Source organism: Pseudovibrio sp. FO-BEG1, from assembly GCF_000236645.1.
Lineage (GTDB): Bacteria > Pseudomonadota > Alphaproteobacteria > Rhizobiales > Stappiaceae > Pseudovibrio.
In genome coordinates this window covers 57,672-173,014 of sequence record NC_016646.1, presented here as the reverse complement: position 1 = coordinate 173,014, position 115,343 = coordinate 57,672, and the positions used below count along the sequence as shown (strand labels likewise).

General features: G+C 51.8%; 89 protein-coding genes (2 of these 89 cut by a window edge). 45 read left to right on the top strand and 44 right to left on the bottom strand.

The window, feature by feature from the left end:
* Positions 1-465, top strand: partial view of a TetR/AcrR family transcriptional regulator gene (locus PSE_RS25415; RefSeq protein ID WP_014290266.1) — the 3' portion only. The gene continues 129 nt to the left of window position 1, outside the view; only the last 465 of its 594 coding nucleotides appear in the window; its start codon lies off the left edge, out of view; its stop codon occupies positions 463-465.
* Between the two features lie 12 nt (positions 466-477).
* Here PSE_RS25415 and PSE_RS25410 read toward each other — a convergent pair whose 3' ends face one another.
* Positions 478-2,097: a hypothetical protein gene (locus PSE_RS25410; protein WP_051126010.1), complete on the bottom strand. Its 1,620-nt coding sequence runs from the start codon at positions 2,095-2,097 to the stop codon at positions 478-480.
* A 347-nt stretch (positions 2,098-2,444) separates the two neighbouring features.
* Between PSE_RS25410 and PSE_RS25405 the strand changes: the two genes are divergently transcribed.
* A complete protein-coding gene (locus PSE_RS25405) occupies positions 2,445-3,662 on the top strand; it encodes an MBL fold metallo-hydrolase (protein ID WP_014290263.1) in 1,218 nt (405 codons plus the stop codon).
* Between the two features lie 36 nt (positions 3,663-3,698).
* Here the strand turns inward: PSE_RS25405 and PSE_RS25400 are convergent, their stop codons facing one another.
* Positions 3,699-4,976: an IS4 family transposase gene (locus PSE_RS25400; protein ID WP_148266297.1), complete on the bottom strand. Its 1,278-nt coding sequence runs from the start codon at positions 4,974-4,976 to the stop codon at positions 3,699-3,701.
* Between the two features lie 152 nt (positions 4,977-5,128).
* On the opposite strand from PSE_RS25400, the gene PSE_RS25395 reads away from it, so the two are divergent.
* The 3 genes from PSE_RS25395 (at position 5,129) to PSE_RS25380 (ending at position 16,861) form a co-directional block, all read left to right on the top strand.
* Positions 5,129-5,356: a hypothetical protein gene (locus PSE_RS25395; protein ID WP_041769209.1), complete on the top strand. Its 228-nt coding sequence runs from the start codon at positions 5,129-5,131 to the stop codon at positions 5,354-5,356.
* A 642-nt stretch (positions 5,357-5,998) separates the two neighbouring features.
* Positions 5,999-6,502, top strand: a complete 504-nt coding sequence (locus tag PSE_RS25390; protein ID WP_041769207.1) for a hypothetical protein — start codon at positions 5,999-6,001, stop codon at positions 6,500-6,502.
* A gap of 1,410 nt (positions 6,503-7,912) precedes the next feature.
* Positions 7,913-16,861, top strand: a complete 8,949-nt coding sequence (locus tag PSE_RS25380) for a DUF4214 domain-containing protein (RefSeq protein ID WP_041769204.1) — start codon at positions 7,913-7,915, stop codon at positions 16,859-16,861.
* 176 nt (positions 16,862-17,037) lie between these two features.
* On the opposite strand, the gene PSE_RS25375 is transcribed toward PSE_RS25380, so the two are convergent.
* Positions 17,038-17,814: a cyclase family protein gene (locus PSE_RS25375; RefSeq protein WP_244421408.1), complete on the bottom strand. Its 777-nt coding sequence runs from the start codon at positions 17,812-17,814 to the stop codon at positions 17,038-17,040.
* Between the two features lie 248 nt (positions 17,815-18,062).
* Entirely contained in the window at positions 18,063-19,376 is a 1,314-nt protein-coding gene (locus PSE_RS25370) for a hypothetical protein (RefSeq protein WP_014290257.1), read from the bottom strand.
* A 585-nt stretch (positions 19,377-19,961) separates the two neighbouring features.
* Here PSE_RS25370 and PSE_RS25365 point away from each other — a divergent pair.
* Positions 19,962-21,956: a BCCT family transporter gene (locus PSE_RS25365; RefSeq protein ID WP_041769202.1), complete on the top strand. Its 1,995-nt coding sequence runs from the start codon at positions 19,962-19,964 to the stop codon at positions 21,954-21,956.
* Between the two features lie 103 nt (positions 21,957-22,059).
* Here the strand turns inward: PSE_RS25365 and PSE_RS25360 are convergent, their stop codons facing one another.
* The 8 genes from PSE_RS25360 to PSE_RS25325 all read right to left on the bottom strand — a co-directional run bounded on the left by PSE_RS25360 (position 22,060) and on the right by PSE_RS25325 (position 30,385).
* Positions 22,060-22,938 (bottom strand): sugar kinase, encoded by an 879-nt coding sequence (locus tag PSE_RS25360; RefSeq protein ID WP_244421407.1) that lies wholly within the window; start codon positions 22,936-22,938, stop codon positions 22,060-22,062.
* A 239-nt stretch (positions 22,939-23,177) separates the two neighbouring features.
* A complete protein-coding gene (locus PSE_RS25355) occupies positions 23,178-24,212 on the bottom strand; it encodes a zinc-binding dehydrogenase (RefSeq protein ID WP_014290251.1) in 1,035 nt (344 codons plus the stop codon).
* Positions 24,213-24,214: 2 nt separating this feature from the next.
* Positions 24,215-24,973 carry an SDR family NAD(P)-dependent oxidoreductase gene (locus PSE_RS25350; RefSeq protein ID WP_014290250.1) on the bottom strand — a complete coding sequence of 253 codons (759 nt, stop codon included), beginning with the start codon at positions 24,971-24,973 and terminating at the stop codon, positions 24,215-24,217.
* Between the two features lie 26 nt (positions 24,974-24,999).
* The gene (locus PSE_RS25345) at positions 25,000-26,130 is read right to left on the bottom strand and encodes an extracellular solute-binding protein (RefSeq protein WP_014290249.1); all 1,131 of its coding nucleotides are present in this window, start codon (positions 26,128-26,130) and stop codon (positions 25,000-25,002) included.
* Positions 26,131-26,275: 145 nt separating this feature from the next.
* Positions 26,276-27,598, bottom strand: coding sequence for a TRAP transporter large permease (locus PSE_RS25340; protein ID WP_014290248.1), 1,323 nt, complete (start codon positions 27,596-27,598; stop codon positions 26,276-26,278).
* Positions 27,599-27,600: 2 nt separating this feature from the next.
* On the bottom strand, positions 27,601-28,065 hold the full coding sequence (locus PSE_RS25335; protein ID WP_008549104.1) for a TRAP transporter small permease: 465 nt from the start codon (positions 28,063-28,065) through the stop codon (positions 27,601-27,603).
* A 181-nt stretch (positions 28,066-28,246) separates the two neighbouring features.
* A complete protein-coding gene (locus PSE_RS25330; RefSeq protein ID WP_014290246.1) occupies positions 28,247-29,344 on the bottom strand; it encodes a C4-dicarboxylate TRAP transporter substrate-binding protein in 1,098 nt (365 codons plus the stop codon).
* Positions 29,345-29,380: 36 nt separating this feature from the next.
* Entirely contained in the window at positions 29,381-30,385 is a 1,005-nt protein-coding gene (locus tag PSE_RS25325) for a LacI family DNA-binding transcriptional regulator (protein ID WP_014290245.1), read from the bottom strand.
* A 353-nt stretch (positions 30,386-30,738) separates the two neighbouring features.
* Between PSE_RS25325 and PSE_RS25315 the strand changes: the two genes are divergently transcribed.
* The 13 genes from PSE_RS25315 to PSE_RS27125 all read left to right on the top strand — a co-directional run bounded on the left by PSE_RS25315 (position 30,739) and on the right by PSE_RS27125 (position 42,120).
* On the top strand, positions 30,739-31,929 hold the full coding sequence (locus PSE_RS25315; RefSeq protein ID WP_014290244.1) for a CaiB/BaiF CoA-transferase family protein: 1,191 nt from the start codon (positions 30,739-30,741) through the stop codon (positions 31,927-31,929).
* 1 nt (position 31,930) lies between these two features.
* Positions 31,931-32,722: an enoyl-CoA hydratase/isomerase family protein gene (locus PSE_RS25310; RefSeq protein ID WP_014290243.1), complete on the top strand. Its 792-nt coding sequence runs from the start codon at positions 31,931-31,933 to the stop codon at positions 32,720-32,722.
* A 25-nt stretch (positions 32,723-32,747) separates the two neighbouring features.
* A complete protein-coding gene (locus PSE_RS25305; protein WP_148266296.1) occupies positions 32,748-33,701 on the top strand; it encodes an MBL fold metallo-hydrolase in 954 nt (317 codons plus the stop codon).
* Positions 33,694-34,650 (top strand): 3-hydroxyacyl-CoA dehydrogenase family protein, encoded by a 957-nt coding sequence (locus tag PSE_RS25300; RefSeq protein ID WP_083841645.1) that lies wholly within the window; start codon positions 33,694-33,696, stop codon positions 34,648-34,650. The genes PSE_RS25305 and PSE_RS25300 overlap by 8 nt, the downstream gene beginning before the upstream one ends.
* A 576-nt stretch (positions 34,651-35,226) precedes the next feature.
* Positions 35,227-35,742, top strand: a complete 516-nt coding sequence (locus PSE_RS25295; RefSeq protein ID WP_008549198.1) for an Hcp family type VI secretion system effector — start codon at positions 35,227-35,229, stop codon at positions 35,740-35,742.
* Between the two features lie 112 nt (positions 35,743-35,854).
* A complete protein-coding gene (locus tag PSE_RS25290) occupies positions 35,855-36,151 on the top strand; it encodes a hypothetical protein (protein WP_014290239.1) in 297 nt (98 codons plus the stop codon).
* A gap of 106 nt (positions 36,152-36,257) precedes the next feature.
* Entirely contained in the window at positions 36,258-38,594 is a 2,337-nt protein-coding gene (locus PSE_RS25285) for a type VI secretion system Vgr family protein (RefSeq protein ID WP_014290238.1), read from the top strand.
* 8 nt (positions 38,595-38,602) lie between these two features.
* Entirely contained in the window at positions 38,603-39,202 is a 600-nt protein-coding gene (locus tag PSE_RS25280) for a DUF4123 domain-containing protein (protein ID WP_014290237.1), read from the top strand.
* Between the two features lie 2 nt (positions 39,203-39,204).
* Positions 39,205-39,642: a hypothetical protein gene (locus tag PSE_RS25275; RefSeq protein WP_148266295.1), complete on the top strand. Its 438-nt coding sequence runs from the start codon at positions 39,205-39,207 to the stop codon at positions 39,640-39,642.
* 2 nt (positions 39,643-39,644) lie between these two features.
* A complete protein-coding gene (locus tag PSE_RS25270) occupies positions 39,645-40,499 on the top strand; it encodes an HNH endonuclease (RefSeq protein WP_041769200.1) in 855 nt (284 codons plus the stop codon).
* Positions 40,500-40,509: 10 nt separating this feature from the next.
* Positions 40,510-41,052 carry an SMI1/KNR4 family protein gene (locus tag PSE_RS25265; RefSeq protein WP_041769198.1) on the top strand — a complete coding sequence of 181 codons (543 nt, stop codon included), beginning with the start codon at positions 40,510-40,512 and terminating at the stop codon, positions 41,050-41,052.
* Between the two features lies 1 nt (position 41,053).
* Positions 41,054-41,812 (top strand): Cell division cycle protein 123, encoded by a 759-nt coding sequence (locus tag PSE_RS26840; RefSeq protein ID WP_014290233.1) that lies wholly within the window; start codon positions 41,054-41,056, stop codon positions 41,810-41,812.
* A gap of 11 nt (positions 41,813-41,823) precedes the next feature.
* Positions 41,824-42,120, top strand: coding sequence for a PAAR domain-containing protein (locus tag PSE_RS27125; protein WP_041769197.1), 297 nt, complete (start codon positions 41,824-41,826; stop codon positions 42,118-42,120).
* A 474-nt stretch (positions 42,121-42,594) separates the two neighbouring features.
* On the opposite strand, the gene PSE_RS25250 is transcribed toward PSE_RS27125, so the two are convergent.
* Positions 42,595-44,181, bottom strand: a complete 1,587-nt coding sequence (locus PSE_RS25250) for a CoA-transferase (RefSeq protein WP_014290231.1) — start codon at positions 44,179-44,181, stop codon at positions 42,595-42,597.
* Positions 44,182-44,201: 20 nt separating this feature from the next.
* Complete coding sequence (locus tag PSE_RS25245; RefSeq protein WP_014290230.1) at positions 44,202-44,942, bottom strand: enoyl-CoA hydratase/isomerase family protein; 741 nt, start codon at positions 44,940-44,942, stop codon at positions 44,202-44,204.
* A gap of 199 nt (positions 44,943-45,141) precedes the next feature.
* On the opposite strand from PSE_RS25245, the gene PSE_RS25240 reads away from it, so the two are divergent.
* Positions 45,142-46,629: a PLP-dependent aminotransferase family protein gene (locus tag PSE_RS25240; RefSeq protein ID WP_014290229.1), complete on the top strand. Its 1,488-nt coding sequence runs from the start codon at positions 45,142-45,144 to the stop codon at positions 46,627-46,629.
* Positions 46,630-46,662: 33 nt separating this feature from the next.
* On the opposite strand, the gene PSE_RS25235 is transcribed toward PSE_RS25240, so the two are convergent.
* Together PSE_RS25235 and PSE_RS25230 are read right to left on the bottom strand one after the other, a co-directional pair.
* Complete coding sequence (locus PSE_RS25235; protein ID WP_128647410.1) at positions 46,663-48,276, bottom strand: BCCT family transporter; 1,614 nt, start codon at positions 48,274-48,276, stop codon at positions 46,663-46,665.
* A gap of 155 nt (positions 48,277-48,431) precedes the next feature.
* Positions 48,432-49,781, bottom strand: a complete 1,350-nt coding sequence (locus tag PSE_RS25230) for an FAD-dependent oxidoreductase (RefSeq protein ID WP_041769196.1) — start codon at positions 49,779-49,781, stop codon at positions 48,432-48,434.
* 465 nt (positions 49,782-50,246) lie between these two features.
* Between PSE_RS25230 and PSE_RS25225 the strand changes: the two genes are divergently transcribed.
* The gene (locus tag PSE_RS25225) at positions 50,247-50,903 is read left to right on the top strand and encodes a GntR family transcriptional regulator (RefSeq protein ID WP_014290226.1); all 657 of its coding nucleotides are present in this window, start codon (positions 50,247-50,249) and stop codon (positions 50,901-50,903) included.
* Between the two features lie 37 nt (positions 50,904-50,940).
* Here PSE_RS25225 and PSE_RS25220 read toward each other — a convergent pair whose 3' ends face one another.
* The 10 genes from PSE_RS25220 to PSE_RS25175 form a co-directional block, all read right to left on the bottom strand.
* Complete coding sequence (locus tag PSE_RS25220; protein WP_014290225.1) at positions 50,941-52,248, bottom strand: TRAP transporter large permease; 1,308 nt, start codon at positions 52,246-52,248, stop codon at positions 50,941-50,943.
* Between the two features lie 2 nt (positions 52,249-52,250).
* Positions 52,251-52,901 (bottom strand): TRAP transporter small permease, encoded by a 651-nt coding sequence (locus tag PSE_RS25215; protein ID WP_014290224.1) that lies wholly within the window; start codon positions 52,899-52,901, stop codon positions 52,251-52,253.
* Between the two features lie 52 nt (positions 52,902-52,953).
* A complete protein-coding gene (dctP, locus tag PSE_RS25210) occupies positions 52,954-53,964 on the bottom strand; it encodes a TRAP transporter substrate-binding protein DctP (RefSeq protein ID WP_014290223.1) in 1,011 nt (336 codons plus the stop codon).
* A 366-nt stretch (positions 53,965-54,330) separates the two neighbouring features.
* Positions 54,331-55,347 carry a sugar kinase gene (locus PSE_RS25205; RefSeq protein ID WP_014290222.1) on the bottom strand — a complete coding sequence of 339 codons (1,017 nt, stop codon included), beginning with the start codon at positions 55,345-55,347 and terminating at the stop codon, positions 54,331-54,333.
* 16 nt (positions 55,348-55,363) lie between these two features.
* Entirely contained in the window at positions 55,364-56,782 is a 1,419-nt protein-coding gene (gene uxaC, locus PSE_RS25200) for a glucuronate isomerase (RefSeq protein WP_041769195.1), read from the bottom strand.
* Positions 56,783-56,823: 41 nt separating this feature from the next.
* Positions 56,824-58,293: a tagaturonate reductase gene (locus PSE_RS25195; RefSeq protein WP_014290220.1), complete on the bottom strand. Its 1,470-nt coding sequence runs from the start codon at positions 58,291-58,293 to the stop codon at positions 56,824-56,826.
* A gap of 27 nt (positions 58,294-58,320) precedes the next feature.
* Positions 58,321-59,787, bottom strand: coding sequence for a UxaA family hydrolase (locus tag PSE_RS25190; RefSeq protein ID WP_014290219.1), 1,467 nt, complete (start codon positions 59,785-59,787; stop codon positions 58,321-58,323).
* A 110-nt stretch (positions 59,788-59,897) separates the two neighbouring features.
* Positions 59,898-61,199: a TRAP transporter large permease gene (locus PSE_RS25185; RefSeq protein WP_014290218.1), complete on the bottom strand. Its 1,302-nt coding sequence runs from the start codon at positions 61,197-61,199 to the stop codon at positions 59,898-59,900.
* Positions 61,199-61,744 carry a TRAP transporter small permease gene (locus tag PSE_RS25180; protein ID WP_014290217.1) on the bottom strand — a complete coding sequence of 182 codons (546 nt, stop codon included), beginning with the start codon at positions 61,742-61,744 and terminating at the stop codon, positions 61,199-61,201. Before PSE_RS25180 ends, PSE_RS25185 begins: the two co-directional genes overlap by 1 nt.
* A 94-nt stretch (positions 61,745-61,838) precedes the next feature.
* Entirely contained in the window at positions 61,839-62,831 is a 993-nt protein-coding gene (locus tag PSE_RS25175) for a TRAP transporter substrate-binding protein (protein ID WP_008548988.1), read from the bottom strand.
* A 608-nt stretch (positions 62,832-63,439) separates the two neighbouring features.
* Here PSE_RS25175 and PSE_RS25170 point away from each other — a divergent pair.
* Positions 63,440-64,165, top strand: a complete 726-nt coding sequence (locus tag PSE_RS25170; protein ID WP_041769194.1) for an FCD domain-containing protein — start codon at positions 63,440-63,442, stop codon at positions 64,163-64,165.
* A gap of 444 nt (positions 64,166-64,609) precedes the next feature.
* Here PSE_RS25170 and PSE_RS25165 read toward each other — a convergent pair whose 3' ends face one another.
* The 7 genes from PSE_RS25165 to PSE_RS25130 all read right to left on the bottom strand — a co-directional run bounded on the left by PSE_RS25165 (position 64,610) and on the right by PSE_RS25130 (position 72,659).
* The gene (locus PSE_RS25165) at positions 64,610-65,050 is read right to left on the bottom strand and encodes a hypothetical protein (protein ID WP_041769193.1); all 441 of its coding nucleotides are present in this window, start codon (positions 65,048-65,050) and stop codon (positions 64,610-64,612) included.
* Between the two features lie 2,088 nt (positions 65,051-67,138).
* The gene (locus PSE_RS25155) at positions 67,139-67,504 is read right to left on the bottom strand and encodes a hypothetical protein (RefSeq protein ID WP_148266293.1); all 366 of its coding nucleotides are present in this window, start codon (positions 67,502-67,504) and stop codon (positions 67,139-67,141) included.
* Positions 67,505-67,660: 156 nt separating this feature from the next.
* Positions 67,661-68,893: an MFS transporter gene (locus PSE_RS25150; RefSeq protein WP_014290212.1), complete on the bottom strand. Its 1,233-nt coding sequence runs from the start codon at positions 68,891-68,893 to the stop codon at positions 67,661-67,663.
* Between the two features lie 156 nt (positions 68,894-69,049).
* Positions 69,050-69,523 (bottom strand): GNAT family N-acetyltransferase, encoded by a 474-nt coding sequence (locus PSE_RS25145; protein WP_041769192.1) that lies wholly within the window; start codon positions 69,521-69,523, stop codon positions 69,050-69,052.
* Positions 69,524-69,604: 81 nt separating this feature from the next.
* Entirely contained in the window at positions 69,605-70,642 is a 1,038-nt protein-coding gene (locus PSE_RS25140; protein WP_041769191.1) for an ABC transporter substrate-binding protein, read from the bottom strand.
* Entirely contained in the window at positions 70,612-71,997 is a 1,386-nt protein-coding gene (locus PSE_RS25135; RefSeq protein ID WP_014290209.1) for a sensor histidine kinase, read from the bottom strand. Before PSE_RS25135 ends, PSE_RS25140 begins: the two co-directional genes overlap by 31 nt.
* The gene (locus PSE_RS25130; RefSeq protein WP_014290208.1) at positions 71,994-72,659 is read right to left on the bottom strand and encodes a response regulator transcription factor; all 666 of its coding nucleotides are present in this window, start codon (positions 72,657-72,659) and stop codon (positions 71,994-71,996) included. The genes PSE_RS25135 and PSE_RS25130 overlap by 4 nt, the downstream gene beginning before the upstream one ends.
* 108 nt (positions 72,660-72,767) lie before the next feature.
* Here PSE_RS25130 and PSE_RS25125 point away from each other — a divergent pair, with 108 nt between their 5' ends.
* From PSE_RS25125 to PSE_RS25095, 7 genes are all read left to right on the top strand, one after another.
* Positions 72,768-73,751, top strand: a complete 984-nt coding sequence (locus PSE_RS25125; protein WP_041769190.1) for a tripartite tricarboxylate transporter substrate binding protein — start codon at positions 72,768-72,770, stop codon at positions 73,749-73,751.
* Positions 73,752-73,817: 66 nt separating this feature from the next.
* Positions 73,818-74,303, top strand: a complete 486-nt coding sequence (locus tag PSE_RS25120) for a tripartite tricarboxylate transporter TctB family protein (protein WP_041769189.1) — start codon at positions 73,818-73,820, stop codon at positions 74,301-74,303.
* A gap of 9 nt (positions 74,304-74,312) precedes the next feature.
* A complete protein-coding gene (locus PSE_RS25115) occupies positions 74,313-75,830 on the top strand; it encodes a tripartite tricarboxylate transporter permease (protein ID WP_014290205.1) in 1,518 nt (505 codons plus the stop codon).
* Between the two features lie 26 nt (positions 75,831-75,856).
* Positions 75,857-76,912: an AbrB family transcriptional regulator gene (locus tag PSE_RS25110; RefSeq protein ID WP_014290204.1), complete on the top strand. Its 1,056-nt coding sequence runs from the start codon at positions 75,857-75,859 to the stop codon at positions 76,910-76,912.
* Positions 76,913-77,105: 193 nt separating this feature from the next.
* Positions 77,106-79,505: a transketolase gene (locus tag PSE_RS25105; protein WP_014290203.1), complete on the top strand. Its 2,400-nt coding sequence runs from the start codon at positions 77,106-77,108 to the stop codon at positions 79,503-79,505.
* A 90-nt stretch (positions 79,506-79,595) separates the two neighbouring features.
* On the top strand, positions 79,596-80,747 hold the full coding sequence (locus tag PSE_RS25100; protein WP_014290201.1) for a DSD1 family PLP-dependent enzyme: 1,152 nt from the start codon (positions 79,596-79,598) through the stop codon (positions 80,745-80,747).
* A 192-nt stretch (positions 80,748-80,939) separates the two neighbouring features.
* Positions 80,940-81,377 (top strand): glyoxalase superfamily protein, encoded by a 438-nt coding sequence (locus PSE_RS25095; RefSeq protein WP_014290200.1) that lies wholly within the window; start codon positions 80,940-80,942, stop codon positions 81,375-81,377.
* Positions 81,378-81,439: 62 nt separating this feature from the next.
* On the opposite strand, the gene PSE_RS25090 is transcribed toward PSE_RS25095, so the two are convergent.
* The 6 genes from PSE_RS25090 to PSE_RS25065 all read right to left on the bottom strand — a co-directional run bounded on the left by PSE_RS25090 (position 81,440) and on the right by PSE_RS25065 (position 88,856).
* Positions 81,440-83,467 carry an alpha-amylase family protein gene (locus PSE_RS25090; RefSeq protein ID WP_014290199.1) on the bottom strand — a complete coding sequence of 676 codons (2,028 nt, stop codon included), beginning with the start codon at positions 83,465-83,467 and terminating at the stop codon, positions 81,440-81,442.
* The gene (locus PSE_RS25085; protein ID WP_083841644.1) at positions 83,467-84,576 is read right to left on the bottom strand and encodes an ABC transporter ATP-binding protein; all 1,110 of its coding nucleotides are present in this window, start codon (positions 84,574-84,576) and stop codon (positions 83,467-83,469) included. Before PSE_RS25085 ends, PSE_RS25090 begins: the two co-directional genes overlap by 1 nt.
* Positions 84,577-85,401, bottom strand: coding sequence for a carbohydrate ABC transporter permease (locus PSE_RS25080; protein ID WP_014290197.1), 825 nt, complete (start codon positions 85,399-85,401; stop codon positions 84,577-84,579).
* Entirely contained in the window at positions 85,398-86,324 is a 927-nt protein-coding gene (locus tag PSE_RS25075; RefSeq protein ID WP_014290196.1) for a carbohydrate ABC transporter permease, read from the bottom strand. The genes PSE_RS25080 and PSE_RS25075 overlap by 4 nt, the downstream gene beginning before the upstream one ends.
* 29 nt (positions 86,325-86,353) lie before the next feature.
* A complete protein-coding gene (locus PSE_RS25070; protein WP_244421406.1) occupies positions 86,354-87,637 on the bottom strand; it encodes an ABC transporter substrate-binding protein in 1,284 nt (427 codons plus the stop codon).
* A 193-nt stretch (positions 87,638-87,830) separates the two neighbouring features.
* Positions 87,831-88,856, bottom strand: a complete 1,026-nt coding sequence (locus PSE_RS25065) for a LacI family DNA-binding transcriptional regulator (protein WP_041769274.1) — start codon at positions 88,854-88,856, stop codon at positions 87,831-87,833.
* Positions 88,857-89,072: 216 nt separating this feature from the next.
* Between PSE_RS25065 and PSE_RS25060 the strand changes: the two genes are divergently transcribed.
* The 8 genes from PSE_RS25060 (at position 89,073) to PSE_RS25025 (ending at position 97,123) form a co-directional block, all read left to right on the top strand.
* On the top strand, positions 89,073-89,558 hold the full coding sequence (locus PSE_RS25060; RefSeq protein ID WP_008550968.1) for a hypothetical protein: 486 nt from the start codon (positions 89,073-89,075) through the stop codon (positions 89,556-89,558).
* A gap of 300 nt (positions 89,559-89,858) precedes the next feature.
* Positions 89,859-90,584: a FadR/GntR family transcriptional regulator gene (locus tag PSE_RS25055; RefSeq protein ID WP_041769273.1), complete on the top strand. Its 726-nt coding sequence runs from the start codon at positions 89,859-89,861 to the stop codon at positions 90,582-90,584.
* The gene (locus PSE_RS25050; RefSeq protein WP_014290191.1) at positions 90,581-91,744 is read left to right on the top strand and encodes a PLP-dependent transferase; all 1,164 of its coding nucleotides are present in this window, start codon (positions 90,581-90,583) and stop codon (positions 91,742-91,744) included. The genes PSE_RS25055 and PSE_RS25050 overlap by 4 nt, the downstream gene beginning before the upstream one ends.
* A gap of 28 nt (positions 91,745-91,772) precedes the next feature.
* On the top strand, positions 91,773-93,032 hold the full coding sequence (locus tag PSE_RS25045; RefSeq protein ID WP_041769272.1) for a sugar ABC transporter substrate-binding protein: 1,260 nt from the start codon (positions 91,773-91,775) through the stop codon (positions 93,030-93,032).
* The gene (locus tag PSE_RS25040) at positions 93,032-93,970 is read left to right on the top strand and encodes a carbohydrate ABC transporter permease (RefSeq protein WP_014290189.1); all 939 of its coding nucleotides are present in this window, start codon (positions 93,032-93,034) and stop codon (positions 93,968-93,970) included. The genes PSE_RS25045 and PSE_RS25040 overlap by 1 nt, the downstream gene beginning before the upstream one ends.
* Positions 93,971-93,979: 9 nt before the next feature.
* Complete coding sequence (locus PSE_RS25035; protein WP_008551133.1) at positions 93,980-94,831, top strand: carbohydrate ABC transporter permease; 852 nt, start codon at positions 93,980-93,982, stop codon at positions 94,829-94,831.
* An 11-nt stretch (positions 94,832-94,842) separates the two neighbouring features.
* Positions 94,843-95,928 (top strand): ABC transporter ATP-binding protein, encoded by a 1,086-nt coding sequence (locus PSE_RS25030; RefSeq protein ID WP_014290188.1) that lies wholly within the window; start codon positions 94,843-94,845, stop codon positions 95,926-95,928.
* Positions 95,929-96,061: 133 nt separating this feature from the next.
* A complete protein-coding gene (locus PSE_RS25025) occupies positions 96,062-97,123 on the top strand; it encodes a Gfo/Idh/MocA family protein (RefSeq protein WP_014290187.1) in 1,062 nt (353 codons plus the stop codon).
* A gap of 115 nt (positions 97,124-97,238) precedes the next feature.
* Here the strand turns inward: PSE_RS25025 and PSE_RS25020 are convergent, their stop codons facing one another.
* The 4 genes from PSE_RS25020 to PSE_RS25005 form a co-directional block, all read right to left on the bottom strand.
* The gene (locus PSE_RS25020) at positions 97,239-98,252 is read right to left on the bottom strand and encodes an ABC transporter permease (protein ID WP_008550884.1); all 1,014 of its coding nucleotides are present in this window, start codon (positions 98,250-98,252) and stop codon (positions 97,239-97,241) included.
* 58 nt (positions 98,253-98,310) lie between these two features.
* Positions 98,311-99,849: a sugar ABC transporter ATP-binding protein gene (locus tag PSE_RS25015; protein WP_041769271.1), complete on the bottom strand. Its 1,539-nt coding sequence runs from the start codon at positions 99,847-99,849 to the stop codon at positions 98,311-98,313.
* Positions 99,850-100,019: 170 nt separating this feature from the next.
* Positions 100,020-100,937: a sugar ABC transporter substrate-binding protein gene (locus PSE_RS25010; RefSeq protein ID WP_008551018.1), complete on the bottom strand. Its 918-nt coding sequence runs from the start codon at positions 100,935-100,937 to the stop codon at positions 100,020-100,022.
* A 101-nt stretch (positions 100,938-101,038) separates the two neighbouring features.
* Positions 101,039-101,842: a TIM barrel protein gene (locus tag PSE_RS25005; protein WP_041769270.1), complete on the bottom strand. Its 804-nt coding sequence runs from the start codon at positions 101,840-101,842 to the stop codon at positions 101,039-101,041.
* Between the two features lie 263 nt (positions 101,843-102,105).
* Between PSE_RS25005 and PSE_RS25000 the strand changes: the two genes are divergently transcribed.
* The 6 genes from PSE_RS25000 to PSE_RS24975 all read left to right on the top strand — a co-directional run bounded on the left by PSE_RS25000 (position 102,106) and on the right by PSE_RS24975 (position 111,233).
* Positions 102,106-103,125, top strand: a complete 1,020-nt coding sequence (locus tag PSE_RS25000; protein WP_244421405.1) for a LacI family DNA-binding transcriptional regulator — start codon at positions 102,106-102,108, stop codon at positions 103,123-103,125.
* A 568-nt stretch (positions 103,126-103,693) separates the two neighbouring features.
* A complete protein-coding gene (locus PSE_RS24995; protein ID WP_148266289.1) occupies positions 103,694-104,296 on the top strand; it encodes a TetR/AcrR family transcriptional regulator in 603 nt (200 codons plus the stop codon).
* Between the two features lie 99 nt (positions 104,297-104,395).
* The gene (locus PSE_RS24990; RefSeq protein ID WP_014290180.1) at positions 104,396-105,979 is read left to right on the top strand and encodes an AMP-binding protein; all 1,584 of its coding nucleotides are present in this window, start codon (positions 104,396-104,398) and stop codon (positions 105,977-105,979) included.
* A 69-nt stretch (positions 105,980-106,048) separates the two neighbouring features.
* A complete protein-coding gene (locus PSE_RS24985) occupies positions 106,049-107,257 on the top strand; it encodes an acetyl-CoA C-acetyltransferase (protein ID WP_014290179.1) in 1,209 nt (402 codons plus the stop codon).
* A gap of 11 nt (positions 107,258-107,268) precedes the next feature.
* A complete protein-coding gene (locus PSE_RS24980; RefSeq protein WP_014290178.1) occupies positions 107,269-109,416 on the top strand; it encodes a 3-hydroxyacyl-CoA dehydrogenase NAD-binding domain-containing protein in 2,148 nt (715 codons plus the stop codon).
* A 287-nt stretch (positions 109,417-109,703) separates the two neighbouring features.
* The gene (locus PSE_RS24975) at positions 109,704-111,233 is read left to right on the top strand and encodes a glycosyltransferase family 39 protein (RefSeq protein WP_158309199.1); all 1,530 of its coding nucleotides are present in this window, start codon (positions 109,704-109,706) and stop codon (positions 111,231-111,233) included.
* Here PSE_RS24975 and PSE_RS24970 read toward each other — a convergent pair.
* Entirely contained in the window at positions 111,194-112,816 is a 1,623-nt protein-coding gene (locus PSE_RS24970; RefSeq protein WP_014290177.1) for a virulence protein, read from the bottom strand. The genes PSE_RS24975 and PSE_RS24970 overlap by 40 nt on opposite strands.
* A 359-nt stretch (positions 112,817-113,175) precedes the next feature.
* Here PSE_RS24970 and PSE_RS24965 point away from each other — a divergent pair, with 359 nt between their 5' ends.
* Together PSE_RS24965 and PSE_RS24960 are read left to right on the top strand one after the other, a co-directional pair.
* Positions 113,176-114,372 (top strand): MFS transporter, encoded by a 1,197-nt coding sequence (locus tag PSE_RS24965; protein WP_014290176.1) that lies wholly within the window; start codon positions 113,176-113,178, stop codon positions 114,370-114,372.
* A 597-nt stretch (positions 114,373-114,969) separates the two neighbouring features.
* Positions 114,970-115,343 carry the 5' end (the start) of a hypothetical protein gene (locus PSE_RS24960; protein ID WP_014290174.1) on the top strand. 730 nt of this gene lie beyond the right edge of the window, so only the first 374 of its 1,104 coding nucleotides appear in the window; its start codon is at positions 114,970-114,972; its stop codon lies beyond the right edge, outside the window.

Below are 115,343 nucleotides of genomic sequence, written 5' to 3'. Positions count from 1 at the left end.
CGTGTGAGCCCACAAACGGTTTACAAGTACTTTGGCAACAAGGAAGAGATGCTCTACGCCTGCATCAAAGGGGATCTTGAAAACCTGTATGCAGAAGCAATGCAGGCTGCCCGAGAGGCTGAGAGCACGGTCGATAAATGCCTTACCTTTCTGGATATCTGGTGCGAGTTCTATTTCGCCAACCCAAGCATCGCCCGCATCGTGTTTCTGAACATTCCGCAAGCCTATTGGATGGGGCAAACCCAGTTCACGCACGTTGCTTTGCATGATGAAACCACCCGCATCATCGCAGATGGCCAGAGTGAGGGAACCGTCTGGGATGAAACATCCGCTGAGCTGCTGGGACAGGCCATCATGGGCATGGCCCACCGCCTGCTCACCCGCTGGCTGATGACCGACAAAGTCAGCGGCGAGGAAACCAAGCAGGCGCTTGCAAAAAGCATCAGAAAACTTCTACAGCCTTAGGGGAAGAGGGGCCTAATCCAGCTCAATGTCGGTGGCGTGTGAGATGAGGCGTTTCAGGCTGTTGGTGCCTTCATCGACGGATTTTTGCGCCTGAATGGCCTTGCCGTTCTCAAGGTGGCCTTGTGCATTATCGAAGTGGCCTTTCACTACATCCGCTTCTTTCACATAGGCATCAAAGCTTTGCTTGGCGTTCTCATCAGATTGGCTGATGAGCTTGAGGTCTTTGTGCTGATCCAGCCAGGACTTTGCTTCATCTTTTAGCTGAAGGAGCTGTTTTTCAACCCACTCCAGCTGCCCTTTGGCCTTGTGGGTCATGCTGTAGAGCTGGAAGCGGATTTTCCTGAGTGGAAGTACTTTTTCTTCAGCTTCTTCAACCCTGCCGGAAATCAAATCAGACTGCGCTGAGGTGAGCAATGTCTTCAAAGACTTGCACTCTGCTTCATACTGGTGGGCGTTGGGCAGACAGTCTTTAATGAAAGGCAGCCGTTCATATGCCTGATCCAAGGCATTGCGCAGGTTCTCGATCTTCTTGCGGGTTGGGATGGGCTTGCCCTTTTCAACTGGCCCATCTGTTTCGTCTTCTGATGTTGAAGCACTGGCAAACCAGATCTGCTGCATATCAAACAGCGCGCTTTCATTTTCATGCACCACTGCAATGGCACCTTGATAATCTCCGCCGGAAAGCGCTTGCAGGCCCTTTGGAGTGGCAGCGGCCACCTTGTCAAAGGCAGCGGTAAACTGAGCGAGTGCCTCCGGTGCATGCTCCAATTCTGAGGAACGCTTGTTCAACGCGGTGGCGTCTGCAAGGGTTTTATCCAGCCGCTGCTGCGCATCCTCCCGGTTCTTCTCAATCTGCTCCTTGGCATCCTCATAGGCTTTAACGAAACCTTCCTTCTTGCCTTTGATCTTGCCAAGCATGAACTTCAGGCCCGGATAGCTGTGGTCAGCAATCGCCTTTTGCATCCGAAGCAGAGGAAGGTTGGCGATGCGGTGCGCTTTGTCGAAGGCGGCCGTCTCAACGCCCCACTGCACCAGTTCATCGCGGTGTTTGTAGGTGTCTTCAACGGTGTTCTTGTAGGCCTCAACAGCAGGCATTTCTTTGGCGATCATCTCGTCTGCATGCTTGCAGCCCTGCTGCAGAACCTTTTTGCCTTCGCTGATGTGATATTGCACCTTGTCCAGCAAGGTTTTCAGCAGGCTGATGGTTCCCGCATCCGGGCGCTGCTGACCAGAAAAATTCTTATTGAACTGCTTGAAGGTGTTGCTGATCTTCTCAACCTGCACCTTAAACGCCTCGATATGCTCCTTGGTGACCAACTGCTTTCGGGCCTGCGCGTCCAGTTTCTGGGCGTTGGTGGCCAGTGTCTGATACCGATTGGAGAGTTGCGTGATCTCAGCTTTGAACTGCTCTGCCGCCTGCTCAGCCTGCTGCTGATAGGCCGCGGGACTGTCTTTGGAAACCAGCACGCGCGCGCGGCGGGCGGCTCGTTTGCCCGGATTGACCTCGTTGGGCTGCGTATGGCCTGCATTGCTCTCGTCCAGTTGCACCTCATCCACGTTCTTCAAGTTCAAGTGTTTGAGGACCAGTTCGGTCCACTGTTCCTGCTCGGGGGTGGGGTTAGACTTCGGCATCGAGATGCTCCAAACGACTGCGCATACTTTGGCTTTTCATCATCTATAAGGCTAAAATACTGAGCATTCTTAAGGGAGATACTGTCAAATGAGCAGTTCAGTTAACCGCGACTTGAGCCACGTACGATGTTTTGCTGCGAATTTTCACTAAGAGTACTAGAGTGATCGAAGCATCTCACAGCGCCTGCATTTTGTGATGGACGTCACAGTTTTGCAGGGCAAGGTGCAAAATTTACAAATTGCGTCTGGTATGTACACTTCGTGCTTCCTAGTTTAAGCAGCGAGAGAAGGGCAACAAGAGCTGGCAAAGCGCCAAAAGCTCGGCTGTAAGAGATTGCAAAAAGAGAATGATTAAGAAAATTGCTGGTGGAGTGCTGGGCGTTGTGGTGATTGGAGTTGGTGCGATCTACGCCAGTGCCTACACCAATATGGGGCAGAAGCCAGATGAGGAACACAAAGCGCAGCTAGCCCAGTCTGACCAATGGGCTGATGGCAGCTTTGCAAACAAGCTTCCCATGGTCCGCGGACCACTGAGCGAGATCTTCCGTCAGTTCATTTTGGAGCCGACCGATCACAACCGCCCGCAGCAACCTGTTCCAACCGAGACCATCGGCGACCGTCTGAACACACCACCTGAGTCTGGTGCCCGCGTGACTTGGTTCGGCCACTCCACGCTTCTGGTGGAGCTGGAAGAGACACGTATCCTGATCGACCCGGTCTGGAGCAAGCGCGCCTCTCCACTTCCATGGGCGGGGGTAGAGCGCTTCTATGATCCGCTGATTGCACTGGAAGACCTGCCTGAAATTGATGCGGTGGTGATCTCTCACGATCACTACGACCATCTGGACATGGCAACCGTTCAAAAGCTGGCGCAACAACAGGTGAAATGGATCGTTCCGCTGGGAGTAGGATCTCACTTGGAATACTGGGGCGTTGCGAGCGCTGACATCACCGAGCTCGACTGGTGGCAGTCCGCAATGGTGGAAGAGACTACTGTGACCGCCACACCGTCCCGCCACCGCTCTGGCCGGTCTGTCACCTTCAGCGATGTTAATGCAACGCTCTGGGCAGGCTGGGCCTTCAATGGTCCTGAGCACGCCGTGTTCTACTCCGGCGACACCGGCATGCATGATCGCTTTGAGGAGATTGGTGAACGCCTCGGCCCGTTTGATCTGACGGTGATCGAGACCGGCGCGTACAACCCACTTTGGAAGGACACCCATCTCGGTCCGGAGCAAGCGGTTCTGGCCCACAAACTGGTGAAGGGTAAAACCATGTTGCCGGTTCACTGGGGCCTGTTTGACCTGTCCTCCCACAACTGGACAGAACCTGTTGAGCGAGTGATGGTTGCCGCTGAAAAATATGGTGTTGATCTGGCTGTGCCGCTGCCGGGTGGTTCTGTTGAGCCGGGGCAGGTGGTCTCCACCACAGCATGGTGGCCCCAAGTGCCATGGAAAACCGCAGAAGAACGCCCAATCTGGGCAACGCGTGTTGAAGAAATCGTCAAACGCGCCAAAGAGATGAACAGCGGTGAACCTCAAGTGGCCTCCCGTCCGTCAAACTGACAATTCAGAAGGAGAGTAGGCGAAGGCCCATGGGCGCTAACTTAAGGATGGAAGTCTCGGAATTTGTTGGCGTTTTCGTCGCCTTGGAGGCTCCCATATGGTTCTCCAGAACGTGTGGCCATGATGTATAACACTGCTCATGTCACAAACGCCCTGAATAGCTGAGATCAATGACTGGCGCAGCAGTTTGTATATGCGCCAGGTGGAAGGGTTCCAGCTTTGTTTGCTCTCTTCCTCGGGTGCGTGTGCCAGCAGGTCCTCGCTTTTGCGTTCAATCAGAAGGGCGAGGATGAGGTGGGCTAGAAGCCAGGACTTTGCTAAGGCTGGGTCTTTTGCAGGCAGGCGGTCGATGTGGAGGATGCTTTTCAGGCGCTTGAATGCAAGTTCGATTTGCCATCGCAAGCGATAGAGGTCCGCAACGCTTGCCGTGTTGAAGTCTTCTTTCGGGAGGGACGTGACCAGCAACATATACTCGGCAGCAATCAGAGATTTTGGAGTTAGCTTTGATCCTTTTTTACTGGAGATACGGCGCAGGCGCTTTTTCTCTTGTTCTATCGCTGCTGGTGGTTTGCGGATGGCAATCAGACGGGCGGGTACGTCATAGGCTTTTGAGCGTCCTTGAATAATAACCAGACGATCAATCGGCGTTGCATTTGTGGCTTCTGTCAAAACAGAGAACAGATCTAACCGGGAACCGTCCGGATGAAATAAGCGGAACTTTCGCCAGCCGGTACGGACTATGAAATCACCGCCATTACTGATGATAGGATGCAGCCCTTTCGCAAAGGCATACCCTCGGTCCGCAATGTGAATCTCACCCGGATTAACCAGATTCCGTGTCAGGCATTCTGCCCCGTGACCGTCTGAAATTTCAAGATGTGCAAAGCGTGCAGTGGCCGGATCATAGCTGGCATGGATTTTAAAGTCTGTCCCTTTGCTCCCCGGCGCAGACACGGTGGTTCCATCAACCAGACGCAGCCGATACCCACTCGGGAAATCAGCGCGGCTTGTATCTGCCAGCAACTCAGTAGCGATGTACTCCAGCCATTGTGTTGCTCCCCTAAGCCGGTTGAGTATAGCAACATCAGAAAGCTTACCCAGACCGGTCATACATGCCCAGGCTGCAGTGCTGCGAAGGGACATACCGCAAGGCCCGTAAGCAAATGCGAGGCGGAGCAGATCTTTACCGCTTGAGATTTCCCGTCTTCTCTTCAGTGCGCCAAACTTAACAGCAGTATGGTCCAGATCAAGAGTTGCAGGAAGAGAAGATAGAGCATCTTCCCATTCAGATGACAAAAGAGGAGCAGAGGTCATCACCTCGTGAATCACACAATGATTCCAAAGGTCCACAATGACTTTTTCGATTCCACAACAAGATCGAACTTTCGGCCTGCTGCCTTTGGTTTGGCAATGAAAACGTTTGTCCCAGAACTGGCGTGTCAAAGATAAGTTGAAGAGATGCGAGTATGGGATTTCTGGTTTTGATCACGCCAGTTGCTGGTTGCCGTTGCGCGCCTCAGCGGAGGGAGGCAAACGTTGATCAAGGCAACTCTCCAGACAGGCTTAAACGCGATGTAAACGGACTTGCTTATTGGGGAAGTAGTGAAGAAGCTCAAGTAGATTTCCTGAAGTTCTGTATGCCTTCTTTTGAGGCAAAACTCTCTGAAAGAGAGGCGTTGTTTCTACAGAACTAATCAACCGTGTCGGAGAGGTTCTTTCTATCTCAGGAGTTCATAGTTCATAATCACCTACTCATCACGCTTTAAAAGCAACTTGCGGGCGTGGTTTATGCTACTAGTTCCTCCGGCAAGATGACCATATATGTGATCAATGCAATGGCTCAGTTGGAGTGAGGTCTTCTGGTGAAATGTGCGCAACTGAAGCTGTAGTGAGCCTAGGCTCAAGGTAAATTCCTCAGCAGGTTGCTGCGACAATCATCACAGAAGAAGCAAAAAGTTCAGCGAGATATGGTGTAGGGGAGGAGCATACTTGTGTAGCTGCCAGAAAGCGTGGTGTTAGCCGACAGACCATCATGCAGCTTAGGGATAAGCGGTGAAAGGTGGAGCGTTACGGCTGAAGGATGATCATACTTTTCTTGCCTGAGTAGATCACGGTGAGCTCTGACCTGTTATGCCGGGCGAAATAAACCTGTGGTCCCAGCATCAACAATTCTCAGCTTTTGGTTTTCTTGTCGCTTGAACTCTTTATGCTCTCTACATGTTAAAAGCTTGTAGCGCGTGTTCGGTATGGGTTGTCCGAAACGATATGAGCACGAAGTTCCATAGAGCAAAATAGATTCAATAAGCAAAAACACGTCTGGCTAATGAGGATTATCGATGCGGAGTTTATGTTTTTTCCTTCTGGCTTTTCTTTCAATGGGGGCAATGGCGATAAGTGAAGAAACCGAAAAAAAGCGCGTACTCATCTTTTCCGGCATGAGTACATCTCAAAGTGATACTTTTTATGCTCACCTTGAACAATCAAATCCAGAAATCAACGGATCATTCAGGCCCAAGGATCTCAATGAAGCAAATTATGTGGTCTACCTGTTAAAGACTTGGGATGATGCGCGGTTTGCGCCAGGAGCAGAAGAATTACCTGAGATATTCAAACACATTGAAGCGATTAAAAAGCCAGCTACTGATGTTAGTCTAAAAGCTGCCCTTAGTGACGACCGTGATATCAGGTTTATTTTTTACTCACTGGCTGATTCTGAATATCCCTCATTAGAGTGTATTGCCAATCATTTAGCACTAGAAGTTTCTCGCAAGCAAGGAGATCACTTCGAAAACAATATGATCCGTGATTGTGCTGCGAAACTGGTGTCGGCAAATGACTGATATCGAACAGCCTGTTTTATGATGCGACTTTAGATTTTATATTAGGTGATAAGATTACATTTCGTTGGGTCTCAAACTTAACACTACAATTGTAGCAAGTGTCTATAAAAATTAACAACAACAAAATCTAATAAAGGATCTTCAATTGAGTATATTTAAATATCTTATAAATATATTATTTCCATTTCTTGGTACTTACCTTGTATCTGGAAGAGTATATTTAATACCTTTGTCATCTATAATATTTATTCTTACGTTTTTCGGAGATGGTGTTATCTTCAAAGAGAATTTCTACCTGAATTTCATTAGCTCATTCATCGGAGGTTTGTATGTTATATTAATGCCATTATCTATGTTCTGTACTAAAGAGCTCAACCATGGAACCAATAAAGGGAGTTCGTTCATAGTATTAATATATATAGTAATATTGTTCGGCCTAAGTGAGCTATACTTCAATAGCAATTTTTATGATCCGTCTGATTATTACTTTAATTTACTAAAATATACAAATATAAATATTTTTAAGACGTGAATTATACGTACTATTAACGTATAAATTGCTGATTTATGAGTTTAAAATTCATACTTGTTTTCATCCTGCATTCCAGCCAGTATCTCAATTAATATTGCTGAAAAAAGTTGTTAGCGGAGAAACTTATGATTTACAAAGCTGCGAAGCCGGCTGCTGAGAAATTGGCTGATCTACTAAAGGAGGCACTCAAGGAGCTAACAGAAATTGACTCTTTATCTTTAGATCACGCTTATATAGATAGAATATCTAAAGATCTTGAAGTGACCTTTGACGAAGCAAGATATCTTTATAATCAAGACAATAAATTATACCAAAATTATTATGGTGATTATCCGCTGGAACCTGAGCCTATAAGTAAAAATCTCAAGAAATTACTTGACGACCGAGAGGGAGCTCCACAGCCTTCGAAAGAATTGGATATTGATCCAGACTTTCGTGGGCCATTTGATGCCAAAATAGATTATAATTGGGATTTGCGCGGATCGCATGACCGAAACACTCCTCCCTCTGGCCCTGCGCTCCCAGTAGATCCTCTAAGCCAACTATATCGGGATTTAGACAACGCGCCAACCTCATGGCCTGGTAGTAGTGATACAGTACCAACTCCGATAGCTAAGCCCATTCCTACACCGCCGCCTAAGCCGACATCGCCCCCGCAAAATGATCATAACGATGATAAGGAGAAATCAGGAAGACCTGAGCCGAACTATGGTCGCTCTGATGGCGGAGATCCACATGGCCGAAACGATAATGATCGCCATGACCGGACAGTAGGAGATCGGCGTGATGATTATGATGGTAAAGGAGGCTCAAGTGATAGCCGTGACGTAGGTAGCCGCGAACATGGCACCTGTTTTGTTGCCGGCACGCTGATCCTGATGTCGGATGGCTCTGCCAAGCCGATTGAGCAAGTTACTCTTGAAGATCAAGTGATGGCCTTTGATGGTCTTGGTGCGCTTGAGCCGCGCGAAGTTACTGATCTGTTTGTCCATGGCAAAAGACAAGTTCTGGATGTAGATGGTGTGCAGGTCACCTCTGAGCATCCGTTCTTGCTGGCTGATGGTAGCTTCCGACCTGTTGCCGAGCTTCGCGCTGGAGATCAGATCGTTCGCGCAGATGGCTCGCTCCATACCATTGAGCAGATTGCGGACGTTGAAGGCCGACATACGGTTTACAACTTCACGGTTGAGGGTCTGCACACTTATGTGGCGGCAGACTTTAGGGTGCACAACAAGTTCGTTGATCCGGTTATTCTTGATTTGGATGGCAATGGCATTCAGGTGACGCGGCTGGATCAGTCGACCATGTTCATGGATGCAGGCGGGGACGGTCTGGAGCATCGCACGGCCTGGGCGGCCAGTGGTGATGGGGTGCTGTTTTATGATCCCGATGGCCGCGATGCGATCACCGAAAAGCGTCAGTTTGTGTTCACCGAGTGGGATCCAACAGCAACCAGTGACATGGAGGCGCTGGCCTCTGTCTTTGACAGCAATGGCGATGGTGTCCTGAGTGCAGATGATGCTGCCTTTGCCAAGTTTAAGCTGCTGGTGACCAATCCGGACGGGTCCACCAGCGTCAAGACACTGACTGAGCTTGGGATTACGCAGATCAACCTGACGGCGGATGCGACGAATATTGAGCTTAGCGATGGTTCTGTCATCGCCGGGCAAACCACCTTTACCCGTGCAGATGGAACCACAGGCACAGTGGGCGACATGAAGCTTGCTGCATCCGACATGGGCTACCGGGTCGAACAGGTGGAAAGTGTTGATGGCTCTGGCGCCCGCACGCTGATTGCGACGGCCTATGAGAGTGATGGCAGCAAAGCCTATGAGATCCACTCTGTCACCAGCGCAGATGGGCTTTCTATCACCAACCGCTATGATGACAATGGGGATGGGGTCACCAACCGGATCCAGAGTATTGTGACGGTGGTTGGCTCTGATGGCAGCCGCACGCAAACAGAGAGCAATTTTGCTGGCAGCGATATGGCCAGCGCAGTCCTGCGCAGCCGAACCCAGACCACAACCAGCGCAGATGGAAACACCCTGACCATTGAGCGCGACATGACAGGCGGTGGCTGGTTCGACCAGCGCGAAGTGCGGGCAACGCAAAGCGACGGCAGCAAGGCCATTACCATCAGTGCTCTGGCCAAGGACGGGTCTGTGATCACCTCTCGCAGCGAAACGGTCTCCAGCGACGGTTCCGTGCGTGTAGATGGGCACGATCAGGATGGTGACGGGTCCGCTGATACCACCCAGACCCACAGTGTAACCGTAAACGGTGATGACAGCCGGTCTGAGACGATCGCGATTACCAACCAGGATGGCTCACTGCGCTCACACGTGAAGGAAGATGTCAGCGCAGATGGCCGCACAAAAGTGGTTGAGCGGGATCTGGATGGTGACGGTGACACGGACACCCGTGAAGAGCTGTCAATTACAGTTGCAGCAGATGGCCAGACGACCTCTGAACTTGCCGTTAAGAACGGTGATGGTTCCCTGCGCAGTTCAACCACAACCGTTCAGTCTGCTGATGCGCTGACCAAGACCACAACAGCGGATCAGGATGGCGATGGCGACATCGATCTGACCATCGTGGATACCACCACGATTGCCGCAGATGGCAGCCGTGAGCAGGTGGTTACGCAGACCAATGCGGATGGATCTGTGCGCTCGAAGACCCGGGAAACACTGGGCGCGGACAAGGTCAGCCAACAGACATTTGTGGACCTCAACCAGAATGGGAGCCTTGAGGCAAACGAGGTTGTGTCTTCAGTCGTGTCCAGCTCTACAACTCAGGATCGAATTGCCACAAGCTGGACCCGTAATGCGGATGGTTCTGTCAATGCAAAGACGGTCGCCACCACCAGTGCAGACGGTCTGCGGACCACCACGCACACAGACCGTGATGGGGATGGTGATACGGACGTCTCTGTTCAAGACATCACCAGCATTGATGGAGGCGGCAACTCAACGCGAACCCTCACCACGCGCAATTCTGACGGCTCGCTGCGTTCTCAAGCAAAGGTCAGCACCAGTGCGGATGGTTTGAGTGTTACCACAACCACTGACGTTGATGGGGACGGTCAGATCGACGTCCGAACGATTGAGGTTCTGGCGAAGGAGACCGATGGCGGTACTCGTCAGACCCGTTCAGACTATGCTGGTGATGGCAGCCTGATCTCAAAACAGGTCGTGGACGAAAGCGCAGACCGGCGTGTGAAGACCACCAGTACTGATCTGGACGGCGATGGTAACAGTGATGCCGTTTCCATTCGCACGGAACAGACAGACGGTTCCGTCAGCCTTCAGGAAACCTCTTATGCCAATGATGGCACGGCGCTTGGACAAACACTGACCACCAGCAGTGCCAATGGTCTGACCACAAGCATTGCAAGAGATCTGGATGGTGATTTATCTGCTGATGTGACGGTTACAAGTGAAACAGTGCTGAATGCTGATGGCAGCAAAACCACTTCCCAGGAAAGCCGGAATGCAGACGGCTCTTTGCGCAGCCAAAGCACGGTAAGCGTCAGTGATGACGGCCTTCAGAGCATCACGAAAACGGATGATGATGGTGATGGCACCTTTGAGCGCAGTGTTAAGGACACCACTGTGCTTAAAGCCGACGGCAGCACTGTTCGCACGTCTGAGACCCGCTCTGATAATGGATCGCTCCTGAGCCGTACGCAGGCGAGCCTCAGCGATGATGAGTTAAGCTCTGTTGTTAAGACAGACGCGGATGGTGACGGCACCTACGACCTTGTCAAAACAACAGTAGCTGAGCTTCAGGCAGATGGCTCCCTTGTCACCACAGTTGAGCTGCGTGATGGTTCTGGTGCGCTGCGCACCCGTTCTGTTGAAACAGTCTCAGACAATGAACGCTACCGCACAAGCAAGGTGGACGTAAATGGTGATGGTCAGGTTGACCAGATCACCACGCAGACTGTTGCAGAAGATGGTCAGGTCACAACATCTGTGCGCACGCAGTCAAAAGACGGCGAGTTGCAAAGTGAAAGCGTGACGCTGACCAGCGCCAATGGCCTGAGCGTCACAGAGCAGTTTGATCAGGATGGTGACGGTGTTTATGAGCGCCGCAATGAAACCACCCGCAGCCTGAATGATGATGGTTCCCAAACCACCACGACCTCTTTGAAGGGGCAGGATGGTACGCTTCTGAAACATACGGTTTTGGAGGTATCAGATGACACGTTGGTCTCCACGCGCCGTGATGACTTGGATGGTGATGGTCAGAGCGATCGGACAACCAACACTCAAAGGGTGCTTGGCGCAGATGGCAGCCAGACCACAACCAGCAGCATTACAGCTCAAAATGGCTCGTTGCTGAGCAAGACTGTAAGCACGATGAGTGCAGATGAGCGCTCTAGCACACGGTCGGTGGATATGGATGGCAATGGTCATCAAGATGAGGTTGTCAGCACCGTGATTGGTGATGATGGCGTGACCACATCTACAATGGCCTACTACTCTGAGAGCGGCGGTTTGCTGGCCAAAACGGTGCAAAGCAAAAACGGCAATGGCTTGGAAAACACCACGACGTTTGATCTGGATGGAGATGGCGTAACAGATCGCAGCATCAGTGATGTCACAGTCCTGTCTGATGATGGCAGCCGGACACAGACCGTGACCCATATGAATGGTCAAGGCTATACGGCCGCCCGTCTTGAGACACAGACTGATGATGATGGACTGAGCGGCCAGGTGCGCCTTGACCGGGATGGCAATGGTATTTTTGAAACTCGTTCTTCGTTTGAAACAGACTTTGCCAGCAATGGAGATGTGACGCGAACCACGACAACAACAGATACCGGTGGCTCAGTGGTCGCAAAAACCACTGTCACTACAAGCGGTGACAGTCTGCACGTGAGCGAGACCACCGACTTTAACGGCGACGGAACCACCAACCGTTCTGTAGACCGTGAACTGGGGGCCTCAGGCGGCGGAACAGAAACGCTCACGCTCAGCGCCGATGATGGACAGAAACTCTATAGCACCACGACAGTGACCAGTGCAGATGAGCGCAGTCGGACCTCTACCATTGATCTGGACGGCGATGGTGTGACAGATCAAAAGATCGAAACACAGCTGGACCTAAGCGGCAATCAAACCACAGTCCATTCTCAACTTCGCGAAGATGGGACTGCGGGAACCATTGTTACTCAGACCACCTCAGCCAACGGGCATGAGCAATCCTATGCGTTCGATCTGGATGGGGATGGCCGTGCGGATATCTTGCGCAAGACCAGTATCTCTTATGATGAGGCTGGCAATCAGGTGAAGGTGTTTGAGGAAAAGGATGGCGATACACTCAAGTACACCAGTACCACTGTCACATCAGGCAATGGCCTGACCGCAACAACTACGGTTGATTCCAATGGTGATGGTGAAACAGATACCACCACCGTTGATGAAACCATTTTGGGGACAGACGGCAGCACCACCTTTACCAGCACGGAGCGCTATGAGGGCGGAAGCCTGCGCTCCAGCTACCAGGAAGTCACCAGTGCAGATGGCCGAACAGTCTCGAAGAGTTATGACTTTGATGGGGATGGCAGGAAAGATAAAACAGAGGTCACCAAAACGCTGGCAGATGGCAGTAAGACAGTCACGGAGACGGCTTACAGTGCCAACGGTTCAGCTCAAAAGAGCTTTGTGACCCAAACCTCATCTGACGGTCTGACCACCACAATTGTGCGCGATGGCATCACGCAGACCATCGCACGTTCAGTGTTAAACGATGGCAGTTACACCTGGGACAACGGGGTAAGTGCGTCTTCAAGCAATGAACATATCAAAGTGAGCCATGAGATCGATGCCCATGGTCTGGAGACCTGGCGCATAGAAAAGACTGCCAACGGTTCAACCACGGTAAGCTTACAGCGCTTTGATGAGGCGGCGAAAAACCGTTTGCTGCAAGAAGCAGCTCAAATCTATGACAGCGTGCTCGACAGAAAGATGGACATCTCTGAGATTGAGGTGCTTGTTCAATACGCGGACAACAGCCAGCTTAATCACACTGCTCTGGCACAGGCGCTGCTTGCTTCCGATGAGTACACCACTCGTTATGGCACCTTAAGTGATGCGGGCTTTGTCGCAAGAGCCTATCAAAACACACTTGGCCGGGAACCTGAACTTGCAGAACTGGCAGAGCATCTTGAAGACCTTAACGCAGGTACATTCACCCGCGCACAGCTCAGCGTAGATCTGGCCCGGTCGGTAGAACACAAGGTGACCGGCAACAACACCGGGCAAACAAACAACGAAGATGTCTTCCTGTTCGATCTGGAAAAAGAAGAGGATCTGTTTGCCTCGTTCGGTGAGGAAGGGCCTGCCATCAAGACCAATGACATGGAGGTCAAGCTTGGAACAGATGGGGCCGATACGCTCCAGATAGGCTCAGCGGATGCTGCATTTGGCGGCGGTGGCAATGACACCATCACTGGCGGAAACAGTAATGACCTGCTTTATGGCGGCAAAGGCAACGATACCTTAAACGGGGGCAAGGGCCTCGACACTCTAGTGGGAGGTCAAGGCAATGACACGCTCAAGGGCGGTGATAGCACTGACGTGCTGACAGGTGGCGAAGGTAATGACCGACTAGAGGGCGGCTCCGGCAATGACGTTTACGCCTACAAGCGTGGGGATGGCAAAGACACCATCTCTGACAGCAGCGGCAGTGCAGATGTGCTGGTCTTGTCAGATCTAACCTTGGATGACGTAACACTGCGTCGTGAAGGCAATGACATGATTGTCTATGTGCTCGACAAAGACAATCCCGACACGCCTTTGGCTGACCTGGATGGTTCTATCCGCATCCAAAACTGGAACTCAGCCTCCAAGCGCATTGATACGCTTAGGTTTGGAGATGGATTTGAGGTGAAACTCTCTGAAATCGAAAGCACTTCAGCAACGGCTTCAGAGGTTTCTGATAACCGTGTCCGTCTTGATGGCACATCAGGAAATGATTTCATCGTCGGTACAAAAACAAGCAATTACATCAATGCAGGTGCCGGCAATGATATTCTTGACGCAGGAGGATACTCCAGTTCCTGGCAGCACCTGCAAGGTAAGGGAGGCAACGACACCTATCTGATCGGAGCCGATGACGGAGAAATCTGGATCACGCAGTATGGTGAAAATGCCGGAGGTGGAACTGATACAGTCCACTTCAAAAACCTATCTTTGAGTGATCTAAAAATTACGACCTATGACCATGACGACTATGGTCAAGCTCTTCGGTTCCAATGGGACAAGGATGGTCAGTCCGGTTCTCTCTTTCTATCGGACCTTGGTAAACACATCGAACGCTTTGAGTTCGCGGACGGAAGCATTACCAATGGAATCACAATTGACAGCCTTGGCCGCGTTGTTCTTCAGGGAACTAGTGGAAATGACATAATTGTAGGTGGTGAACGGAGTAACATTATCAATGCTGGTGATGGAAATGATAGGCTCGAAGCTGGTGGATACTCAAAGCATTACCAACATCTTCGAGGTCAAAAAGGGAACGATACTTATCTGATCGACAATGAGAACAATATCGTCTGGATCACTCAAGAGGCAGAGTGGTCAAACAGTGGGTATGACACTGTCATCTTCAAAGAGCTCACATTGAATGATCTGCAGTTCAGCTACTATACCCACGGCAACTATGGCCAGGCCCTTCGCCTGCAATGGGACAAGGATGGTCAGTCCGGCTCTCTCTTCTTATCAGATCTGGGTAAACACATCGAACGTTTTCAGTTTGCTGATGGCAATACTGTATCCAGTATCCGGATCGACAGTATTGGCCGTGTTGTTCTTCAGGGAACTGGCGGCAATGATGTGATTGTAGGTGGTGAGCGGAGCAACATTATCAATGCTGGTGACGGGAATGATACGCTCGAAGCTGGTGGATACTCAGAGCATTGGCAACATCTTCGTGGTCAAAAAGGGAACGATACCTATCTGATCAGCAATGAGAACAAGGATGTCTGGATCACTCAAGAGGCAGAGTGGTCAAACAGTGGGTATGACACTGTCATCTTCAAAGAGCTCACATTGAATGATCTGCAGTTCAGCTACTATACCCACGGCAACTATGGCCAGGCCCTTCGCCTGCAATGGGACAAGGATGGTCAGTCCGGCTCTCTCTTCCTCTCAGACCTGGGTGAACACATCGAACGCTTTCAGTTTGCTGATGGGCGCGCATTGAGCAGCCTCAAGATACGCGCAGATGGCCGCTTGGAGTTGCGCGGGACTGATGGCAATGATTTCATCACTGGTACAGATCTTGATGACTTCATCTATGCAGGCCAAGGAAATGATATTCTGGATGTCGGCACCGGAAATGGTTCATGGCAACATGCACGAGGGCAATCTGGCAATGACACTTACCTAATCGCCAAGAACAGTGGGCTTACCGTAATACACGAGGAAAGCCATGATGGAACAGACACGATAAAATTTTCAGATCTCTTGCTTTCTGACATTTCCTTTGAGTACGCAAACACTGAAAGTTACGGCAAAGCATTGATTGCCACCTGGGATAAAGATGATCCGGGTAAGCTCCAAATTTCCTTTGAGGGCAACAACATTGAGCGTTTTCAGTTTGCTGATGGGGTCATGCTTAGGGCAATTAAGCTCAATGTAGATGGTGCTGACAATTACCATGGAACAGACAGCGATGACGTCGTTACTGGTATCCGAGCTAATGGTTATAAAGCTCTCAGACTGTACGGTGAAAAAGGCAATGATACGCTAATCGCCGCAAATGCAAAGTTACCTGCTGGAGTTACCGACAGCGGCAGTCAACACCTTTACGGGCGCGAAGGTAATGACACTTATGTAATAAGCAAAAACAGTGGAGATGTGCGTATCACCGGTGATGCGGAAGAAGTTGGCATGGGGACAGATACTATCCGATTTATTGATCTGACCCTAGCAGAACTGACCATAGGTTACGCGACTACCGATCCAGCAAGCGAGTGGAATGGTGCATGGCATTTCAATTGGTCAGGAGAAGCAGCTCTTTTAATACAGAAAGAAGCTGAAATCGAAATGTTCGAGTTTGCTGACGGGACGACACTGTCAAAAATCGAAGTGAGAGCTGATGGCAGCCTAAAACTAACGGACACTCTTGGTGATGACATCATAAAGGGTGGAAATGGTGACCAGCAGATCATTGGTCGTGACGGAAATGATACGATTTTTGGAGGAGATGGAAATGACCAACTCTATGGAGGATCGGGGCGCGACAAACTCTATGGAAACGATGGCAACGATACTCTGAATGGTTACAGCTCCGGGTCAGACTATATTGACGGGGGCGAAGGAAACGATACCGTCCGGTACTACTGGGCGCGTTCTGGCGGTGTCAGTGTTAATCTTCAAGATAAAATTGGCCTCACTGGAGATGCTTCAGGAGATGTCTATGTTTCCATTGAAAACGTGATTGGATCAAACTTCGGAGATGATCATCTTGTGGGAGATGATAGTGCCAATATCCTGAATGGATATGCAGGGAACGATACGCTAATTGGTGGCAATGGCAATGATACACTGATTGGGGGACAAGGCTCAGACATCTTCGTATTTGGTAATGCTCATTTTGGAAATGATACAATCAAAGATTTTGAAGCTGGAGCTGGCTCTGACGATGTTATTCATTTCGACAGCGCGTTCTTTGCGAATTTTGAAACTGTGTTAGCTGCAGCAAGTACGAATGGAAGTGATACTGTAATTAGCTTAGATGGAAACAACTCGTTGACACTGAAAGGAATTCAGGTGTCAGAACTACACACGGACGACTTCCAGTTTATCTGATTTTTTGCCTAAAACACCAGCACTGCAGTTTCTGCACCGCAGTGCTGGTATCGGTTTTGAAAGAACCATGGTGATTATTTCTAGCTGGCAACAACAATCAAAATTACATCAACAATTTCAAGCCGTTATTCCTTAAGTTAGCGCCTATGAGGCGAAGGCCACTCTCCTTTTTTGCATCAGTAAACGGCTAGAACCCGCCCTGGACCGCCGGTCCCGCCTTTAAATTTCGGCGCTCCAGCAATGATCGTCGCGCCTGCCAAGGGCACCTGATCCAGATTGGTGAGGTTCTCAATGCCATACCGTCCGGACCCAAGCCACAGGTAGTGCACGGGAAAGTCCTTCGTCGGTCCATAATCTATGGAGAGGGTGTCTACCCCAAGCCCATAAACGCTGCGCTCATTTATCAGAAATTTAGCTGTTTCCTCATGAAACCCAGGGAAATGCAGCACACCTTTGCTGTCTTCCCCCCGATACTTCTCCGTTCCCACATATTGTGGCCATCCAGAAAGCATTGCCACGCAGGATCTGTCCGGAATGCGGCCATGTTGCTGTTCATAAGCCCGAATATCTTCTGGCATAACACGGTAGTCAGCATTGTTCGCCGCCTGATCCCGCACATCAATCACCGCCAGAGGGCAGACAAACTTTTCAATGGGGATCTCATCAATAGACTGCCCATCCTTGTTGAAATGGATCGGCGCATCAAAGTGCGTGCCCACATGCTCGTGATAGTGCAAGGTCTTAAGGTTCAAGCCATCTTTTGCAAAAGTATACTCGTAACTCTCTTCAAAAGCAGGCCCGCCTTCAAACGTGGGAAAGTCCGGCGTCAGTGTCTGTGTCAGGTCAATCACATTGGAAAACGAAACACTCTCCGGCAACACATTCGCAGTCGCAGAAAGCGCCGAAGCACTCAACACCGCCCCGCCTGCCGCAGAAGCCACAGCCCCACTCAAAAACCCCCTCCTCGACAACCGCCCCTTCACCACCTCCATCACACACGCATCACACATTCTCTCCCCCTATGGGCTTTTGATTTGAGCGGAAAGCGTAGGGGAGAAGTGTTAAGGAGGGTTGAGGGTGTGTGTTCGCAAGTATTCTTTGATCCAGAAGAAAGTTAGGAGCAAAAGGCAATTTAGCTGGATAGCTTATTAAAAAGCGACACATAAATCATGTGTCGCTTCTACTTTTTTATCGCTCAGGTTCAGTTTGACTGAATGAGGCTTTGGGCGACCATGTCGTGGTCGAGCCAGAGGACTGGTGCTGCTGGTTCGCTGGCTTCGCCGAAGATGAGCGCGCCGGTTGCTGCGACCACGTGCTGGCTCAGCTCATCGCTGATCAGCTCTTTGCGGTTTTTGTGCAGGTCTACGATTTCCTGAGAGGTGCCAACGGTCTTGTCGACCTGCGCTGCAGAGTTCTGCATTGGCCATGCTTCGAAGTTGTAGAACGGCTGCATGGCATCATCCTGCTGATAGTCAGAGACTTTCTGCAGCATGCCTTCCACGGTCGCGTCGTCTTTCAGCAGGTCCTGACATTTCTGCCAAATACCATCCACCCATGCACCGCCACCTTCTTTTTTGAAGGCTGCAAGCAGAGGCAGAAGAGACAGCTCAATGCCTGCGAAAACATCAGAAGAGTTGGTGCGGATTTCTGGACAGTTGAAGACAGTTGCCTTCACGCCATTATCCCAAGCCGTTTTCGCAAAGTTTTCCAGGTTCATTTTGGCAAAGCCCTGCGTATAGCTAGTGTAGGTCTGCCATTTGTACTCGCCCTCGATCAGAACGCGGGTGCCGTGGTAACCGTAAGCGGTGTAGCGCACCTGACCACCGTCTGCTTCAATGCGCTCACGGATGGATTTACTTGCTTCCAGCAGATGACCGAAGCTGTTTGCGGTCACTTCGTCGAAGTTCTGCAGGATCAGCTTGCCCAGATCGCTGTCGATCAGATTCTGAGATGGCATGTGACGTGCACCGCGGCCTTTATAGATGCGGTTTGCGATTGCCATGAAGACTTTCGCACGTGGGATGCCGCCAGCCATGGTGTGGGCGAAGAACACGTTCTTGCCTGCCGGGATCATGCCATTCAGCTGTTCCATGATCTTTGCCAGGGACGCTTTAAAACGCTCGGTGCCCAGCTCACGGCATTTTGCCAGATGATCCCAGTCGAGCTTGTGCTCCTGCCAGGAATCCATGGTCATTTCGTTGACCAGTTCGGTTGGCGTTGGTGTGCCTTCCGGCGCATCCTGATCAAAGCCAGCCATCAGAGGCACGTTGATGATTTTGCCGCCAAGGTTCGCTTCAGCTTCTGCCAGCTCTTCGTCTGTCAGCGCACGCAGTGTGTTGTCAGCGTCGCGGCGACCAACGGTGATGCCGATGACGTCCATGCCTGCAGCTTTGGCTTGCTCCAGCAGGCCAGTGGCATAGCCGCGTCCAAAAAGCTCGCCGAACAGAACGAAGATATCACCTTCCCGGAACAGGGTGTTGTGACTAATTTTTTCGAGCGGTCTGGATGTGTTCATCAAGATCTTCCAAGGAGTTTAACAATGGTAAACCACTTCGCGCGCACGTTGGTGCTGCACAAACATGGTGTTTTTCTTTGTCTGGTGGTTCGTGCCCCTATAGCACAGCCCACGCGAGAAACAGTTGTAATGCCGCAGCTAACCTTTTTGGATTTGAACGGTCAACACCATACAGGCGCTAAATCAGGCTTTTTCAGGATTGGTTGCACCAAAACACTCTGAGAAGCGTTTTTGAGTGCCATTTTTAGATGAATTGAGTGTTGAGCAGGCCATTTCTTAGCCCTTTGCGTCGTGAATACCATTTCATCCAAGCGCATTACTTTAAAGTAAGCTCAAACTGCGAAAAATAACCGAGTAATAGGTCATGCGGACTGCGACACAAAAGCATTTGCCTGGCAGATGGAGTGGGCGTATCTCCAGCGCCCCGCTTTTGCTGTTCTGCTTTGAGTTCAATCAGAACAAGCCAGAGTTGGACTGGTTGTTTTAAGGGACCGTCTACACAACCAAGTTAGTTTGACCATGAAAAATGCAGGTCTCGTCACTCGTGCGTCTTTTTGCATTTTTCGGCGCTTGTTGAAGCACGCCATGACAATAAAACATAAGTTCAATCCCCCCGTCTTTATCAGTTCGATCTCGCTGATCTTCCTACTGCTTCTCACTGCGGTGATCTGGCCGAAGGGGTCTCAGGAGTTTTACACCAGCATTCAGGACTGGATCGAAACCAATACCGGGTGGCTTTACATTCTCGCCGTTGCGATCTTTCTGCTGTTCATCCTGTTCATCATGGTGAGCCGGTTTGGGGACATCAAACTGGGCCCCGACCATGCTGAACCGGACTACAGCTACAAAAGCTGGTTTGCCATGCTATTTTCAGCAGGCATGGGGATCGGACTTGTGTTCTTTGGTGTTGCTGAGCCAATCATGCACTTCATGTCCCCTCCGGGAATGGAAGGTTACACGATTGAAGCTGCTCGCGAGGCCATGAAGATCACCATGTTCCATTGGGGGCTGCATGCCTGGGCGATCTACGGCGTGGTTGCCCTGTCACTGGCCTACTTCACCTATCGCCACCAGCTGCCGTTGCTGCCTCGTTCGGCACTCTATCCGCTCATTGGAGAACGCATCTATGGCCCGATTGGTCATGCGGTGGATACGTTCGCAGTGCTTGGAACGCTGTTTGGCGTTTCCACATCGCTCGGATACGGCGCATTTCAGGTGAACTCAGGCCTGAACTATCTGTTTGATGTTCCGGTTTCGACGACATCGCAGATTGTCCTGATTGTCTTGATCTCCAGCATGGCAACCGCATCAGTCTTTTCTGGCCTCGACAGAGGCGTGAAGCGGCTTTCAGAGACGAACCTCATTCTTGCGGTTTGCATCATGTTGCTGGTGCTGATCGTGGGGCCTACCGTTACGCTGTTGCAGACAGCGGTTCAAAATGCGGGTGCATATCTGGGTGACCTGATCCATAAGACATTCAACCTTTATGCCTATGATAGAAAAGACGAATGGCTGGGTGGTTGGACCCTGCTCTACTGGGGTTGGTGGATTTCATGGTCCCCGTTTGTGGGCACATTTATCGCCCGCGTCTCACGCGGCCGTTCCATTCGTGAGTTTCTCGTGGGTCTACTGTTTGTACCAACCGGTTTCAGTCTGATCTGGTTTACGATATTTGGAAACACCGGTATCGATCTGATCCTTCATGGCGGTGCAGACAATCTGGCTGAAGCAGTCTCATCGGATGTATCACTGGCGCTCTTCAAGTTCTTTGAATACATGCCGTTCTCATCTGTGCTGTCCATGCTCGGCATCGTTCTGGTGGTTGTGTTCTTTGTGACCTCTTCTGACTCCGGTTCATTGGTGATCGATAGCCTGACATCCGGCGGCGACATCAACTCACCTGTATGGCAGCGTGTGTTCTGGGCGGTCTTGCAGGGTCTTGTGGCTATCATCTTGCTCTATGCCGGTGGTCTTGGCGCCCTTCAGACGGCGACAATTGCCAGTGCCTTGCCCTTCCTCATTGTGATGCTGCTGATGTGTTTTGGGCTTTACAGAGCGTTGCAGGATGATGCTTTGCGCACCAAAAACCTGCAGATGCACCACACCACGGTTCAATACACCAAGAGCACAGTGGACTGGCGCCAGCGCATTGGAACTTTGACCGAGAATGCCACATTGCAAGATGCACGGCAGTTTATGCAAACCGTGGGCAAGCCTGCGCTGGAGAAGGTTCAGGAAGAGTTCGAGAAACGCGGTTTCACCACCACGCTGACCGGGTCTAGGAACTACCGCCTGACCATAGAGCAATCGGAGGAAACCATCTTCGTCTATGGTCTGCGAAAACGCTATTTCACCACTGCTTTGGCGATTGGTCCTGGTCACTTGATTGATGATGAAGACGGCGAGGAAGAAAGCGATGATGAAGGCACAAACTACTACCGCGTCGAGGTGTTTCTAGCTCAAGGTGGACAGGAATATGATGTTCTTGGCTATACAGAAGAACAGCTGATCGCGGATGTGGTGACCCAATACGAACGCTTCATGCAGTATCTTCATCTCTCTCAAGCTGAACTAATATGACCCAAAAACAGCATGCTGGAGCCTTCACGGTTTCAGCATAATACTTAACTTAGGGATAAAACTTGCTATCTGGATATGTTATGATGGGATACAACCTGTTGTCCTAATGAGCTATTTCATCAATAATGGCTCCCGGGCGCTGTATCACCTTAGCTGCAATGCTGTGCGCTAATACTGCTGCGTGTTCGATGGGCTTGCCTATTAAGCGGGCGCCTAGGTAGCCGGCGGCGAAGGAATCGCCGGCGCCGGTGGTGTCTGTTGGGGTGATTTTTTGAGGGGGTGGAGCTTCGGTCAGGCCTTCTTGGGTTAGAATTATACAGGTATTGGCGCCTTCTTTGACGACGACTTCTTTTGCACCCCAGTCCAGCCAGTTTTGGGCGATGGTTTTGGGGGTGTTTTCTTGCCAGAGAGCTAAGTGGTCATCAGTCGTGACTAAGGCAATATCCGCTATGGAAGCTGCTCTTTGGAAGAGTGATCGGCAGCGATTTTGATGGGGCCAAAGGCGGACTCGGAAGTTGGGATCAAAGGCTATTTTTGTGGATCCGGAGAGCTCTTGCAATGCGCTCATGAGATTGTCTTGCTGTTGTGCGTCCAGAATTGCAAGGGAGATGCCTGAAAAGTAGATCATCTCAAAGGGCGACAAGTACTCGCAGATCTGATGAACAGACCAATCAGCAAACATCTGGCGAGCTGCCGAGTTTTCACGCCAGTAATGGAAACTACGCTCGCCTTCATCATCTGTTTCCACCATGTAAAGGCCCGGCTGCCCCTCAGGGATCTCCATAATATGAGAGGTATCAATGCCTTCTTTGACCATGGCTGCGCGCATTGCCTGACTGAAACTATCTGAACCGAGGCCAGTGAGATAAGATACTTCCAGGTCTGGAGAAAACTGTCTGGAGAGATAGACTGCCGTGTTGAAGGTATCTCCTGCAAATCCTTGCTTGTAATGGCCTGGACCTGCCTCTGCCAGTTCAATCATGCATTCACCAAGAGCGACAACTTTCATAAGAAATCTCCCACCGCCTAGTGTTCTCCCGTTAAGTGAGAAGGCACAAAGGGGCTGTTCTTGGCTTCAAAAAACCAAGCTTGAAGTAATTTTTGTTTTTGGTTGGTTTGCGGACTATCAGCCTGTAGGAGCAGGCTGATAGTCCTTTTTCTGCCACTCGGCACCCCAAGTTCGCCTCGTGAGGTCAATGTTCACTAGTGGCAGGGAGGTTCTTAGTCCCGTTGTACAAGTACTTTGCCAACTGCTTTACCGCTGTTCATGAACTCGCAAGCTTCCTGAACCTGTGAGATTGGATAGCGACCGGCGATGATTGCATCAAAGTTCACCAAGCCGGATTCAATCAACTTCACAGCTTGATCATATTCGTTGGTGAAGAGGATGCTGCCGATGGAACGGACCTCTTTAAGAGTGTTGAGGTGTAAGTTTATCGGAACAGACGTTGGCTGGATCAAAGACAGGATTGAGATTGTGCCCTGCTTGCGCACTGATGCCAGCGCCTGATTGTAAGCGTGCGGTGAACCGCTTGCTTCAATCACCACATCATATAGGTTTTCAGGCACTTTCACATCTACATCTGGGCCGCCTAGGTATCCTTTGGAAGCCCCAACAGCTTTAGCCGCTTCAAGGGCTTCAGCATTCAGGTCAGTTGCATTCACTTCCGCTCCCAATGCATGCGCCGCGATGGTGGCTAGAAGACCCATTGGCCCCATACCCGTGACGAGAACTTTATCGCCTGCTTTCACCTCTGCGCGGTTCACTGAATGCATCGCACAAGCCAATGGTTCGGCAAATGTCAAATGCTCAGGATTGGCATCCGGAGAAACCGCACGCAGACAGCGGGCAGGAAAATCGAAGTACTCACGAAAGAACCCGTCAATATGCGGTTTTGTGGTTGCTGAACCAGGAAAGCGCTTGGTGGCACACATGTTGATGTCGCCAGACTGACATTTCGGACAGGAACCACACTCGATCACCGGATTGATTGCGACCAGCTGACCGGCTTCAAATGAGTGACCGTTGGCATCGACGACATAAGCACTGGCTTCGTGACCCAATGTAACAGGATAATCCAAATAGAAGCCAGAGTTCGCGAAGTGGCGGAAGTAGTGCATGTCTGTGCCACAGATGCTTGCCGTTGCCAAACGCAGGCGCACATGATCTTTCTCGATGGTTTCAGGCATTTCTGCCTCAACTACTTCAATGGTCTTTGCGGAGGTCAAAAGAGATTTTGTGTAGGAGATGGTCATGATCAGAACCCTACAGAAAAACCGCCATCGACGGCGATGGACTGGCCGCTGACGTAAGCTGCATCTTCAGAGCAAAGGAAGGCGACCATCGCAGCGATCTCTTCAGGCTGAGCAAGGCGTGGCATTGGGATGCGGCCTTTTATTTTTGCACCACGGACTGGATCACCATCCAGAACTGCACGTGTCATTTCCGTGTCGATGAAGCCTGGGCAGATGGCATTGACGCGGATGTTTTCCGGTCCCAAGTCCACGGCCAGGTTACGGGTCAAACCAATAACTGCTGTTTTTGTAGTGACGTAGGCTGGTGCGGTTGGCAGGGCCAGCAAACCGCCCATCGAAGATACGTTCACGATGGAACCATCTTTGCGTGGGCGCATGTGGCGCAGCACTTCGCGGGTCATCACGAACAAGCCGTTCTGGTTGATGTTGACCACGTTCAGCCATTCCTCATCGGTCACATCCCAGATTGGCTTTTTCAGGTGTACGCCAGCATTGTTGACCAGACCAAAGATAGGGCCTTCCTTCGCTTCGATGTCATCGACAAGCGCAGGTGTGCTGTCATAAGCCGTCACGTTGTGAACGCGATAGGCGGCATTATCTCCGAGCTGCTCACATGCAGACTTGAGGCTCTCTTCCTGAAGATCAGTGATAACCACCTTTGCATTGGAGTTGATTAGCCTTTGCGCCATCGCGAAGCCGAGGCCACGTGCACCACCAGTTACAACAACCAGCTTGCCTTTGTAATCGTAGGTTACAGACATTTTTGTTCTCGTTTGTGCTTGTATTATCAGGACTTGAAAGATTTTCGGTAGGCTGTGTCGATGAGATGCAGGGTCTCTTCTGTGCCCATATCTCCGCGGAGGAAGGCATTTACATAGTTGCCTGCATCATCAATAAACGGGAGGAAACCTGCATAACGCGGGCGTAGCCAGCTGCGATCCATCGTCTCGCGGATATTGCGGAACCAATCATTCGACAGCTCATTAGCCGCGTCATCGTTCCATGCTGCAGCATGTCCGGGTTGACCGTTGTTCTGGACATAAACGCCGGTTTGACATTCTTTGCCAGCAAGCCAGTAAGCGAACTTGATGGCTTCTTCTTTGTGGGTGCATTTAGCAGAAACGCTGATACCGGTACCGCCGATGATGGAACCAACAGGCCCGTTATCACCCAAGGCAGGCAGGTTCTCCTGATGAACGATCTTCTCGCGGAAGCCTGCCTGAGAATAATTGACATAGCCAAACAGCACAGGCGCGTAAGAAAAGTCATCGCAGGAAGACAGGATGTCCAGTGCGCCAATCGGGTTCATGTCGAAGCAGGAGGTGTAAACGTTCTTAGCGACAGCGCGCATTTGCTCAAGCACAAACCGTCCTGTTTCGCGGGTGACCAGATACTCCTGCGTCGTGCCGCATGGGTCACCAACGTTTGCGCAAAGGCTCATGAAGCCGTCAATGGCATCAACTGGTTTCAGCGGATAGAGCACCTTACCCTGCTCTGCGAGGCGGATCACCTCATCCCATTTAGTCACCGGTTCCTCAAGCAGGTCACGGCGACGGGCTGACACTTGAGCAGCAGCATCAATTGCCAGTGCCCATTGCGCTCCATTCCACTCATAGCTTTCGTGAGATGGGCCGATTGTGTTCTGGGCCAGATCAGCAAGCTCATCGGCGTACTCTGGCAGCGAAAGCGAGGCCAGAATATTTTGCTCACTTGCTTCGCCAACATGCGGATGGTCAATGACCATAAAGTCATAGGTGGTAGCGAGTGTGTCGAGGGGCTGATCACCGAACGCCTGCAAGGAGCGCTTCTCCCATTGGAAAGAAACACCTGGGTTTCGTCGGCTGTATTCTTCTGAGGCTGCGATCAGAGGATCTACACCGCGCGGGTGATCCCACGTCATACCTTTGAAATTAATCATTTTATCTCTGTGCAACTGTGTTCTGTTTTTGGAAGGATCAGGCCGGATGCAGAACCGGACGAGAAAGGCCTTCGTTTTGGGAGGAGCAGAGAAAGAGCCATAGAGGGGAAACCTCCGTAGGGGGGCTCTTTCTCTAAGTCGGGAGCTACATGATGCTCGGCAGGTAATTGGTGACCATTGGCACCTTAACCAGAAGAATGATCAGGATAAGCAGCATGATCCAGTAGGGTGCTGCCCCCTTGAAGATCTGGCCCAAAGTGATTGCGGGGTCATTGAGCGCCGCTTTCACCGTGTAGACGCAGAGCCCTAGTGGAGGTGTCAGTATACCTGCTTCGATTGCCAGGATCGCGATGATTGCAAACTGGAGAGGCTCGTAACCTGCCGCGATTGCAATCGGAGCAAAGATCGGAATGGACAGTAGAATGATCGAGTTGGAGTCGATGAACATGCCCATGATGAACCAGACAAAGACCATCACCACCAGCAGCATTCCCGGAGACAGACCCCAGCCGCCAATCACGCCATCTACCAGATCAATAACCCCGCCGAATGCCAGCAGACGACCATAGAAAGAACCAAAGATTAGCAGCAAAAGCAGAGGTGCTGAGACCCGACCTGTGTGTAGGATGGATTCAACGATCTGGTCTTTCTTCAAACCTTTGATCAGTGCCAGGATGAAGCCCAGCAGAGCACCGAAGCCAGCAGCTTCAGTTGGAGTGAACCAGCCGAACCAGATACCGCCAAGTACGAGGAAGATCACGCAGATGGTGCCCAAACCACCAATGTATTCAACACGGCCCAGAGGTTCCTCATTGTACTGAACCTGATCATTCCCCTTGGTTTCACCAAGCCATTCCGGTCTGAAAATCGCCAGTCCGACAACATACAGCGCGAACAAGGTTGCCAGAGCGAGGCCCGGAATAAGGGCAGCAGCAAAGAGTTTGCCAATCGACATCTCTGTGAGCATGCCATAGATGATCAGTAGCGTGCTTGGCGGAATGAGCATGCCGAGACACGCGCTGCCAGCAATACAGCCAAGAGAGATAGAATCATTGTAGTTCTGCTGCTTCATTTCTGGATAAGCAATCCGGGTGAAGGTAGCTGCAGACGCAATGCTTACACCAACAGCAGCTGCAAAGACGGTGTTACCAGCAACCGTTGCCACAGCCAGCCGGCCAGGAAGGCGACGGAAGGCCTTGTTCATGACCCTGTACAAGTCTTTCGCCGCGCCACTACGCGCTAAAAACTCACCCATTAGGACGAACAGCGGAATGACCGCAAAAACGTACTCTCGCAATGCTTCAATCAGCGTGGTGGAGAGAAGCGTCATGGCCAGATCAAAACTGCCGGAGAAAGCCCAGACACCCGCGATTGTTACCAGGCCCAATGCGACAAAGATATGGAAGCCAGCAAAGATCAGAAGCAGCAGACCGCCAAACATGCAGGAGACAAGCGTAAGTTCGGACATGATCAGAGCTCCTCTTGAGAAACTGAGGAATTACTGCCAGTCACAGCATCAAAGGCGCGAAGCAAGTAATTGAGGAAAGCAAGGCAGCAGCAGAAAACTACGACTGTTCTTACCGGGTAGACGGGAAAGCGAAACTGGCCGCCGCCAAAGTATTCGCCAATGCTCCATGAGTGCAGCATCGGCTCCCAGGAAGCATAAATCATCATTCCGAGCAGAGCTGCTCCTGCAAGCTCACCGAGCAGTCGAACGAATTTCTTCAAGCCTTCGGGAAGTAAATTTACGAACATGTCCGTGTGGAACATGCCATTTGTCTGGATGGAGTAAGAGATTTGAAGAAATGCGATAACAACAATAATATTGCTCACAATTTCTACTGTGCCAGTCAAAGGCTTATTGAATAAGCCACGCCCCAGAACATCCAACACAATCAAAGAAGTGACAAACAGTATTAGAAGCGCACTCAACATGTACACCCCTCTGTTTATGGCACTTATTGCGCTTCTTATTGTCATCTGCGCCCCACATACGCACTAGAGGTAGGAAATAACCAGAGGATCCAGAATCAGGCTCTGCAATGACTTGCCGCTTTAAACTCAGAGCAAGTGGCGCCATTGGCCGGGAGGTGATCCCTCCCGGCCGAACGCAGTCCTATTTGATCTGGTATTCATGTGGCCACTGATAGCCGAGTTCTTTCAGGTTCTTGATGTAAGTTCTGAAGATCTCGGTGCCAGGAGCTCCACGGGAGGTTGCTTCTTCTGCCTGACGGTTCGGATACTCAGCCAGACCACGAGCCCATTTTGCTTGTTCTTCAATTGGCAGGTTGATGATGTTTGTGCCAGCCGCTTTCAGATGCTCCAGCCCTTTCGCATCTGCTTCATTCGCCAGCTCTGAAGAGTGGATTTCATACTCAGCAGAAACTTCGAGGAAGACGTCCTGAACTTCTTTTGGAAGCTTGTTCCAGCGGTCCAGATTCATATTGATTGAAAGTGCAGATGGGGACCCGAAGTTCGCCACGGTAAAGTTCGTGCCCACTTCCTGCAGCTTGAAGCCATAGTAAGGTCCAGGGAAAATAACCAGGCCGTCATAAATGCCAGACTTCAAAGCGTTGTAAGCTTCGCCTAGATTGGTTGTAACAGGCGCAACACCAGTGCCTTCAAACCACAGCAGGTTTGGTCCGCCCGCACCAACCTTCTTGCCCTTCAGGTCTTCAAACTTCTCAAATGGGAAGGTCGTGCCAATACCGTAGTTGCCGTTTGCACCAATTGCAAGCAGCTTCTGGTTATATTTTTCTTCGAAAGACTTTGTGAGCCAAGGCACTTCATCAAACGTTGCGCGTACAGCTTTTGTCGCCATAACAGCGTCGCCAGTCTGGAACGGGAAGTAGAATGGGAAATTCTGAACAAACAGCTCAGTGATATGAGGGTAATTGATAACACCAATATCAATCAGACCCTTCTGGGTTGCACCCAGAGTTTCTGGCAGTTTAACCAATGAACCAGAATAAGCTTTGATCCATTTGATTTTGTGGTCAGTCCGCTCTTCAACGCGTTTGGCCACTTCAGGAAGGAATTGATATTCCAAGGCTTCCATATGGGAGAGGCCTTTGACAGGGTGGCCGGAACCTACCCGAAATGAAAAGGTATCTGCAAGTGATGTTGATACCAATGCAAGACTAGCTGCTGCAAATACAGCACTCCCAAGGGCAGTACCCAGTGTTAAGCGTGATCTTTTAACGTCGTTTTTCACGATTTTCTCCCTGTGTAAAGTCACTTAACTTGATTATTATCTTTTTGAGACACTCGATCTTTCTACAAGCAATGGGGCTTGATCGAGAATTTCCAGTTTCTTGTTTGAACTTGTTTTGCCAGAGCAAATCATCCGCACAGCTTCCAGTCCCATAGTGCGAAGAGGCATTTTCACAACTGTCAAAGCCGGCCGAACAAACTCAGCCAAGTTGACGTCATTAATACCGATGACAGAGACATCCTCTGGAACGCGTTTTCCAGCATCGTTCAGATAAGCCAGCGCTCCCACGGCTGACATAGCGTTCGATACCAAAATCGCTGTAATGTCTGGGCGTTGCTCAAACAGCTCCTTTGCTGCGTGATATCCGCTCTCATAATTAGGATTTGCCGCAGCTATAGCGCTTTCACTGATTGGCAGGCTTGCCTCCACAAGTGCCTGCTTCCAACCATCCAAACGAGCCTCACTGAACTGAAGGTTTCTTTTGGTGCTGATAACGCCGATATTCTTATGTCCGTGATCAATCAGATACTGCGTGGCCATTTTGCCTGCGAGAAGATCATCCATACGCAGAACCGGGGCAATGTTGATATCGCCAGATTGCAGGAAAACGAGCGGGATTTTGCGACTGACAGCATGTTCGATCGCTTTGTCGAGCTCTGTGCCTGCACCTTGAAGTATAAGTCCGTCTACTCCGCCACCGGCAATAAGGCTTTCAATCTTGGATACGTTGGCGCCAAGACTATCTGCCTCTCCAACCAGAATAATCTTGTCGAACTCAGAGGCACCAGCTTGCGCGCCAGCAACGATCTCTGAGTAAACGGGATTAGTAATGTCATGTACAACGAGTGCAAGAAGTCCTGTTTCTGAGGATCGAAGAGACCGGGCAGCCACATTTGGTTTATATCCGGTTTCCTCAATAATCGCCTGAACGCGCGCTCTGGTTGCAGCACTAACACGGAGTTTTTTATCTCCGTTGACGATCCTCGACACAACGCTTGGAGAGACACCTGCACGATTTGCAATGTCTGTTATTGTAACCACCCTAGGCTCCCCTGTGTTGGCTCATCGAAAAAACTCGATTCGAAATCAATTCGTGATTTTGGTAGCATTGGTAAAACGATTGCTCAACACTTTTACCAAATTTTTTTTGAGTGGTAAAACGTTGTACCCATGAATACGGATTCTCTGAAAAAGATATTTTTTGCTCTTTACAAAATTCAAAATTCGGGAAACGTTTGGCGTAACGGATGAACCCTTCACACAAAAACAGGGCCATTCGCTTCTTTCAATTTATCCCACTTAGCGCCTCGAAATTTCATTTCGAGCGGGTTGCTTCCTGCGGCCTTCGATAGCTCATGGGTTTTTGAATATTGAGATAATCTAAAGAGGTAAAAATGAGTACTGCTAAGCAGGTTGGGGCTCTTGAAGGGATCAGAGTACTTGACTTTACGCAGATGATGCTTGGTCCACTGTGCACACAAAACCTGGCTGACCTTGGAGCTGATGTCATCAAAGTTGAGCGCCCGGGAAAAGGCGAATGGATTCGTTCCATGCCTATTCTCGGCGAGCTGGTTGGCGGTGATGGTGCTGCATTTCATGCATTCAACCGCAATAAGCGTTCCATCACCGTCAACTTGAAAGCTGAAGAAGGCCGTGCTGCGCTCCTTGAAATGGCAAAAAATTGCGATGTTGTCGTCGAAAACTACCGTTCTGGCGTCATGGATCGTCTCGGGCTGGGGTACGAGGATTTCAAAGAGGTCAATCCGAAAATCATTTATGCCTCCGGCAACGGTTGGGGCACCTATAGCTATCTCGCTAAAGACAACTGGCCGGGGCAAGATCTTCTGATTCAGGCCATGTCTGGCATAATGTTCAACACCGGCAAAAAGAGCGACGCACCAACTGCTTGTGGTACTGCAGTTGCAGACTTTGCAGCCTCACAAGCATTGGCGATTGGCATTCTCGGCGCAATCATCGCCCGCAACACACACGGTGTAGGCCAGAAGCTGGAAACAAACCTCTATTCTGCAACTCTTGCGATGATGGGACAGGAGAATTTTGCCGTTCTCAATCAGGACATCGCTCTGGAGCGCTCCGAAGCAGGTATTGCATCTGCATGGAATGATGCGCCTTACGGCAGCTACCCAACAAAAGACGGCTGGGTCTGCATCGCGATGTGCCCGCTGGACAAACTAGGCGACATCCTTGGCAGTGAGGAACTCGGCAAGCTGGATTCCTGGGAAGAGCGCAACGAAGCAAAACGCCTCATTGAATCTCTGACAGTCGCAAAATCCACCGAAGAGTGGATGAAACAGTTCCGTGAGCAGGATGTGTGGGCAGCGCCAATCCGAAACGCGCATGAAGCCATGCAGGAACTGGTTGATCTGGATTCTGGCCGACTGGTCACTATGCAGCACCCGGTAGCGGGCGAAGTCAAAGCGGTGGGCAATCCAATCACGCTATACGGAACTCCAGTTCAGACAAAATCTGCTGCACCTACCGTTGGTCAGCACACAGAAGAAGTTATCACTGAAATGCTGGGCGAGGACACCTATCGCAAGCTCGGCGAAGCTGGAGCACTCTGAGATGGAAGAACGTCTCCATAAACATTTGGTACTTGAGCGCAAAGGCCCCATCGAGATCTTGCGCATTGACCGGGAAGAAGCGCTGGGTGCTCTCAACTTCGAAATTCAGGAAGCCATCGGCAACTATGTGAATGAGCTTTATGCCCGTAAAGACGAAGTTCGCGTGTTGATCATCACGGGAACTGGCCGCGGTTTTGTGGCTGGCGCGGATATCACCGGCTACCACAATGTAGGCCAGACAGTCTTCGACGATTTCCAGCGTCGTTCCCGCCAGACCTTCGATACCATCGCGAACCTGCCACAAATCACCATTTGTGCAGTCAATGGATATGCTCTGGGCGGCGGCTTCGAGATCGCTATGTGCTGCGATTTCATTCTTGTGAATGAAAAAACCAAACTTGGTCTGCCGGAGATCAAGCTTGGCCTGTTGCCAGGTGGGGGCGGGACACAGCGCCTGCCACGCCTTGTTGGGCCAATGCGCGCAAAGGAAATCCTGCTAACAGGTCGCATGATCACTGCGAAGGAAGCTGTTGAGTATGGCGCCGCATTGGAAGCCTGCGCGCCTGATGAACTGATGCCTCGCGCTATGGAACTGGCAGAAACTCTTGCAGCTCAAGCCCCCGTAGCTCTGCGGGAAGGTAAACGCGTCAACGATGATGGCTTGGATGCAGCGCTGAGCGCTGGCCTGACATTTGAGCAGCGTGTTCTGGGCGCTCTTTACGCGACCGAAGACGGAAAAGAAGGCATCGCTGCCTTCATTGAGAAACGAGACCCTGTGTTTCAGGGCAAATAATAAAATTCATAGCGAAGGAAGAAAAATGTCCGATAGCGTCATTAGTTATAGAAAAGGTCCATTTGCGACAGTCAGCATGGGTCTTCCGGGCGATCACGAAGGTAAAACCGCAACCCGCGTGTTCTTCGTAAAAGGTGAAAACAAGCTGGCACTCATCGATTCCGGTCTTTATGGCGGATTGCCAGATCTTAAAAAGGCATTCGATGAGTTGGGATACAAAAAGTCCGATCTGGATTACCTGCTGATTACCCATGAACACATGGACCATGTTGGCAATAATGGTTGGCTGAAAGAAGAAACTGGCTGCAAAATCCTGTCTCATCCAGGCCGCATGGACCGCATTGCCGACAACATGCTAAACGCAAAAACCATCGTCCACGCCTTCGCTGAAGGGGAAGAGTTCGATCTGGATCCAGAATATCTGGACTGGATGGGTCCAACGGCTGCTGGCTTGGACATGATCATCACCGAAGGCGACAAGATTGATCTTGGCGGTGGAGTAGTTTTGGAGACCATCGAGTTCCTCGGTCACTCCATGGCTGAAATCGGCTTCTTCGAAGAATCCACCAAAACCCTTGTTATTGCAGATCCACTTCTGCCGAAGATCAATCCGGTTCTGTACCTCTACGAATGCCCAAAAACCATACGGGCAACCTTCGATAAGCTGGAACGCTTCCTGAAGGAGCGCAATGTAGAAACCGTGATTTTTGCGCACGAAGAACCTATGGGCGTTGAAGGTACCATGGAACTTCTCAGTGACTGCCGTCGCCGTGTAGATCAGGTTGAAAAGTCCATTCTAGACGCAATTAAGGAAAAGCCTGGCATTTCCTTCCGGGAAATCCGTGACCGTGCTTGCGACGATCAGGGCATGATTCGCGAATGGCGTGCACTTGTTTCTATCAACGCGAGCCTGAATACCTTCGAAATGAAGGGTGTCGTGAAAAAAGAAAACAACGGATGGGTATACTGCGGTGAGTAAATTGCCAAAATGCACCGTGATTGGCGCCGGCACCATGGGAACGCACATTGCGTTCTCATTGGCCCTCGGTGGAGCTGAAGTTGCTGTTTGGGATCGCCCGGAAGCTGATCTAGCAGATTCCGCAAAACGTGCAGAACAGGCTTTTGACTTTGTGGTTTCTGAAGGCCTCGCCAAAGCAGAAGACAAAGAAGCTGTTCTCAAGCGCATTTCCTTCACCAACGACATGAAGAAAGCAGCAGAGCCAGCAGGCTTTATTATTGAGGCCGTGCTGGAAGACATCGGTATCAAACAAGCCGTGCTGAAACAGGCAGAGGAGTTCTGTTCAGAAGACGCAATCCTGTCTTCAACCACATCTGCTCTGAGTGCAACCTCCATTCATGCTGCCCTGAACAAGCCAAGCCGCTTCTGTATCGCTCACTACGCACAGCCAGCATATTTGGTAAAGCTTGTTGAGGTGGTTCCGGGTGAGCAGACGGATGATGCGGTGACTGAAGCTGTTACACAGCTGCTGAACGATACTGGTAAAACACCTGTTCTCTGTCCGGATATCCCAGGCTTCCTCTGGGCTCGCATCCAGCATGCAGTCCTGCGTGAGTTTGTTTGCCTCGTGGACAAAGGCCTCGTTACACCAGAGGCTTGTGACACAATCCTGAAGCAAGGTTATGCCTCACGCCTTCCGGCAATGGGCGCCTTCGAACATGCTGATCTTGCCGGTCTGGACCTGATCAGCGGCGATGCCGCACAAGCCGTCTGGAAAGACCTTTACAACGTCAGTGATCCACACGAGACCTCAATCGGCAAACTCCTGAAAGAAGGCCACACCGGCATGCGCTCCGGTCAAGGTTTCTATAACTGGAAAGACCGTGACCCTGACCAATTCAAGTCCAACCGCGACGCCGAAATCGTCCGCCGCGTGAAGATTCAGGCAGGTGCTAAGGTTGTGATGTAAAAAGAGACACAAGAGAAACGGTGGCACGGATGACTGTGCTGCCGAGCTCGATCAAAGCACCTCAATAGCAACATCTTGAACCTTACAACCACGCACCTTAAGCTATGTTATCCAAACACTTCAAACCCGCTTATCAGAAAAGAAGAAGTCTCTTAGTTACGGCAGAACCAATACTCCTATCCGTATGTCATCATTTAAGGATTCCACGTCTCGAACGCTTCAGAAGCGGCTGAAATGTTCAAGTTATAAAGCGCTTTTATAAAACTCCAAACTAGCCGCAGCTCGGAATACAAATAACTCTTGAATCCATATATGGCCATCCCAAAGCCATCTATGGCCCACCAGGGACCCCAATTGTATTTCTGCAGATACCGAGATACGCAAAACATAATTATGTCTAAGTATTTTCTTATTTAAAATCAATAAGATAAAATTAAAAAGCCTTACCTCGTTCTCGCAACAACACAACTGGCACATAAATTGCTGATGTGTTGGCAAGCGTCCGCTGAGTGAGGAATGGCGGGGCTGCCCATTTTTATTGAATGGGGTTTATTCATTGATTTTAAGGAGCATGTAATGCCAACTCCCGCTTATATCAGCATTGAAGGGTCAACCCAGGGTCCAATTACTCAAGGTGCGTTCACCGAAGATTCTGTCGGTAACGTATGGCAGGAAGGCCATGAAGATGAAATCATGGTGCAGCAGATTGATCATACAGTGATCATTCCGCGTGACCCACAGTCCGGCCAGCCTGCAGGTCAGCGTGTGCATACACCGTTCAAATTCACTTGCTCCATGAACAAGTCCATCCCTCTGCTGTACAACGCCCTGTGCACCGGTGAGATGCTGCCAAAGTGTGAAGTGAAATGGTATCGCACCAACTCTTCCGGCAAGCAGGAACACTTCTTCACCACCACATTGGAAGATGCACTAGTCACCAACATCGAGTGTGATCTGCCGCATTGTCAGGATCCAAAAAACGCTGACTTCACTCAGCTTCTGACCATTGAACTTTCCTACCGCAAAATCATGTGGGAACACACCGTCTCCGGCACTTCCGGCGCTGACGACTGGCGTGCGCCAGCAGCTTAACGCTGTTTTCCAAATGGTATGAGGTCAGATCCGGGTCAGCTTTGACCCGGGCACTGCCTTTGGGTGAGGTTTACAAGGGGCGGTCTGTTGATCAGCTCTGCGGAGTTCCAGTATGCGGTTTGTCTCAGGCAAAACCTCCAGAAAACGTGGCTATCTTTCCAGTTTCTTTCGCAACCTGTTGTGGCGACATCGGAAAGTTGAAGCAAGCGCAGAGGACGCTCCCAAACAGAGCGATCCAGCTGGAACAGCTCATGTAGTTCTGGCTGGCCGGGACCGACCAAAACGCAGTGCGGACGTTCTGAATGAAGATCTGTCTGATGAGCTAGAGATCCGAGGTTTTCTGGATCAGTTTCCCGGCCATCGCTTGATGGCCAAGCCAGGAGAGTCAGCGCAGAAAGAGAGGCTTTGATGATCTACACATCGGTGGACGCAAAGCTTTCCTCTCAGCTCTAATTTACCTTTTTTAAAGGCTGATTTGCGTCAGCAGTTCATTTCAGAACAATCAGGTTTCTACTATGTCCGTTTCTAATCTCTCTGCAGTTCTTCCCAATAATCAGGACCTTGCCTTTTCCTTCTCTTGCTCCGCTGTGGAAGACGGAGATCTGAAGGTTGTTCAGTTCAAGGGCCAGGAGCAATTGTTCGGGCTGTATGAGCTCGAAATAGATCTGGTTAGCCGAGATGAACAGATTGATTTACAGGAGATCGTAGACGGACCTGCTGTTCTTCGGATCCTGAATAAGTTCAGTCCACCCCGGTTTATTTCTGGTGTGATCTCAAAAGCTGAACGGCGTGATCGCGGACACCATCATACGGCCTATAAGGTAACCTTGAGACCGGCAGCACATCGGCTCTATCACGTTGCCGATTCCAGAATTTTCCAGCGCATGAGCGTGCCAGATATCATCAAGGAACTACTTTCAGAGCATCATGTGGTTGACGTCAAATGGGATCTTGTTGAAGCCCACGCTGAACGCGAATACTGCGTTCAGTATCGCGAGACCTGTTGGGACTTCATTGAGCGGTTAGCGGCTGAAGAGGGGATATGGTACTTCTTTGAACACCTCGATGACGGAGTTCATCGGCTTGTGTTTTTGGACCAAAACCAGATTGCACCTACGCTAGAACATTCTCCCGCACTTATTTACAACGCAACTACGGGTGGTATGACACGTGGTCAGTTCGTTTATGAGTTTGCGTTTAGTGAGGAAGTCCATTCCAGCAGCTACATTCAGCGCGATTACACCTTCAAAAATCCAAAATACAATCTGGAGCAAAAAGAACAGCGTCAGGAAGATAATGGTCTTGCAGGAGATTATGTCGTCTATGACGCACCGGGTAGGTACAAAAGTGACCTGATTGGAAAAGCCTTCACCCGTCACAGGCTTGAAGCGGCCCGTGTTGATGCAACAACAGCCAGAGGGAAAACCAACTACGTCCACCTTTCTCCGGGCTATCTGACGAGCTTAAGTGATCACGATATTCAGGACTACAACATCAAGTATATGGTGTTGTCTGTCATCCATAGTGGATCACAGCCACAGGTTCTGGAAGAAGATGGCGACAAGAGTGCGCCAACTGAGTACGAGGCCTGTTTCAAGGCCATGCCGGCACGGATCGCTTATCGCCCTCCGTTGACCCGTAAACCACTCGTAGACGGGCCGCAAATGGCTCATGTGGTAGGTCCCAAAGGGGAAGAGATTTTCTGTGATGAGCATGGACGTGTGAAAGTCCAATTTCCATGGGATCGACGTGGTGGCTTTGATGACAAATCATCTTGCTGGATACGCGTTGCGCAAAACTGGGCAGGTCCAATGTGGGGGCATATGGCAATTCCCCGGATTGGGCAGGAAGTCATTGTTGACTTCCTCGAAGGAGATCCCGATCAGCCTATTTTGACGGGACGAACCTATCACGCCAAAAACCAGCCTCCTTATAAGCTACCAGACCATAAGACCAAAATGGTCATCCGCTCAGATAGTCATAAGGCCGCAGGCTACAATGAGCTGTCCTTTGAAGATCAGGGAGGACAGGAGAACATCTTCCTGCATGCCCAAAAGGATCAGACAATCAAAGTCCTGAACAATCGCTCCAAAAATGTACTTGCCAATCAGGTTGAAAATATCGGGGCTAATAAGTCCATCACGGTTGGAGCCAATCATCAGGAAAAAGTTGGTGGCAACATGAACCTTTCGGTAGGCGGCGGTGGCGCGGCTGGCGGATTGCTGGGGGCTTTAGGTGCCCTGGTAAAGTCCGGCGGCAAGAATTCCAAGAAAGGTGCTAAGAAAGCCGGCAGTGCACCAGTTACCGATTTTGCGTCTGTGGTTGCAAAAGTAGGTGCTGGTATTGAAGCCCAATCTGTCAGTGCCGGAGTCGATTTTCTAAAAAGCGGAGACCATTTCTTCGAAGGCGGAAAAGCTCAGGCCGGAGCTGGCTCTGCGATTGGCGGGCTGCTTTCAAAGTTCATGCCAGGGTCGGGGACGCTGAGCGTCGTTGTCGAGAAGTTCCGCTCTGACACCGTTGGCATGGCGCGTACCGAGCAAATCGGAATGATGAAGAACACAGTCGTAGGCGCAGTCCAATCCATCATGGTTGGAAAACAGTCCAAGCTGACAGTCGGCGAAAAGTATGACGTGGAAGTCGGTAAAAAGATAACCTCAAAAACGGAACTCCACACCATCTTGGCCAAGGACAAAATCGTTCTTGCTACACCTGGCGGGCAGATAGAGCTTTGTAAAAGCGGTGTCGTCATCAAGGGCAAGAAGATCGATTTGCTGGCCCCTTCTATCAATCTGAAGGGCGGGAGCGGTGGCAAGAACACCGACAAAGCCATGGCAGAAAAGTGCGGAAAATAGAGGGTGTCATGGCTGAAGATCTTGCAGAGTTCTTAGAAGAAACATTTACCTCACTACAGGGGCAAAAAACATCAGATCAGGAGTTGCGCATTTATGCTGTGGTTGATGCATCGCGTGACCCCATGATGATACCACCGACAATCAGTGCTCTCTCCAATAACTATAGCTGTTTGTATAAAGGCCAGGCACTTGTTGAGTTTGGAGATGACACGGCATGGGTCGTAGAGATCCGGGCAGATGAAGATGTGCTGGACTGGTTGGCGGAAGAAGGCTTTGGCAAGCGCTGGGTGATTTTTGCGCTTTCGCCGCTGGAGCTGAATGGCTTTGTACGCCACTTACGGAAGTTTACCCTGATCGAAGATGAAGGCGGATCAGAGCACTTCTTCAGGTTTTATGACCCTCAGACCATTCGCCAATACCTGCCGGTGTTCACATCTGAGCAGCTGACTGTGTTCTTCAAAGGCATTGATACGCTTGTGCTGGAAAACACGCTCAATTCTGAAGAGCTATGCGTGTTCCAGGCCGAGGACGGCAAACTTCTACGAAACACCATCGCGCTTCCAGCCTTCACGAAAGATGCATCCTCACCTGCTCAGGAGGCAAGCTGATCATGCCTATGAAGTTCAACAAGGATCAGATGCTGGCAAACCTGCACGATGATGCTGATTTTGCCGAGTGGTATGTGGAAGACTTCATGAAGAAGAACCTTCAGAACTACTACTTTGCTGTCTCGGATGAAGGCAAGCGCGAGATGGTGATCAATGGACGCAATTACGCTCGGCGGTTTGGTTTCAATAATCCTGAATGGCAGTTCCACTTTGTGACCCTGATGTGGAAGGTGGCGGCTAACTTCTGGCAGTTCCCGGGCTTTAAAGAGGTTGCAGAGGATCAGAAGACGCCGGAGGAAGAGCGTATCGACCGGTTTTACAGTGTTCCTAAAGAGCTTGCTGTTGAGGCCATCATGCATCCGGATGAACGCTACTGGTACCCGGAAATCATAGCAGAACTACGCGCCAACTACCCGCATGAGTTGAGGTTTAAAGATTAAGTATGGGACAGCAACTTAAAGATTCGGGCGTGGATGTAGACAAGGCTCGTTCAGACTTCAAACAACTTCAAAACATGCAGGCTGAGTATCTGGATCTCACCATTCAAGCAGGCCTTGCAGCCGGAGGCGCACTCCCACCTCCTTTTAACTTGCCAGCAGATATTGGAGCGGTTGGATACTCGTTTAGCAAGGGAGATTGGTGGGGGGTAGGTCTTGACCTGGTTGGCTTTATTCCTGTCGTAGATATCCTTGCCAAGGGCGGGAAGATCGCAGACAAGTTAAATGATATCCGCAAGGCCATCAACATTGCCGGTCCGGGCCTGCAGAAGAGTTTTAACAAGACAAAGGAAGTTGCTGCCAAATACTGGGACGATCTGGCAACGAAAAACCGCAAAGCCTACGATGATGCCATTAAGAACTGCAAGACAAAGGCTTGCCGGGATGAAAAAGCACATCTTAAAGGACCGCAGTACAAGAACATTCCCAAAGATGGCCCTAAGGGAAAATGGGAAGGTGAGCGTGGCGAGAGCAAGTGGGTGCCGGCAAATGGCAATCCTCCAGTCGAATATAAAAACGGTTTTCCCGACTACGGGCCTTTATCAAAAGGGGACGTGGAAATCGCAATGAAGGGAAACAACTACGATGATTTCAAAGCAGCAGATAAAGCTATGCAGGCCAAACTAGGTGATTCAAGTTGGGAACGACCTCGGGACCACACCTGGCATCATAAAGAAGATGGTGTGACCATGCAGCTTATCCCAAGTAAGTATCATGCTACTGGCGGTGGTGCGAGTACACCACATACAGGCGGTGCGGCCCTGTATAGACCTGGTGCGAGCCATACAGCTGATTTTTAGGAGATTTTTGATGGACGTATTAGTTCGCAAGAAGCAAAATGAATGGGACCTTGTTCCGGTTGTAGAGCAAAAAATTAAACTGTGGGAGCTTGCTCGTGCTCGCCTCCCAGAAGATTATCGAGCTTTCATGGTAAAATATGATGGGGGGCGAGTTTATCCATTGCAATTCAGACCCAATGTTCCCCAAGAATTCTGGCAGTGGCCTGATAATATTGCGTTGCTTGATCCTCTTTTTGAGTGGGATTACGTTGAAGAATTATACGGTGACAATTATCAGGAAACCGTGCGACCTAAAAATTGTATTCCCATAGGTGCAGATCCTAGTGGTATGGAAGTTGTTATATCATTGGAACAGGATACGCACGGTAAGCTTTATGTAATTCACTTTGGTCCTGGGCCTGATGAAAACGAACCAGTGATGCGGGCACATTTGATAGCCAACTCATTTCGTGAATTTATCTATGAAAAACTTTTCGAAACCCCGGATAAGTTCGGGTATGATTATTGGTATCGCCCCGTACCTGAAAATCTAATCAAAAAAGTAGAGTTTTAAGATGGCGTATCCCAAGGCCGTCTCAGATACATTTTTTGCCAGTTGGCCGGATGCCCTGAAACAAGCCAGTGTACCGCACGAGGAAATCCCGATCAGCCCTGAAGATGTTCTTGCTCTTGCGGCAAACACCCCTGAGTTTTGTGAGCAGTTTGGTATCTTCAACCATTATGGGCTATCGGAAGAGTTCAGGGATACAATCTCAAAGGGGTTAGAAAAGTTCAAAGACGGGGCCTTCCCGCGACTGGATTATTGTTCCTGGAAAACAAGCTGCCTACTCAATGCACCTGCAAAATCTTTAGGAGAAGTGGAAGCAATCGTATTACAGCCCAACCAGCGGGTCGCCTCAGCACTCATGGATCCTGTCATCAATAACACAGGTGCTAATTTTTACTTACGTAAGTGGGTCGATATCCCGCGTTGGAGTGAGTTCCGGATCTTCATGCGGGATCGCAAGATTATCGGAGTTTCCCAATATTATACTGATGAACAGTTCCCAGCGCTTCAGGAGAATCTGGATAAAATCCGGGAAGCTCTCATTGAATTCTGCTTGTTTTTTTATAAGGAATCTCATTTGGATACGGTCGTTGCCGATGTATTCCTGGCCAATCAGAATGAGAAACTTCAGGCACAACTCATTGAACTCAATCCTTTTTTAAACAGAACCGATCCCTGCCTTTACAATTGGGAGAAGTCAAACTTTGATGGCAAACTTCGGTTTATCGCAGGTGACAGAGTCCTCGCTGCACCTATGGCCAATTAAGGAGCATTCCTATGCCCAAAGCTGCTCGTCTTAGTGATACTGGATCAGGACATGGTTGCCACTACCCGCCAACTCCGATTATCTCAGGCAGTCCCGTTGTGAAGATCGATGGCTTGCCAGCGGCCCGTGTCGGAGATGCCCTTGTCCCCCATGGATGCGCTGTATGTCCTGCTCCACCGCACCCACGCTCGATCTCAGCAGGTTCAGCCATCGTCACAATAGACGGAAAACCCGCAGCCCGTGTGGGCGATGCCATTGGCTGCGGCGGCAGCATCACTTCCGGGTCCGCAGTCGTGACAATTGAATAGAGAGCAACTAATGCGCCTTAGTAGATAATTTGTGTGGCCAGAATAAGAAAAATTATGTGATTGATGAGTGATTATTAAGATAATCTAATGAATAATAAGTGCTGTTGTAGTCGATTTGGCAAATTCAGCGCAGTTATTATGTAATAATAACCTTTAGGATATTTATTATTATCTATTATTATGCATTATTGGGTAGGGTTTGCTTTGAATGTAGGAATTATGGCTAGGAAAAATTTCGGGTGCATTTCAACAAACAGTTTCGGCAATCTTTCAGTAGCATTCGAGTTACTTCATGATACATAATCCAACGCTTCAGCCAGGTCAGCGGGGTTTGTGATGGCTTGGCTGGCTGAAGCGGGGAGAGAGTTTGTGGCACACAGGGGCAGTCAGCAGGGTTTTACAAACTCTCTGGGAGTTCCTTTTGGAAGGTCGGTGGAGTGGGCAACAAGCTTTCCCACTCCACGATGCTTTTGACTACTCGACGTAGTCTTCAGCAAAGAGTTCTGCATCCATGAGCGGAAGTGGCTCTGCAACTCTTGCAGGCGCATAGTCCATCTGATCCAGAATCTGGGTCTGCAGGTCGATGCCTGGTGCGATTTCAACCAGATGCAGACCATCTTCATGCACTTCAAACACAGCACGTTCAGTGACGATCTTGGCTTGCTGGTTGCGTTTCACTACGCCTTCTTTCACCAGATAGGTGATGTGCTGGGCAGTTTCGACGAACTTCTTGATCTTGCCTTCTTTAACGATTTCAAGCTTGCCGTCTTTAACTGCGGTTTTCAGGCCAGCAGTTGTGAAGGTGCCGGTGAAGACCAGACGTTCTGCGTTGTGCGCGATGTTGATGAAGCCACCTGAGCCCGGGTTCACCTTGCCGAACTTACTGACGTTGATGGTGCCTTTGGAGTCGAACTCAGCAAAGGCCAGGGCTGCGAACTTGCACAGACCACCTTCGATGACGTCAAACTGGGTCAGGCCATCTACGAGCGCTTCCGGGTTAGCGTTGGCTGAGAACTGCCAGCCCATCATAACCACGCCGCCATAAGAGCCGTGCTCTGTGGTGAACTGGTAGTCGTAGATTTCGTCACCATCGAACTTACCATCTTCTGCCATCACCAGCGGAATGTCGCCGGAAGCGCCGAAGCCGAGGATGCCGAGTTCATGCTTCTTGGTTTCCCAAGATGCGCGGCGGGCAATGATCTTGTCGACGCAAACAGGAGGGCGTGGCAGTTCGGTCATCTCGATGCGGTTGAGGCCGAGGTAGTTGGCATCATAATCGATGTCGGTGACCATAGGCTGCTGAGCGCTGTCTACCAGAACCACGTGATCCACCAGAGCACCCGGCAGCTTCACGATGTTGGTTGGACGGCTGCCGCGGTCTACCTTGTTTTCTACCTGTGCAATGACAACGCCGCCAGATGCACGAACGGCTGTTGCAATAGCGATGTTGGAGGACAGCAGCGCTTCGTTCTCAAAAGACAGGTTGCCGTTGTCATCTGCACTGGTTGCACGCAGCAGGCCAACATGGATTGGACGGGTTGGGTAGAACAGGTAGTCTTCGCCCTTGAATTTGATCTTCTCGACCAGACCGTCCTGAGAGCTCTCGGTGAACTTGCCACCACATACGTCCGGATCAACAAAGGTACCGATGCCGGTTTTGGTCAGGTAGCCCGGGCTGCGGCGCGCAACTTCGCGGAACCAATGCATGGAGGTGCCCATGGCCCAGCTGAAGCACTCGATCTCATTGTTCTGGATCATCTGCATCAGTTTTGGGCGTTCACCGGTTTCAGGGTGAACCGGGTTGAGCATGGAGCCTGCCATGATACGGCGCAGTAGGCCCTTCTTCGCGATGTGGTCCATGCCGCCGATGTGCATTGCATCGCCGGTGCCACATGGGAAGTAGAAATCCAGATTATTTGGATGGCCAGTTGCTTCAAAGCGATCAGAAATGCCTTTGAGCAGAACGTCTGGTGTGATCCAGCCGATCACGCCGGTGGAGGCAACAGTGTCGCCGTCTTTGATGACAGACAGAGCCTGTTCCAGAGTTGAAAATTTAGTCACAGTTATCTCCCAGTGATCTTTTATTTTTCGAATTTTTTGAAGGTTTCTTGCGCAGCTTCCATCTGGCAATGCTGGCGGAAGAGAGAATTCAGCTTGGCGTCTTCGGCCTCTCCATCCGCCAGACAAGCATTCAGATACCAGCGCTTTGTCGCTTGTACTGAAACCGGTGGAAGTGCTGCGAGTTCCTCAGCAATGGTACGGGCTGTCACAAACAGGTCTTCCAGTGCAACCACTTCATCAACCAGACCGATGCGCAGAGCTTCTGTTGCGGTGATGAACTTGTAACCCCATGCAGCGCGCTGTGCGTGGCGCGGAGCCATGCGGGCGTTCAGTGCATGGAAACCCCATGGAGTGATCCAGCCATTTGGCACTTCCATGCCTTTGAACTTCACGTTCTCTGCGGCCACGACCACATCACACGCTGCAGCAAGGAAGGCTCCGCCACCCACAGCATAGCCCTGTACGGCTGCGATGATTGGTTTTGGGCAGAGTGAAATGCGGCGCAGAAAGGCTGCTTTGCGCTTTTCAACGTCGCAAATGCCATCCAGATCCAACGCACCCAGTTCTGTCAGATCACTGCCTGCACAGAAGGATGGATCTGCGCCGAAAATTATGGCTGCATTGATGGTGTCGCAGGTTTCAACCCGCTCCAGAGCCGCATCCAACAGATCCAGCATTTCTTTGTTTTGCGCGTTGCGCTGTTTAGGCCGATTCAGCTGTATGTAGGCCACTTTGTTTTCGACGGAAAACTCAACTGACATAGTCTGCTCCCAAGTAATCCTGATCCGCTTTGCGCGGTTCAGCTTCCCGTTAATGTCAGAGGAGCTGGAGAGCGTTTGTGGTGCCTCTTTGCCCTTCTGAATTGAGAGGCAGTCTATTTTTGATTGTCATTTTATTTTATATACAGTAACTCTCTTCCATATATACAGTTGAGTTGACTGGATTTGGAAAGAGAAGAAAATGTACGCCAACCTGATCCGAATTGACCGAAATTCATCCGAGAGTTTGCAGACACAAATTCGGCGTCAGCTGGCAATTGCAATTGTGAACCGGCAGTTTCCTATTCATCGTCCATTACCTTCAATTCGCAAGCTTTCCAAAGACTTAGGGGTGAGTGTAACAACGGTTTCACTGGCCTATGAGAGCCTGAAGCAGGACGGGTTTGTGGAGAGCCGGGACCGGGCTGGCATCTACATTCGCGAGGATGCATTGCTCTCCAGTCAGGCCTCACAGGATCTGTACACATCACCTGCCAATAGTAGTGATACAGATGTGATTAAGATGGACTTCAACTCGCATTTTCGTGGGCGGAGTTTCAACATGCCTCGTGTGGTGAAGCCAAGTGACAGCCTCGTCCGGTTTCGCTTCCCATTCATCTGTGGGCTGATCGATCCGAACCTGTTTCCAATTGCCAGCTGGCGCGAGTGTATTCGCGACTCTGTCAATGTGGTGGAGATGCGAAACTGGGCGACAGATTACTCCTCCATTGATGATGAGTTGCTTGTTGAGCAGCTGATGCAGCGTGTGCTGTCCAAGCGCGGGATCATCGCTCACCCGGAAGAAATCCTAATCACATTGGGAGGACAGCAAGCGCTGTACCTTGCTGTCAAACTGCTGCTACGGACAGGTGAGACAATCGGCATAGAAGATCCGGGATATCCGGACATTCTGAACATGGCGCAGATGGAAAACCTGAATGTGCGCAGATTGCCGATCGATAAAGGTGGGATGATCCTGAGTGATGAGATCAACCAATGCAAATGCCTTTACACTACGCCGAGCCATCAGTTTCCAACTACTGTCACCATGCCCGTTGAGCGACGGGAAGAATTGCTGCGCATCACGGCGCAAAACCGTCAGTTCATCATTGAGGATGATTACGAGGCAGAGATTGCCTTTGACAAGACGCCGCCGCCTGCTCTCAAGAGCCTGGATCGATGTGGGAATGTGATTTATGCGGGCAGCCTGTCCAAGAGCCTGATGCCGGGGCTGCGCATTGGCTATCTGGTAGCAGACAGAGAGTTCATTCGCGAGGCCAAGGCGTTGCGACACCACATTCTACGGCACCCACCCGTGAACAACCAGCGCAGTGTCGCCCTGTTCCTGCAGCGGGGCTACTTTGACCGGTTCCTTGCAAAGATCTCAAATGAGTACAAAGCCAGATGCAAGACGATGCATCAATCGCTTGAAGCGCACTTTCCGGGTGCTTCAGTACTGCCAGAGTTTGGTGGTGGAAGCATCTGGTTGAAATTGCCGGAAGACATTGATGCTGGGAAGCTGCAGCAGAAGGTGATGGAGTCCAGCGTTTACTTTGAAACGGGTGGCTTCACCTTTTCCAATCCAAGTGAGAACCTGAACCATATCCGTCTAGGATATTCGGTGATCGATAACGCGCTTATTCCAGAGGGAATTGAGCTGATCGCAAAAGCAGCCTTGAGGGAAAAGTAAAAGAGGCAGCGATTGCTGCCTCTCTCAGGGTTCTTAGAGTTCTGCGGTTTTGACCGTCAAAGATCCATCTTCATGCCGCTCGATGGCGGTGTATTTGGAGCGGAACAAGTGCGGGAAGTCTTTGCGAGCTGCCTTGACCATACAGTAGGTCGCAAGGAAGCTGAGCGCTACGAGTGGCACTGTTGGCACCAATGCCAGTGTCACAACCACATCCAGACCGCCAACAAGGATCACACCGAAGCTGATTGCAATGATGATTGCGCACCAGATCAGACGAGAAGAGGTTGAAGGCTCAATGTCGCCGCTGATGTTCTTGTTGGTCATGGATGCCAGGTTACGGGTGCAAGCTTCGATCGTGGTGATCACGAAGATTGCCACCATCACCAGATAGATTGGCACAGCCAGTGCTGGAAGCGGGGTATTGCTCAACGCCAGCGCCACTGTTGACGGAATACCGTGCTCATTGAAGTTCGCGGCGAGGTCAACAGTACCGGAAAGCTGAAGCTGAACAGCGAAAGCACCCAGAATTGCGAAGAATACGAAGGCAGACAGAGAGCCGTAACCAACGCAGCCCAGTACAACGTTCTTCAGAGTTCTGCCGCGAGACACACATGCCACGAACAGACCCATCTGTGGTGCGTATGCGATGTACCAAGCCATGTAGAACACGCTCTGGTCCTGCGCATAACCGTTGGACAGGCCATATGTATCCGTCCAGGTGAACACGTGAGGCATCAGCTCCATTGCATTACCGAAGATGCTGGTGAAGCTGTTCATGATGTAAGCCGTTGGTCCAAACAAGATCATCGCGCCCAGCACAACAACAACAAGCCAACCGTTGAAATCTGAGAGCAGTTTCATCCCTTTCGAAATGGTTTTGGAAAGGGAGTACATGGTCAACGCACCGAAGAAGAGCAGAACGCCGACTTCCACGAACATGGTGTGCTCGATACCGATAAACACAGAAAGCAGACCAGCCAGCAGCGGAATAGCAAGACCAAGGGTCGTGCCGATACCACCGATAAGACCGAATACAGCGAATGCATTGATTGCGGTACCGATTGGTCCCTCAACCCGCTTTTGTCCGAGAATTGGCTCAAAACAGAGAGCGAAACGCTGCACCTTTGGCTTACGTGCAAACAAGAAGTACGCGAATGGAAGGCCGAGCGCCATGTAGCCTACCCAAAGGAACGGGCCCCAGTGGATCAGACCATAAGCAAGCGCATCTTCAGCAGCTTTTGCGGAAAATGGTTCTGCACCAGCAGGAGCAGAGGCCATGGTAATCATCGGCTCAACCATGGACCAGTTGACCACGCCGATACCGAAACCGGCTGCCAGGATCATGAAAGCCCAGCTTGAATCGTTAAAGGCTGGTTTATCGTCTGCATTGCCCAGCTTCACGTTGGCCAGTGGGCCAAAGGCCACCCATGCCAGGAAGAACAGGCCAATGGTGCCGTAAGCCATGTATGCCCAGCCAAAGCTGTGCGACACGAAATTATTGATTGCTGTGATGTAAGGATTGAGTGCCTCACCCATCAGGATCATCGGAATGATGATCGCAAGGCTGAAGAGTAGGCTTGGTAAGAAAATGGACTTGTCCAAGCTGGGCTTAAGTATCTCCCCCTTATTTGTGGTTGGTTTTGTCATGGGTTCCTCCAAAGCCATAATATCTCTCCCGATGTTTGGCCTTCAGACAAGGGTTTCGGCGGCGTCAGGCCGCACGAGCCCCTTTGCAGGAAGCAGCATCCTTACGGCTACAGCTTCCTACAGTTACTTGTGGTTAGTTTGAATGTGACTAGGTGCTACAATGCGCTGTTATTCACGCGCATTTTCTGGCGGATTTGCTCCGGATCCAGATCTTTGTATTTCACTGCGCTTTCGAGTGAAATTTTGGTTGCGACAGCCGCTGCATGGCCCATTTCAAAGCATTGAGCAGTCACGCGGGCAGATGCCAACGCCTCATGCTCTGCGCTCAGGCAACGGCCGGCGACAATGGTGTTCTCTAGTTCCTCAGGAACAAGCGTTCCCCAAGGGATTTCGTAGTAGTCGTTCATCAGCCAATGCAGCTTACTCTGCTTGCCTGCATGCAGCTCGATTGGCCAGGATGAGCGGGCAATGCCGTCCGCTGGCTTTTCGCAGTTCACGACCTGATCGTTTGTTAGTGTTTTGGCGCCACGGATCGTGCGGGTCTGGCGCACGCCGATTTCCGGCGGCATGTCGATCAGCTGTGTTTTCTCAAAGCCCTCAACGTTCTCCTTGAAGAAGGCATGATAGTCACGGGCTGAACGGCGGCCATAGATCTCTGCATAGGTTCGGTCAGCTGGATTGATGACATTCAGCATCCGGCCACCTTGCCCCGCAAGGCGAGTGCAGTTCATCAAAAATACACCGTCCTGCGGTGTCGGGAAGACCCAGACCTTGTCCCGCGGCAGATGACGCTCACCACTTGCGTTGACTTCGCGGATCTTCTCGGTGACCTCAGCCGGTGAAATGGTGTCCTCACCAAAGACCTTGTAAAAACCCTCTGCTTCCACGTTAGACAGGCGGAACATCATGGTTGGGTTCTGGATGTTACCCTTGTCGCCATAGGAATGCTCGCATCCGGCTTTTGCCAGTACAGCAGCATCACCCGTCGCATCAATGAAAGCCTTGGCTTTCAGGAAGGTGCTCCCCGCTGAACTTTCCAGTTTGATCGCCTTGATGCGCTGATCCTCTCTCATCACTTCAGTGATGAGGCAGTGATACAAACATGTTACACCAGCTTCTTCCAGCAGATCATCAGCCACCTCGCGCCAACGCAGTGGGTCAAATGTCAACACATGCGTGTTGCCGTAGATCTGGGGCTCTGTAACGCCCTGCTTTCCTTCCAGTCTCTGACGAAACTCTTCTGCAAAACCAAAGACGACCTGCTTAGGTGTTTTCTTGGCAATTTCATCCTGCGTCAGGTATAGACCGCAGATCGTCCCAGACAGGCCTGCTGTCGCAGCGCCACCGCAAAAGCCATTTTTCTCGACAAGGATTGTTTTAAGGCCATCCCGGGCGCTCATCACAGCCGCCGCAACACCTGCCGGGCCACCTCCACACACCACAACATCAGCCTCGTCCAACACCGGACTATCGACTGCGCTTAATGCTAATTCCTTCCAAGCCATATCGCCACTCACATATAAGATAACATATTGTTATATAACGCTAATATGAGAGGATGAGCTGACTTATGAGCCCTCTCTTCCTAACTAACATATTGTGAAACACATCACGAAGAGCGGGCACTGACAAAAGTAGAAGAACGTACATACAGTCAGCTGAAATAGTCACTGACAGTGTTGTGGGAAGCAGCTCTTAATTCTCAATCATACAGAAATTACCTTTACAGAACAGATAGATAGGCGAATGGTTATCGAAGTGTCTGTTATGCGATATGTATACAGATAGAAAATACACAGCAGTCATCTGTACATATACTTGTGCACAGCTAAGCACTATTACCAGATATACAGTTTGAAACTTATCCTAAGTACAAATGTGGAAATAAACAGATTACTTCACTCGCAGATTCCATTGCTCTAGCTTCACCCCAAGAATTTACATGCCAGCTTAAGCAAGCGGAGCACCGGGTGTCTGATTTCCAAGCAACAACACAAGCAGCTTTTGCCAAGGCTGAGATAGAGCGCAAAGTCATTTTCAGGGAGCTGGATACAGAGCAGCTTTATTCAGAAAACAAGCTCTCTGCCATGTTACAGCTTGGGCGCACCCCTGTCAGAGAAGCACTTCAGGCTCTGGAACAGGAAGACATGCTGAAAGTGCATGCACGAAAGGGTGTCGAGTTTCTGGAGATTTCAGCTGCGCAGCAACTTCAGCTTTTGGAGATCCGCAAAGAGATTGAGCCCACTTGCATCAAATATGCGATCCTGCGTGGTAGCAGCGAGCACCGCGTTCATATGTTGCAACTGGCGCAGAACATTTTAGAAAGTGCGCAGGGCGATGAAGATGCCAGTCTGCTGGAGGCTTTGAGAGGTATTCACTTCGCCATTACCAATGCCAGCGGCAACCCATACTTCCACCATGCGCTCGCCCGTGTGCAGAGCCAATCCCGCCGGTTCTGGTTTGCCAATAAAACGCGCGACGACACCATGGTCTGCAGCCAGTTCCACGCAGATATCATGCGCTCAGTAGCCATCGGCAACGAGATCGCCGCGAAAGAACAGCTTTTGAAGCTTCACGAGTATCTTGCCGGGAGTGCGCTGAAGGTCATCAAACTCTCAGCCAACTGATCCTCTGCGATGAGATCACCGCAGAGGATGGGATGGATTAAACGTCGATACCCATGATTAGTCTTGGCAGAGCCAGCGACAGTTCAGGGAAGAAAGTGACGATGAGAACCATCGGTAAATGCCCAAGCAGCAGAAACTTGAGTGTGATGCCCACGTACTTGTCCAGCGTGAGCTTGCTCACCCCGGCGGCCATATAGAGCATGGGCGCACACGGTGGGGATACATTCCCCAGCCCCAGATTGGTGCCAACAATCGCTGCAAAGTGAATTGGATGAACGCCAATCTCCGTTGCCACCGGAAGCAATACAATTGCCGCCAACACACTGCCGGATACATCATCCACGATCATACCAATGAGCAGCAAAATAAGGTTGATCAGCAACAGGATCAGGATCTTGTTTTCCGTCAGCGAGATGAGTACTTCAGCCACCTCACGCGGCACTTGCTGCAGGATCATTGCCCGGCTCATCACAAACAGGAAGAACAGCACTGCGATGATGGAACTCGTGGTGATCGCCGCCCGCACAAAGGCCGCTGGAATATCCTTAAAGCTCAGCCCTTTATAGATGAACACCCCAACAACAATCGCATAAACCAGTGAGATTGCAGCAGCTTCTGTTGGCGTGGCAATACCGGAGTAGATCACTCCCAGCACCAGCAATGGCATCATCAGCGCCCAGGTTGCCTTCAGTCCGCTGCTGGCAACATTCTGCGCCGCTTCCCTAAACGGCAAAGGTTCCTCGACCTGAATGGTATCCACCTTGCGCAGGAAGAAGAAGTTGAGGCCGATGTAAACCAGAGCCAGCAGGACACCCGGTATAACCGTCGACAGGAACGCAGCCCCAACGGACAAGCCACCCGTCACTGCAAACACAATCATCGGAATAGATGGCGGGATCATCAGCGCAAGTACAGAAGAACACGCAACCAACGCTGTTGCATGGCCAACCGGATAGCCTTCCTTCACCATCCGTGGGATCATGATCTGCCCAATCGCCGCAATGGCGGCAGATGACGAGCCCGAGATTGCACCGAACAAGGCACAGGTGATGACAGTCACCGCACCAAGCCCACCTTTCATACGTCCGACAAACGCATTCACGAAACTGAGCAGGCGATCTGAGATGCCGCCTTCAGCCATCAGAGTTCCAGCCAGCACGAACAGTGGCAGCGCCAGTAGAGCGAAGCTGAGTGTGGTCTGATAGGCGTAAGGGATCAGGAAGGAGACGTTCGAGTCTGACGCAATGCCGAACACCAGCGCGCCAACACCAAACGCAAATGCGATTGGCATTTCAGCCAGCAATAGCACGACGATAAGCAGAAGAGAGGCAAGAAATATGAACATGATTAGCCCTTCTTCACGACTGACAGTCTTGTTTTGAGATCGATGGTTTGATTGATGGCTTGCAGCGAGAGGTAGATGATGGTGCCTGCAAATCCGATGATCATGGAGGCAGACCACAGCCCCTTCGGCCAGCGCATGTAAGAACTTGCGCGCCCACGCTCTATTTCAAAGATCGCGTACTTGCTGGCGTAGTATCCAAACACCAGACATGCTGCGATACTGGCCAGTGTCATGATCAAACGGATGCCTTGGATCTTTCGCGGGCTTTTGATCAGCAGTGTCACGATGCCACCGTGAATGTGCTCTCCATTACGGGTCACATAAGCAAGCCCCAGAAAGTAAAACCAGGCGCCCATCAGCAGAGCCAACTCTTCAATGCCAACAAACGGCAGCGCAAACACATAGCGGAGCAGAACCTGCACAAACATGATTGCGGCAAGACCGATGCCCATCAGCACCAGGCCAAAATACAGAGACCTCTCCAAAAACCGCTCCGCTTTCAGCAGTGCAGTCATGCTTCTGGATTGCGGACCTTCGGGGATTGCGGTGACATGGTCCGGCGGTTCTGTTTCAGTAATTTCCGGATCATAGATGAATGAAGCGACCTGCACCGGCGCACGCGGGTGCTGTTTAGACTCGCGGTTCACGGTCATATGCCTCCCAACCGAAGACCGGAGCACGCTCCGGCCTTCTCTTCAATTATTATTAGTTTGCAGCAGCTTGGCGGATCTGGCTCATGATCTCAGAGCCAATAATTTTCTCCATGGCTGGCCATTCCGTTTCATGAGCAATCTTGCGTGCAGCTGCCAGCTGGGCATCATCCAGTTCAACCACCTTGATCCCGGCATCTCTGGCTTTTTGCAGGAACTCTTCACTCTTTGCTTGCGCTTCTCCCCAAGACCACTCAAGTGTGGTGTCGATCGCAGTTTGCAGGGCTTCACGATCAGTCGTCTCAAGGCCTTCCCACCAGTCCTTGTTCACTAGCCAGAAGGCGTGCTCGAAATAGTCATTGGTGAGGATGTTGGTTTCCAGAACGTCACGCAGTGAGTAAGTCTCAACCGCGGTTGAGAATGAACGCGCATCGACCGTACCAAGCTGAAGGGCGGTGTAAACCTCTGCCAGTGGGATCGGCACAGCGGAAAAGCCCAGATTGTTGAAGCGTTCCACTGCCATCGGCAGACCCGGAACACGGATCTTCAAACCATTGGCATCAGCAGGAAAATTGACCGGCACCTTGCTAACGCCTTTGCGGATCACGACAGAACCAAAATCCGTTGGAATAATCCCAACCGCATGCAAGCCGAGTTCATGAAGGATACCGTTGTAGATATCCAGCATATCTGAGCCCGGGCCATAAAGCCTCTGCGCCTGCTCCCAATTGGAAACCACGTAGCCGAGGTAAGCGAGATCCAACCGGCCATCAAACTCAGATGCACCCCATGTGAGGCTCATTGGCACAACACCCTGCATGGACTGCTCAAATAGGGAGGTCCAGTCTCCGAGATCGCCACCAGGATGATAATCAATGTTGATGGCTTTACCGTCCAGCTCTCCCATAAAACGCTCGGAAAGCGCGTGGAATACGTGATCTGTATTCATCGCATGTGCCAAGATCAGGCTTTCTTCCGCTTGCGCCTGTCCACCAGCGAATCCAGCCATGCCAAGTGACAGAGCCAATGCCGTTGTGCGTGAAAATCTCTTAAGTGCCCCAATCATATCCTCTCCCTTTCTGAAAGCAGCTTTTTATGTTGCTTCAGTCAGAGACCGCAGAACGGGAGACACGACACCTCATTTCCGGAAAGGATCTTTCCAGATGAACAAGACAAACATTTGCGAAGGTATGCAGACAGACTGATCTAACACCAGAGCATTTGCTCGTAGCTTAATTTGGCTCATCAACGAAAGCCGCTGCGGGGTTCGCGCACTTGTCGCCACTGCCCCGGATCAGTTCCAGTTCTCTTCACACTCCTGCTACGGTTCCCAACCAAAGCAAGTGAAGCTTCCAGCAAAACCAAGGCCCAATGCCTTAACTCCGCTCATCCTCTCCACCCCCAAAACCATACCCCGCATCCGCATACCTGCTTATATACAGTTTGAGTTTCCATTGGGTGCAGCTGTCTTGTGACTTGCAAGCGCCCCCTTAAACTGAACTACCTTAGCCGCGATGGAATGAGCCTCTTTCGCTGCTTCAGATGTTGTTCGCTCTAACAATCTTGAACCAACATATCCTGCGGCAAACGCGTCTCCTGCTCCGGTGGTGTCGATTGGGATAATGCAGCTTTGTGGGGAGACGGTGGTTTTCTCTCCGTCCATCAAGATCAAACAATCATTGCCGCCATCTTTTACGACAACCTCTGTTGAACCCCATGAAGACCAAGTGGTTGCGATCATATCTTTTGATGTCTGTTCCCAAAGAGTGATGTGATCTTCCTTTGAGACAAGCGCGATATCAGCTAGCTTTGCGAGTTGTTTGTTGGCTTGACGGCAGATGTCATTATCAGGCCACAGGTCTGCCCGGTAGTTGGGGTCGTAGGCAATGAGGCAATGTGGTTTTACAACACGCAGTGCTTCAATCAGATTGTGTCGTTGTGCTTCATCTAGTATGGCGAGCGATATACCGGAGAGGTACAGGCTGTCATAGGATACTAATAGCTCTGCAATTCTTGCGGAGTTCCAGCCATCAAACATATGGCGGGCGGCAGATGCTGAGCGCCAATAATGGAAGTAGCGCTCACCAGAAGCGTCGTTTTCGATTATGTAAAGGCCGGGCGTACGCCCCTCAATGCATTGAAGCGCATTCGTACGTATACCTTCGCTTTCAAATGCAGTGACCATTTTTTGACTGTATGTGTCACATCCAACACCTGTGATGAAGGAAACATCCAGTTCGTCACCGAACTGACGCGCCAGATAAACTGCAGTATTGAAAGTGTCTCCAGCAAAAGACTGCTTGAACAAACCGTTTGCTGTTGGAGCAAGTTCCAGCATGCATTCTCCAATGCAAGCGATGGATTTTCTTTTTGATTTTAACATTGAGAGGCCCGTACACAACATCAGCAAAAGGTGGAAAAATGAACAGCCAACGATGCCTGTGATCATGTTGGCTGTATCAATTTTAGAGAGTGATATTCAGTTCAAAATAGCGATTTGCATTGTTGAAACTGATATCCTGAACCATGCCACCAAGCAGCTTCATATCTTTTGGTGCTTCGCCATCAATCACCCAGGTGCCGATCATGTTACAGAGGATGCGACGGAAGTACTCGTGGCGGGTGTACGACAAGAAAGATCGACTATCTGTCAGCATTCCTATGAAACGTGACAGCAGGCCAAGTTGGGATAACTGCTCCATCTGACGTAACATACCGTCCTTTTGGTCGTTAAACCACCAGCCAGACCCAAACTGAATTTTGCCTGGAATCCCACCACCCTGGAAGTTGCCGCACATGGTTGCAAGTACTTCATTGTCTCTTGGATTAAGTGCGTAAAGGATTGTTTTCGGCAGAGCATCTTCTTCATCAAGCTTATTGAGCAGTCTGCTGAGTGGCTGCGCAATCAGGCCGTCATTGATGCTGTCGAAGCCAGTATCTGGTCCCAACAGGCTCAACATACGGGAGCTGTTATTGCGAAGTGCACCAATGTGATACTGCATGGCCCAACCGCGGTGCGCATATTCTTTGCCCAGATAGATCAAGACGGCTGTTTTAAATGCTGCGGCTTCTTTTTCACTGACGAAGGAACCGGAAAGGCGGTTTGAAAGGATGTTGTTGAGCTCAGCCTCAGAAGCTTCTTCATAAACAACTGTATCGAGAGCATGATCGGATATTGTGCAGCCGTGCTCTGCAAAGTGGTCTAGCCGCTTAGACAGTGCAGCACACAATTCTGCGAAGCTATTGATTTCAGTATCAGACACTTCAGAGAGCTTGGCGATGTAATCGACATAGCCCGTTGCGTTGATCAGAAATGACTTATCGGGGCGCCAGGATGGGTTCATCCTAATAGAAAAACTATTGTCTTCCGCTGTTTTCTTATGCGCCCTTAGATCATCAATTGGATCATCAGTTGTACCGACCATACGCACATTCATTTTTCTCATGACGGAGCGTGCTGAAAACTCCGGTGAGGCCAGCATTTCATTTGCACGGTTCCAAATATTCTCAGCTGTAGCGCCATTTAACAAACTATCATCAATTCCGAAGGGGCGGCGTAGCTCCAAGTGTGTCCAGTGATAAAGCGGGTTGCCGATGGTTGCTGGTACAGTTTCAGCCCATTTCTGGAACTTTTCACGGTCAGATATGTCTTTGCCAGTGCAATACTTCTCTTCAACACCATTGGCACGCATAGCGCGCCATTTGTAGTGGTCTCCTTTGAGCCAGATCTCTCCTAGATTTGCGAACTGATAGTCGTCAGCAACTTGCTCTGGTGGCAGATGGCAATGGTAATCAATGATCGGCATTTCCTTCGCGAAGTCATGATAAAGCTCGCGTGCAACTTCAGAATGCAGAAGGAAATCGTCAGTTAGAAAAGTGGTCATTTTGATACTTTCAGCTGGAGAAATATCGGGGTCTGAAACAGTTAGGAGGATGCAGTACCAGTCCAATCCGCTAGGCGATCAAGCGTGAATGGTTCAGCTTGAAGGAAAGCAAGCGCTTCAAGTATCAAAGCCACTAGAGCATCACTTGCAATAGACTTGCCCCAGAACGCTTCTTCATTGAGAAACGCTCGGATCATAGTGTCTGTGCCTTCTGTATCTTGCAGAGTGTTGAGCGTCTTAAAACGCTCGAGGACTTCGTCAGAGTCACGGGCAGGAAACTCCTCAGCGTGCTTGAAGGCGCCGGTATAGAAAGTCAGCCACGCAGCAAGAGAAAGTGCCATGTATCGAGGAGGCTTGCCCTTGGCGGCAGTATAGCTTTCAAATCGCGGAAGATTTCGGGTTTGAAACTTTGCAATGCCGTTGAGCGATATGTCGTGCCAGCGATGCTTGATATATGGGTTGGAGAAGCGGCGCAGCACTTCGTCGCTAAATGCGCTCAGTTCGTCTTTTGGCAATGAGAGGAATGGGATGATTTCATCCTGCAACATACCTTCCAGAAATGCCCTGCCGACAGGATGTTCGATTGCTGACTGCACGGTTTCAGTTTGAGAAAGTAATGCGAGCGGGCAAAACCCAGTGTGAGCGCCATTGAGGATTGCCACCTTTCGCTCTTTGTAGCCATCTGCATTGGAAGTTATCAGTGTGCCGTCATCATACTCTCCCAAAGGCAAGAGCAACTCAGGTTGATCTTCTCGTTTCTCGATAACAAGAAAATGAAAGAGCTCTGCTGTGACCATCAAAGGGTCTTCATAGCCAAGCTCTGCCTCAAATGTCTTCGCCTCATCACGAGGATAACCTGGAACAATGCAGTCGACGAGCGTGTTGTAAAATGCGGAATGTGTTCTGACCCAGTTGATAAACTCTGTAGGCAGATTCCAATCACGAGCATGCTGGAGGACAATCTCTTCAAGAGTGTCTCCGTTCTTTTCTATCAACTCACATGGCAAGAACTGAAAACCAAGCACGTCTGAGGCACCGCAGCTATTGAAGCGCTCCAGGAGTAGTCTCGTCACTTTTGCAGGAAATGAAACAGGAGGTTCATCCTGAAGCTTGCAGTCAGGCAGATAGGTGATGCCTGCTTCTGTAGTGTTGGAGATAACCGTCGTAAAGTCTGAGTTTCTCGCGAGGGCAAGAACCTCATTCCACTCACTGACTGCAGACATTTCTTTTCGAATGCATGCGACCTGACGAACATCAGAAACAGGTTTCCCATCCTGATCAACCCCACGAGTGATTGCGGTGTATGCGCCGTCAGTCTCATTGAGTGAGAATGGGATTCCACCGTCAATGGGCCGGACCACAACAACACCAAAGTCAGTACCTGCGCGTTCATTCATACGATCAATTTTCCAATCCATGAAAGCGCGTAGGAAGTTACCTTCTCCGAACTGGATCACTCTTGGTGTTGGGCGAGGACGACCTGCCAGGTTTTTCTCTGAGATACGGTTCATAAATCTATCTCCTTGTGATGTTTCCAGCTACAGAGTGACGCCCGTCTTGAAGATGACGATCTCTTGCATGCGATTGATTTCATTGAGTGTCTGTTTGCCGCTGGCGACTTGCATTAAGTAGTCTGCAAAGTCAGTGCACAGCTCATCCAAGCTCGTATCGTCGTGAATCAGCGTGCCTGCTGAAAAATCGATCCAGTGCTTTTTTCGATCAGCAAGCTCAGTGTTGGAAGCGACTTTTACGGTTGGAACGACAGTCCCAAGAGGATTGCCGCGGCCAGTTGTAAACAGCACCATATGACAGCCCGCGGCTGCCAGAGACGTGATCGCCGTTCCATCATTTCCGGGAGCTTCCAGAAGGTTTAGTCCGTTCTTGCTTAAGCGATCCTGATAGCGCAGTACGTCTGTAATGATCGAAGTACCTGCTTTCTGCGTGCAGCCAAGAGACTTCTCTTCTAACGTGGTGATCCCACCCTCTTTGTTGCCGGGCGATGGGTTCTCATAAATGGGCTGATCATGGTCGATGTAATACTGCTTGAAGTCATTAATCAGCGAAACGATGTCAGCAAACACGGACTGGTTTTCAGCGCGCTTCATCAAGATGCGTTCAGCACCAAACATTTCAGGTACTTCTGTAAGAACCGTGGCGCCACCTCTGCTGCAAAGCCAATCTGACAAAGCACCCAGCAATGGGTTCGCCGTTATGCCAGAGAACCCGTCGGAGCCTCCGCATTTCAAACCAATCCGCAAACGATCAACACCTACCGGCACACGTTTGTCGGAGCTCAGAATACCTGCAAGATCCTGCAAGTGGCGATATGCTGTTTCGAACTCATTTTCGGTTTCTTGGGCGACCATGCAGCGCAGGCGCGATTGATCGGACATCTCCAGGTTTTCGAGGAACTCGGTAAGCGTGTTGTTCTCACAGCCAAGCCCCATCACCAGAACGCCACCTGCATTCGGATGCATGACCAGATTTTGCAGGATAGTGCGCGTATTGACGTGATCATCGCCAAGCTGGGAGCATCCAAAAGGATGCGCCAATACAGTTACTTGGGTGCCTTCAGGAAGTTCTTCGCTGCGCTCAAACTGACGTGCAACGGCTTGAGCAACACCATTTACGCAGCCAACAAGTGGGACAATCCATAGATCGTTACGAATGCCAATGTCGCCGTTTGCTCGTTCAAATGCCAAAATCTGCGGAACTTTTGTTTCACGTTCCTGTTGCTCTGGTGCACCTGCGTATGTGTAAGTCTCGTCGGTTCCAAGTCCGGTCTTCAAGTTATGAGAGTGAATATGTTCTCCGCATTTGATTGCCGAGCGCGCACGTCCAATGGAAGCGCCATACTTGATGACATGCTCACCTTCAGCAATGTCAGCTCGTGCAATCTTGTGACCTGCAGGTATATCTTGAAGAAGGCTAACGCCTTCGATAATTTCATTTTTCTTGAATGACTTCAAAGCAACGAGAACAGTATCATCGCGATGAATTTGCATATGGGATCTCACGGTGACTCCAGACCATGTCTATCCGTGCAACAAACACGGGCTTTTTCGTTGATTTTGAGGGAGGGGTTTGAAGGGTGACAGTGCATCCTTCATGCTGGTCAGTGCATGCCAAACAGACCCGGTAAGAAGAGTGAGAGCTCTGGAATGTAAATGATAGCTAGTAGTGCAATCAGCAGAGCACCAAAGAATGGCAGCATTGGTCGGATCATGTCGTGTAGTTTGACATCTGAAACCGAACAACCGACGAACAGCGCCGCTCCAACGGGTGGAGTGCACAAGCCGATACACAGGTTGGCGACCAACATGATCCCAAAATGCACTGGATCCATGCCCAGATCTTTTGCAATTGGCAGAAAGATTGGAGTGAAGATGAGAACGGCTGGTGTCATGTCCATGAACACACCAACGATCAACAAGATCACATTAATGATGAGCAAGATGACGATAGGGTTCTCAGAGATCGCCAGCAGTGCATCTGTAATCATATAAGGAATGTCGGCGCGGGTCATAACCCAGGACATGCCAATGGAGATTGCGATAAGCACCATTACGATTGATGTGGTGACGACAGCCTCCAAAAGCAGTTTGGGCAGCTGATGAAGTTTGATTTCGCGGTATACGATCACAGAGAGAAAGAACGCATAAACTACCGCGATCGCTGAGGCTTCAGTTGCTGTAAATACGCCGCCCAGAATTCCCCCCATCACAATAATGACGAGCAAAAGACTTGGTATCGCATCCCACGTCACTTTCAAGGCTTGCTTGAGAGTTGGGCGCTCGGCGACCGGATACCCGCGTCGTTTTGCGATGAAACTACCAACCATCATGAGGCTCAGCCCCATGAGAATACCCGGCAGGTAACCAGCCATAAATAGTGTTGCAACTGACACACCACCTGCAGTGAGTGCGTAAATGATCAATACGTTGGAGGGCGGTATGAGCAGACCAGTAATGCAGGAAGTGACGTTCACTGCAGCTGAATAAGCGGGATGATAGCCGGACTTCTTCTGCAATGGAGCCATCGTGCCACCAACCGCAGCTGCCGCCGCTGTTGCTGAGCCTGAGATCGATCCAAACAACATGTTCGCCATGACATTAACGTGTGCCAGCGAACCTGGCATGCGGCCAACCAGGATCTGAGAGAAGTTTATCAGGCGTATAGCAATACCGCCGCTGTTCATCAGCACGCCAGCAAGAATGAAGAATGGAATTGCCAGAAGCGCAAAGCTATCCAATCCAGCGACCATGCGCTGACTAATGACGGCAAGGATTACCTCTAAAGGCATCATCATAGCGCCGGCGATGATTGCAGAAACACCGAGAGAAAACGCAATCGGAACGCCTGTAAAGACAAGAAAGAAGAAAGACCCAAACAGAGCTAGAGCAACATACCATTCCATCACGCTACTCCATCCTGCTCGAGTTCACCGGAGAGATTATGAGCAGCTATAGTCTTCTCGAAACCAAGTAAGTTCCGCAGTGCTTCAATGGCAAAATGAAGAGAGTAAATCACGATTACGCCGCCGCTTAAGGGGAGAACAAGATAGATGTACTCCATTGGCAGCAGCATAGCCGGAGACAGTTGGCCCGTTGCCTGTACCTTGAGGAGCAGTCGCATGCCACCAAAAATCATTGTGGCAGCAGCAAAGCCTCCAACAACCAGATTGGAGTATGCCGTAAAGAGTAGCTTTTTGCGACCTGTCAATCGGCCAGTAAAAAGGTCAATCGCCAAATGACGCTGTGCCCCAACACAGTAAGCCCCGCCCAGTAAACCAACCCAAATCATCGAAAACCGAGCGATTTCATCGGTGAATGTGCTTGGTTGGCCAAGTATATAGCGGCTCACAACCTGCCAGGTGACACACACCACCAGCAGGGCCATGACGGATACGCTAAAAGCAGCAATGATCACGTCAATGAACTTTTTGAGTTTGTTTGGAAGCATCACGCCTCTCCAAAACAGGTATAAAGAGAGTGCAACTCAAGCGTTGCTGCTGAAAGATGGAGGGACACAGTGTGCCCCTCCAGGCATGTTGAAGTTATTTGCCAACAGCCTCGATGCGCTCAATCCAGGAGTATTTCTTTGGATCTTTCTTGGCATCGTCATACAGAGGCTGAAGAGCCGCACGGAATGGTGCTTTATCAACCTTGTAGAACGTTGCTCCTGATGCAGCGGCTTTCTCACGAGAATTCTGAACTTCTTTATCCCAGAGAACTTGCTCATACTTTTCGGACATCTCAGCAGCCTTCATAAGAATTTCACGCTGTTCTTCTGAAAGAGCGTCCCAAGTCTGGGTTGCGATCACGAGATAATCTGGAACCGAGGTATGGCGGTCTTCAGAGTAGTGCTTTGCGACTTCCACGTGACGAGTTTGATAATAAGAAGGCTCGTTGTTTTCCGCCCCATCAATGACGCCTTGCTGTAGTGCTGTGTAGACTTCACCAAATGAGATCGGAGCAGGAGAACCACCAAGCAACTCAATCATTTTGTTGGTTGTTGGTGTTGAAACAACGCGAATTTTCATGCCTTTCATATCTTCAGGAGACTGAATAGGTTTTCCCGCGTAAAAGCTACGCTCACCGGCCACGTAACCAGCAATTGGAAGGAAGCCTTTTTCCTTCGGCAGCTGCATCATCTCACGACCAACTTCACCAAAAAGAACTTGGTTGAAGTGTTCTTTGGAACGGAAAAGGTAAGGCATGCTGAAGACGGAGAATGCGCTTTCAAAAGATTCCATCTCACTGGCGGAGCCCTTTGTCATGTCCAATGCGCCTTGCTGAAGCATTTCGAGCGTTTCACGAGGGCCACCCATCTGACCACCCGGATAAATCCGAAGCTTCATTTTGCCATCAGACAGCTCTTTCATGTCTTCAGCCATTTTTTCAAGTGTCTGCGCAACAACGTGGCTCGGGTCCAGATTGTGGGCGAGGCGCAAGGTCACTGCTTCCAATGCATAGGCAGAAACAGAAGAAAATGCAGCAGGTAGAGCAACAACCAGGCCGAGTGCTAGCTTTGAGTATTTATTAGTCATGTAATCCCAACTTCTTGGAAGAACCACTTCCCTCATAATGCTTAGCTAAATTGATCTATAGCAGCCCGAAACTAAGCGGATATGTGGTAAAATTGGTTCGACCAAAACCTCCGATACGGATTGGTAGATTTTATTTCCCATTGCGCTTACTCCGTCCAAAGAGTCTAGCGCTATTGAATTTGTTATACCAATAATCCAATGTTAGCAAATAAAAATCCAAGAAAATGGGGTTGTTGGGTGGCATGTCAAATATTGGTATGACAAATAATATTTATTTAAATCAATATCATATGCGGTAAATTGGTGAATTTTGTCGCAGCGGTTTACAGATTTCTCACAGATGTGGAATTGATGTCTAAAACCCGAAATGCAATACAGTGATTTTTTGTTATACCAATTGAAGAGAGGAATGTTTTGTCTTAAAATCGAAGCCAAATTTTAGAGTGAGTTCTTTCCCATTGGCGAGAATGTTGTTTTTTAATCGCTGAATTTGATGAGAGCTAATCCCTGAAAAGACAGTGTAAACCATTGGATTCGAGGAGACGGATCTTTGAGCTTATCTTGGGAGGCAAATGCTTCCGCAGTATGATCTTGGATCTGGAGTTTGAATGACTGAAGCTAATAATCGCCTGTACCGTATGATCGGCGAGCAACTCAAAGAGAAAATCAGAAATAAAGAATATGCTATTGGAGGGAAGTTGCCGCCAGAGCGTACAATCTGTCAGGAACTCGGTGTTAGTCGAACCGTGGTACGTGAAGCTATTATTATGCTGGAGATTGAGGGGATTGTCTCTGTACGTAAGGGCTCGGGAATTCATATTCTGAGTGATCAGCCCAAAAGGGTGGAGCAGGCTCCTGAGGAGCTCGATAGTATCCTTTCGCGAGTTTCAGCTGATTTGAAAAGTACTGGTCCTTTCGAGTTGCTTGAGGCACGCCAAAATTATGAATGCATGATTGCAGAACTGGCAGCGATCAATGCAACGCAAAAAGACATAGAAGAACTCAGAAGAATCCAAAAAAACGCATTAGTGGAAGATCGTTCTCGCGATTCAAAGTGGGACAAAGAGTTTCACATCGCACTGGCCAGATCATCCTCTAACCCGGTTCTGGCAATGCTGGAGGAGATTCTGTGGCATGACCGCACAGCAAACCCACTTTGGCAAAACCTGCACACGCATATTGATGTGAACGACCTGAACAGCTGGCACCAGGAGCACCAGCTAATCCTCGATGCTATCGAAGCCCGAGATCCCAAACGCGCCTACAACGCCATGTGGAACCACATAGAAAGCACCAAAAACACCCTCTACAAAGCATCTTCTGCGTTGGAGTGAGGTCGATTTCAAACATAGCGATCCAAATGCTCTGTGACTATTCGTTTTGAACACAGCTCAAGCCATGTGATCTTGTAGAAAGTAAGGGTTAACAGCAGGCATTCTAGTAGTATTGTCAAGAACTAAAATCGCCTGATCGAAGACTTCTGTAAAAAACGAACTTCGTGCAGAAGTGCCTACTAACTTTAGTTTGATAGACATTGGGATCATAGTCTAAGATTGAGCGTCTGTAAGTGATCGCATCGAGGCTTTGCACTTTTTTGAAACTAATATTATCGTAACCACCAAAGGCTCATAGGCGGATATTCTCAGCGATTAGGATATCTCCATCCACAAACAACTCGCTTACTGAGCGATCAAGCCCTGCAGTGTTGTGGTTTCCACTCTAGCTCCCCGGGCACCAAAACCTTGCTCAGGGAAAGAGGCGTTCTCGCTGAGGTGTTTTCAGACTGTGCCTTTTCTCTTGAATCGTAGAATATGGATACAGCAAATTCTGAAGTCAGAAACCGCTATTGGATTCATAGGACAGGGAAAATTGATGTTTGCAAAATCGTCGGTTGGCATAGAGGAAGCAAGTGTTCCATTAATGCCGCCGTCTTCTGTTACAATGGTGTATTCCGTGCCAGCGATATAGGTTGATCCGTTTTCAGATCCGTTCTCCGGCAAGACATTCACCTTTCCACCTTTGATGGTAGTGGCGTCATTGGCAGCTAGCAGATCATTATTGATACTCGCTGCAGTATCGCCATCGTTCAGCTCAACCTCATAAACCAAATTGGTATTGAAAACGGTCGATATCGTATTTAGTGTGCCGGTGGAATTGCCCGGCACAATTACAGTTCCAGAAGTGATGGTAACCGCCTTTACCCCAACAAGGGTCCCCATCTACCGAAGCATTGCTAGTAACGCCATCAACAACCATTGCTCTTTCCGAGGCCATCGTACCACCAATGTAGCCCTTGTTGGAAATAGACAGAATTGTAGTGTTGGATAGTTGATAGACCACTCCGTTCCCAACGATCTGGGGGCAAAATATAATTAGTACCCTTGTGATTGAAGTTGATAGTACTTGTCCTGAGACAAAAGACTATAGTTGTAATGTTGAGCACTCCCGCCCCCACTGTAGCAACTCAAGTTGCAGCACCGATGCTCAAAATGCTAGCACCCGTTGAGCTAGAATCCTGCCGGTTCCTCCCACGACACACGTATTGTTGCATCTTTGGAAAACGTCAGCGTGCTATTGCTATAGCGACCAACAAATAGAGTGTCTGAGTTTACTCAATTTGAACCATTGCCTGTCACCTCAACACTTCCAGTTGAACTGGCCAGTATGGCCGGCCTCACTATTCGACAATGTGCCGCCATTGGAAACAATCTGAGTACCTTGGCGATAGTCGCCGACAAAAAAGTTTTTGAGCCTATGTAGTCTCGTTGGTGGTTATATTTTTTGTTGCTCATTTCATCTAGTTCGAACCTTCTTAGGTCGGCTTTCCAATCATTTATTGGCTGAAATTATTTATACTTTTGAATCTTCACAACAAAAAGAAGTTGAACGTCTTTTTGCTAAAAGCAATGAAACGTGGAAGGGGAATGTAGCCGAGAAGAGGATCATGGACACTCGGCAAAGGTCATTTGGACATTAGCTAATGCAATCGTCATCGAGCAATCTTTGTGATGCTGATAATTAATTAGTGAGGGTAGAGGTTAGGTCGCTTTACGGCTTGTATGTTGACGAACACTGAAAATGGCTTGAGTCTTTGACGCATTGTGCGCCAGGCGACTGTGCTTGAACAGAACTTTGAAAGCCTAAGGAGCTGGAAAGCGACTTACATCACCCACGAAGTTCTTTACTCTACCTAAGATCAGCAATGGGCTTATATGCTCAAGCAACTAGAACACAACTTGAAAGGGAAGGGCGGCAACGTATCCTCATAACTTCAGCTTGGCGTGCTTTTACTTGAACTCCTCTTAGTTAGCCAAAGACTCTGCACGGCTGCGACCTATACTTTGAGTGTGCCTTGGTTGTCCAAGCTTGCGCTCACGTTTCTTATAACCGTCTTTGTCGGATAAGCTCTTTACTTGCATTCGGGGAGGACTGGCCTCTTGTTCTTTCTTCATAAAGTTAAGCCCTTCGTCCGGACGCATATTGTTAGTGATTACGGCGTGAGTAACGCGCTCTTCTTTGCCAAATGCCTTCTGTGGCAACACCATGCTTTGCCAGCATAGTTGCATGCGGTTATCGGCAAACTGGTAGGTGTCGGCATATTTGCTTTGCAGCTTTTGACTTAAGTTATTGAGCTCCAGGCTGCTGAGTTACATAGTACTTCCCGTGCCTGCACAGGATTTCGGCAAACCGGTCCGGTTCTATATTAAGCGCCCAATACAGGATGTCCGGGTGAGCTGTGACCTTGGTAAATCTGGCACAAAAGCGTTCTGTGAACCCTTCTAGGAACGCATTGCCTGCTTCCATGTCACTGTGTCCGGCAAGACGCAGTTACTTAACCAACGATCCTGCAGGGGCCGGCAGGTGCATACCATCGGCACTTGACCAGCGAGGTATTGGCGTACAAAATCTCAATGCTAGGCTCTGCCAGGGCATGGCGAAACTAGGTCATGCGAGCACCGCCTTTGGCCTCAGCATCAACCATCTTAAACACGCTGCGTTTGTCAGATCAAAACACCTCTGGCGGCCATCTTTATCTAAATACTGTTCGACGGCGGAAATTAAGAAATCGTACTTTCTGAGGGCACAAACTGCAGGTGCATTCAGTTTGACATCGCATCATCGACAAAGATGAATAGGGGCGTGTCTCACCGCGATCTTCGAACCGGCGGATATTGCTTCCATTTATCTGGATAAGCTCACAGTAGGCTTCGCTGTGTTTCTGCAGTTGGTTAAACTTGTGCCGCTGCGCTTAATTAAGCCTGTTCCTGGCCACGATCATCTATTCATGTACTGTCTCGCGCGAGGCCTTAAAGCTGTGATGCTCTTCGAGTCATTTCTGCCGCCGGAGTTGGTTCAAGATCAGAAGTAGAATTACTCATAACCACCCATCCCACGCTCCCGAGCATAACCTGAACCAAGCCAAACATGACATTTTCAAGGCGCTCATTCAGATCAATCCCCATTCGGATGGTACACTGGCCCAAATGAACCAGATCAGTCGCAACGGCACGCAAGGAAGCTGACGCTAAGCTTCTGCTGCGCTTTGAAAGGATCAGGCAGGTCGGATAGTGAACTGGAACACCATTGCCATTGACGACCATCGGCAGGCGCTCACCATCTGATCGAACATGTATCTTTACTGACCAAGAATACCGTTCTGAAGCAAATATCACGGTAGAGATCCTCCGAAAGCTATAACGCAGGATCTATGTTCTTGCTTTAATCCGCAATTATAAGAGGTTGGAGGGCAAAAGTACCGCTTAACAAACTCTATTTCGCAGAAGGTATCTTATGGAACCTAGGGGTGTCTGCTCTAAAAACCACCTTCCTCACACTTCCAATCTGCCCCACAGCCAAATCACAGCATTCACCAGCAGCAAACCTATGAATGTGCTGAATAACGTTATTGGGTTGTTTTGTTCCAGGAGGATGCCGCTGAGGAGGAGGCCTAGGGGGACGCCGGTGTAGCGGAGGGAGGAGAAGGTGGAGAAGACGGTGCCGCGTTTAGCTTCAGGGACGAGTTTCTGGAGCACGGTTGCGTCAACCACGCTTCCGACACCGAGGTTTAGGCCGTAGAGGAACATTCCCAGTGCGGCGATGATGCCAGTCGTTGAGGTGAGGTTCGTGTTGGCCATGTCAGCGAACACCCAAAGCAGGAGGCCAAGGCCAATGGCCTGGCCGATTGGTGTGAGCTGCAGCAAGCGGAGAGATGAGATGCGGTGGCCCAGAACCGTGTAGGCGATGGTTGTAAGTGTGGTTCCGCAGGCAAAGCAAGTGAGCCAGATGCCCAGCCAGATAGCTTGTTTATCATTCGTGTTTGCCAGCACGGGTAGGACGAGTGACAACAAGGAAACGGCGACGGTGTTGATGATCAGATCATAGATACCGAGTTTCAAAATGCTGGGCGTGGTGAACATCCACTTCCACGCTTCTTTTGTTGGCTGTGGCTCTGATTGGGGCGGAGCGCTGACATGGCTGGCTTTGATGCCCATGGAGACGATCATCAGGGCCATCAGAAAGCTGAGGGAGTCCAGAAGCAGCACCGTGGTCGCGCCAAAAGCGGCGATGAGAATACCTGCCAGTGATGGTGTCAAAAGATCAGCGCCAGTCTCCAGCAGAGAGTTGAGCCCGTTGACCCGTTCGCGTGGCAAGCCTTCTTTGTCGATCAAAGCCGGGATCATGACAGCTTTGGAGGTTTGCCCCGGAACGTCAATCACCTGAGACAGAAAGACGAGGAAGCCAAGCAAGGCCACGTCCAGCATCTCGACGGCATAAAGCAGCGGGATAAGCAGCACTGCGACAGCGTTAACAGCATCACAGAAGATGCTCACGGTTCTGGCGGAGTAGCGGTCAATCAAGGGGCCGCTGAAGAGGCCGACGATGATGTTGGGCAGTTGTCCTGCAATGGCGACCGTTGCGGTGATAACGGCGTTGCCCGTCAAATCATACACGAACCACGGGATGGCAATTGCAGACAAACCATTGCCGAGAAGCGACAGAAAATTTGCAGAAAACAGTAGGCTGATCTGCCCCCATCTGGCTTTTAAAGTGGCGTCTGACAATGTGGCCTCTAAAGAAAATATATGAAATCAATAAGCAAAATGCAGCCTGCTGAATGAGTAAGCCGCAGGTTAAGCGTTTCTATAGTGACCATATGGGCTTGGGGGTCAAGGCTATGCCTTGCCGGTAACAGCAGTAAGCCGACTGAAGGTGGTGAACTAAGCGATCAGCGCTTTGGTCATATGGAAATTCGTAAGCGTGATGCCTCTGCACACCGGAGCTTGTTGGCGGACCACTTGCCAGTCCTGACGGAGGAAGAAGGGCCTGGCGGCAAGGCTGATGTCTGACGACAGAGTTGGGATGTTGTGCTCATTTGCCCAGTTCAGCAGCGCGTTGTAGATGGCTGTTGCAACGCCTTTGCGGCTCTCAAACGGGCTAACAAATGCAAACTTGATGTAGCCTTCCATATCTATGGTCATGAAACCGATGACGGCATCTTCTTTGATAGCCACAAAACCTGTCATTCCATCCAGATTCTTGGTCCAGCCTTCCGGGTTGGGTTGAGGGCCTGCCCACGCGTTGAGCTGTTCCGTTGTGTAGTAATCCTTCGCGCCGATAATGATCGCATCATAATAGATCTGCGCGCAGTGTGGGGCATCGGTGATTTCTAGCGGGCGGATCATAACACTCATGGACTTCACTCATCTGAATTTGGGAGGCGTGTCATGCCACAAACTCAGTCAGCTGAAAAGAGAAAAAGGCTTATCTCCTTATCACTGCTGAATGATTGCGTTTTGCCATTCCTGCAAAAAGTGCTTCCGCTTCAAATTATCCTGATAAACCAGCAGTCCCGGCCCCAATCGAATGGCGCGTAACGACAGGTTTGGTGCCACTTCGCTATGATTGAGCTTTGGGTAAGGGTAATAGTCTGCGCCCTCCTCGCTCCAGCTGGCGGTGATCAGATGATCAATGAAATCACCTGCGATTTCTGGCTGTTCTGCACCTGCCGGAATGATGGCGGAGCGGAGCATCAATGTGGTGAAATCTTCCAGTTCCAGAATGCCAACATCAGGGTCTTTTTCTGCTCGCGCTGAGGCGTAGGAGCCGAGCACGTTGTAGGCTACAGCCAGATCGCCTGTTGTGATGTCAGAGATCATATCCGCAGAGCAGCAATAAAGCTTGGCATTGAGGCTACCCATCACTTCGTTGAGGCGCCAGAAGGTGTCTGAGGTGCGTGCGTCTTGCGTGGCGAAGAGAAAGCCAAGCCCGCTCTGGCGAATGTCGTAGGTACCGACTTTGTTGAGGAAGCGGTCTGGATTGTTGCGCAAGGTCGAGATGAGGTTCTGCCGTGAGGTTGGCACCTCCAACCCCTCAAAGGCGGACTTGGAGTAAACCACGGAGGCTGGTTCCTGCGTGAAGGCAAACACGTGGTCGCGCCAGCGGGCCCAATCTGGCATTAGGCCAGCAACTGAGGAGCTGTGTGGCTTTGTGAAGCCATCATTTGCCAGTTTTACCTGCAGATCCATAGCCGAGGAGATAGCCACGTCAAACACCTGCCGTTCCTCATAGAGCGCTTTCATCAGCTCCGTACTGCTGACCACGGTGTAATCGATGGAGACGCTCGGGTATTTGCGCTGGAAGGCTTCCACCATCGGGGCGAAGATATCGATGTCGGAGTTGGAGATGATGCGTAGAGTCTGCGCATCCTGTGAGGCTGGGAAGACCTTGTGCTGCTCAATCTCATAGGCGCGGGCTGAAACCAGCGACACCAACAACACAATCAGGACTGAGGGAAATAGAAGGATACGCATGCGCCTCTGACATTTGTTCTGTTTGAAAGTTTCAGGTGTCCGCCGTGAGCCTGTGTTACCTCTTCGGCAATAGTAAGTCCCAGACCAGAGCCAACGGTGTCCTCAGCGTTTTTGCCGCGCGAGAACCGTTCCGTAAGCTTCTCGATGTCTTCCGGCGCAAAGCCCGGGCCTTGATCATAGATCGAGAGCACCACCCATTTCTCTTCATGAGTGACGGTAATCTTTACGTCCTCCCCTTGCGGGGCGTATTTGATGGCGTTGTCCAGAATGTTGCTCAGAGCGTTTTGGATGAGGATCGCATCACCGTTGATGAAGGGAGGTTTCTCTCCATGCAAGCTGAGCGTTTTGTCCTGCATTTCTGCAAGAGGCCGTAAGCGTTCCAATGTTTCATCGGCAAGCTCCAGCAGATTGATTTCCTTCACTTCCAGATGGTCTGTGCGGAAGGAGACCATGGCGTGATCAAGCAACTGGCCAGCCGCGCGCGAGCTTTCATCAATAGCGCGGATCATCTCTTTCAACGCGGCTCTGTTTTCAGGACGTTCCACGCGGCGCAGGGCTATTTCAGCTTGTGTGCGCAGCACTGCAAGTGGCGTGCGGATGCGGTGGGCTGCTTCGGCGATGAACTCTTCGGATCGTGTCAGCGATTTCTTTAAGCGGGCCATGAAACGGTTGAGCGCAACAACCAGCGGTGCCATCTCGCCCGGCACAGGGGCTTGCACGGCACGCAGGTCTTGCGGGCCTCTTCTGGAAACGGAATTTGCTAGTGTCTGTACAGGCCGAACTGCGGATTGAGCTGTCAACACCCCCAACACTGCAGCAGCAATGAAGAAACCAAAACCCAGGTAAGCGGCGTTGGTGGAAATGCGCTCCAGTGTTTCACGTTGGCGCTTCAGTGTTTGAGCAACAGAAACAGTGACTTCGACAGGTCCGGATGCATTGGAAAGGCGTCGTGTAGCCGACACCATACGGATGCTCTCGCCCAGATAGTGAGAGGTGATGAAGCGGTGGTTCTCTCGCCCTTTCGCCGTGTAGGCATCGGGTAAGCTCTCATATCCAGTCAGGTACTTTCCATCAGCAACAACACGGTAGAACACGCGATCATCACTCACATTACCGAGCATGGAGAGTGCGGAATATGGAATGTCGACGGTGACTTCTCCGCTCTGAATGGCGGCGCTGTCCAGAATGGAAGTCGCTGAGGCGGACAGGATGTTATCCTGAGATTCTTCGGCCACCTGCTTGGCATAGGTCATCACCATCACAAACAACAGAGCTGCAAGCACAGCTGCGATGCCGAGCAGTTGCAGGGTCAAACGGCGGCGGATGGAGCCGGAGATGTTGGCCTCTAACGTCATGTCAGGCTCAACCGATAACCCAGCCCGCGCACGGTGATGATCTGCACGGAGGAGGAAGATATATGCCTGCGCAGACGGGCCACATAGACCTCAATGGCATTTTCAGAGACGTCCTCGTCATATGAAAATAATCTGTCTACAAGCTTGGTTTTTGAGAAAATAACGTCCGGAGCGCTGAAAAAAATCTCCAAAAGACGCAGCTCTTTGTTCCGAAGGCTCACTGTTTTGCTGCCGATTTTCAGTGTTCCGGCTAAGGAATCGAACACCAGATCACCGAATCGTTTTGCGTTGGTCACACCGCCGGATTTACGACGCATCACAGCCCTGCAGCGGGCTTCTAACTCTGAGAAATCAAAGGGTTTTGTGATGTAGTCATCGGCTCCAAGGTCAAGCACCCCTACCCGATCAGAAACCTCCGAGCGCGCGGTCAGAACAATAACTGGAGTATCATCCTGACGCCCTCGGTGTTCATTTAGAAAATCTCGTCCATCGCCGTCGGGAAGCATAATATCTAGCAGGATCATGTCGTAGTCTGCCGTTGAGATAAAGTCCTCAGCAATCGAAATTTCAGCAGCGTGATCAACTACATGGCCGTCCAGCGTCAGGCGCTCGACGATGGAGGTGGCCAGTTTGGCGTTATCTTCAACGAGAAGAAATCTCATCTTTAGCTTCCCCAAAAAATCAAGGAGGTGACAGGTTTGTGTCAGGTTTCCGTGTTTTCACGTAAGTCATGGGCGACAAATGCTGCCCCTGTCAAATGGGAGGACAAAATGAGTTTTATTCGGGCGCGCCGCTTGGTTGCGGCAGCGGCTATGGCCGCGGCGACTTTCTCACTACCTGCAGCTTCAATTGCAGAGCCAGTGGTTGAAAGCATCCACTTCCTCATTCCAGGTGGTGCTGGCGGCGGCTGGGATGGCACCGCACGCGGCACAGGCGAAGCACTGACCAAATCCGGTCTTGTCGGCAATGCATCCTACGAGAACATGTCCGGCGGCGGTGGCGGCAAGGCCATCGGTTATCTGATCGAGAACGCAGCAAGCCAGCACGGCACGCTGATGGTGAACTCCACGCCAATCGTGATCCGTTCTCTGACCGGTGTGTTCCCGCATAACTTCCGTGATCTGACGCTGGTTTCCGGCACAATCGGTGACTACGCAGCTATCGTGGTTGGCAAGGACAGTTCCATCAACTCCATGGGCGATCTGCTGGCAGCCTACAAAGCTGACAAACGCGGCACGGCCATCGGCGGCGGCTCCGTTCCAGGCGGTATGGACCACCTCGTTGCAGCCATGGTGATGGAAGCAGCTGGCGAAGACGCAACTGCTGTAAAGTACATCCCGTACGATGCCGGCGGCAAAGCAATGGCAGCCCTTCTTTCTGGCGAGATTGCAGCGCTTTCAACGGGCTTCTCTGAGGCAGTTGAACTGGCAAAAGCAGGTGAAGTGAAGATCATCGGCGTGACCGCTGACGAGCGCGTTGCAGCCTATGGCGATGCGCCAACCATGAAGGAACAGGGCATCGACACCACCTTCGTCAACTGGCGTGGGTTCTTCGCGGCGCCTGGCCTGCCAGAAGCACAGCTGACTGCTTATCAGGAAGCAATTGCAAAGATGTATGCCACCCCTGAGTGGGAAGAAGTGCGTGCACGTAATGGCTGGGTCAACATCCATAATTCCGGCGAAGACTTCCAGGCTTTCCTTGAAGGACAGGAAAAGGCCATCGGCGATCTCATGAAGAAGCTGGGCTTCCTCTAAACCAATAAAAATAAAGGGATGCGCTCTTATGGGCGCATCCACTTGCCACGCCAACGGGAGGGGATGATGGCACTGGACCGATGGATTGCTCTTGTCATTCTGGCAGTGAGCCTCAGCTACGGATACACAGCGTTCTTTTTGATGGACGCAGGCCTGCCGCCTTTCATGCGGTTTAACCCGATCTGGCCAAGCACGTTTCCAAAAGTCATTGCAATATTGGCCGCAATCACCAGCCTTGCCATTCTGCTCGGCTTTGAAAAGAAGCCTGCCGAAAGCGATGCGGACGAGATCGATTTCAGCCGACTGTGGGACTACAATTTCGGACAGGCGGTTTTTCTGCTGGTGTTGATGGTGGCCTACGCCTTGTTGTTACGCCCTGCTGGCTTCCTGCTCTCCACTCTGCTCTTCATCGTGATTGGCGCAGCCCTCTTGGGCGAGCGACGCTTCACGATCCTCGTGCCTGTTGCCGCCGTTGCCGCTGGTGGCGTCTGGTATCTGGTTCAGCAAACGCTGGGTATCTACCTCAGCCCGCTGCCGACATTCTTAAACTAGGAGGCCACAATGTTAGACGGTATCTGGATTGGCCTCTCGACGGCTTTCTCATTCTCCAATCTGCTGATGGTGATTGGCGGCTGCTTGATCGGCACGTTCATCGGTATGCTGCCGGGCCTTGGCCCCATGTCTATCATCGCTATCATGATCCCGGTGGCAATCTCCATCGGTGATCCATCTGCCGCTCTGATCCTGCTCGCAGGCGTCTATTACGGCGCGATCTTTGGCGGTTCCACGTCTTCCATCCTCATCAATGCGCCGGGTGTGGCTTCCACCGTTGCCACCAGCTTCGATGGCTATCCGTTAGCCCGTCAGGGCAAGGCTGGTAAAGCGCTGACTGTGGCCGCAATCGCTTCTTTCGCAGGCGGCAGCATCGGCGCAATCCTGCTGATGATCTTTGCTCCGGCGTTGGCCTCTGTCGCCCTGCTCTTCCACTCTGCTGAGTACTTCGCGCTCATGGTAGTCGGTCTTTCTGCTATTGCAGCGTTTGCAGGCAGCGGACAGGTGGCAAAAGCGCTGCTGATGACGCTGGTCGGTCTAATGATGGCAACCGTTGGCGAAGGCGCACTGTTTAACCAGCCACGCTTTACAATGGGCATTCTGGACCTTCAGTCCGGCTTCGGCTTCATCACATTGGCCATGGCCATGTTCGCTCTGCCAGAAGCATTGTTCCTCGTGCTGGACCCATCCCGCTCTAACTCTGGTGGCAATGGCGGCGACATCAAAGATCTGCGCATCACCAAGGAAGAAGCCAAGAAGATCACCCCAGTGATTGGACGCCAATCCATTCAGGGCTTTCTGATCGGCGTTCTGCCCGGTGCTGGCGCGACCATTGCGTCCTTCCTCGGTTATGCCGTGGAGCGCAACATCGCGCCAAAAGAGGAACAGGCCGAGTTTGGCAATGGCTCCGTCAAAGGCCTCGCCGCTCCGGAGTCCGCCAACAACGCGGCGTGTACTGGTTCCTTCGTTCCCCTGCTGACCCTCGGCATCCCGGGGTCTGGAACTACGGCGATCCTGCTCGGTGCTCTCATCGCACTGAACGTCTCGCCGGGTCCTCGCCTGATGGTAGATCAACCGGAGATCTTCTGGTCCGTGATCATCTCCATGTATGTGGGCAATGTGATCTTGCTGATCCTGAACCTGCCGCTGATCCCTTACATCGCCAAGGTGCTGGCTGTTCCACGCAATTATCTCATTCCGTTCATTCTGTTCTTCACCCTTATGGGGGCATATATTGGGCAAAACAACGCGACAGAACTGCTGATGCTCGTGGGCTTTGGGGTGTGTGCAACGCTTCTGCGCTTTGCCAACTATCCGCTGGCACCGCTGCTGATCGGTTTCATTCTGGGCAGCATGTTGGAAGATAACTTCTCACGCTCCATGCAGCTTTACGATGGCATTGGCTTTATTCTGGAACGCCCGATGACCATGGGCCTGCTGGCTCTGGCGGTTGTTCTGGTCGTGCTGCCAACCATCCGCGCGCGCCGGGTACGCAAACAGGAACTGCAGGCCGCTGAAAGCGACTGATGACACAGCAGCTGGGAAACTGAGTTTTGTTATTTGAGAGAAAAAACCTTTTCAACCTTTCCATAACGCTTGCGATTGCGGGCGCTGGAGCTGGTCTTTTTTCTCTCCTCGGTTTCCCCGCTGCCCCCCTCACCGGTTCAGCTCTGGCTGTTTCTATTGGTGGTATGCTCGGTGCGCCGGTCACCGTTCCCCTTTGGCTGCGGACCCTGTGCTTTATCGTGCTCGGCACAGGCATTGGTTCTGGGGTTACACCAGCCGTCATTGAGGCCGCCGTAACATGGCCTGCCAGCTTCCTCGCTCTCGGCATCAGCCTTGTCCTGAGCATGCTTCTCAGCCGCATGGTTCTGGTGCGGTTTTTCGGCTTTGATGCCTACAATGCTTCATTAGCCTCTTCACCGGGGCACCTGAGCTACATCCTCAGCATGGCGGCAGATGCCAAGGCTGATGTGACGCGTATCGGCCTTGCCCAGAGCACGCGGGTGCTCTTCCTCACTATCTGCGTGCCTCTCTTCATCACTCTGCTTTTTGAAGAAACCGGCACCTCTTTCCTTCCGGCGCAAAACATCACCCCACTCTCCGCAGTTTATCTTCTGCTGGGCGCTGCTGTGGTGGGAACCATCTTCCTGAAGATGAAACTGCCTGCCGCTTACTTGCTCGGCGGAATGCTGGTGTCCTCGCTTGGGCACCTGACGGAGTTCACTCCGGGCAAGATGCCGGATTGGGCCACTATTGGCTCATTTCTGATCATGGGAGCTTTGATCGGCACCCGCTTCAAAGGCATTAGCCCAGATCTTTTTGCCAAGGCCATCGGCGCAGGTGTTGCTGTTACTCTCATCACTGTCGGTATGGCAGTCCTCGGCGTTGTATTGGCCATGCCTCTGGTTGGTCTGGACCCGAGCCTGCTGTTTGTGGCCTTTGCTCCCGGCGGCGTAGAAGCCATGGCAGCAATCGCGGTACAGAGCGGACTAGACCCCACCTTCGTCGCTGCCCACCACGTCTTCCGCCTCCTACTCCTGACCTTCCTTGTGCCGCTGTTGCTGAGGCACTCTAAGTCCTCCAACCCACTCAATGATCAGGCGTGAATCTACGTAGGGGTTGAGCTGAAAAATGCATTCCGAATAGGTTAGGCGGAAGTATTTTCCTCAAATTGGACCAAAGCTCAAAAATTTCCCTTATTCATGAAGGTATATCAATCGGCTCAAGACATTAATTCTCAGGGCAACCTGATAGCCTCGCGGAATAATAATTATTCCAATGAAACCGACGGGGAGTTTAATGAGCGCAGCTTCACTGGAAACTTTGGGAACACTGGAAAGCCGTGTGCGATGGCTTGCCTCCTGGACCATTCACAATGCCAATCATCTGCGTGGGGCTGATGTTGGTGATGTGAAAGTTGGCGGCCATCAGGCCTCCTGTGCCTCCATCAGCACCATCATGACTGCGCTCTATTTTCATAGCCTGCGCCCACAGGATCGGGTGGCCGTGAAGCCCCATGCTGGACCGATTTTTCATGCAATCCAGTATCTGGCCGGGAACCAGAGTCTGGAAAAGCTGCAGAACTTCCGTGGATTTCATGGTGCACAGTCTTACCCATCACGCACTAAGGACGTTGATGACGTTGACTTCTCAACCGGCTCCGTTGGTCTTGGTGTTGCCCAGACGCTGTTTTCCTCACTGGTGCAGGATTATGTGAAGGCCCATGGCGGTCTCAATAAAGCACCGGAAGGTCGTATGATCTCTCTGGTCGGCGATGCCGAGATGGACGAAGGCAACATCTACGAGGCATTGCTGGAAGGCTGGAAGCATGGCCTGCGCAACTGCTGGTGGATCGTGGACTATAACCGTCAGTCTCTGGATGCGGTGATCCGTGAAGGGCTTTGGGAGAAGTTCGAAAGCATCTTCCGTAACTTCGGTTGGGACGTAGTCACCCTCAAGTATGGCAGTTTGCAGGAAGAGGCTTTCAAAGAGCCGGGTGGCAACAAGCTGCGTGATTGGATCGACCTATGCCCCAACCAGCTTTACTGCGCCCTGGCCTATCAGGGCGGTGCTGCGTGGCGTAAGCGTCTGCTGGATGATCTGGGAGATCAGGGTGAAGTTACTGAACTGATCGAGCGCCGCAGTGATGAAGAGCTTTCAAAGCTCATGTGCAATCTGGGTGGTCATGACCTGCCCTCCCTGATCGAAGCCTTCGAGAAGGCAGGCAAGCATGACCGGCCTGTTCTTTTCCTATGCTACACGGTTAAAGGCTTTGGTCTTCCTCTTGCTGGACACAAAGACAACCATGCAGGGTTGATGACGTCCAAGCAGATAGAAGAGTACCGCAAACTGGAAGGTATTCGCGAAGGGCATGAGTGGGACAAGTGGGAGAGTGCTTCAGACCCGCAGGACTTGGAAAAGTTTGTTGCTGAAGCGCCCTTCTTCTCCAAAGGCAGCCGCCGGTATTCCGCTAAGACTGTGCCTGTTCCTTCGCAGTTACCTGCTCCAAATGCTGCGGAGAAGATGCTCTCCACCCAAATGGGGTTTGGGCAAATTCTGCATGAAATTTCTAAGCAGGATGAAGAGCTGGCAAAGCACATCGTCACCACCGCACCGGATGTCACCGTTTCCACAAACCTCGGCCCCTGGGTGAACCAGCGTGGTTTGTTTGCCAAGGAAGAATTAGCCGATACGTTCAAGGCAGAACGGATCCCTTCCACCTTCAAATGGGCGTTTTCTCCGCAAGGCCAGCATATTGAGCTTGGGATTGCTGAGTCCAACTTGTTCCTGCTGCTTTCCGCATTGGGGCTGTCTCACAGCATTAACGGTCAGCGCCTGCTGCCGATTGGCACGGTCTACGATCCGTTCATTCTGCGAGCCGCAGATCAGCTCAACTACGCCTGTTATCAGGATGCCCGCTTCATGCTGGTGGCAACGCCGTCAGGTGTCACGTTGGCACCAGAAGGCGGGGCACACCAATCCATCAGCACGCCGTTGATTGGAATGGCACAGGACGGACTTGCTGCGTTTGAACCTGCCTTTGTGGATGAGCTGGCAACCATTATGCGCTTTGGGTTCGACTATATGCAGCGTGATGGTGAGGGTGATCCAGATGAACGCACCTGGCTGCGGGATCAGACTGGTGGCTCCATCTATCTGCGCCTTTCCACTCGTCCGCTGGAACAACCGCTGCGCACTTTCACACCTGAAGAAGAGCAGGATATTGTCGATGGCGCGTACTGGCTACGCAAGCCGGGGCCGAATGCGGAGATTGTGATTGCGTATACCGGCGCTGTTGCTCCTGAAGCGATCAACGCTGTTGGTCTGATGGCAGAGGATCGCCGTGATGTGGGGCTGCTTGCCATCACGTCTGCAGACCGCCTCAATGCAGGCTGGACAGCTGCACAGCGCGCGCGAGATCGCGGTGCGTTGCATGCCCGCAGTCATATTGAGCGCCTGTTTGATGATGTGCCGGATAATTGCTCGCTGATCACTGTGCTGGATGGCCACCCAGCAACGCTTGCTTGGTTGGGGGCCGTTAAAGGCAACAGTATCCGCACGCTTGGTGTGGAGCACTTTGGCCAAACGGGCACCATCGCTGATCTTTATGCGCATTACGGCATCGATACCCAGTCGATTTTGCGTGCGGCTGAAACGATTTCGACAGGCGGCAAGATTCGCTACATCAAGGCAAGTTAGGCTTGCATGGCAGAAGCGATGTGTGGTGCATTGCTTCTGCTGTTTTGATCATTGCGCTCAACGAACGCTGCCTGCTGCAAGGATTTCGCCGTGACCTTAGATTTCTCCCAGTACACGCTTGGCTATGACATCCCCGCTTTGCCTGGGATGAAGGTAGAGGACGTACAAACACCTGCGCTGATCGTGGAACTGGATGCCTTCGACCATAACCTTTTGAAGATGCGGGACGAGATCGCCAAGTACGGCGTGCGCCATCGGGCACATTGCAAAATGCACAAATCTGCTGAGATCGCGAAACTGCAGATGGAACAAGGCCATGCTTGTGGTGTGTGCTGCCAAAAGGTGAGCGAGGCCGAAGCGCTGGCAAGAACAGGCATCACGGACATCATGGTGTCCAACGAGGTTTGCGATCCTTACAAGATTGACCGTCTGGCTCAACTGCCAAAACTGGGCGCACGTATTCTCGTCTGCACGGATAACCTGCCAAACATCGCGGCCCTTTCTGAGGCTGCCGTGAAGCATGGTACGGAACTTGAAGTTCTGGTGGAGCTGGACTGCGGCGGTAGCCGCTGCGGTGTGGCGGACAGTGCTGCTGTGCTGGAGTTGGCAACTGCGATCATTAAAGCTCCGAACCTGCGTTTTGCTGGTATCCAGTCCTATCAGGGGGCGGCTCAACATGCTTATGAGTACGCGGATCGGAAGGCTCTTTTAGATACGGCGATCACCATCACCAAGGACGCGGTTGATCTGTTGGAAAGCAAGGAGATCCATTGCGATATTGTTGGTGGTGGAGGCACAGGCTCTTACCCGTTTGAGGCTGCTTCAGGTGTGTTCAACGAGCTGCAATGTGGGTCCTATCTGTTCATGGATGCGGACTATCGCCGCGTGAAAGATAAAGATGGTCAGTATCTGCCCGCCTTTGAGCATGCGCTTTTTCTGCTAACCTCAATCATGTCCACCGACATTGATGGTCAGGCTGTTTGTGATGCGGGACTGAAGGCGCACAGTATCGATTCAGGACCACCAGAGGTGTTTGAGCGTCCTGACCTGCAGAGCCTTGATTACTCAGATGAACACGGTGTTCTCAAAGATCCGCAGAACACTTTGAAAATCAACGACAAGATCAAGCTCGTGCCGGGGCATTGTGACCCGACTTGTAACCTGCACGACTGGTATGTAGGTGTACGCGGTGGTGTGGTGGAAACGCTCTGGCATGTGACTGCGCGCGGCAAGTTCTATTAGGCCCTCACCTCAGTGTTTGACAGTTTCCGGCTTCCTCTGTAGGTTGCGCGGCAAGGGTTCAGGCCCCTGCCGCTCGCAGAGCACATGCTCATGGTGAAGCCTGAAACAAGAGAGACGACATCAGCCTAAACAAGCGGGTTGGTGGCAATGCGAGCCCCATCAAATTGATCCCGCATAGTTTGAGGCTATGACATGAATGGATCTCTTCCTTCCCTTTCCGCGTTAAAAGCGCAGGCAAAGCAATTGCGTGCTGCGCTGGAAAAACGCGGCGAAACCATTTCGCACTCCCAGACACTGGAACTCATCGCCCACCAGCATGGTTATCGGGACTGGAACACCCTTTATGCCGCTGTCGGCAATCGTCCGCCCGTGCTGTATCTACGTCCCGGCGACAGAGTTCAGGGCAAGTACCTTGGTCAGCGGTTTGATGCTGAAGTTCTTGGTGTGCAGAGTTCAGTAGCAGCTTGCCGGGTGCGGTTGACTTTGCAGTTTGATGAGGCAGTGGATGTGGTGAGTTTTGACAGTTTCTCCTCCTTCCGCCACCGTGTGACCTGCACATTGAATGCAGATGGAGTGACCAGTGAGAAGACCTCTGATGGTGAGCCTCACATGGTGCTCACCGGGCTTTAGCTTTTCAAAAAAGACCGGGAGACCTGAGGCCTCCCGGGTTAAAAGAGGATGCAATCATCCCGTCAGGCGTAACTCAATGGAACGACAGCATGTCCGTTGAGTTCGCCAATCAGGAGGCGCTGGATACCGCCCACTGTGCTGAGCGTTACCTCGCCCGCATCCACACTCTCGGCACCTGTGATTGATCGGGGAAGCTTGAGATCCAGCGAGATGTCGCGCAGCCGGACTTTCTCCTGAATGACTTCAATGTTGGTGCTCTTGTTTTGGCCACGCAGCCGTGGAGTCGAGAACAAGGTATGCAGCAAATAGCGCTTGTTCTCCGGCTGGTGGCGCAGGATCACCCTGAGACCGGGCATAGGCTCATGGGTGGTGGTGACCATCGGCTCTTCCAGCAAAGAGCCAATGAGATTGCGCAGGGCCTCCAGCAAAACCACAGGCCCCTTCTGCATGTAGATAGAAAAGACGGAATGCGCGAGATAGGTGATCTGACCTTTGCTGACACCGACTGCATAGCCTGACTTTTCGCGTCGGTTCGGTGTGTGCTGGTGTCCGCAGAAATGCTTGATGGAACGTGCAAAGTACGGCTCATAGACATCTCCAAGAGACGTGCCATCGGTTACCCTGATCCGTTGAGATCCTTCATAGAGGCACACAGGTGTTTTCGGCGCATCACCAAACTCTGGGGCCGATAGAAGTGCGTAATCCACGTCAAACGGGCTGGTGCCGTAATACTCTGCGCCGATATCAAACAGGAACCCATCTTCGCCAAGGCCACTTTTGCCGGAGAGAAGAAGCTTGCCGCCACCTGCCAGATAAGCGTCCAGCTTGGCCTTGAGGTCAGCATCCACCTGCACCTCATCAGGCAGGATCAGGAGTTTGTAAGGGCTGAGATCACAGCTCCTGTCCAGAACATCAAACTGCATCTGACATTCCAGCAGCAAGCGCACAACGCCCTCGTCTCCCGGCACGTGTTTGGGCCAGGTGCGGATGGTGTAAGGATCGTTGATGGCTTCAGCAGACAAGACACCGATCTCGGCAAGGCCTTCACTGCCAGAGTGATAAGCTTCTCGATCTTCAATCAGCTTGAAAGCCTGCCCAATTCGCTCGTAGGTGGTCTGGTCAATAATGCCTGAGGGATGCAACTGATCCCCCACCGAGCTGCCTGCCCCGAAGGCCAGCATCATGGCGCTTTCCTGCTCCAGAGCATCGCCGGGTTTATACGTGCCAAACTCGCCCCAGAAGGTGTGGAACTTGCCCGTCATGCCCAGATACTTGGCGCCGATGGTTTCGGCATAGCGGGCGGAGACGGGAAAGTGCTCATAGCCCCAACCGCCTGTTGGCAGACTCTCAATTTCCAAATGACTGTCGAAACCAAGGATACGTCTGTCGCCACGGGTCACATGGCCGTGGTTGTGAAAGACTGGCAAGTCTGCATGAACACAACGTGCAGCGGCTGTTGTTCTGCGCAAAAACTCATCGCGCATATCTGCTGCATGGCGCACGAGGTGTTCGGTGTTCTGCCAATCCAGCCCTTTGGTCTTCAAAGCATCCATGCTTTGTGAGCTGAGGCTCACATACTGGTGGCAGATGTCGAGGAAGATGCCGTCGTTTTCCGGAAACAGCCGGGCCACCTCTTCAATCTGGGCGCAAAGGTAATCCAGATAGCTGGTTCCGAAGTCCAGAATGCCCCAGCTTGGTCCCTGCAGATGATCAATCCCACCCGTGGTAATCCACTTGCCGTGTTCATCCACCACGCGCCATTCCGGGTGCTCATGGCAGGCCAGCTCATCCCATGCGCAGCTCAGATAAATGGGTGTGGCAATGCCCCGGGCTTTGCAGGCATCTATCTGCCGGCGCAGCAGGTTGGTCTTGAGGTTGGGGTGTGGCTTGCCAACCTTCGTGGGATGGTAGGAATAACCGTGGTGGCATTTGGCAAAGAGGGTGATGGATTGCACGCCCGCCTTCACCAAGGTGTCGCCAAACTCGTCTTCATCAAAATGCAGCCCAATATCAGGGACGTGCGAGCCAGTATGAAAATCTAGATGCACCTGCCGCAGCAACAACGGATCATTCAGCGTTCTTCTCGTCATTATGCAAATTCCTTGGTGAGCGCGATGGTTTGTTCGTGCTCGTCAAACAGATAAATAGCTTCGGGTTTTAAGGAGACCGTCCATGGCGTACCGGGCTCGTGAAAGTGCTGCCCGTTCTCCAAAACGGAAATGTATTGCTTGTTGGGCAAGACCATGTGCGAGAGCGTCTCGCGGCCCAGTTGCTCAACAACGCTGATGGTGCCGCGCAACGTGGAAAGGCCACGTTCCCCTTCCACCACCTCGTTGGGCCGAATGCCCACACAGACTTTCTGGCCACTAGCTACAGCGTCGTGTCCCCGCCAGCGGTTTGGCAGCTCAAGCCCGACGCCATCGCCCAGTTCTAGATGCAAGCTTTGCTCGGTAACGGTTGTGATGTGGCCATGCAGGAAGTTCATCTTGGGCGTTCCGATGAAGCCAGCGACGAACTTGTTGCAAGGGTTATTGAAGAGCTCGATGGGTGTACCCACCTGCTCAATCACTCCGTCACGCATTACGACAATCTTGTCGGCCATGGTCAGCGCTTCCACCTGATCGTGAGTTACGTAGATCATGGTGGCCTTGAGCCTGTTATGCAGCTTCATCAGCTCAAGGCGCATCTGGACACGCAGCTCTGCATCCAGATTGGAGAGCGGTTCATCGAACAGGAACACATCCGGGTCTCGAACAATGGCGCGGCCAATGGCAACGCGTTGACGCTGCCCGCCGGATAGTTCCCCCGGTTTGCGTTTCAACAGTTGCTCAATCTGCAAAGTCTGTGCAACGTCCTGCACTTTCTCACGGATCAAAGCGGAAGGTTGCCGCGCCACGCGCAGGCAGAAGCCGATGTTCTGCTCTACGCTCATATGCGGGTAGAGCGCGTAGGATTGGAATACCATTGCGATGCCGCGCTTGTCGGCCTCGACATCATTGATGACACGCTCACCAATCTGGATGGTGCCATCAATGATGTTTTCAAGGCCGGCAATCAGCCTCAGGAGAGTCGATTTTCCGCAACCGCTAGGGCCGACAAGCACAACAAACTCACCGCTTTGCACGGCCAGATTGATGTCATGTAGCACGTCCACATCGCCGAAACTCTTACAGAGATTAGAAATAGTTAGCGTCGTCATTTATTTTCCCATGCCTGTAAGAGAACGAACAAAATGCTTTTGCATGGCCAGATACAGCGCAACGATGGGCAACGCTGAAAGCAGCACCGCAGCCATGATCGCCCCCCAGTCACTGGAGTACTGACCCTGAAAGGACGTCAGCCCTAGCGGCAGTGTCTTCACGTCTTTGGAGGTGAGGATCAAAAGGGCGATGAGGAACTCGTTCCAGACAAACACCACCTGAAAGATCGCAGCGCTGAGCAGAGCTGGTTTTGAGAGCGGCAACACGATGAAAAACACCGTGCGCAGCTGCGAGCATCCATCCAGCTTGGCGGCTTCCTCAAGGTCTTTGGGAAACTCCAGAAAGAACGCGTAAAGCAGGATAACCGTGAACGGGATGCCAAAGGCGATGTAAGGCAGGATCAAACCCGCCAGCGTGTTGAGCAACCCGAACCCATCCAGCAACTGGAACATGGGCACCAGCACAGCATGCAGTGGCACTGCATAAGAGGCCACGATGAGCATATAGACCCACATGCGGCCCTTGAACGGAATGCGTGCCAGAGCGTAAGCCGCCAGTGTGGAGATTGCGACGATACCTGTCACCGAGAACACGGAGGTGATCAGCGAGTTGAGGAAGTAAGTTCCAATCCCGGATGAGAACACCCGCTCAAAGTTGCCGAAGTAAAGCTCATTCGGCAGGCCGGACGGATTGGCGAAGATCTCACCACGCTTCTTGAATGCGGTGAACACCATCCAGCTGAGCGGTGTGAGAATGAACACGCAGTAGCCGCCGATGAAGATGTACATCATGAGCCGGAGCGTTTTGAAGGGCATCTTGATCATCTGTCCCTCCGGCTGGTGCGCAGTTGAATGAGACCGAGGCCGAGAGCGATCACGAGGAGGACAACCGAAACCGCGTTAGCATATCCCATCCGCCCGATGGTGAAGGCGTTCTGGACGATGTAGGAGCCCATCACCTGCGTTGAGTTGCCGGGGCCACCCGAGGTGAGAACATAAACAAGATCAAACACCTTGAAGGCGCTGATGACGGTGATGAGAACGCAAACAATCAGCACGTTGCGCAGCTCTGGCAGTGTCACGTTGAAGAAGCTGAGGATCGGCCCTGCCCCGTCCAGTTTGGCAGCTTCATAAAGCTCCCGCGGGATGCCCTGCATTGCAGCCAGCAGGATGATCATCATGAAGCCGGTGTATTGCCAGAAGCCCACGAAGATGATGGCGTAAAGGGCGATATCAGGATCGCCCAGCCAACCACGCATAGGTGTTGACCAACCCATGTTGAAGAACAGCTCTTCAATCATGCCCGTGTTTGGGTCAAACACCAGCCGCCACAACAGACCAATGGCAATGGTAGAGATCACGATGGGCATGAAGATAATCGCGCTGATCACGCTCTTCCCGCGTTTGATGCCGCGATCCAGAATGGCGGCGAGCAGCAAGCCTACACCAATCTGTAAAATGATGCCTGTGACTGCGATGATGATGTTGTTTTCAAACGCGATCCAGAACACATCGTCCTGCACGATCTCAATGTAATGAGAGAAACCAACGAACTGTTTGGTGGGCGATGTGAGCCCGAATTTGTAGAGCGAGTAAACGAGTGTTTGGATAAACGGCACGAGGATGAACAGGGCGAACAGGCTGAGGGCCGGTAACACCATGATCCATCCGAAGACGGAACTCGTGCCGAAGATGGAGGATGGAGTGGCGCGGCGGGCCGCGCTCTCCTGTTCCAGAAGTACTGTCATAGATAAGACTCTGCTGAGAGTGGAAGGGCTTAGCCCTGTTGCTCTTTTGCCTTTTGAGCGCGCGCACGGATTTCATCCATGGCTTGCTCGGGAGTCTTGGTTTCATTCAGCACTTCCTGAATGATGCTGAGGTAGTGCTCAGAAACAGACTTCTCCAATCCCACATCCAGAATAAGCACGAGACCGGCATAACTGCCTGCATCCTTGGCGATTTTGCGGAAGATCGGTGTGCCGTCTTCTTCACCCATGTGAGAGGCGTTGACTGGTAGGCGCCCAAAGTCACGAGCGCGTTTGGCCTGTGTTTCGCCGGAAACGAGGAAGTTCACGAAGGTGGAAGCGGCGTCTATATTCTTCGTTCTGGCAGAGATCTGGTAGCCTTCCAGCAAGGCGAAGTTATAGTCCTGATTGCCTTTGCCGTTTTCGGCTGCCGGGAAGCGGGCCAGGTCATATCCGCCTTCAAGACCTTCGCTGTCGAAAGTGCCAGGGCACCAGTTTCCGCAGTAGATCATAGCTGCCTGACCAGCTGCAAAAAGGCTGCGGGAGGCATCGGCTGTGGTGGCGTTTGGTGCTTTGTTGAAGCAACCAGCCTGACTGAGATCGACCAGCGTTTGCAGGGCTTCCACATAACCGGGATCGGAGAATAGTTCAGAGGCTTTGCCTTGCAGCGCATAGTCTTTGGCGACTTGTGCCTCACCTACAATCTTTTGGTTCAGCGTGGAAATGTAGTGGACACCTTTCCACTTCTCCGCATTGCCAAGTGAGATAGGCGACATGCGCGGATTGATGTCGCGGATTGCCTTACAAGAGGCTTTCAGCTCGCCAAGTGTGGTCGGCACGCTCAGGTTGTTGTCAGCAAAAAAGTTGGTGTTGTAGAACATGTATTTGGTGATCAGGTGCGTTGGTACGCCATGGATTTTTCCGTTCACGGAGAACGCATCAAACATGCCCGGTGCGATCTTTTCGCCCCACATACCTGGCAGTGCGCCAATCTCTGTCAGATCTGCCGTGAGGCCATTGCGTGAAAGCACGGCTGCATCTTCGCCAGACCAGTTGAAGAAGATGTCCGGCCCTGCATCAGAGGCCAGTGCCACCTGCAAACCTGTTTTGTAGGCATCCGTCGGAAAGGTCTCATAGTTGATTGAGATGCCGGGATGAGCCTCCTCGAAGGTGGTGATCACCTCTTCCCAGTGTTTGTTGACCGCATCAGAAGAACTGGTCAGGTTCCAGACCTTGAGTTCTGTCTCAGCACTGGCCAATGAAAATGATGAACACGCAAAAAATGAAGCCGCTGCCGCGAGCCGAATGAGTTTCATAATATCCCCCCAGACTGGCAGGTTCTCCCCCATCGAGACCCTGCGTCATGCTGGAAGTTTTCCTTTAGTTGATACCGTTGTCAACTAATTTCAACAGTTTCAACTTTGCTGCAAAGCGGCATATTTGCTCTGCACAGATCCTATGTCTTCTGAAACAAAAACACTTTCCCGTTCTTCGGCGCTTGTGAAAAAATCAGCGCAGACGCGCCACGGAATCACGCAGGATCACATCGCAAGAGACGGTCATCTTGCGGGATGAGGAAGAAATCCCGTTGTTGAGCCGCGTCAGCATCATCTCCACCAAACGCGACGCAATTACATCATGCGGCTGCGCAATTGCGGTGATGCTTGGGGTAAGCAAGCGGAAGAAATACGGGTCGTCGTAGCTGACCAGAGACAGGTCCTTTGCAACTTGCAGCCCCTGCTCCTTCATCGCTTCCAGCACGCCCATGGTCATCTCGTAGTTGACGGAGAACAGTGCGGTTGGCGGTTCGTCCAACGCCATCAACTGCTGAAGTGCGAAGTAGCCATCTGATAGCCGCCACGACCCTTCGCAGACGTATTCTTCTATGACCTGAAGGCCTGCTTCTTCCATAGCATCACAGAACCCCTGATAACGCCCGCGGGAAGAGGATTGCAGATCACTGGCCTTGATGATCGCGATGCGTTCATGTCCCATCTCGATCATATGCTGAACGGCTCGCTTGGAGGCTTCGCGGTTGTTCACCAGTACTCGGTCAATATCAATGCCGGTGGCTTCATCGTTGAACAGGACGATCGGCTTTTGTAGGGAGCGCAGTTGATCCAGTGAGATGGTGTTGTTGAACGTGCCGCTCATCACCACCCCATCAAACTTGCGGGCCGTCATGATGGACATAAGGTTGTCCAACTCGCCCGGTTCGTTCTTCAGGTGATAGGTGGTGACCTGATAGCCGTGGTCAAAAAACTGGGTGATGACATTGGAGAGCACCTGCGTGTGGAACTCGTCAAAGCCATCCATCACCACGGCAACGGTCTTAGTGACATCGGTCTTCATGGCCTGCGCGAAGGTGTTGGTCTGGTAGCCCAGTTCCTTGATCGCTTCGCGAATGCGCAACTCGTTGGTCTTGCGGACCTCGCGCCCATTGATGAAACGGGACACCGTGCCAACGGCCACACCGGCACGTTCGGCCACATCCACAATGGTGGCTGTCTGACGGTCGTCTCTCGTTTCGCTCATCCGGTCCTCTTGGTGTGCTGTTGCAAGCACCGGAGCTTGCATGAGTTTGCTATCCAGCACAACCACCCTGTGTATCAAGAGGCCTCAACCGCAAAATGACCGTCTACCCAAAACTCCTGCTTGAACACATGGGTGTAATTAAACTATACTGTGATACTCATATTTAAATTGCTGGCGGAGTGAGATGCCGCCAGAGGCACGGAAGAGGCGCTACCCATGGATGTTGGGGCAAATGATGTTTATCTGGAACGCCAACCAGAAAGACTGGTTCTGGAAGGTTATCGTCGGTGGTCTTCCGGCTTTGAAACCGGTTCCATCGCGCCTTGGGAAATGGCTTGGGATTTGTACAGCGAAGCTCTTGGACATCAGGATGCTGGCGTCGCTCTGGCAAGCCTCTCCCAATATGTGCGCACACTGAAACGCTGTGCCGCCTGCCCGCTTCGGTGCTATCCCTACGATTCTCAGCATCTTTGTGTCGAAGAATGCCTGACGATGGGTCTGATTGCTGGGCTCCAGCACGATACGGACACAGCAAAATTCTGCCTGCAACACATCACCTGCCCTCAGCGCTGCGAGGAAGTTGAACAAGCCGCCGCAAACTTTGCCGAAACCCTCAAAAACCTCGGCCAGGTCATGCTGCCTGTGCCATCACATGTGCTGACGGATATCGTGAAAAAGGGTTCTGGTGGTATCGCTCATTAGGTCGACTGGCTGAGCTTTTCAAAAGTTGGACGATGATCAGAATCGTCTAAATACGATTTGCTATTGAATGAGGACGCTCTGTTTCAGATGCGTCCTTTTTTGCTTTTTGTGCCTGTCTGTTGTCTCAACTTTCTTTACTCAACATACTTATCTGATATTTCACAGGTTTCCTTCTAGGTGCGCTGCGATAAATCAGGGGTTGTGCACAGCCGGGATTTACAAGCGGAAAATCATGTTTCTAAAATTGGTCTGACGTCTGATGGCAGACAAAACGAAACGAACATCTGTGCGGAGCCCAACTTGCCAAGCCCATCCAATAATAAAATTCGGCCAATCAAGACCGAGGACAGAAGCAATGCGATCCTGCAATCGCTGACAGACTTCATCGTGGAGGAAGGCTTGCAGCCCGGTGACAGACTGCCCACGGAACGAGAGCTGATGAACGGCCTGAAGGTTGGCCGCTCGTCCATTCGTGAGGTGATCCGTCATTTGCAAGCACTGGGTATTGTTGAGATCCGTCGTGGGTCCGGCACTTACCTGAAGCGCCCACTTTCAGAGAAAACGGTTTATCTGCCGCTGTCCATTGCCACTAAACGGGATGGCCTGTTGCAGACGCTGGAAGTGCGCCGGGCGTTGGAGGTGGAAGCCTCCATTCTGGCAGCACAGCGGGCAACACCTGATGAGATCGAAGAGATGCGCACCAAGCTGGAGCACATGGAAGCGGTCCATCACCTTAATGGCACAGCCGGCCCTGAGGACCTTGAATTTCACCTCTCCATCTACCGTGCAGCAGGAAACCCGCTGTTTGAGCAACTGTTGCAGCAGATGCGCGAGTCTTTTGAGAGCTTTTTTGAGATGCCGTTCGACCGCAAGGATTTTGCCGGACGGTCTTTTCCATTTCACCGACAATTATTTGACGCCATCGCCAGTGGAGACACGGAGAAGGCCCGCAAACATACCTTGGAAATTTTGAGTGTGGTAGAAGAAGATATTGTGCAGATGGCACAGGAAACGGACCTAGTATGATCGATCTGTGGGGGGAGGACACAGCAACAGTTGTCGCGCATGACGAAGCATCCTTTGCGGATGCAGTGGTGCCGCCGATTTTCCAGAACTCGCTTTTCACGTTCTCCTCCTATCAGGAGATGTGTGACACCTTCGCGGGCAAGATCAACCGTCCGGTTTACACCCGTGGCATCAACCCAACTGTGCGGGCGTTTGAGGAGAAAATCGCAAAGCTGGAGGGCTCTGAAGATGCTCTCGCGCTTTCCAGCGGAATGGCTGCTATTTCTTCTGCCATCTTGTCGGTGGTGAAACCCGGAGACCGGATCCTTTCCGTCAAACATGTTTATCCGGATACCTTCCGCTTTTTCGAGATTTTCCTGCGCAAGTTCGGTGTCAGTGTCGATTATATCGACGGCAGCAATCTGGCGACCGTTGAAGCCGCCCTGCCCGGCCACTCCCTATTTTATCTCGAAAGCCCGACAAGCTGGATCATGGAGGCCCACGATGTGAAGGCACTGTGTGAGCGTGCCAAAGAGGCCGGTGTTACCACGATCATCGACAACAGCTGGGCTTCGCCGATCTTCCAAAACCCGATTAAACTGGGCTGTGATATCGTGGTGCATTCGGCCTCTAAGTACATCAGCGGCCATAGTGATGTGGTGGCCGGTGTGATCGCCACATCCGCAGAGCGCGTTGCGCAGATCCGTGGGGAAGTGACCCAGTATCTGGGTAGCAAGTTGTCACCGTTTGAGGCTTGGCTGCTCCTGCGTGGTTTACGGACCTTGCCGCTACGCATGAAAGCCCATGAGCAGGCAGGTATGGAGATCGCTAAAAGACTGGCGGAACATCCTGCGGTTAAAACGGTTTTCCATCCGGCGTTCCAGAACAAGGCTCACCCGGGTCTGCGTGGAACCTCCGGTCTCTTTTCAATCGAGCTGGCTGAAAATGTCAGCGTCGAAGCGCTTTGTAACCACCTGAAAATTTTCAAAATCGGTGTGAGTTGGGGTGGGCATGAAAGCCTGATTTGCCCTGCACAGGCCTCTCTTATCCAGTCGGGAGGACCGAACTCTACCGCATTCTTTGGCGTGTCACCGCACGTCGTTCGCCTGAATGTCGGCCTTGAAGACCCTGAGGATCTCTGGGGGGACCTCCAAGAAGCGTTGGGAGCCGCATCAGAATAACATTGCTAGAGGAGAGGCAATTATGAGTTTGAAGAAGTTATTGGCTGCAAGTCTTGTGGCAACAGCTATTGCAGGTCCGGCAGTTGCTGAAACCAACCTTCAGCTGGTGGAAGTGATCACGAGCCCGGAACGTACCAAGGTTTTGCAGGGTATCGTTTCTGAGTTTGAAGCAGAAAACCCGGGCACCAAAGTTGAAATCATCTCGTTGCCATGGGGGCAGGCATTCGAGAAGTTCGCGACCATGGTCTCTGCTGGCCAGACACCGGATGTGGTTGAAATGCCAGACACATGGGCTGCGCTTTACGCCAATAACGGCGCTCTGGAAAGCCTCGAGCCTTACCTCACAAGCTGGGACGGCACAGACAAGCTGAATGCCCGCACCATTGAGATGGCCCGCAGTGGCACCGGCACCGCTTACATGCTGCCTTACGGCTTCTATCTGCGCGCTATGTTCTATAACAAGAAGCTCTTCAAGGAAGCTGGTGTTGAGAAGCCACCGTTGACATTGGATGACTTCCGTGAGGCTGCTGAGAAGGTTTCTGCACTGCCAGGTAAATACGGTTTCTGTCTGCGCGGCGGTTCGGGTGGTCTGAATGGTTGGGCGGTGTTCGGTGCGACAACGGCTGGCACTGATCAGTTCTTCGATGAAGAAGGCAACAGCATCATGTCCACCGAGGCGTGGATCAAAGGTGCGCAGTTCATGGTGGATCTTTATCAGGATGGCCTTGCACCAAAAGACAGCCTGAACTGGGGCTTCAACGAAATCGTGGCTGGTTTCTACTCCGGCACCTGCGCCATGTTGGATCAGGATCCAGATGCTTTGATTGGTATTGCGCAGCGCATGGACCCGAACGACTTTGGCGTAACCACCATGCCAAAAGGGCCAAATGGCAAAGCTTATCCAACCATCGGATACGCAGGCTGGTCCATGTTCTCTGACAGTGAGCACAAAGACGCCTCGTGGAAGCTGATCGCGAAGCTGCAGAGCCGTGATGCGAACCTTGAATGGTCCAAGCGTGTTGGTACTCTGCCAATCTACAAGGATGCTGAGAGCGATCCGCACTACAACACCCCGCAGTTTGCTGGTTGGTTTGAAGAGCTGTCCGATCCGGACGTACACCCGCTGACCATGCCAACTCACCTTGAAGAGTTTGCGTTCTTCAAAGACTCCATGTCCATCCGTACCAGTCAGGAAGCTCTGCTGGGCCGCAAATCTGCGGAAGAGCTGGGCAAAGAGTGGGGGGATTACCTCTCTGCAGCACAGAAAAAGTGGCTGGCTAAACAGTGATGACAGCTGCTATAGACCTTGGAGCACACCCTGCCAATCGGCAGGGTGTGACCTCCCGCAGATTCCTATCCCGACTTGAGCCCTACTTTTACGCCAGCCCGGCCATTGTGCTGTTGGTGACGGTGATGATGGTGCCGCTGGTGGTTGGCCTGACGTATACGGTCAGAGACATCCGCATCCTAAACCCGTTCAGCGGCGGCTATGTGGGCTTTGCGCATTTTGAAGCGGTCTGGCACGACCAGAACTTCCATAATGCGCTTTTCAATACCTTTTGGTGGACAGTTACGTCGCTGTTCTTTCAATTCTTTCTGGGGTTGACGCTCGCTCTCTTGCTCAATCGCACTTTTCCCGGGCGACGCATCATCCAGTCTCTTGTGTTCCTGCCATGGGCCGTGCCTGCGTTTTTGTCGGGCCTTAATTGGGCGTGGATGTTTAATCCGGTCATCAGTCCCCTGCCCCATTGGTTGTTTGCGCTTGGCATCCTGAGCGAGCCGACAAATATCCTGTCGGATCCTGATCTGGCCATGTGGGGACCGATTGTTGCCAACATCTGGTTCGGCATACCGTTTTTTGCCATCACCTTGCTCGCAGCGCTTCAATCCATTCCAGGTGAGATTTATGAGGCGGCTTCCATTGATGGCGCGAGCCGCAGGCAGCAGTTTGTCAGTATCACGCTGCCGTTTCTTGCGCCGACCATCGCGATTACGCTGATGCTGCGCACCATCTGGATCGCCAACTTTGCTGATCTGATCATCGTTATGACCAATGGTGGCCCGGCGGATTCAACGCAGATTGTCTCCAGCTACATCTTCACGCAGGCCTTCCGCCGTCTGGACTTTGGCTATGCCTCCGCGATCGCGGCTGTACTGCTGGTTCTGCTGCTGGCTTATGCGGTCTCCATCATCTTCATCAGACGCAGTCTGCTGCGCGAAGCCTGAGGCTCTGTTATGGCATACTATGCAAAATCAAAGGGCCAACGGGTGGTGGATTGGAGTGTCCATTACGGCCTGCTCGCTTGTTTTCTGTTCTTTGCCCTGTTCCCGCTCTTCTGGCTGTTCAAGGTGGCTGTGACACCCACGAACCTGCTCTATTCTGAAGGCATCCGCATGTGGCCCTCTGAAACCACATGGGCGAACTTCGCGCAGGTGATGACGGATACGGACTTCCCGCAGTTCTTCATCAACTCGGCTATTGTGTCTGGCGCAACGGCTCTCATTTCCACGCTGATTGCGGCAGCTGCGGGCTACTCATTCTCGCGGTTCCAGTATCGCGGCAAGGCCATCATTATCGTGCTGATGCTGATCACCCAGATGTTCCCGCTGGTGATGCTGATTGCACCGATCTTCCGTATTCTCACACCACTGGGGCTGACGGATAGTCTGCTTGGGCTTGTTGTGGTCTACACGGCCTTCAATGTTCCTTTTGCGACCTTTCTGATGCAGTCGTTTTTTGATGGCATTCCCAAAGACCTTGAAGAAGCAGCCATGATTGATGGCAATACGCGTTTTGGGGCGCTGGTGAAGATCATCTTCCCGCTCACCCTGCCGGGTATTGCAGCCACACTTGGCTTTGTGTTCACCGCGGCGTGGAGTGAATTGCTCTTTGCGCTCATGCTGGTCAGCAGTCCGGATGCTGTCACCTTCCCTGTTGGTCTGCTGACGTTCATCTCCAAGTTCTCTGTCGATTTCGGGCAGATGATGGCAGCGGGTTTCCTGGCGCTCATTCCGGCAGCAATCTTCTTCTTCCTCATCCAGCGTTATCTGGTGCAGGGTCTTACCGCCGGTGCGGTCAAAGGATAACGAGGTACTCTATGGCTTCTATTCAAATCACCGAGGCAACCAAATCCTACGGCAACACTGCCGTACTGCATGGAATTGATCTGAACATTCAGGATGGCGAGTTCATTGTGCTGGTAGGCCCGTCCGGCTGCGGAAAATCCACTTTGCTGCGCATGATTGCAGGGCTTGAAGAAGTGACGTCTGGCTCAATCTCCATCAACGAGCGGATCATCAATGATCTGCCGCCGCGCGATCGGGATATCGCCATGGTGTTCCAGTCCTACGCGCTCTACCCGCATATGAGCGTGGAAGAGAACATCAGCTACGCGATGACCCTTCGCAAGTCGCCAAAGGAGAAGATTGCAAGTGCGGTCAATGGGGTCTCCAACATCCTCGGCCTGAATGGTCTGTTGGAACGCCGCCCGAAAGCACTCTCCGGAGGTCAGCGGCAGCGTGTTGCTATGGGGCGGGCGATTGTGCGTGATCCGCAGGCATTTTTGTTTGATGAACCGCTCTCCAATCTGGACGCACGCCTTCGCGAGCAAATGCGGTCTGAAATCCGCAAGCTGCACCGCAAGCTGAAAGCGACCTCCATCTATGTGACCCATGACCAGATTGAAGCCATGACCATGGCCGACAGAATCGTGGCCATGCACGATGGCTATATCCAGCAAGTGGGCACACCGCTGGAAATCTACGATAAGCCAGCAAATGTTTTTGTTGCCTCTTTCATCGGGTCTCCGGCCATGAACTTTATTCAGGGCACCGCCACAGCTTCTGGTGACGGTTATCATCTGCAAACGGAAGAAAACCATCAGATTATTCTGCCGGAAAGTGCGGGTTTGAAGGACCAGATGGACATCATGCTGGGTGTGCGGCCTGAGCATCTGATGATCACGGAGGAAGGCCCGGCAACCCTTCCCGCAACAGTAGATCTGATTGAGCCCATGGGGCTTTCCACGCTGGTTCATGTGCGTGTTGGTCAGCACAGCCTTAAAATCTTCACACTCGACCGGCCTGATATCGCTGAAGGCACGCAAGTGCACGTGTCTTACGTGAAAGAAAAACTGCATATGTTTGATGCTCGAACGGAAATGCGGCTGGAGTCTCCCGTATAAGTTCCCCGAACTGGTTCGTTGTTTCGACAACGAACCACCTTTCTGGACTCAGGGTTTTCACGTTCTTCTGGGGCAACCTAAACTGGTATAAACACTGCCTGATATATAACCAGTGCAGAAGGAAGTGCTCTGAATGCCGTCGATCAGTCTGGCCGTTGTTGGTTTGGGAATGGCCGCAAAACCACATCTCGAAGCGCTTGATCTTTTGAGAAATCACGTCGAGGTTGCTGGCCTTTACAATCGAACCAAAGCCAAGGCTGAGGCCGTTGCTGAAAAGTACGGCTGGACGTGTTTCGATAGCCCCGAAGAGATCGCAGGCGATCCGGAGATCGATGCCGTCCTTCTGCTGACACCGCCAGACCAACGGCATGATCTGGTGGAGCTATTCTCCAACGCTGGCAAGCACATCCTGACAGAAAAGCCACTGGAACGAACTTATGAGGCTGCGGCTGAACTGGTGGAGCTCTGTGACTACGCAGGCATAAAGTACGGCGTTGTGTTTCAACACAGGTTCCGCGAAGGGGCAAAGCAGCTCAGAGCGCTGCTTTCTGAAGGTGCTTTGGGCGACATTCATCTGGTGCGCGCAAACATTCCGTGGTGGCGGGATCAGGCTTATTATGATCAGGCAGGCCGGGGCACTTATGAAAGAGACGGTGGCGGCGTGCTCATTACGCAAGCAATCCATGTGCTGGACCTGATGCTCAGCCTGACTGGACCGGCCAAATCCGTTCAGGCTCTTTGTGCCACGACCGGTGCGCACAAGATGGAAGCGGAAGACTTTGCCACTGCGGGTGTTGAGTTCCACAGTGGTGCGGTCGGTTCCATCATGGCGACCACTGCGACCTATCCGGATGCAAAAGAGACACTGGTGTTTGATGGCTCCAAGGCTTCTGCGCATCTGGAAGGCAGCAAGCTGACGGTGACCTATCGTGATGGCTCTATCGATGTGTTTGGCGGGCGCAATGGTTCGAAGGATGGCACAGGCGGTGGTGCAAACCCTATGGCGTTTCCGTGTGACTGGCACCGGGATCTGATCGACGATTTTGCGCTCTCCATCATTGAACATCGCGACCCGAAAGTGACAGGTCATGATGCTCTAATGGTCCATGCGTTGATCGAAGCGATCGAGACTTCTTCGCGCACTGGCACACGCGCAGATGTGCGGGAAGCTGAACCTTCCAAAGCCTACATCTGAGGCACTTTCAAAGCATGTAGAAAGAAAAAGAGCAGGAGGCCGGACGAGGGCTCTCCTGCTCGGGTATTAGGCATCATCCGTGGGAGGTTTTAGCCTAAAATCTTTAACTGGCTAACTAGGCTTTTGCCCGTTTGCGCTGGCGGTATTGGTCCGCAACCACTGCAGCTACAATGATACCACCTTTCACGATGTCTTGGATGTAAGCATCAATACCAAGGAAGGTGAAACCACTCATCATTGTACCCAGAATAATGGTGCCAATAACGGTGCCTGTGATGCGACCGACGCCGCCTGCAAGACTTGTTCCGCCAATAACAGCTGCAGCGATGGCGTCAAGCTCATATGCAAGGCCCATACCTGCCTGTCCACTACCAGCACGCGCTGCGGCTACAACACCACCCAGACCAGCCAGCAGACCAGCAAGGGTGTACACTTTGATCAGGTGACGACCAACGTTGATGCCGGACACTTTTGCAGCCTGAACGTTTGCACCGGTTGCGTAGGTGAACTTGCCGTAACGGGTGAAGCGCAAGGCTATGTGGAAGATCACCGCAGCCATCAGGAAGATGATCACTGGAATGGTACCGGAACCGAGCCACATATATTCTTCAGAAAGCAGGCTGATTGGCTGGCCCTTGGTGTAGTAGCGTGCCAGACCGCGTGCAGTTACCATCATGCCCAGAGTTGCGATAAACGGAGGGATGGCCGTGTAGGCTATGAGCGACCCGTTTATGAACCCGGCTAAGGCCCCGACGGCGATACCTGCGAACACTGGTACGAGGAACGGCATATCCGTGAACATCGGGAAGACAGCACGGGCATAGTCGGAGGTTTGCGCAAAACTGGCCGCCACCATGGCCGAGAGTGCAAGCACCGAACCTGAGGACAGGTCAATACCGCCGGTGATGATCACCTGTGTTACGCCAATGGCCAGAAGGCCGATGATGGAAACCTGCAGAACCATGATCAGCAGGCGCTGTGGGTTAAACAGGAAGGTATCGCCCTTCACAATCCAGCCCAGTACTTCAAAAAAGACTGCAATGCCGATCAGAACGAGGAAGATGTTGGCCTCGACCGGCAGTTTTCTAGCTGGAGCGTTGTTCTCAGCTACGTCTGTTGCATTTGCCATCTGGCAAGTCCTTTCAATCTCTGCGTCGGGCGCTTAAAGCTGCCGCGCATGAAAATTCTTAGTTGGAAGCAAGGCGCATAACGCTGACCTGATCTGCTTCAGCTCGGTCCAGAATTCCGGTGACATGTCCTTCGTGCATCACCATCACGCGGTCACTCATGCCCAGCACCTCCGGCATCTCGGAGGAGATCATGAGAACAGCAACGCCCTCACCTGCCAGTTTGGTAATGAGCTTATGGATTTCAGCCTTCGCGCCCACGTCGATGCCGCGGGTTGGCTCATCCAGAATGAGAATGCGGGGTTTGGTCAGCAGCCAGCGACCGATCAGAACCTTCTGCTGGTTGCCACCAGACAGGTTCTCGATGCGCTCGTTCATGCCCGGCGTTTTCACACGAAGTGCGTCACTCATCTCCTTGCAGAGCTTGGAAACAGTGCTCTCAGCGACAAAGCCGCCTTTCACGTGATCCTGACTGAGCAAAGCGATCTGCATGTTCTCCTGAATGTCGAGCATCAGGAACAGACCAGTGTCTTTACGGTCTTCAGTCAGCAGCGCCATGCCATGATCCATGGCTTCAGCCGGTGTTTTGATCTCAACCGTCTCGCCAAACACATCGATGGTGCCAGCGGTGGCTGGTGTCACGCCGTAGATGGTCTCTGCCACGTTGGTGCGGCCTGAGCCCACCAGACCGGCAACGCCGAGGATTTCGCCTGCCCGCAGATCAAAGCTCACGTTCTCGAACACACCGTCTAGACACAGGTCCTTTACAGAGAGAACCACGTCCCCGATTGGCACTTCCTCTTTCGGGAACATCTGGGTGATCTCGCGGCCCACCATCATGCGGATAAGCTGGTCGCTGTCCAGATTGCTGGCCAGATCGGTACCGATGTACTTGCCATCGCGGAAGACGGACACGTCATCTGCAATCTCAAAAACCTCGTCCATCTTATGGGTGATGTAGACGATGCCTTTTCCGTCAGCCTTCAGGCTGGCAATGATCTGGAAGAGGTGTTCAACTTCACGGTCTGTCAGGGCCGAGGTTGGCTCGTCCATGATCAGAACATCGGATTCATAGGAAATTGCTTTTGCAATCTCGACCATCTGCCGGTTGGCGATGGAAAGGTCACGAACTTCAGTTTCCGGATCCAGACTGATGTTCAGTCGGTCAAACAGCTTCTGGGTGTTCTCACGCAGGGCTTTGTGGTCAACAAACCCAAGCTTGGTGAGTGGCTCCCGGCGGATCCAGATGTTTTCGGCGATGGTCATGAACGGCATCAGGTTGAGTTCCTGGTGGATCATGGCAACGCCTTGCTCCAGAGCATCCAGCGGCGTGTGCATTTGCACCTGCTTGCCACCCAGACGGACCTCGCCTCGATCTGGCTGGTAGATGCCTGCAATGATTTTCATCAGGGTGGATTTACCCGCCCCGTTTTCTCCCATGAGGGCATGAACTGTGCCGGGTCGGATACGCAGGTTCACATCATCCAGTGCAACAACACCGGGGAACTCCTTGCGCACACTATCGACTTCTAGCAGGTACTTTTGTTGGGCTGCGGCACCCTTATTCTCACGTACCGCTTCTTGTGTGCTTAAACTCACAGTCCGTGAACTCCATTTTTCTGCTGGCAGTGTGAGGGGCTCCCGGGTGCCTGGCCCGGAAGCTTGATCACTTGGTGCCTGCGCGCGGTCCTCTCGTTTGCCTGAGTTTGTCAGGCGGACGGCGCTGCAAGGCAAAAGCGGAAGACTGTCAAAGCCTTCCGCTCAACTGCTTACTTGTCGAGGTACTCGCCAAGGTTAGCTTTGTTCACCAGCTTGAATGGGATCCAAACAATGGTGTCTACTTTTTCGCCGCGAGCCAGCTTCAGAGCAGCTTTAACGGAACCTGCGCCCTGGCCTTTAGCGTCCTGGAACACGGTTGCGAACAGCTGACCAGCTTTCATGGAAGCAAGAGCGTCCGGAGTAGCGTCAACACCTGCAACTGCGATGTCGCTTGCTGCGATGCCAGCCTGCTTCATCGCGATCAGAGCGCCCAGAGCCATTTCGTCGTTGTTAGCTGCAACAGCGTCGATTTTGGTGCCGGAAACGATCCAGTTGTTCATCAGGTCGATTGCTTCTGCGCGCTGGAAGTCAGCGGTCTGCTCTTCAACAACCTTGATGTCTGGATAGTTGCCCAGAACTTCCTTCACGCCCTGTGTACGGCCACGGGTACCGTTGGAAGCCAGTTCGCCAAGCATGATAGCAACGTTACCCTTGCCACCCATCTGCTTTGCCAGTTCTTCCATCTGCAAACGTCCGGCAACAACTTCATCAGAGCCCACGAACACAACCTTTTCAGGCAGTTCTTTGTCTTCTGGCTTACGGTTTACGTAAACGAGTGGGATACCGGCGCTGTTGGCCAGTTTGGTGATGCGTGGTGTTGCGGAAGTATCAGCCGGGTTTACGATGATTGCGTCAACGCCCTGTGCAACGAAGTTCTGCACCTGGTCGATCTGCTTGCCGATGTCACCGCGTGCGTCTTCAAACTGAATTTCAACGCCGTTGGACTTGGCTGCTTCTTCACCCATTGCGTTACGCAGAATGGTCAAGAAGTTATCATCAAAATAAGCCATTGAAACGCCGATGTTCTCAGCCATGACGCTGGTTGTCATCATTGCCGATGCAGCAAGAGCCAGTAGAGTACGTTTCATTACTTCCTCCTCCGTGCCTTAGGTGGCACTTCTCCCAAGATTATGCTGGCGCAAGTCCCCACCTGCGCCAATTAATTTAGCGAAATCAGTCGCCTGGATACTCAGGCAGCGTTGGCTGCCTGCAATTCTTTTTTCAGGAAATCAAAGCTTGCCTGCGTGGCGTCCACCACGTTTTCAAGGGCATGCACAACTGGAGAAAATGGCTCCAGAGACACGTGGCCCGTATACCCGTTTGCAAGCATGGTTTTGATCTGGGCAGCGTTGCCCAGACGGTCCGCTTCACCCACCAGAAGACGGTGGTCATCCAGCATTTCAGCGATGGAAAGAGCTGGATCTTCCACGCCGGAAATGTGCATGAGACCTGTCTGGTCAGCGAAGAATTCGGTTTCTTCAGCAAGGTGATGATGGAATGTGTCATGCACCAGCTTGAACACGCCCTCACCGTCCACATCGCGGATCGCTGCTACAGCATCCGCCTTGCGGCGCAAGGAGCACTGCGGGAAGCCGAGAGGCTCAACCAGACCGGTTACACCGGCGGTTTCCAGCAGAGGCTTGAGTTCTTTCAGCGACTGGCGCAGGTTCGCTGCCAGTTCATCATCGCTTTTGCCATAGTCATGGTCGTTGACCGGACACATGACGAGGGCCTTGGAGCCACAACGCTCAGCAAAGCCGATCAGTTCGTTTGCTTCAGCAAGGCGAACCTCTGACCACTCGTTGAACCGTTGAAGTGCATTGATGCTGATGATTTCGACACCGTGCTTAACAGCCAGTGCCTTGACGTCTTCCGCTGGCGTGTTCAGTTCGAACGGATTGCCAGCAATGTCATTGCGGATTTCTACGGCATTGATCCCCATGGAAGCTGCCATTCCAAAAAACGCGTCCAACGTCATTTGAGGTGCCAGCATGTGGTTCAATGCGAAGTTGATGTTTCCCGACAAACGACTTCTCCCAATGTCCGATGTATAAACATCAATTTGATCTGCTAAAGATGATATGTAAGTAATGGTACCTGTCAATTTAGAGTCTGAAATTACTGATAAAATCGGATTCAGAGAACGAATATTCCATGAATTCAATATTTTGGAAGGTTTGCTCTCCCGAAGTCAAAATGTGAATTTCGGCGTAAAGATTGATGTGTTTGATGGCTTAACAATCAAAGGTGATATATATGAGGCGGGGCAGCTGGCAGAATCCGAGCGTGTTGGACATCGCAAACAAGGCAGGAGTTTCGACCGCGACAGTTGACCGTGTCCTCAATAAACGGGGTGGTGTTTCCAAGAGGAAGGTGGAGCTGGTTCATAAGGCTCTGAACGAGCTGCGTGCGCCGGAAGAGGTTGTCTCAGAAACAGTTTCTCCGATAACGGTTGGACTGCTGGTGGATTCCGGAACGAGCTTCATTGAGGAGCTTCTGGAGCTGGTGGAACGCCGCTATGGGGATGACCCGAATGTGCGCTTCAAGTGCTTCACATCCCACACCAAAGACTTTGAACCGAGTGTGTTTTCCGAGCAGATGATTGCCTGGGCGCGCAAGTATGACGGCATCATCATCGCCGTGCGCGAACACCCTGCGATCACCCGCGCTATTGAAGAAATCAGCGAAAATGGAACGCCTGTTATATGCCTGACCACGGACCAGGAGAGCCCTAAACACCTTGGTTACGTTGGGATGGATCAGATTGCAGCCGGTCTTTGCGCCGCGCAGTTGCTTGGTAAACTTTCAGGTGACCGGTCTGGCGAAATCTTCCTTGCGACCAGCGCACACTACCGCTGTCAGGAGGGGCGTGAGACCGGGTTCCGCCGCCTGTTACGCAAGGAGTACCCGAACCTCACCATCTCAGAAATCATCAACTCCAATGATGATGCGGAGACGGTTTACAAGCTTTTCAAAAGCAGACTGGATGAAGGGGCCAAACCGCTTGGCGTCTATAACGTGGCTGGCGGAAACACGGGCATTGCCAAGGCGATCCGTGAGCTGGGTTTACCGATCGCCTTTATTGGCCACGAGCTCAATGAGAACTCCCGCAGGCTGCTGGAGAATGGCCAGATGGACTTCGTAATCACCCATGATATGGAAACTGAGCTCAAGCGCTGTATTAAGCTCATTAGGCGGCAAAAAGATTTTCCTGATGGAAATCAACCAGAATACGAACTTTTACCGCCTGTTTTGAAGACACGCTTCAATATCTGATGGAATTTTTATGCAGACATTTGGATGAATTGAGCCAATATTCCAATCTATGAAATAAATATTCCATGACTATTGGTCTTCAGAAAGCGCAGAATTTCGCCAAAATACCTTAGGTATTCAATCTTAAGGGTTCTGCCGAAGCTGTTCAGGTGGTCGCATCATGTCAGGGCAACTGGCAAAGTGCGATCCGTAGTAGCGCTATACGTAATAACTCTGATGTTATTCACATCAAAAATGAGACGTCCGCTCAGTCAGTTTAGCCCTGACATGTGAGGAACGGATGTGTTTGCAGCGATCGCGCATGGGGTCAGAGAGCCGAAATCGCCTCTCTTTTTAAAAGAAGGAAGCTCCAGATGGATTCGCAGGTTCAATCTCTCCTTCAGATACACTTTGCGAGGCTGTCACTGGTCCCTCCTTCAACACGTGCGCCCCTCATTTCTCACCGATTGCAAACAGCTCCTCTTATTCCTTAGGCTCATTCATCAATGATATGACGTTTACGTCATGGACTCTCTTTTCCTTATTTGCTAAACGTTCAACAATTAACTTGAGTGAATGTTGGCTGGCTTTGGAAAAGAAAAAGACACAGGCAGAACGGCGTGAGGAATCTGAACGCAAGCTCTTTGATGCGCTGGTGACCATCATCAATGAGGACGGCATTCAGATGGCGACTTGCGAGAGCATTGGTCTGAAAGCCGGATACAGTCGCGGCCTCACCATTCAGCGGCTTGGCAAAAAAGACGAGATGTTCGTTAAGCTGATCGACCGCATGGTGAGCGAAACGGAGGAGCACATCACCAGCCAGATACCGGCGGAGACAGATGCCAGAGAAGCGATCCGGCGGTACATCGACATTCACTTTGATGATTTGCAGAACAAGCCCAGTTATCAGGCCTACTTTGCGCTGATGGCGGGCAGTGTCACAGACTATGCCCTCTTGGGAGATGCGGTGACGCGTGCGCATGATTTCGTCAAACGCTTGCTTGTCTCTTATCTGGAGCGCGGCAAGGCGGAAGGTGCGTTTCCAAAAGATCTGGATTCCGGCATTCAGGCCGTTTCCATCGGAAGTTATTTGCTTGGGGTCGCGCTGCAGCAAAAGCTGCATCCGAGCCTCGATATTACTCTGCTGAAACCGGCAGCGTATTCATTGATACCATCATTGCCTGAATAATAATAAGCGCCACCACGAGCGCACCATGAGGAGAACAGGCTTCATATTTTAAAACACAGCGCACACCGCGCTGATCAACCTATGACTTGGGAGGGGAATATGGTTGGAACACATACTGGAGTACCGGCAGGTGCCATGAATTTTGATATGCTCGTGAACCATCTGCAGAAGGTGGACACTGGCATTCCATTGTTTAAAGACCTTGGCGGTCGTGCCTTCAGCAACCCGCAGTTTGCCACGCGCACGCGCCAGTTTGCCAAAGGTCTGCAAGACATGGGCCTTGAGCCCGGTGCCCGCGTTGCCATTCTCAGCCTCAACTCAGTTGAGTATGTGGAAGCCATGATCGGCACCATGATTGCAGGCATGATCTCCGTTCCACTCAACATCCGCTGGTCCGCTGAAGAGATGCTCTATGCCATCGGCCATTCCAGCATGTCCGCGATCATTTATGATGACACCTTCACGCCCATGGTCGCTGCGATTAAAGAGCGTGCCGACAGCCTGAAGCATTTCATTCATGTGGGAGAGAAAGAACAGCCGGAGGGCACCAGAGCCTATGCCGACTGCCTGAGTGAGCCGATTGCGCTGGAACTGGGCCGCGATGTAGAGACCGAGTGCTTCATGAGCTACACCGGCGGCACGACTGGGTTCTCGAAAGGCGTGGTGCACACCCACAAATCCATGCTGGCCAGTGCGAACATCGTGGCGGCGAATGGTGTTCCTTATCATGATCGCTTGGCGATGATGGTGATGCCGCTGTTCCACCTGTCCGGCTACGGCCTGCTGCTCGCCCGTCTCATCCAGAACAAGCCATCCCTGATCGTGCCCATGTTCCGCCCGGATATTGTGGTGGCTGCAGTTAAGGCGTTTGAGGTGTCGTCGTTCCTCATGGCGCCTGCCATGTTCCAGATGCTGATCCATTCGCCGGAGTTTAAATCCGAGGACTTCTTGCGTGTGGCGCAGATCGTCTACGGGGCCTCTCCGATCTCGGAAGGTCTGCTGAAGCTGGTGCAGGAGAAGTTCCCGAAGACGGAGCTCACGCAGGTCTACGGCATGACTGAGGCTGGAGCAGGCACCTTCCTGCATCCTCAGTTCCACAGTGGCGATCTGATGAAAATGGGTGCAGCCGGTCAAGCCGCCTCTCCGCTCATCCAGCTGCGCATTGAAGATGATGAAGGCAATGAGTTGCCGCCGAACACCATTGGCGAGGTCGTGTTCTACTCCCCTGCCGTGATGTGCCGTTACTACGATGCACCGGAGCAGACCGCAGCTGTGCTGAAGAACGGCGGGTATCGCACCGGTGATGTGGGCATGCTGGATGAGATGGGCATCCTCTCGCTGAAAGACCGCAAGAAGGACATGATCATTACAGGTGCAGAGAATGTGTACACCGCCGAGGTGGAAAGCGCGATCTCCACGCACCCGGATGTCTCCATGGTGGCGGTCATCGGTATTCCTGATGAAACCTACGGCGAGGCCGTGCATGCGGTGATTGTGCCGAAGGAAGGCAAGACCCCAACCTTTGAAGAGATCCGCGCCCACACAAAAGAGCGCATTGCTGGCTACAAATGCCCGCGCTCGATTTCGCTGGTGGAAGAGTTGCCGCTCTCTGCCATGAACAAAGTTTTGAAGAACAAACTCCGCGAGCCGTTCTGGGAGAAGCACGACCGCGAGATTGCCTGAGTTCAGCCGGGGCGACGCGGTTGCCCCGGCCTTAAACCCTTATTTCAAGATAAGACACGGTAGATAAACATGGCGACGACAGCATACGTCTATGATGCGATCCGCACTCCGCGTTCCAAAGGAAAGCCGGACGGGTCTCTCAACGAAGTCAAACCAATCAATCTGGTGACCACACTGCTGGATGAAATGCAAAGCCGGCACGACCTCGACACCTCCCGGGTGGATGATGTTGTCATGGGCTGTGTGACACCGGTACGCGAACAGGGCGCTGTTCTGCCAAAGATTGCCTTGCAGAAAGCGGGCTGGGATCAGACCGTGGCAGGGGCGCAGGTCAACCGTTTCTGTGCGTCTGGTCTGGATACCTTCAACTCCGCTGCAGCGCGCATCGCGTCCGGCTGGGAGGATATGATCTGCGCAGGCGGCTATGAAAGCATGAGCCGCGCGCCGATGGGTACCGATGGTGGTCCGTTCAGCGAAGACCCTGAAACCGTGCTTGCCACCGGCTTTGTACCGCAGGGCATCGGTGCAGACCTGATCGCTACGATCGAGGGCTGGAGCCGTGATGATGTAGATGCAGCAGCCGTCGCCAGCCAGCAACGTGCAGCACATGCGCGCGATAACGGTTGGTTCGACAAGTCCGTTGTGCCGGTGAAGGATGAGAACGGCATCATCGTTTTAGAAAAAGATGACTTCATCAAGCCAAACACGGATATGCAGGCACTGGGTGCTCTGCGTCCAAGCTTTGAAAAGCATGGCGCCATGGGTTTTGATGCGGTGGCATTGGCCCGCTACCCTGAAGTTGAAAAGATCAACCACGTCCACACACCGGGCAACTCCTCCGGCATCGTGGATGGTGCTTCACTGATCCTGCTTGGCAGTGAACAGGTGGGCAAGGACATGGGCCTGACCCCACGTGCCCGCGTGCTCTCAGTAGCGGTCACTGCCTCTGACCCAACCATCATGCTCACCGGACCGGGACCAGCTTCCAAGAAGGCACTCGCCAAGGCAGGTCTGACCATTGATGACATCGATCTGGTTGAGATCAACGAAGCTTTTGCCTCTGTGATGATGCGTCTTCAGAAGGACCTCAACGTGCCGGATGAGAAGCTGAACGTTGTTGGTGGTGCGATCGCCATGGGTCATCCACTGGGCGCAACCGGCGGCATGCTGGTGTCCACCATGATCGACGAGCTGGAGCGCCGTAACCAGAAGCGTGCGCTGATCACCATGTGTGTTGGTGGCGGCATGGGCATCGCGTCCATCATCGAGCGCGTATAACGGGGAAGACCATGTCTGAATACACTTACGAAAAAGACGCAAGCGGCATTGTTACGATCACGTTTGACTCACAGGGCAAGTCCGCAAACACCATGACCCGTGCCTGGTTTGAGGGCATGAAAGAGCTGATGGCCAAGCTATCTGCTGAAGAAGGCCTCACCGGTGTTGTCATCGCCTCTGCCAAGAAGACCTTCTTCGCGGGTGGTGATCTGGAGGAGATGCTCCACGGCAGCATGGATCCGGAAGACATCTTTGCCTACGTGGAAGAAATGAAAGCCCCACTGCGCCAGCTGGAAAAGCTGCCGGTGCCAGTGGTCGCGGCCATCAACGGCGCGGCTCTTGGCGGCGGTTTTGAGATCTGCCTTGCCTGTAACCACCGCGTTCTGCTCAACTCACCAAAGGCTGTTGTCGGCCTGCCGGAAGCAACCCTTGGCCTGTTGCCGGGCGCTGGGGGTGTTGTCCGTCTCACTGCAAAACTGGGTCTGGAAGCGGCTCTGCCTCTGCTGGCTGAAGGCAAGCAACTGCGTCAGGAAAAGGCGCTGAAAGCCGGGCTGGTGGAAGAGCTGGTGGATACACAGGAAGATTTGATCCCGGCTGCAAAAGCGTGGATCAAAGCCAACCCTGAAGCTGCCGCGCAGCCGTGGGATCAAAAAGGCTTCCACTATCCGGGTGGCAATGCAGACAGCGCCAATGTGCGCATGGTGGCAGCCATGGCACCAACCATGCTTTACAACAAAACACGCGGCCTGATGCCAGCACCGGAAAAGGTGATGGATATCGCCGTCAACTCCATGCGCATGGGTTTTGACAGCGCGCTGCGTAATGAAAGCCGCGGCTTTGCAGCCCTGCTGCGTTCCACAGAAGCCCGTGCTGCGATCACCACCTTCTTCTTCGGCATGCAGGCGATCAAGTCTGGCAAGGTCCGCCCACAAGGCGACGCGTGGAAAGCGGGAAGCTCTGCGATCCTCGGTGCTGGCATGATGGGCTCAGGCATCGCCTGGGCGCATGCCAGCCGCGGCCTACCAACAGCGCTGAAGGACATGAGCCTTGAGAATGCGGAAAAAGGCAAAGGCTACTCCGTCAAGCTGGCAGACAAAGCCATCAAGCGTGGCCGTATGGATGAAGCCAAGAAGGACGCTCTGCTGAGCTGCATCACGCCAACGGACAGTGACGAGACCTTTGCAGGCACAGACATCATTATCGAGGCGGTGTTCGAGGATATCTCCCTGAAAGAGAAGGTTATCCCTCAAACCTACAAGCAGTTGTCCGACACCGGCATCTACGGCTCCAACACGTCCACTCTGCCAATCTCCATTCTGGCAGAAAGCTGCCCGGATCCGACCCGCTTCATCGGCCTGCACTTCTTCTCGCCTGTCGATAAGATGAAGATCGTTGAGATCATTGTCGGCGACAAAACCAGCGAAGAGACCCTGCGCAAAGCCTATGACTATGTGCAGCAGATCGGCTATCTGCCAATCGTGGTCAACGACAAGCGTGGCTTCTTCACCAGCCGTGTGTTTGGCACCTATCTGGACGAAGGCCTGGCTCTGATGCGCGATGGCATGAGCCCGGTTGCCATTGAACGCGCCGCCTGGAAAATCGGCATGCCGGTTGGTCCACTGGCGGTGCATGATGAAGTCTCCATGGTGCTGACCAAGAAGATCCACGAGACCCACATCGCGCTGGATGCACGTCTTGGCGTTGAAAACGGGTTCCCGGCAGATGACAGCTCCAACGTGAAGGTTGGCCAGTCCATGGTGAACATGGGCCGTGGTGGCCGTCACTACGGCGGCGGCTTCTACGAGTATGCCGAGGATGGCACCAAGAAGCTGTGGGATGGTCTGTCCCAGTTCAAGGAGCGGGATCTGAACGTATCCATGCAGGATGCGGAAGACCGTATGATGTACCGTCAGGCCATCGAGACCCTGCGCTGTCTGGATGAAGGCGTGCTGCGCACGGAAGTGGAAGCCAACATCGGCTCCATCTTCGCCATTGGCTTCCCGGCTCACACCGGTGGTGCCCTCCAGTTCATCCACGGCGTAGGTCTTGATGCCTTCAAGAAGCGCGCGGACGAACTGGCTGCAGCGTATGGCCCACGCTTTGAAGTGACCGAAAGCGCGCTCGACAAACTGCGCAGCGAAAAACTCGCCGCTGCCTGAGTTGTAGCCATCTAAATCAATAGCCCGCGATGCCGCTGTGTCGCGGGCTTTTTTGTACGTGTCTGCCAGCTTTTCTGCTGTGCTCCTCGGTCTCACTGATAAAAATACTACATAATTTTCAGGTTAGCTTCAGGCTCATAAGGAAGAAGGGCTTTGGAGGTGGAGTGATTGTCTGAAGGCTGCTGAACCATAGGGAAACTGCATTGGCGTTTCCGCTGTTCGGCTGCTCAAGGCTCTCTGATCCTCATCATAACAAAAAGCGAAGTAACCTGATCATGAGGCAGCTGATGATTGACAGAGCCGTCACACCAGCCCGTATTGCCATTGTTGTTTTCATTATAATTTTTGCTGCCACCCTCGCCCGTTTTTATGGCGCTGCCCTGCTCGGTCTCGGGGTGGATGAAAGCTACATGGTTGCCATGGCGCGCCATCCCTCTCTCAGCTATTTTGACCATCCGCCACTGACCTTCTGGATCATTCACGCAACAGCATGGCTGACAGGCTCAGAAGCAGGCTTCGTGCTCCGCTTTCCCTTCATCGCCATGTCGGTGCTCTCCACCCTGCTGCTGTTTCAGCTAACTTCCCGCTTTTACGGTGCAAAGGCCGGCACCTGGGCGATAGCCTGGTTTTCCATCTCGCCGTTCTTCCTCCTCTCCGCAGGAAGCTGGGTGGTTCCCGACGGGCCGATGATGCTCTTCCTGCTGATTGCGGCCAGTCTGCTCATACCGCTTCTGAACCCAAACACACGCCGCATAAGCGATGCCCGTTGGATCGCTGTCGGACTGGCGTTTGGTCTGGCTCTACTCTCCAAGTACATGGCGGTTTTGACTGGGGTGGGTGCCTTGCTGTTCCTGCTCACGGGAAGAGAACTCCGCCCTCTCCTGCGTACCCGTGGCCCGTACATTGCCAGTGCCGTCGCTCTTCTGGTCTTCAGCCCCGTCATCTGGTGGAATGCCATGAACGGTTGGCAGTCATTCGGGTTTCAGCTTTCCCGCTCGGTGACGTCCAGTGGCTTTGACCTTCCCGTCCACCTCCTCAACTCCGGGCGTATGCTTCTGGGGCAACTGGCCTATCTGCAGCCGGTGACACTGATCGTGTGCTTATGGCTTGTGGTGCGGTTCTTCCGTGCTGGTGAGAAGCCTGAGACTGACCGGTACTTCCTGTGCCTCGCGATTATCCCGATCATCGTGTTTAACGCAGTGGCCTTGCTTTCCCGAAACACGCTGCCTCACTGGCCCATGGCCGGATACCTGTTCCTCTTCCCGCTTTTGGGCAGTTGGTTTGCCAAGCTGAAGCCATCTGGTGTTGTTTTTGCCAAGCGCGCCTTCACAGCCTCAGCCGCGCTTATCCTGATCGTCGTGGTACTTGGAGGGCTGCATTTCAAAACAGGACTGCTGACACGACCGCTTGGCTCCCCTCCACCGCGCTGGGATGAGACCATTCGTGCCATGGATTGGTTTGAGGCGAAGGACGCTCTGATCAGTCGCGGACTGCTGCAAGAAGGCGAGCCAACCCCGCTTTACACCCTCAACTGGATCGATGGTGCCAAGATATCCTATGCCCTTGGTGATCAGGCGGAAGTGCGAGTTCTGGGAAGTGACCCCCGCCATTTCGGATTCCTGCCGAAGCCAGCCCAAGACAGCAACGTACTTGTAGCAGGCCTTCTGCCCTATGATGACTGGGAGACGCGACTGAACCGCGTTCGCGCGTCCCTCGCCGGATCATTCTGCGAGATCACCCAGCACGAGCCGATCACGATCAATCGGGGCGGTACGCCTTATCGGGCACTCTTCCTACTCTCTGGCTCGTCTTGCTGAGATGGTGGGCTCTCTTCAGGTTTTTCAGGCTTGTAATCCTTGTTGGTGAGGGCCTGATAGAACGGCTTGCTCCGAAGCATTTTTCTGTTCTCTTCAAGCTGGTCTTCATCGTCCACGCCAACACCGCGTGAGCCTTCTTCGTTGCGGAAGGTCGCAAAGCTCAAGCCCTCGAGGCTGGCATCGGAATCCGGATTCTTGCCCGGCTGGATTCCAGCGGCTGCCAGTTCCTGTTCCAGCAGTTTTAAAAAGAAGCCGAAGTCCTCAGCGCCATCAGGATAACTTGTGTCCTTGGTGTACGGATAAAGCGTGATCTGTGCACCCTGGGTGACGCGATCGAAGTACGCTTTTTGCTCTGCCAGTTTGGCTTTGGCCTCAGGCGTATCAGCGGAATACTGCTTCTCATCATCTTTAAACGCCGCCACTGCTCCGTCCATGTTGGTGACTTTGAACGAGAGGAACGGGTTATCTGGCGAGAGCAAAAGGGGTGTCAGGACGTTACCGGCTTGCTCCAGCTGACCCATCTGGACGCTCAAGTGGATCTTGTTTCCGGCTTTCTCGTATTCGCCGCTATCAAGAACAGACTTGCCATCCTCGCCCAGAGGCTCAAACTGAGTAAAGATTCCATCACGGTCAGCATTGTTGATCCGGTGATCAGGGTTTTTGAGCAATTCCCTTTGAGCCGCTATCTTTTCCCTGCTCTGTGCGTAGGCTTCTTTATCCGTGTACGGGATCTTGCGCTGCTCCTCATACAATCTATTCAGTTCAGTCAGTATTTCCTGTGCCCCAGCTACCGAGTTGTCGCCGGTATAAGCTTTAACCGTGATTTCCTTGCGCGGCTTTTGAGTTTCCTTTGATGGTTTTTCCTTGAGTATCCGCTCCAGCGTATCCAGATAGGTATGCAGTGTTACAAAGGTATCCCGGCTGGCTTTGATTTCACCAGCTTTCAGCTGTGCCTCTGCTTTATCTGCATTGGTTTTGACGAACTCGGCAAAACGAGGAGCTTCTCTCTGTCGTTGTTCGGAAAATCCTTCCAGATCAAAGCTGTTGAGGAACTTTAAACGGGCTCGAATGTCTGCCAGTTCCTGTTTTCGGTGTAGCAGAATACATGCAGAGTCAACACCGCGGGCGTAGATCTTTTCGACTTCCTTCATCGTCAGAGTCGCATTGTCCAAAGAGTCGATAGCACCGGAAACATCTTGCTGCTTGTTCAGGTCGCTGGCCTTGTCCAGAAATTCTGCGGTGGATTTGACGAATTTGTCGAAGACCTCCAGATCATTCACATCCTTGAAGATGTTTCGGCGCTTTTTGTAGGCCTCGAACTTAGTTTGTGCTTTTTTGATCTCTGGTGTGAGATCCAGGATCTGTGTCTCAGGAGGTGTCGTGTCCTGAGTAGGCACATCAGGCTCTAGTGAGATGCCGTTGCCCTGTGGTCTTTCCAGGTGGTTCGTATCATCACCATTGGAACCACCCCTAGCACTCGCTTCCTCCTGATTGATGTGCAGGAGCTTTGAAACCGCGTTGATCCACTTCACCACTTTCGGGTCACTGGAGGTTTTGTCTTGTTCCTTCTTCGTCTTAGGCATCCATGAGCTCCATGTCACTTCCGGGACTGCTCTTATTCTGGAGTACTCTGCGGTTTTCCCAAATAACGGGATGGTTTCAGGGCGAACGGTGCGTCAATGGAATCGATAAAATCTCAGGGTAACTGGAATACGTCGAGCGATATTCCGGTAACTCATTGCAATATAAGAGTTATTGCGTGAAGTGTACGCATGGAGGTGATAAGCAATCAGCCTAACTGGTTCCTCAGTATTTACATTTACTGGTTCTTTTGAAGTGCCAATCGTGCGCTTAGTGTGCCTGTCAGAAGCAAAGGTGGCTCAGATCAAGTGAGTTTGATCAGCGCCTGCTTTTCAAACACGATTATTTGAGGTGCCCGTGCATGTCTCGCACTCTGACATTTGTCGTTTACCTACTGGCCGTGCTGCTGCAAGCGGGAGCTTATGGCCTGACCTTTATGCTCCCACGGCTGTTCGCCACGTTCGGAGCCAATGAGAAAGCCGTCGGCCTCATCCTGCTGGTGGCAACCGTTTCCACGTTGATCGCCGTGTACTTCTCCGGGCATCTGTCTGATTGGTTTGGCCGTGTGGTTACCCTTGGGCTCGCCTGCCTAGCCATCTCTGCGGCTCTCGCGCTGTTTGCTGTGGCGGATGGAGTGAACGCAATGGTCGTCCTCGCCAGCTTGTTGCTGGGTGCGGGTTGGGGGCTTACTTACGCACTGGCACCGGTTGTGCTGACCCGGCTTGTGACAGCGGACGAGCGTATCCGCTACTTTGCTTTGCACTCAGTGGTTCTGATGGTTGGCTTTGGGCTCTCACCTGTTATGGCCTCCCAGATTGAAGCGGCAGGTGGCACCATTGCGGATGCGTTTCTCATCACCTCCGGTCTGTGCGTTCTCAGTGCCCTGCTGTTTTTTGTGCTGGTTGCGCCTGTGCGCCGACATGCCATCAATCCGGGACCTGAGGCCAGATCTCGCCTCAGCCTTGGCTATGTGGGCCGCATTTTGAAGGGCAAAGCGGTTCTGCCGATTATCATGGTGTGCCTTGGAGCCAGCGTGTTTGCGGGCATGAACAACTTCCAGACGGTGTTTGCAGATGCCAGAGGGCTCGACTACGCTCACTTCTTCCTCGCCTACACCATCACCGTTGTTATCTGCCGTGTGGCGCTGGCCAAGTTCAAAGGTGGCACGCAGCCTTACATGACCATTGCAGCCCTGCAATATGTGATGGCTGGCAGCGTCTTGCTCTTTGCGTTTTCCGGCGCAAGCGTTCCGGCTTACATCGTGGTCGCGATCCTGTTTGGGGTTGGATATGGTGCCTCTTATCCGGTACTGGCGGCCATGGCAGCCAATGATGCGCAGGAAGATCTGGTGCCGCAAACCTTACAGCTGTTCGCGCTGACCTACTTCATCGGCATCTTCGGCTTTCCGCTGATTGCAGGCTGGATGATTGTGGAACTGGGTACGGCCCCGCTGCTCTACCTCATCGTAGCCCTCGCCGCCCTGGAAGCCACCATGGCCCTGCGCCGAGCCCAAAGCGATCAGGCATCGCTCACCCTTGCCACTGACAAATCAGCTTAAGCAACTGCGCTTTGTGAAACAAAAAACAGCTCGCGATGGAGGCTTGCGAGCTGTTTTAAAGCAAATGACTTAGATTACATTCTGGTTTAATCGTCATCTCTGCTTGGTATGAATTTCAAATATAAATACAATAAGTTACGAACTATACATTCGAGTATTCCCTTCCCCCCATAACTGTTAAATCAATGCTGAATCTGGTTTGGGCGGCTCTGTTGAAGAGGTCAGCTATGGCCTTGGCCGTGCCTGCATCATCTCTTCACTGAACCTCCCCAAGTCCAGGATAAATCGGCTGATGTGTGGCCTGCTTTATGGCCACGAAACACAGTGATTGCTTAGAAAATGTAATCAGCCTGAGGCCATGCTAGGGAAAGCCCGAGGTGTAAAACATTCCTCAAATGGGGGCTTGTTAAAGAAAAAGGTTCAGCCTTCGCGCGCGCTCAAAAGAGAGGTATGTGTTCATTCCTCAGAATCAGAGCCTCTCCGCTACCATGGGAACTGGTAGTTCTACTTAAATGCTATTTGATGTTTACTTGCTATCCGTTACGGTAAGTTTATCGATTGCTGCGCGAATCATTGCTGTTTACATATTGCATATCCATGCCAAAGGACTTTGATCTCTTCCTTACTCAGCTTTACGAGGCCGTTGAACACCCTGAGTTGTTCGAGGATGCACTTCTTACTGCCAGTGATTTGCTGAGAGCTTCCGGAATGCATCTTTACACTTATGATGCGGCCAAGCCGGAGGAGCGGTTGAACTATGTCGCGCGGATCGATCCTTCTTTTGAGCCGGAATACACTGAGAACTATTTTGCTCATGATTACAGAATAGACCGGGTCAACAGATCCCCTTACGGACAGATCGTCACTGATGCAGAGATGACGACCGAATATGGCTTGAAAACCAATCCCATACATCAGTTGCTTCCCAAGTTCGAAGTCTATGACCTCATGGGAACCAACCTGACCAAGGG

Coding starts and splice junctions, on each gene's coding strand:
- PSE_RS25075 (WP_014290196.1), bottom strand. CDS start 86,324: ATGACAGTACTTCTGGAACAGGAGAGCGCGGCCCGCCGCGCCACTCCA.
- PSE_RS25080 (WP_014290197.1), bottom strand. CDS start 85,401: ATGATCAAGATGCCCTTCAAAACGCTCCGGCTCATGATGTACATCTTC.
- PSE_RS25175 (WP_008548988.1), bottom strand. CDS start 62,831: ATGACTAATAAATACTCAAAGCTAGCACTCGGCCTGGTTGTTGCTCTA.
- PSE_RS25120 (WP_041769189.1), top strand. CDS start 73,818: ATGGCACTGGACCGATGGATTGCTCTTGTCATTCTGGCAGTGAGCCTC.
- PSE_RS25170 (WP_041769194.1), top strand. CDS start 63,440: ATGACTGAAGCTAATAATCGCCTGTACCGTATGATCGGCGAGCAACTC.
- PSE_RS25125 (WP_041769190.1), top strand. CDS start 72,768: ATGAGTTTTATTCGGGCGCGCCGCTTGGTTGCGGCAGCGGCTATGGCC.
- PSE_RS25070 (WP_244421406.1), bottom strand. CDS start 87,637: ATGAAACTCATTCGGCTCGCGGCAGCGGCTTCATTTTTTGCGTGTTCA.
- PSE_RS25335 (WP_008549104.1), bottom strand. CDS start 28,065: ATGTTGAGTGCGCTTCTAATACTGTTTGTCACTTCTTTGATTGTGTTG.
- PSE_RS25395 (WP_041769209.1), top strand. CDS start 5,129: ATGGGATTTCTGGTTTTGATCACGCCAGTTGCTGGTTGCCGTTGCGCG.
- PSE_RS25275 (WP_148266295.1), top strand. CDS start 39,205: ATGCCTATGAAGTTCAACAAGGATCAGATGCTGGCAAACCTGCACGAT.
- PSE_RS25060 (WP_008550968.1), top strand. CDS start 89,073: ATGGATGTTGGGGCAAATGATGTTTATCTGGAACGCCAACCAGAAAGA.
- PSE_RS25400 (WP_148266297.1), bottom strand. CDS start 4,976: ATGACCTCTGCTCCTCTTTTGTCATCTGAATGGGAAGATGCTCTATCT.
- uxaC (WP_041769195.1), bottom strand. CDS start 56,782: ATGACCACTTTTCTAACTGACGATTTCCTTCTGCATTCTGAAGTTGCA.
- PSE_RS25290 (WP_014290239.1), top strand. CDS start 35,855: ATGCGGTTTGTCTCAGGCAAAACCTCCAGAAAACGTGGCTATCTTTCC.
- PSE_RS25265 (WP_041769198.1), top strand. CDS start 40,510: ATGGACGTATTAGTTCGCAAGAAGCAAAATGAATGGGACCTTGTTCCG.
- PSE_RS25065 (WP_041769274.1), bottom strand. CDS start 88,856: ATGAGCGAAACGAGAGACGACCGTCAGACAGCCACCATTGTGGATGTG.
- PSE_RS25050 (WP_014290191.1), top strand. CDS start 90,581: ATGATCGATCTGTGGGGGGAGGACACAGCAACAGTTGTCGCGCATGAC.
- PSE_RS25310 (WP_014290243.1), top strand. CDS start 31,931: ATGGAAGAACGTCTCCATAAACATTTGGTACTTGAGCGCAAAGGCCCC.
- PSE_RS25355 (WP_014290251.1), bottom strand. CDS start 24,212: ATGACCATCTCCTACACAAAATCTCTTTTGACCTCCGCAAAGACCATT.
- PSE_RS25190 (WP_014290219.1), bottom strand. CDS start 59,787: ATGCAAATTCATCGCGATGATACTGTTCTCGTTGCTTTGAAGTCATTC.
- PSE_RS25305 (WP_148266296.1), top strand. CDS start 32,748: ATGTCCGATAGCGTCATTAGTTATAGAAAAGGTCCATTTGCGACAGTC.
- PSE_RS25315 (WP_014290244.1), top strand. CDS start 30,739: ATGAGTACTGCTAAGCAGGTTGGGGCTCTTGAAGGGATCAGAGTACTT.
- PSE_RS25285 (WP_014290238.1), top strand. CDS start 36,258: ATGTCCGTTTCTAATCTCTCTGCAGTTCTTCCCAATAATCAGGACCTT.
- PSE_RS25135 (WP_014290209.1), bottom strand. CDS start 71,997: ATGACGTTAGAGGCCAACATCTCCGGCTCCATCCGCCGCCGTTTGACC.
- PSE_RS25390 (WP_041769207.1), top strand. CDS start 5,999: ATGCGGAGTTTATGTTTTTTCCTTCTGGCTTTTCTTTCAATGGGGGCA.
- PSE_RS25370 (WP_014290257.1), bottom strand. CDS start 19,376: ATGAACACATCCAGACCGCTCGAAAAAATTAGTCACAACACCCTGTTC.
- dctP (WP_014290223.1), bottom strand. CDS start 53,964: ATGATTGGGGCACTTAAGAGATTTTCACGCACAACGGCATTGGCTCTG.
- PSE_RS25410 (WP_051126010.1), bottom strand. CDS start 2,097: ATGCCGAAGTCTAACCCCACCCCCGAGCAGGAACAGTGGACCGAACTG.
- PSE_RS24990 (WP_014290180.1), top strand. CDS start 104,396: ATGGTTGGAACACATACTGGAGTACCGGCAGGTGCCATGAATTTTGAT.
- PSE_RS25115 (WP_014290205.1), top strand. CDS start 74,313: ATGTTAGACGGTATCTGGATTGGCCTCTCGACGGCTTTCTCATTCTCC.
- PSE_RS24970 (WP_014290177.1), bottom strand. CDS start 112,816: ATGCCTAAGACGAAGAAGGAACAAGACAAAACCTCCAGTGACCCGAAA.
- PSE_RS25095 (WP_014290200.1), top strand. CDS start 80,940: ATGAATGGATCTCTTCCTTCCCTTTCCGCGTTAAAAGCGCAGGCAAAG.
- PSE_RS25205 (WP_014290222.1), bottom strand. CDS start 55,347: ATGATCACAGGCATCGTTGGCTGTTCATTTTTCCACCTTTTGCTGATG.
- PSE_RS25360 (WP_244421407.1), bottom strand. CDS start 22,938: ATGATTGAACTGGCAGAGGCAGGTCCAGGCCATTACAAGCAAGGATTT.
- PSE_RS25165 (WP_041769193.1), bottom strand. CDS start 65,050: ATGGGGACCCTTGTTGGGGTAAAGGCGGTTACCATCACTTCTGGAACT.
- PSE_RS25340 (WP_014290248.1), bottom strand. CDS start 27,598: ATGTCCGAACTTACGCTTGTCTCCTGCATGTTTGGCGGTCTGCTGCTT.
- PSE_RS25245 (WP_014290230.1), bottom strand. CDS start 44,942: ATGTCAGTTGAGTTTTCCGTCGAAAACAAAGTGGCCTACATACAGCTG.
- PSE_RS25280 (WP_014290237.1), top strand. CDS start 38,603: ATGGCTGAAGATCTTGCAGAGTTCTTAGAAGAAACATTTACCTCACTA.
- PSE_RS24965 (WP_014290176.1), top strand. CDS start 113,176: ATGTCTCGCACTCTGACATTTGTCGTTTACCTACTGGCCGTGCTGCTG.
- PSE_RS25085 (WP_083841644.1), bottom strand. CDS start 84,576: ATGACGACGCTAACTATTTCTAATCTCTGTAAGAGTTTCGGCGATGTG.
- PSE_RS25215 (WP_014290224.1), bottom strand. CDS start 52,901: ATGACCGTGAACCGCGAGTCTAAACAGCACCCGCGTGCGCCGGTGCAG.
- PSE_RS25350 (WP_014290250.1), bottom strand. CDS start 24,973: ATGTCTGTAACCTACGATTACAAAGGCAAGCTGGTTGTTGTAACTGGT.
- PSE_RS25345 (WP_014290249.1), bottom strand. CDS start 26,130: ATGATTAATTTCAAAGGTATGACGTGGGATCACCCGCGCGGTGTAGAT.
- PSE_RS25025 (WP_014290187.1), top strand. CDS start 96,062: ATGCCGTCGATCAGTCTGGCCGTTGTTGGTTTGGGAATGGCCGCAAAA.
- PSE_RS25220 (WP_014290225.1), bottom strand. CDS start 52,248: ATGTTCATATTTCTTGCCTCTCTTCTGCTTATCGTCGTGCTATTGCTG.
- PSE_RS27125 (WP_041769197.1), top strand. CDS start 41,824: ATGCCCAAAGCTGCTCGTCTTAGTGATACTGGATCAGGACATGGTTGC.
- PSE_RS25405 (WP_014290263.1), top strand. CDS start 2,445: ATGATTAAGAAAATTGCTGGTGGAGTGCTGGGCGTTGTGGTGATTGGA.
- PSE_RS25140 (WP_041769191.1), bottom strand. CDS start 70,642: ATGCGTATCCTTCTATTTCCCTCAGTCCTGATTGTGTTGTTGGTGTCG.
- PSE_RS26840 (WP_014290233.1), top strand. CDS start 41,054: ATGGCGTATCCCAAGGCCGTCTCAGATACATTTTTTGCCAGTTGGCCG.
- PSE_RS25010 (WP_008551018.1), bottom strand. CDS start 100,937: ATGAAACGTACTCTACTGGCTCTTGCTGCATCGGCAATGATGACAACC.
- PSE_RS25365 (WP_041769202.1), top strand. CDS start 19,962: ATGACAATAAAACATAAGTTCAATCCCCCCGTCTTTATCAGTTCGATC.
- PSE_RS25000 (WP_244421405.1), top strand. CDS start 102,106: ATGAGGCGGGGCAGCTGGCAGAATCCGAGCGTGTTGGACATCGCAAAC.
- PSE_RS25020 (WP_008550884.1), bottom strand. CDS start 98,252: ATGGCAAATGCAACAGACGTAGCTGAGAACAACGCTCCAGCTAGAAAA.
- PSE_RS25195 (WP_014290220.1), bottom strand. CDS start 58,293: ATGAACCGTATCTCAGAGAAAAACCTGGCAGGTCGTCCTCGCCCAACA.
- PSE_RS25105 (WP_014290203.1), top strand. CDS start 77,106: ATGAGCGCAGCTTCACTGGAAACTTTGGGAACACTGGAAAGCCGTGTG.
- PSE_RS25235 (WP_128647410.1), bottom strand. CDS start 48,276: ATGACAAAACCAACCACAAATAAGGGGGAGATACTTAAGCCCAGCTTG.
- PSE_RS24980 (WP_014290178.1), top strand. CDS start 107,269: ATGTCTGAATACACTTACGAAAAAGACGCAAGCGGCATTGTTACGATC.
- PSE_RS25030 (WP_014290188.1), top strand. CDS start 94,843: ATGGCTTCTATTCAAATCACCGAGGCAACCAAATCCTACGGCAACACT.
- PSE_RS25185 (WP_014290218.1), bottom strand. CDS start 61,199: ATGGAATGGTATGTTGCTCTAGCTCTGTTTGGGTCTTTCTTCTTTCTT.
- PSE_RS25180 (WP_014290217.1), bottom strand. CDS start 61,744: ATGCTTCCAAACAAACTCAAAAAGTTCATTGACGTGATCATTGCTGCT.
- PSE_RS25230 (WP_041769196.1), bottom strand. CDS start 49,781: ATGGCTTGGAAGGAATTAGCATTAAGCGCAGTCGATAGTCCGGTGTTG.
- PSE_RS25040 (WP_014290189.1), top strand. CDS start 93,032: ATGACAGCTGCTATAGACCTTGGAGCACACCCTGCCAATCGGCAGGGT.
- PSE_RS25380 (WP_041769204.1), top strand. CDS start 7,913: ATGTCGGATGGCTCTGCCAAGCCGATTGAGCAAGTTACTCTTGAAGAT.
- PSE_RS25130 (WP_014290208.1), bottom strand. CDS start 72,659: ATGAGATTTCTTCTCGTTGAAGATAACGCCAAACTGGCCACCTCCATC.
- PSE_RS25035 (WP_008551133.1), top strand. CDS start 93,980: ATGGCATACTATGCAAAATCAAAGGGCCAACGGGTGGTGGATTGGAGT.
- PSE_RS25295 (WP_008549198.1), top strand. CDS start 35,227: ATGCCAACTCCCGCTTATATCAGCATTGAAGGGTCAACCCAGGGTCCA.
- PSE_RS24975 (WP_158309199.1), top strand. CDS start 109,704: ATGATTGACAGAGCCGTCACACCAGCCCGTATTGCCATTGTTGTTTTC.
- PSE_RS25240 (WP_014290229.1), top strand. CDS start 45,142: ATGTACGCCAACCTGATCCGAATTGACCGAAATTCATCCGAGAGTTTG.
- PSE_RS25005 (WP_041769270.1), bottom strand. CDS start 101,842: ATGCTGGCACCTCAAATGACGTTGGACGCGTTTTTTGGAATGGCAGCT.
- PSE_RS25270 (WP_041769200.1), top strand. CDS start 39,645: ATGGGACAGCAACTTAAAGATTCGGGCGTGGATGTAGACAAGGCTCGT.
- PSE_RS24985 (WP_014290179.1), top strand. CDS start 106,049: ATGGCGACGACAGCATACGTCTATGATGCGATCCGCACTCCGCGTTCC.
- PSE_RS25090 (WP_014290199.1), bottom strand. CDS start 83,467: ATGACGAGAAGAACGCTGAATGATCCGTTGTTGCTGCGGCAGGTGCAT.
- PSE_RS25145 (WP_041769192.1), bottom strand. CDS start 69,523: ATGAGTGTTATGATCCGCCCGCTAGAAATCACCGATGCCCCACACTGC.